Source organism: Moraxella sp. CTOTU46934 (assembly GCF_031979465.1).
Classification (GTDB): Bacteria; Pseudomonadota; Gammaproteobacteria; order Pseudomonadales; family Moraxellaceae; genus Faucicola; species Faucicola tetraodonis.
Map to the genome: position 1 here is coordinate 1 of NZ_DALZEG010000010.1, position 90,059 is coordinate 90,059.

Below are 90,059 nucleotides of genomic sequence, written 5' to 3' on the forward strand. Positions count from 1 at the left end.
ATGATAGAGATATTAATGCCAGTCGGAACATTCTTGCGGTCGGGCTTGACCGTCTTGTAGAAGGAATCCCCTCACTTTAGAGAGGGGAGGAAGTCAACCAGCCAGATTAGCTGTTGTTCTGTAATAACGCTTTTTCTTTAATAAGTACCCGCGCCATAACCAGACCCAGTTCAAACAATAACCACATCGGGATAGCCAGCATCACCATCGATAAGCCATCGGGCGGTGTCACCAATGCGGCAATAGCAAAACAACCCACGATGATGTAACGGCGTTTTTGCGCCAAGCTATCCACCGTCACTACCCCAGCCAGCACCAGTAGCAGCGTCAACACAGGAATCTCAAAGGTTGCCCCAAACACCAAAAACAGCTTGAGTACAAAATTTAGATAGCTTTCGATATCGGTCATCGGTAGCACATTGTCGGGCGAGAATTTGATAAAAAAAGCCAGCACGCTTTTGAGCACGACATAATAGGCAAACGCAATCCCCAGATAAAACAAAATCACCGATGACAATAGCACGGGTAGGGCGATACGTTTTTCATGCTTATACAGCCCTGGTGCGATAAACGACCAAATCTGGTACAAAATATACGGCATTGCCAAGATAACAGCCAGATACAGCGTCAATTTAATCGGTGCCAAAAATGACGAGGTGATATCGGTTGCAATCATAGAAGAATTGACGGGCAGCAACGCCGTTAACGGGGCGGAAAAAATATCGTAGATTTCCCGCGAAAAGCCCGCCAATGCCAAAAAAATCACCAATACCGCCGCAAAACCGTGAATCAAATGACGGCGCAGTTCAATCAAATGCTCAGTAATGGGCATATCTACCAGAGTGTTGTCTTGCGATGGTCTATCATCTTTAGCTTGTTCAATGGCTAATTGTTCAGGCGTTTTTTTGGTTTTGATAAGCTTAATCACTGGGCAACTCCACCCAAACTTGGCAACTTGTGCAGTAGCGGATCGGCTTGATAATTGGGTAAAAACGGTGGATTGGGAAGACGTCTGACACGGTCATAATCACTGAGCAAAAACCAACGATAATACATTGGCTCAGTGGCAGCAAATAGGGCTTCATGTAAGTCTTTAGCCACTGCATCGGCTTCGACATCAGCTTCTAGACTCAGCAAATAATCATCTGCTTTAGTTTCTGTCAGGTAAGATTCGTCAGATGGCTTGTCTAGTGAATTATCTAGTGGCTTGTCTGGTAAAAGCGCGGTGATATCCGTTGTTGGCTTAGCTAAATGACTAGGTGGCTTATGATTGGAAGGTTCATGACTGGGTGATTCATGGCTGAGTGGTTCAGGGGGTAGGCTAACTGCGTTAGTATCATGAACAAGACTAGGGGTTGTATTAGCCGACTGGGTGTTGTGAGCTTGCATCGAAGGTACTTTGCCATGTTGCTGTAGTTCGCTCACACTGCTGCGCAGCGCTTCCATCTCGCGCTTCATATCAACTTCAGCTTGGCGGATTTTTTCCAGCTCAAGTTGCATTTGCTTGCGCGTTTCGGCAAGGTCAAGCTCAGCTTCAATTTCTGACTGCAGCGTTGCAACCGTACGGCGGAATTTGGCATACCACTGACCTGCAGTACGCGCCGCTTGGGGGAGTTTTTCAGGGCCCAGCACAATCAGTGCAATCGCCCCAAATAACAGTAGTTCGGAGAAACCTATATCAAACATAACAACCGTGGCAGTTAGGGGTTAAAAAACCAAAGAAAAAGTAACGACTAGAGTTTAAACGTTATGTTTATCTTGTTGGGTCTGCGTGGTATTGAGTTCAGCTTTTTCGTGTTCAAGGACACGGTTTTTGTTCAGATGCTGTTCGTTTTCATCTTTGACCGCATCTTTAAAGCCTTTAACGGCACCACCCAAATCTTTACCGGCATTTTTTAGTTTTGAGGTGCCAAAAATGACCACAACAACAACCAGTAAAATTAACCAATGTGTGATTGAGAAACTACCCATGAGAATATCCTTTGATTAACCTTGACAATAGGGGTGAGGACAATATGAATTTGCAGTGTAACACATAACCATTGCGTTGGCATAAGTGTGCAAAAAACTGTGTGAAACATGGCGAATTTTTCGCACTTTTAGCCAGCAATACTCAGGAATTATCGACTGTTTAGTGGCGTTTACTTAAGGGCGCTCACTTAAGGGCTATTACTTAAGAGATTTGACGTGCGGCTTTTTCATCGATACCTGATAAGCCAAAACGTCTTGCCAATTCATTGGTGACAGCCCAAGACGGTATATTAAACCATGCCAATGTGACCATTGTGTGAAACCAGACATCAGCAATTTCATACACCAAATCTTTTACCGCGGTATCATCGGCGACGGCCTCATAGGGGGTATCGTTGGCAATATTGATATCTTTGGCAGCGATAATGGCTTCGGTGGCTTCTTCACCGACTTTTTCTAAGATTTTGTTGATACCTTTATGGTACAAGCTTGCCACGTATGAGCTATCAGGATTGGCATTTTTACGCCCAATCAATACTTCATCTAACGCGGTCAAAATATCCGCTGACGTCGTAGGCGTTTGTGTCGCATTGCTTGTTTGGGTTGGATTGCTTATTTGTGTCGAATTGCTTGCAAGCGGCGAGTGTTCATGAGTCGGTTTGGCGTTGTCACCATAAATCGCATCAGGGTCTTTGATGACCGCATCAGTAGTTTGCCATTGTAGCTGTCCGCGGTCATCGGCAAGCAGACGATAAAAACAGGACTGCCGACCCGTGTGGCAAGCAATCCCACCCACTTGGGTGACTGACAACACAATCACATCAGCATCGCAGTCTAGGCGGATTTCATGGACTTGCTGAAAATGCCCCGAGCTTTCGCCTTTGTGCCATAATTTACCGCGAGAGCGTGACCAATACACTGCTTGCATTTTTTCGGCAGTCAGACGTAATGACTCGCGATTCATCCATGCCATCATCAAAATGCGCCCTGTATGAAAATCTTGAGCGACTGCAGGCATGAGCCCATTGTCATCAAATTTTAGTGTATCTAGCCAATTCATATTCACGCCCTGTATCATACTATGCAAGCTCTAACCAAAAAAAAGCACCCATCAAGCGATGCGTGCATTTATCATAATTCATCAAGCCCTAAATCTCAAAGGGTTTCACATCTAAGGCTTCTTTGATGGTAGCTGATAACGGGATTTCTTGGCTTTGACGATAGTCATACGCCACAAAGCCCATTTTGGCATACGCTACCAATGACCCATCAAACATTCGCGAGACTTTAAACACAAAATCACCACCTAAATCGGTTAAATGCTGTACGCCAACCTCAAACAATAGTTCTTCACGCGCCCGTGCCCGATCAAGGATTTGGGTCTCGATATGATTAATGACCAAGCCTTGGTACTCAGCATTAACCTCCTTAATGCTTTTTGAATATAAAAAACGAAAACGGGCTTCGGTAAGCAATGCCACCAAATTTTCAACCGTTAAATGTTGTCCTAATCCAATTTCGGTATTGCGCACGCGCATGACGGTCTCAAACACGAAATGGGCAACTTCAATATTTTTGCTTAAAGTTGACAAGAATTCTAACCTCATGATGTTGATGAAGATGAAATAGCATTACACGTTAAACTTTACAAAAGCCTGCGAACGATAAATACCTCAAGGTTAAACAAACTAACGCAAACTTTATCCAAAATAAGGTGTATCTATCACTTTTAGCCAATATAACCGCAGTTTTTGTAAACTAAGTTGTTAACTTAATTAATGTAATCTCGCGATAGGTTTGCCAAGTCATTTATGTTAAATGATTGATATCATAGATTTTTTAAAAATCCTATAAAAATTGACCGGATAAAACTTTATTATAGTAAAAAATGTTAAAGTAGCATAAATAACATGGATGTCAAAGAAAAAATTAGTTTTAACAATAGCGTGCATTCACCAATAATTTTTGATAAAATACCGCCTCCCACCTCAAGGCAAAAAATCCAGTGTGATGAGGATTTTTTGACAAACAGGTTAACTTCACTTGATAAAGATGTTTAATCTTTGTCAAAAACGAACAAGAGGCTATCATGAAATTAAAAACTCGCCGTGGTGCTGCCAAGCGTTTTAAAAAAACTGGTAACGGTATCAAACGCAAACAAGCATTCAAACGCCACATTTTGACCAAAAAATCTCCTAAGCGTATCCGTCAATTACGTGGATGCAAATTGGTACACGTGTCTGATGAGAAACGTGTTTACCGTATGTGTCCTTACCTATAATTTATAGGTACTCAATCAACTGATATTACAAAACTTTAGGAGTAAATTATGGCTCGTGTAAAACGTGGTGTACAGGCAAATCGCCGTCATAAAAAAGTATTGGCTCGTGCAAAAGGTTATTACGGTGCGCGTTCTCGTGTTTTCCGTGTTGCTGTACAAGCAGTTACCAAAGCAGGTCAATATGCGTATCGTGACCGTCGTAACAAAAAACGTTCATTCCGCCGTTTATGGATTGCACGTATCAACGCGGGTGCGCGCTTAAATGGCTTAAGCTACAGCCGTATGATCAATGGTCTGAAAAAAGCCAGCATCGAAATCGACCGCCGTGTATTAGCAGACATCGCTATGCATGATGCGCAAGGTTTTACGGCATTGGCAGAAAAAGCAAAACAAGCACTGGCTGCTTAATTTGTTTTAAAGCGATTTTTCAAAAAGCCATTAAGTGCAAGCTTAATGGCTTTTTTTATCGCCATATTTTAGTTAAAATGCCTATCACTATTGATAACCAAGATTGCAACGCTCATGACAGAAATAACGACTGACAAACTTATCCAATATTCTGAAAATTTAACCGATATCACCCAAGACCAATTCACCCAATTTGTTCAAGATGCCAAAGCCTTAATTAGCACCGCACAAAACCCCCAAGACCTACAAAATATCCGCGTGACTTTAACCGGAAAAAAAAGTCATTTGACCACCTGGTCAAAACAGCTGGGCGGACTCGATGCCGACGGCAAAAAGACCATCGGCGGTATGCTGCATCAAGTACGCACCCAAATCAATGACAGCCTACAACAAGCACAAAGCGATTTAGAAGCCAAAGCCTTAGCTGCCAAGCTTGCCAGTGAATCTATTGACATCACCCTGCCAGCACGTGGACAACAAGCGGGTAATTTGCACCCTGTCACCATGACCGCTGAGCGTATGCAAGGGTTTTTCCGTCAAGCAGGCTTTGAAGTCGCAACAGGCCCTGAAGTTGAGAGCGACTACTACAACTTTGAAGCGCTAAATATTCCAAGCCATCACCCAGCGCGCGCCATGCACGATACCTTTTATTTTGAAAAACAGCATTTTAATGCCAATTATGTGCTACGCACCCATACTAGTTCGGTGCAAATTCGCACGATGGAAAAAGGCAACCTGCCAATTCGTATCATCTGTCCAGGACGTGTGTATCGCAACGACAGCGACCAAACTCACTCACCGATGTTCCACCAACTTGAAGGTTTATATGTTAGCGAATCGACTAATTTTGCTGAGCTAAAAGGCTTGATTCATGAGTTTTTGCAGGCGTTTTTTGGTCGCAAGCTCACGGTGCGTTTTCGTCCATCGTATTTTCCATTTACTGAGCCGTCTGCAGAAGTGGATATCCTTGCCGATACTTATGCAGGTGGGGGCAAGTGGCTAGAAGTGATGGGCTGCGGTATGGTGCATCCAAAAGTGTTGTCCGATAGCGGTATTGACCCGACCAAATACCAAGGCTTTGCATTTGGGATGGGGATTGAGCGCTTTGCCATGCTGTATTATGGGGTGAATGATTTGCGCTTGTTCTATCAAAATGATGTCAGATTTTTAAAGCAGTTTGCTTAGGGGAAAACAATGAAAATTAGCGAAAACTGGTTACGCCAATGGGCAAACCCAAACTTAAGCGCTGAGCAAATTGGCGAACAACTGACGATGGCAGGCTTAGAGCTTGATAGCTTGGATAAAGTCGCCAAAGAATTTAGTGGTGTGGTGGTTGGTGAAGTGATTGACGTCACCCAACACCCCGATGCTGATAAACTGCGCGTTGCCAAAGTGAATGTCGGTGAGCATAGCGAAGCACCCCTACAAATCGTTTGCGGTGCACCCAATGTCGCCGCTGGCGTGCGTGTGCCTGTGGCACTGGTGGGCGCCAAACTACCACCTGCACAAGGTGATGAACCCTTTAACATTAAAAAAGGCAAACTGCGCGGCGTAGAATCGCACGGTATGCTGTGTGGTGGTAGCGAGATTGACTGTGATGATGGTGTTGATGGCTTGTTAATTTTGCCAAATGATGCGCCCATTGGCATGGATATCCGAGCGTATCTTGGCTTAGACAATCATGTGCTAGATATTTCAATTACCCCAAACCGGGGGGATTGTTTTAGTGTGCGCGGTATCGCCCGTGAGCTTGCCGTGCTCAATGATTTAGCATTTCAACTACCCTTTGACCACATCACCGCAGCTGTGACCGACAACGCTAGCCAAGCGGTTAGCGTAGAGACCACGGACTGCCCACGTTATTACGCGCAACTGGTCAGTGGGCTGACAGGCACTACGCCATCACCTGATTGGATGAAAAAAGCCCTAAATGCCTCAGGCGTCAAGCCACGTAATCTACTGGTGGATGTCACCAATTACGTACTACTTGAGCTCGGTCAGCCGCTGCATGCGTTTGATGCCGATAAGTTGGTGGGCGCAATTATTGTACGCCATGCCCAACAAGGCGAAACCCTTGAGCTTTTAAATGAGCAAACCATCAGCTTACAAGGTGATGAGCTGGTGATTGCCGATGAACAAGGTGTCATTGCGTTAGCGGGAATCATGGGTGGACTTCGCACCGCAGTGACCGATAGCACGACCCGAGTGGTAATCGAGAGCGCATTTTTCAAACAGTTGGCGATTGCAGGTAAAGCACGCCGTTTTGGCTTGCATACCGATGCGTCACAGCGTTTTGAGCGCGGCGTTGATTTTGAATTGCCAAAATTGGCACTCGACCGCGCGGTCAATCTATTGGCGACATTTGGCAATGGCTCAAGTGAGGTTAGGGTTGGTCAAATCACGTTGGTTGAAAATACCGCTGAACTGCCAAAACGTACGCCAGTGACGCTACCGATTGTCAGTATCAATAAATTGTTAGGCGCGGATATCGCCACTGACAAAGCCATTGAGATTTTAAATAGTCTACAAATCAGCACCGAGTTACAAGGCGAAAATCTGGTTGCCACGCCGCCGAGCCATCGTTTTGATATCAGCTTGCCCGAAGATTTGATTGAAGAAATCGCCCGTATTTATGGCTATAACAATATTGCCAACAAACTGCCGGCGTTTACCAGTAACTTGTTTGACAATAAACGCCAAAATGATCTGCATAATCTAAAAATGAGCTTGGTCAATCAAGGTTATTTTGAAGCGGTGAGTTTTAGTTTTAGTGATGCCAAAGTCGAAGCGTTGTTTGATGGGGCGCATTTTGCTGCACCACTCGCGCTTGCCAATCCAATCTCAAGTGACTTAGCGGTCATGCGTCGTACCCTGCTGTCTAGTTTATTGCCTTGTGTGCAATATAACTTAAACCGTCAACAAAACCGCGTGCGTCTGTTTGAGACGGGTCTGCGTTTTGATGGCAGTGATATCGCAAGCTTAAACCAAGTGGACACTTTGGCGATGGTGGCAGTGGGCAGCACTCATCCAGAACAGCATCATGACAGCCGTGTGATGGATTTTTACGACCTAAAAAATGACGTCGAATCGGTTTTCCCACGGTTTTCCCAGTCGGCTATCAGTTATCAACGTAGCCAGCAGCCGTTTTTACACCCCGGTCAAAGTGCCGATGTACACTATCAAGGTAAGGTGATTGGCTGGTTAGGTCAGTTGCACCCACAGATTGCCAAAGCCTTGGATTTGCCGACCACTTGGGTGGCGCAGCTGAATTTACAGGCAGTGATTGACATGCACCAACAGGCATTGACCATTATGACGCCAAGTAAATTCCCACAAGTACGCCGTGATATCGCTGTGGTGGTAGACAAGTCGATTGCTATGCAATCAATGAAAGATACTATCAAACAAGCCGGGGGCGAGCTATTAAAAGAGGTGTGGTTGTTTGATGTATATGCTGGCAGTAATTTGCCTGAAAGCCAACAATCGCTTGCTTTTGCACTGGTTTGGCAAGACATCGAAGCCACGCTTTCTGACGAGCGTATCAATGCGCAAATGGAAGCTGTCATCGCTGCGCTACATGAACAGTACCACGCAACACTACGTATGTAATCTTGGACTAGCAAATTATGCCAGTCGATACAATGTTTTTCTTTGATTTTAAAGTAAAAATAACTATCGACTGTATTTGCTAGAATCGCTAGAATAGGAACATTTAGTAGGGTGGGTATGATAATGAATATGCAAGTTGAAGGAAAAACCTTAACCAAATTAGAAATGATCAATCATTTGATGGAAAATTTGGGCATGACGCGCCAAGACAGCCGCGCATTTGTGGAGAATTTTTTTTCAGAGTTGTCAGAGACGTTGACCAAAGGTCACCAAGTCAAGCTATCGGGTTTTGGTAACTTTGAGATTAAGGATAAAAGCCAACGTCCAGGTCGCAACCCAAAGACTGGCGAGATGGTTCATGTCACAGCGCGCCGCGTTGTTACCTTTAAAGCGGGGCAAAAAATGCGTCGTAGTATTGAAGATAAACTTTTCACAGAATAAGCGCTTTATTGTTTTTAGATTATTTCCAGTTAATTTAGGTGTTTTAAAATCAGTTAGCAAATTTTGACCGTAAAACATTCTGTCCATAAATTTTAACCATAAAAAAAAGAAGCTTAATGCTTCTTTTTTTTATACCAATTATGTCTCTATTTAGCAGCAGAGGCGGCTGCACTGGCAGCTGCTGGTGTTGCAGGGTTTTCACCCCAAATAGCTGGGTATTTGTAACCTGGGAAAGTTTTGTGGGCGTATTGTTTAAATTCTTCTGAATTATACGCATTGGTCACGTCTTTTACCCATTGTGTGTCTTTGTCTTTGGTGCGAATCGCTGACCAGTTGACATACGCATAGCTGGGTTCTTGGAACAGCGCTTCAGTCAATTTGATACCTGAGCTGGTCGCATAGTTACCATTGATGACTGCAAAGTCAACGTCAGAGCGCGCACGTGGTAATTGTGCCGCTTCTAGCTCTACCAATTTGATATTTTTTGGGTTTTCTGCGATATCATTTTTTGATGCGGTCAGTGGGTTGATATTGGCTTTAAGTTTTACCCAGCCTAGTTCGTTGAGCATTACCAGCGCGCGTGCAAAGTTGCTTGGATCGTTCGGTGCAGCCACGGTGGTACCGTCTTTGACTTGTTTTAGGTCATTTAATTTACCTGGGTAGATGCCAAGCGGTGCGGTAGGCACTTGGAAGGCTTCAACGATATCTAAGTTGTTGTCTTTTTTGAAAGTATCAAGATAAGGTTTGTGTTGGAACACGTTGATATCAATATCGCCATCGGCTAAGGCTTTATTTGGGCGCACATAATCAGAGAATTCAACCAGTCTGACTTTATAGCCTTGTTTTTCTAACTGCGGTTTGACAGAGTTTTTGACCATGTCACCAAAGTCGCCCACGGTAGTACCAATCACAATTTCAGATTTATTCGGGTCTATACCTGTACTTGCCGCTGCCGTGGTCGTTGTTGAGCTTGCGGTAGTCGTGGTCGTAGTTGTGGTGGTGCTGGCTTGTGCTGTGGTTTCGGTTTTGCTTTCAGGTTTGCTACAACCGACTAGGGCAATCCCTGCCACCCCTACGGTTGCTAGCAGCTGCGCAATATGGCTTGATAAATGCGTTAATTTCATACCTTCCTCCAAAAATGAAAAAATAAACGGACAAAACAATCAGTTTACCTTAACATATTCATAAAAAAAATGTTATTGAGAGTTAACCTATGGATATGAAATTTTTTCATAATTCCTAGAAAAACCATCAATAACAATTTTTTAAACAGCCATCAGCTAAAATTAACGTTTATCCAGACGGTGCGCCAAAATATTACCGACTGATTGGATGATAATCACCATCACCACCAATAAAATCACCATAAAAATCATCACGTCATTTTGGTAGCGGTTATAACCATAGCGAATCGCCAAATCACCGAGACCGCCACCCCCAATCATACCCGCTGCCGCACTATAAGAGAGTAAACTAATCATCAAGGTAGTGATACTTAAAATCAAACTTGAGCGTGATTCGACTAATAACACGTTACGAATAATCGTCCCTGTACTTGCACCCATTGATAACGCCGCTTCGATGATACCTTTTGGCACATCACGCAGATTTTGCTCAACGAGCCTAGCAAAGTAGAAGATACCGGCGACACTCAAAGCAAGCGATGCCGCGATTGGACCAATAGTGGTACCGACAATGAGGCGAGTTACAGGAATAATCACAATCATCAAAATCACAAACGGAAAAGCACGCATAATGTTGGTAAAGTTGCCAAGTCCTGCATACAGCGATTTGTTGTCGGCGAGCTGATTTTTACTGGTCAAAAATAGCGCGACGCCGAGCAATGTGCCAAAGATGACTGACGCAACCGTTGAGATACCCACCATAATCAGTGTTTCCCAAAAAGCTTGCCAAATTTCTGCTTTCATCCCCAAAAGATTATCAACCGCGCTTTGCCAAGTTAATGTATTTGCCATGAAATTACCCAACGATTCAATTTAAAACTTAAAAGATTATCCAGCCATCGACCATGTTTGTGCGCCGTTAATCATCACTAATCAGCAGTTGCCCAATCGGCGTGGTGGCATGAATTTGTCCCGAGTGTACGTCAGCGACTTCCAGCAATCTGCCTTTATCAAGCAGAGCAACGCGGTTACACAGCTTGCGAATCACGGACATTTCATGGGTCACAATCACAATAGTGACGTTAAACTTGTCATTAATATCCTTGAGACAGGCTAACACCGATTTGGTGGTCGCAGGGTCGAGCGCAGAGGTAGGCTCATCGGCGAGCATTACATGAGGTTTGGGCGCTAACGCCCGTGCGATACCTGCCCGCTGTTTTTGACCGCCAGAGAGCTGGGCAGGGTAGTGGTCGGCGCGATTGACCAAATCGACAATTTCAAGGCATTCCATCACCCGCGGCATGATGGCTGTTTTTTCCCAACCGGCAATTTCTAGGGCAAAGGCAATATTTTGTGCCACCGTGCGATTTGCCATCAGATTAAACTGCTGAAAAATCATCCCGATATTTTGGCGGGCATGGCGCAAATCGTGGGTGGACAGCGAGGTCAGCTCCTTGCCATCAATGGTGACCGTGCCGCTATCTGGGCGTTCAAGTAAATTAATCAAGCGTAGCAAGGTGGATTTGCCTGCGCCCGAATAACCCATCAAGCCAAAAATCTCGCCTTGTTGGATTGAGAGCGATGTCGGTTCTACCGCGGTAAACCAGTTGCCATCTTGGGTTTGGAAGCGTTTGGTAACGTTATCAATGGTAATCATGATAATAAAAAATTTTGCAGTGGCTAAAAGAGGGTAATTTTAGCACAGCTCGTCGTCAGCGTTTAGTCGCTTTAACGAATAAATAAATGCCGAATGGTAGGTTTATATGAATAGTAGAGGAGAAAACCGAAAAAAATTGTGACAAAACCATACTATAGGCAGAGCAGAGTTAAAATCGGTTAAGATTGGGTGATAGGTAATGTGACCAAAAAGCGGGTATGACCATGCAATGTGTCGGTGATAATACTACCGCCATGGGCTTTGACAATTTGCGCGACTAAAGATAGCCCGAGCCCTGAACCTTTTTTCTCTTGTTGTAGCCGTACAAATGGACTAAAAATATCGGTGCGTTTGTCTTCAGGAATGCCTGTACCTTGGTCGATAACCGCAATACACACCTGATGAAATTCTGGCAGGTGCACAATGTCAGATTTTTTACGTGAAAAAATAGACGATTTATTCTTTGGTTTATTAGCCAGTTTGCTCGAAGTTGCCTCGCTATCTGCAGTGTCCGTTGCTTTGTTTGTTACTGGGGGTATAGTGGTCGCTGACATCGTAGTATCAAAGGTCATGTCATCGTCGTTTGTAGGGGCACTGCTAGTATCTTTTATAGGGGCGGGGAAAGCTATCTTATCTTTTTGAGCATCGGTATCTTTTGTACTCTCTTGCATCGCTGTTGGGGCATCAATTGCCAGTTGATTACCCGCATCATCAATGGCATACAGCTGTACACTCACAGGTGGGACGCCATGAAGATGGGCATTGTCGAGCAAATTACGCACGAGGTGGGTGAGAAGTTTGGCTTGCCCTTGAATGATAACGTGACCACCCGCAAAGCTAGCTTGTGGGTAGTGCTGAATCTCGTTTTTAATTAACTCATATAAATCGACGTCTTCTACTTTTTCTATCGCATGACCGGCATCCATACGACTGACGAGCAAAATACTTTCCACCAAATCATTAAGACCCGTCAAATCACGGTTGATGGCATCAGCACGTTTTTGTACCTTATCTTGTATTGTTTTGTCAAACTGACTTGCCAGCATCGTCATCATTTCAACTTGTAGACGAATACGGGTAATTGGTGTGCGAATCTCATGTGAGGCATGTGCTAACAGCAGTTTATTGGCATTCATCAAGGTTTCGATGCGCTCGGCGGTTTGGTTAAAACCGCGCGCCAAAATGGTAATTTCATCGTTGCCCACAGGCGTGACACGGGCAGAGAAATCGCCATCACCCAATTGGGTGATTTGCCGACTTAGCTGGTTGATACGCCATGTCATGGTACGCGCAATCATCCATAACATGCCCGACATGATGAGCAGCAGTAGCAAGGTGCCTGTCAGTAAATTAATCGCGGGCGAAATCGCACGGCGGTTACTAAGTTTTGATTGGTATAACAGCACATAACCCGATTGGCTATTAACTCGAATTTCGGTCGGGTGTTTTGGATCATCTCTAGGAAACAAGGATAAAAAAAATGGCGGGTTTGGCGGTAATGTGGCAGGCAGCCCACGCATAATCATAATCGCTTCGCCACTTTTGCCATCATATAGACCAAATTTGGCGTTGAGTGAATCGCTATAGATATTAAAACTACGGCGCACGAGGGCAAGTAGATAGCGGGTTTCGAGATTTTTTTGTTGGTTCTGTGCCGTGCGCAGCTCAACTAGTAGCGGGTCTAGCTGCTGGGTGACTTGGCTGGCAATGACTTGGTGGCGGGTGTTGGCAGAGGTATCGTGTACCAAGTGGCTTAAAACTACCATTGCCCCAGCAAAAATGACCAATGCCAGCATAACGCTGGCAAATAACTTGCTAAATACACTGTTAAATTTTATGCCGCTCAATCGCACACAGAATCCAAAAATCGTGGGTCATCACAGGTTATTATAATAGCTTTACTAGCATAAATAACCAAAGATAATGACCTTTTGCGTGTTAAATTTGTCAAGCTATCTTACACTGTTACACTTGGTCAGTGGCAAACTGATAGCCGACACCACGCACCGTGATAATGCGTTTTGGCTGACGAGGATTGTCTTCAATCAGCGCGCGCAGACGCGAGATATGCACATCAATGGCACGGTCGATGTTATCACTGCTGTCATCGTTTGGCATCGCATGCCACAGCTGTTCACGGCTCAGTACTTTACCTGAGTGGGTAGCAAAGTAATGTAATAATTGAAATTGGTGGGTGGTCAAACGCACCGGCTCATCATCAATCGTCACTTCATGACTATCTGGATAAACCTTTAAGCGACCAAATACTAAGTTATCTTCTTTTTGCTGGTGAAGCGGCAGGTCGTGACGGCGCATGACCGCACGGATACGCGCCAACAATTCACGCGGTTCAAATGGTTTTGAGACATAATCATCCGCGCCCATCTCAAGCCCCAATACGCGGTCAGTAGTGTCACCTTTGGCAGTGAGCATGATAATCGCCGTTTGCGCCAGACGACTATCTTTGTGCTGACGAATACGTTGACATACTTGCATGCCATCCATATCCGGCAACATCAAATCTAAAATCACCAAATCAATGGATTTGGCAGGGTTAAATAGCATCTCTAACCCTTCTGTTGCGGTTGGGGCATGCTGAACCTCATAATAATTCATGCCCAAATATTCGCTAATCAACTCGGCTAAATCTGGATCATCCTCAATCAATAGTACGGTTTTAGTACCACTATTATTATCTTCCATCACCAACTCCAAAAAATCTCTAAAATAAATCAGTTGTTATTATTGCTTTTGCTTATCAAAGCCAGCATTCTATCATCAATCAAGAGCCTATAATCATAAGCAAGAGATTATTATCATAAAGCAAGAGACTGCCAATATGATAGTGTCTTACACAGTTTTATAAAACTTCTTAGCTGCCAATCATACAGCTATCAATCACACAGCCCAATTAATCCAATTAATGCATAGCCCAATTTAAAATTGTACTGGGCTACTCATTCTTAAGTTTCTTTACACTGTATAAAATTGTAATGAATTATTGCTTAAAGTGAGTCGTGGCGCTCTATGGCAGGGGTTGCTGCTTTCTTTTTAGCCAATAACCGAAAAAACCGCTGTTTGCCATCATCTAAATAGGTATAAATCACAGGTACCACAATCAAGGTCAATAAGGTTGAAGTAATCACCCCGCCAATAATGGCGTGTGCCATCGGTGCTTGCTGCTCTGAACCTTCACCAATGCCCAGTGCCAGCGGTACCATCCCCATCACCATGGCAGCGGTAGTCATCAAAATTGGGCGCAGGCGCGTTTGCCCCGCGAGCATAATAGCTTCATTTCGGCTCAAACCCTTTGATAAAGATTCTTTAATAAAATCAATGAGCAAAATCGCATTTTTACACACCAATCCCATCAGCATGATAATACCGATGATAGAAAACATATTAAGACTAGAACCGAATAAAAATAACGCAAAGAACACCCCAATTAGCGATAATGGCAGCGACGCCATAATCGCCACAGGGTATAAGAAGCTATTAAACTGTGACCCTAACAACATATAAATAAACACGATTGCCAGTCCAAGTGCGGTTGTTGCGTAGCCAATGGATTCTGCCATGTCTTTATTAGAGCCTTGTACCGCAAAGCTGTAACCAGGTGGCAGTTTCATTTCGTTTTGGATTTTTGTGATATCCGCGCCGATATCACCTGCCGGTCTGCCGTCCGTGTTGGCTTGGACTACCACCTCACGAAACAGCGAACGGCGGTTGATTTGCGGTGCACCCAAGGTTTCACTAAAATTCGCCACTTGCGATAGCGGCACTAGCATCGGCTGACCATTTTGGTCCATACGGCTTGATGACAAGTACATGGATTGTAGCTGCGAGATGGTCTGGCGGTTGTCGTCATTTAAGCGCACGTTGACATCGATATTGTTGCCGTTGTCATCTTTAAAGGTGCTCACATTGTCACCGGCCAGCAGTGGGCGTAATGCTTGTCCGATTTGTCCAATCGAGAGACCGGCATCATTTGCTGCTTCCCGGTTAATGGTGACATTGACCATTGATTTGGGCTGTTTAAGCGTGCTTTCCAAGTCTACCAAGCCATTGACGTTTGAGAGTTTTTGCATAAACTCATTGGATAAACGTTGCAGCTCAGTTAAATCATTGCCTTTGATGGATATCATAATCGGCTTAAGACCACCGCTGACCGCCATGGCAGCGGCCGCTACTGAGGTAACTTTAATACCGCCTACCTGCTGCAATTGCTCACGCATGGCACGGTTTAAGGCATCTAGTCCGCGCGTGCGCTCATCTTTAGGTACTAACGATACATTCACTTGTACCCGATTGTTACCGCTATAGGACATGGCATTAACCGTGGCATAAGTATTGGTAACTTCAGGAAAACTTTGTAATACCGCGTTGACTTGTGCTGCTTTTTGTTGGGTGTAGTCAATATTGGCATTGACAGGTGTTTCAAATTTGACTTTGATTTCATTCATATCCGCTTGCGGGACAAATTCTTTGCCCACCAACCCCACGGCAAAAAACGCGGCAACCAGCGAGCCAATTGCGATGAGCACAGTTATCAAGCGATGGCGTAAACTCCACGCAAGAATATGGCTGTATAGATTGGTCAACCGATCTAATAAGCGCTGAAACCCATCTAATAGCCAAGCAATCGGTCGCTTGCGAAATGAAACCCGTTCATTGACGCGGTCATGTTGGTGCGCGGCATCTGGGTCTGGCCAAATCGAAGACAACATCGGGTCAAGGGTGAAGCTGACAAATAACGACAGCAATACAGCGGTAGAAACAGTCACACCAAACTGATAAAAAAAGCGTCCGATAATCCCGCCCATAAAAGCCACGGGTAAAAATACCGCCACAATCACCAGCGTTGTCGCTAGCACAGCAAGCCCGATTTCTTGGGTGCCATCAAGCGCCGCTTGGCGGTGATGTTTGCCCATACCCACATGGCGTACGATATTTTCCCGCACCACAATCGCATCATCAATCAATAGTCCAATACATAATGCCAGCGCCAGCAGGGTCATCATGTTGATGGAAAAACCAAACGTCCAAATCGCCGCTAAAGTACCGAGCAGTGAAATGGGCAGCGTCAATCCTGTGATAATGGTCGAGCGCCACGACCCTAAGAACAACCAAACAATAAACACCGCCAATATCGCTCCTTCAATCAAGGTGCGCACCACATTATTTAACGAGCCGCGAATACTTTTTGAGCTATCAGCCACCACCGTCATGGTGACACCTGGGGGTAGGGTCGCTTGGATTTCTGCCAGACGCTGCTGGGTTTTATCAACCACATCAATCACATTGGCATCCGACATTTTGATAATATCCATTGCCACCGCAGGTTGACCATTTTGTAGCGACGCTGACTCAGCCTCGGCTTGCCCATCAATGACTTCGGCAACTTGCGATAAGTACACAGGCACGATAGCACCCGTACTTGAACGATTTTGGGCGACAATGATTTGGTTAAACTCATTGGGTGTTTTGACCAACCCGTTGACTTGAATCACCATTTCTTGGTTTTGATTGTTGATGGTACCGACAGGTAATTCAACGTTCTCTGAGCGTAGCGCATTGCTAATTTGATTAACTGAGACTTTATAGGCATTCATTTGGGTGGGATTGAGCAGCACACGGATTTGACGCTGCCGTCCCCCCAAGATATCAACACGACCCACCCCCGTGACCGTTTGCAGTTGTTTTTTGACCGTGTTGTCTAAATAAGTGGATAATTCCCGAAGCGACATTTTGTCAGAGCGAAACGTGACGGACACCACAGGCGCATCGGCAGGATTGTACTGCGCAACGATAGGCGTGGTGACTTCATCCCGAAAGGTGGGGGTCACCAGTGCCAATTTATCACGCACGTTTTGCGCGGCAACATCGGACGGAATATTTAAATCAAACTGCACGATGACTTGTGATAAGCCTTGTTGGGTGACGGAGGTTACTTCTTTGACACCGGCGATGGTATTGACTTGGTCTTCAATTTTTTTGGTAATGTCGGTTTCGATGACTTCAGGCGAAGCACCACTATAAACGGTATTGACTACCACAAATGGGAATTCAATATTAGGAAATTCCTCAACTTTCATGCGAAATGTTGCTAGTAGTCCAATGACCATTAGCGCGAGCATGATCATGGCGGCAAACACAGGATTGTTGATACTGACGCGGGTGAGCCACATAGCAAATTCCTAATACTAAAATTTTTAACAGTGAAATTTTTAACAATATAGAATGAGTGAATGAAACACTATCAGTAGGTTATTTGAGCACGACTTTTTTACCCACATCATTGGCATTGAGATTTGCCACAATCACTGTGGTGTTAGGCTCGATGCCAGTAATTAAATACTGACTGGTATCGTCAAGGTGTTTGAGTACCTTGATAGGCTGTTTGGTAATCACATTGTCTTTACTGACCACCAAAATCGTGCCTGCTTCTAAAGTTGGACTTGTGGCGGATGGGTCGCTAGATTTATTGGCTGCGCCTTTTGCCCCAGATTCGAGGGCTCTAGATTCGAGTGCTTTAGATTCCAGCATTACCGCTGACATCGGCACCAAGACCCCAACTTGTGCAACCCCATAATTAAGCTTGCCTGTGGCATACATGCCCGGGCGAAGTCCACGATTACGCTGAGAAGGCTTAACCGCGATATAAATCGTCAGCTGGCGAGTGGCGGCATCGACTTGGGGCGAAATGCGGCTAATTTGTCCGATGTACTGATTGGTTTGATTACTAATAGTAAAAGGCACTTGTTGACCAAGTTGTAGCTGTGTTTGTGCTTCGCTAGGGACATTGGCGGCAAACTCAAGTTTATTGGGGTCAATGATTTCCATCAAGGCTTGGTTTTGCGTGACTACCTGTCCGACATTGACGCTGCGACTGCTGACAATCCCAGTGGTAGGCGCATAAATCGTGGTATCACCAAACATTTTTTGTGCGCTACTTAATTGGGCTTGTTTGGCTTTGATGGCTTCACGCTGGGCAATGCTGTCTGCCACACTACGCTCATACTCTATTTGTGAGACAAAGCCTTGCTCGAGCAAAATTTTGTTGCGCTCAGCAAGTTTATTGGCGACGATTGCTTGTGCTTGGGCGGCGGCAACGTCGGCTTGCGCTTGAGCGAGTTGGTTTTTACTATCACTGATATCAAGTCGTACCAGTGGCTCACCTTTTGCCACGGTTTTACCCACATCAGCCAGTACTTGCTGCACTTGTGCATTCACGGTTGATTGTACCACTGTGTGGTCTGAAGGCTGCAGTGTCCCTGTCACGGTGACGCTCGGTTCAAATCGGTCTGCTTTGGCAGTGATGACATCAGCGGCTAATAGCTGAATTTCGTTATTGGCGATTTGCGTGGTGGCTGACGCGGTGGTGATTTGGGTCTTTTGGGTTGAGAACGGGCTTTTGCTATCGTTTTGCTGTTTTTGGCAACCGCTCAAACTCATAACAGCGCTAGCCACGGCTAGGCCTAATGGTAGAACTTTGGTGATAAACTTCGATGTTATCATGAATGAGACGTCCTCAGCGCAAACAATCAACTTAAAAAAATATAAAACGATGTAGAAATAGCCAGTGCAATAAACTTTTCTAAGCTTATCTCAAGATGTGTCACTATCTCATGGAATCCGTGTATATTAACATGGGTGTATGGGCAATCTACAAAACAGTCAATAGATCAAACCTGAATCATCATAGGATGTTAAAAATGAACGGTAAGTGCATCGATTTAAGCATACTTTGCAGCAAAAAAGTATGGTAGTATTTTAAAAATATCACCATACAGTTGGTTTGTAACTACACTGTATGAAATATTTGTTATATCTTATAAAAATTATTTAGAATAGCTTTGTTTAATTGTCAAAAATTGTACCAGTTGCTTTTGAGGGTTGAGGCATCACTTGATAATTGCCCCAACATCAATGAATTAAAGTTTTGAGTAATCGCTATAGAACAATGGGTAGCAAAACCATAGCGAAACAACCATTAGGAAAATATTATGGATGCAAATTTTGAAGGCCTAAAAGTCATGATTATTGACGATTCAAAAACCATTCGTCGTACCGCAGAGACGTTACTTGCCAAAGCAGGCTGTGAGGTGACTACTGCCGTTGATGGCTTTGATGCGTTGGCAAAAATTGCGGATACCAACCCAGATTTGATTTTTGTCGATATCATGATGCCACGCCTCGACGGTTATCAGACTTGTTCACTAATCAAAAACAACGCAGATTTTGCTGCCACGCCCGTGATTATGCTGTCATCAAAAGATGGCTTGTTTGATAAAGCGCGCGGTCGTATCGTCGGCTCAGATGAGTACTTGACCAAACCATTTAGTAAAGAAGAGCTATTTGATACCATTGAACGTCATCGTCCTGCGTCTTAATGCGCTGTGCTTCTTCATGCGCTGGGTTGAAGCTAAACAGCATGCCATTGCTTGCAACTGTTGTTAACCCCTAAAATCTGCAATCACTCGATATGACTGAAATATAAGCCCAGATTGCAACCTAGCTAGACGTAGATTTGGGATGCGTGTTTAGTTTAACCGTTGTGCTGTTGGATTTTTATTCCCACCGACATACAAAACAGTAAAATATTAATGCAATCAATAATTAGGTAAAAGGGTAAGTGTATGGCCAAAATCTTAGTAGTTGATGATTCACCATCAGAAATGGCAAAATTTCGAGATATTTTGACTCGTCATCAGCACGAAGTCATTGAAGCGCATACAGGCGAGGATGGAATTCAAAAAGCCAATGAGTTTTTCCCCGATGTGATTTTGATGGATGTGGTCATGCCAGAGATGAACGGCTTCCAAGCAACCCGCAAACTTACCCGTGACCCAAAAACCAGTCATATCCCTGTCATCATCATCAGTATTAAAAATCAAGAAGCTGACCGCGTCTGGGGCAAGCGACAAGGCGCACGGGATTATCTCAGTAAGCCGATTACAGAAGAAGCCTTAATCACTATAATCTGCGCCGTGATGGAGTAGGTTTCGTGTCCTCAAACGGCTTTATCGAGCTTTTAAGACTCGCTAACCGCGGTATCAAACGACAAAAAGGTACCCACTTTGACCAAAGAAATCAGTGGCTAGGGGTTGCGTTTTCGCTCGGTGACTACCACTTGGTAGCACCACTCGGCGATGTGGCAGAGGTACTATCTTTGCCTGCCTATACCTCGGTGCCTTTGTCAAAACCTTGGCTGCTAGGGATTGCCAATGTTCGGGGAAGGTTATTACCGATTACCAATTTGTCAAACTTCTTAGGTTTACATCCATCAGGTTTAAATTACCAATCAGGCAATCAAAAGATTTTGGTGATTGATCAACCCAAGCTATTTAGTGGCTTACAAGTTGATGAGGTATTGGGTATCCAAACCTTTAGTCAAGGGCAATATCAGCCTATCGAAATGCCGAATGATTCACCGCTCGCGCAGTATACGCATGGTCGTTTTAGACAAAACGAGCAGATTTGGTATGTGTTTATGCCAAGCTTATTGGCGCAAGACACGCGTTATTTAGAAGCAGCGTTATAACCTAATTTTCTAACTCATTAAAACAATTGAGGGTTTACCATATCATGGATACTAAAACTTCGACCCTAAGTACCAATATCAACTCCCCTGTCGCGGTCGGGCCTGGCAAGAGTAATTATCGTTTGGATAGAGGGGACTCAATCAACTGGATTATTTGGGCAAGTATTTGTGGTGGCGTGGCTGCTTTGGCATTTATTTATCGACTTTACCAATTGATGATTTTGGTACGTCAACAGAATAGTGTTGCCATTAGTTTTTTGACCATTTGGTTGCCCTCTATTTTGATTGTATTGGGCGTCATTGGGGCGATTTACTTTTTGACCCGCCAGATTAATGCTAAAACCTATCGAGAGAAGGAAGAAGTTAAGCGTGAAACGCTGCGTCAACGTCATGAGATGGAGGTTGAATCTGAACGTGCCCGCAGAATCCAAGAAGAAAACGAACGTAACCAAATGGCGATTTTGCGTTTGCTTGATGAGTTAGGTGACTTAGCGGAAGGTGACTTGACCGTGAACGCAACGGTATCAGAAGACTTTACAGGTGCGATTGCAGACTCGGTCAACTTTGCAATTGACCAATTGCGTCAACTGGTTTCTGCGATTAACGTCACCGCAGAGCGAGTCGCTCGCGCCTCTGACCAAACCCAGGCAACGGCAGTTGAACTAGCCCAAGCCTCTGAAAGCCAAGCGCAAGAGATTGCGGGAGCCTCTGCAGCGATTAATGAGATGGCGGTGTCTATTGACCAAGTATCTTCAAATGCCGCCGAATCTGCTGCGGTTGCGGACCGTTCGGTTGCGATTGCGTATAATGGGGCAGAAGTGGTACAACGTACTATCGATGGTATGAATACCATTCGTGACCAGATTCAAGAAACCTCAAAACGTATTAAGCGCCTCGGTGAATCATCGCAAGAGATTGGCGATATCGTTGGACTGATTAATGACATTGCTGACCAAACCAACATCCTGGCGTTGAATGCAGCAATTCAGGCATCGATGGCGGGTGAAGCAGGTCGTGGTTTTGCGGTTGTTGCTGACGAGGTACAGCGCCTAGCAGAACGTTCAGCCACAGCGACCAAACAGATTGAAACACTGGTTAAAACCATTCAGGCAGATACGAACGAAGCCGTGATGTCGATGGAATCAACCACCGCAGAAGTTGTACGCGGTGCAAAACTTGCAAAAGACGCGGGTGAGGCGCTTGAAGAAGTACAAACTGTATCTAATAACTTGGCATCATTGATTCAGAGTATCTCGAATGCGGCGCGTCAACAGGCAGCCTCAGCGGGTCATATTTCAAACACCATGAACATCATTCAAGATATTACCTCGCAAACCACATCAGGTACCATGGCAACCGCTCGTTCAATCGGTCAGCTTAATGAAATGGCGGCAGCGCTGCAAGAATCAGTATCGGGCTTTAAATTGCCAGATGATGCTTCAGCAAACGCTTAATGGCTAATGCTTAATTAGGTTTAGTAATCAACAGTTGGCTAAAATAAAGGGTGGTTTTAACCACCTTTCTTTTTATGACTGTTAGATAAATTTATAAGTAGATAAATGTATAAGTAGTAGATAAGGGTATAAGTGTTAGATGAGGGGTTGGAAGCGCTTGTTTTAATCATTGATTGAGATTTTTTAACGCCAAGTCATGACCGATAATAAGTTATTCACCGATAACAACTGGGGTAGAGGCAAGACTGTTAATTTATTTTCGGCAATTTGAGCAGCGTGACATCGTGCGTTATTTAGCCCGTTATTTGGCGGATGATGGTGTTTTGTTATTAGGCTCAGGTGAAAGTCTGGGGTTTAGTGATCCAGATTTACAGCAAATTGCCATGCCGACAATCAATGGCTATTGCAAAACGGTTGCCCCAGATTGGCTCAAAGCAGTGGCAAATATGGAGCGCTAATCAGTGAAGTCAATATTGAAGGGTATAAAAGGTATCAACCTGAGTTGACGCCAGACAGCGGGTAAGTTATTTTAAGTGATATAAGAAATTAATAAACGACTGCGTTACAGCTACCTTAAAATCGATAAAAATCGTCATCGTTTTTGACAGTCGTTGTCCTAGGAATATGGTATGAGTAAACAACGTAATTTGATCGCCTTAGACTGGTTGATGCCTGTTTTAAAAGACGTATTTGGTGAGCTTAACCAGTTGCTACAACGACATGACGCGCAGCCAGCGTGGCAGTTAATCGGTCAACATTTGCACCAAATCACCGGTGCACTCGCGCTTGCTAACCAGCCAGCCTTATCAAAACTGGCGAAAATGCTTGATAAAACCACTATCGCCATTCAGCAAGAGACTTTATCCCCGCAGTATTTTAGTCAAATCAGCCATGCGGTGAGGTTGTTGCAATTTGACATTGAACAAGTACAAGCTAAGCAGCAGATTCATACTGACTGGGTCAACGACCGAATCGCTTATTTTGAGCAATTGCTTGGCATAGCGTCATCTTATGAGCCCATCCAACCTGCCACAGACAATACTTTATTATTTTTAAGCCAATTAGCCACGCCAGACATCAAACACCCATGGGACAGTGCCCAAGCCGATGAATTACTTAAAGTCTGGCGTTATACCAGTTTGCAACTACTACAAAACGCGACCAACGACAGCAAACATTTAGATGCGCTGAGCAAAGTTGCTGGCTATTTGTCCCAGGCTTCTATCAATCCTGCTTGGCGTCAATTTTGGCAGTTGGTAGCGGTGTGGTGCAATAACCTAACCCTCAATGAGCAGCCTGCGCCAACCGCTTATGCTTCGCTATTAAACAGTCTGTCATTGGTGCTGACGCATGATTTGACTCTCACTCCTGATATTACCGTGTCGCGTCTGGCAGTTGATGTGTTATTAGCGCTCAATGCGTTAACCCATAAATCGCATGACGCTAAAGCCCTGCTATCAAGCTTGGATATCAATAGTAGTGACGCGCTTGATAATTTATTTAGTCAAGTATTAGAAAAACTTGAAAAAATTATTTATCAAGTGCATGAGCCCCTCACCATTTTGCCGCTGCTTGAATCGGTCAAAAACAGTTTGGCAAATCGCGGTTGGGTGTTTTATGAAAACCAAATGGCGCAAATTATCGATGATGTGCGCTTAATGACGCAAGATGCCTTTATGGCGTCATCACTCAGTTGGCAGGTAGAACGCCAGCTGCAAGATGTTCATAGCCAGTTGTTGTCAACGGTTGAAATCCTTGATAGCCAAATTGGCTTACAGCATTTTGCCTATGCCAGCAATCCGCAAAATGAAGCGGTGCGCCAAACGCGCGTGCATATTGAACATATCAAACAGTCGTTTAATCAATATATCCAAACCCGTGATTTAAATAAATTAACTGTCAATGACGAATTGATTGCCACTATTCAAGTTTTTGGGGCATTAGGATTAACACGTCCCAAAGAATTGGTCGAACAGATTCGCTTATTATTTAGTCGTATGCATAAAAATTTGGTACAGGTATTAAGCTGGGAAGCCAGTGATGCCATCGCCGACATGCTTGCCCGCTTTGAGCTATTTTTGGATTATTTATCCAATCAGTCTGTTAATGAAGAATTTTTGGATCAAACCCAAACTCAGCTTAACCGTGCCAATTTATTGCTTAATCGCTTAATCGAAATGCCATTAACCGCCGCCGAAGTGATAGCGCCAACCAAGCTCTTTGGCAGTGATACGGTGATTTACGATGATGAAGGCGAATATATTGCCAGTGATATGAAAGCACCAACACAAGTGCTAGCTACGGCTTCAGAAGCGCCTATCAAGCAAACGGCTGTCACGCAAACGACTGGCGTGCAAGAATCGCAAGCGCTAGCGGCTGCGAGGCAAGCCCTCAAAGCTGATGACTATAGTATGGATGAAGATATCCGAGATATTTTCATTGAAGAGGCGCAAGAAGTCCTCGCTGAGTTGGGTGAGCAAATTCCCGTATGGGAAGTGGACACTCGTGAATTAGTCGCGCTCAAAGATATCCGCCGAGGTTTTCATACCTTAAAAGGCTCAGGTCGTATGGTGGGCGCTCATCAAATTGGTGAGATGTGTTGGGCAGTAGAAAACATGCTCAACCGTGTGCTAGATGGTACTTTAGCGGTTAGTGATGCGTTAGTGGGCTTTATCAAAGATACCCATCGCAAACTGCCGATATTGGTTGAAGATTTTCAGCAGCAGCGGGCGCCAAGTATCGACCCTGCGGTTACCGTGTTGCAAGCGACTAATCTATTACAGCAGCAGCCGATTAACACAGGTCTGCCAGAAACCAATGGCTTAGGTAGCTTTGTACCAGTCAGTGCTAGTGTGGCTAAAGACAGTGACAATGGGGCTCAAGGCAGTGAGGTTGCGAGTGACACTGCGCCATCAACCACAGCCTTACCTGAGGTAGTGGCTCGCGAATATGAACAGCTAACGACGGTCACAGATGCGGTCAGCGATGCCGATATTCAAGAAATTTATATCGAAGAAGCCAATGAAGTGATTGAAACGATTGCCCCGCTTAACGCAGCTTGGCAAGCCAAGCCCGATGATTTTGATACCTTAAAAGAAATCCGCCGAGGCTTTCATACCTTAAAAGGCTCAGGTCGTATGGTTGGCGCCAATCAGCTAGGGGAGCTTGCTTGGTCGATTGAAAACATGCTCAATCGCGTGCTTGATCATACCATAGCGGTAGACGAGGGGGTTTCACATCTGGTTGCTGATGTCATTGACGCATTTGCTGGGCTCATCACGATTTTTGCCCAAAATCGTACAGACTATCCCGCAGTGATTAAACTGTGGCAAGCTGTCGCTAATAGCTATGCCAAAAAACATGGCGACAGCTTTAGCTACCCTCAAGTCTTGTCCGCCTTTATGGGGCAGGGGGCCGCCTCGCCGAGTGCGTCACACACAGATGCGGCACTCTCGTCTGGTCACGCCACCGCACAAACGCAAGCGCTACAGGATGTCAGTGGCATTAGTGACATCAGTAGTGAAATGGATGTCGCTGATGACGTATTTATTGAAGAAGCAGACGAGTTATTGGTCAATATTGATAACTTTATCACCCAGCATTTGGGTGAGCCTGCAACGCATGTGCCTGATGCCATATTACGCGCATTTCATACCTTGCGTGGTGGCGCAGCGCTGATTGAACTAAACAATATTTATCGCTTAAGCGCAGCGGTAGAAAAAGTATTGGGCGACTTATTACATAATGAAATGCCGCTGACGGCTCGCCAGTTATTGACCCTGCAAGAGGCCACAGATCTACTGCGAACCTACATTGATGAGCATAAAATCCATCATGATGTAACGGTTATAGAAGATAACAATGACATTGTTGCCGACTTGGTTGAGCGTCTAACCGATGCCAATGCTGAGCCTCATGAAAGCACAAAACTGACAGTCAAAGACCTGATGGCGCTTGGGATTGATGACTTACTCGATGCCGATCAGCAAGCACAGGCTAGGTTTGCTGGCGAGAATGAACAAGTTATTGCCTATGCCCAGCAGCTTGAACAACAAGCGTCAAGGCTTGCGCAAGCGACTGAAGGTTTGAGCTATTTTATCATTCCAAGCACCTTACAGTTTGCCTATAAAAAACTCGCTGATTATCCGCAATTTGCCAAAAATGAAGCCATTTATGATGCCTTAATGGGCGTACACAATCAGCTCATCAATATGTTTGACGCCATTGCAGCAGGACTGCGCGTCAATATCAATGAAGAGGCGATTGAAACCTTAAGAAAATTATTGGCAAAAAATCAGTACCAAGCCGAGATGGATGCTATCGAGTACCAACCAGTTGCTACCGATGATGAACTATTGCAGATTTTCTTGGATGAAGTGCAAACCGTTCAGCCCGACGTGCAAAATTACTACGACCAATGGCTCAATAACCTTAGCAATTTAGCGGTCACCAAAGAACTATCTAATTATATGCACATGTTAAAAGGGGGTGCAGAGCTACTCGGGGTAACGAGTATTGCCGAGATGGCGCTACGTGGTGAGCAAGTGTATGATGCCATTGATAAAGGTATTTTAGCGAGTGATGCCGATACCGCTTCATTGGTGCAAAAGCTGCATGAAACCATTGCCTCGCAGCTCAAGCAAGTTCGACAATTTAGTCGCTCCTTCAAAGCCAGCGACTTTGCCCAGCAAATTGATGAGGTTATCGCTGGTACAGTGCAAAGTCGAGACTTGGTATTTGCAGTGCCGATGATTGTTGAAGCTAATCCTGAAGAGTTGATGGAGCAAAAACAACTTGCCCAAGAGGGTGATAGCGCGATTGCAAAAAATGATCCACTCTACATCGAAGAAATTATTAACAACTTTGAAGGGCGTCGTTTAGAGACTTGGAAAGGTCAAGAGCCTGACGAAGATATCTTAAAAATTTATCTTGAAGAAGCCAAAGAACTGATCGATAGCAGCAGCCAGCATCTACAAGAATTCCGTAGTAATAACAGTGATCTTGCAGCCTTACAAGCCTTGCAACGTGAATTGCACACCATCAAAGGTGGCGCAAGAATGGTCGGAGCTGAAGGGATTGCCACGTTGGCGCACGAAATGGAAACCATCTACGAAGAGCTAGGCAGCCGCCGCAAACCTGCGACGCGTATGATTGGCAACCTATTGGCCGTGTGTCATGACTGGTTAGCAAATGCGATTTATGTATTAGAGAATAAATTTAACCCACAAACGCCTGTGGCGTTGGTTGCCGCGCTGCAACAATTCTCGCAAAAACCTGATAGCTTAAAAGAAATCCCCAATGCTAACCTAGCCAGCCAAATTGAGCAAATTGATATCTATCGCAGTAGTTTGGGACAAGATGCGTTAGAAGTCAAACAACGCGACCTAAGCGTCATGCCGCTGATGACGGGTAACTTTGAATCTGAGCAAGATCAATCGAACCTTCATGCTGAGACACTTAGGATTTCTGCAAGTACCATGGAGCGCATGATTAACCTATCAGGTGAGTCCGCGATTAACCGCTCGCGAATCGAGATGGGTATATCAAGTCTATCGAACAATATCGAAGAGATGGGCGCAACTGTACAGCGTCTAGCAGATCAGCTACGCCGTATGGAAACAGAGCTTGAGATTCAAATCTTGTCACAAATTGGTGATGAGCATGCGTTAGAAAGTGACTTTGACCCGTTAGAGATGGACCAATATTCATCGCTCAACCAATTGTCAAAATCGCTCTCGGAATCAGCATCGGACTTGTTAGACATCAAAACGACCATGCTCGATAAAACCCGTGAAACCGAAAACTTGCTACTGCAGTTATCACGCACCCAGTCCGATTTGCAAGAGGGGTTGATGGATTCACGTACTGTGCCATTCTCGCGTATCACGCCACGTCTGCAACGGGTCGTCCGTCAAATAGCCACCGAACTGGGTAAATCTGTTGAACTGCGAATCCTAAACGATGAAGGTGAAATTGACCGTAATATCCTTGAGCGTATTACCTCGCCGCTTGAGCATATGCTACGTAACGCCGTTGACCATGGTATTGAAAAATCGCAAGAACGTATTGAAAGTGGTAAATCAAGAACAGGCTTAATCACGCTTGAAGTGCTGCGTGAAGGCGGTGAAATCGTTATCAACTTAACCGATGATGGACGCGGTATTAATGTCAATGCCGTACGCGAAAAAGCGATTGAGCAAGGCTTGATTTCTGCCAAAGATACCAGTCTAAAGACACTGGATATCATGCAATATATCTTTAACGCGGGTCTATCCACCGCCAAATCCGTATCACAAATCTCGGGTCGTGGTGTCGGTATGGACGTGGTACAAAGCGAAGTCAAGCAGTTAGGAGGGGTAGTAACCGTCGACTCTGAGCCTGGCAGAGGCTCACGCTTTACCATGCGTCTACCATTGACAGTTGCGGTGTCTGATGCCTTGATGGTGAGGGCAGGGGATAAATACTTTGCTGTACCATTGGTGCAAATTGAACGTGTGATGCGGGTCAATATCGATGCGATTGCTAATTTTTATACCACGAATGCCGATATTATCAATATCGATGGACAAGCCTATCGTTTGCGCTATCTTAATCAGATTTTGTATGGCAGCGACCCGGTGGATGCACTAGCGCACCAGTCAAGCAGTGTGCCAGTGATTATTATTCGTACTGACTTAGGTCAGCGCATGGCGCTACAAGTGGATATGATTGCAGGCTCTCGTATTGAAGTGGTCGTCAAACCGCTCGGTCGTCAGCTCTCCCATATCGATGGAATTTCTTCTGCCACCATCATGGGTGATGGTTCGGTCATGCTCATTCTTGATTTGGTGGCATTGATGCGTAATGTCAGCAACATTACCAAAGTCGAGCTGCAAAAAGCCAATAAAGCGGCCAAACGAGCGCACAAACCGCTGGTATTGATTGTGGATGACTCAGTAACCGTGCGCAAAGTCACCTCGCGCTTACTAGAACGTCACGGCTATGAGGCCCAAGTGGCAACAGATGGTATTGATGCGCTAGAAAAACTGCAAGAAATGCTACCTGAAGTCATTGTATTGGATATTGAGATGCCACGTATGGACGGCTTTGAAGTGGCCAACCATATTCGCCATAATTCACGGCTCCAGCATATCCCTATTGTCATGATTACATCGCGTACCGGTGAAAAACACCGTGAACGCGCGTTTGATATCGGGGTGAATGAATACATGGGTAAACCATTCCAAGAACAAATGCTGTTAGACACGTTAGCGCGCTTTACCCAACAAGCAAAAACTGACTAAGCCGACTGGCCAGGTAAAGGATACAATCATTCATGCTGTCAAAGTACCCACCGCTGCGATTTTTTATCGTTGCTGAGGAAAATCAGCAACGGCTCGCCTTTAGCGATACCATTCGTTCTTGGGGATTTGAAATCGTGGCATGCTTGGCAGCATCACAGCTGTTCGAAAAACATTTTCAGCAAAAAGTTGATGTGTGGCTAATCGATACCCCAGACGATTACGCAGTCATTCAAAATGTTGAAAAACAACAGAATGTCAATTTGACTAAGGTTGTGCTGCTGGGCTTTGTCACTGCGCCTTATATCAATGAAAGTCTGCTATATGCCAAATGGCAACGCCAACTCAAGCGAAAAATTGCCAACATGCTAGAACGTAGCGATTTGTTAGAGCCCTATGATGCTGCCAAGAGCGAAATCAAACCCTGGAAATATGTGGTGTTGCTCGCAGCCTCGATGGGCGGACCGCTCGCCATTAAGGAATTTTTAGATAATTTGCCCGAAGATTTACCAGTGGCGCTGTTACTAGCGCAGCACTTTAACCAAAATACGCTAAACACCTTGCCAAGAATTTTAAATCGTCACAATGAGTGGCGCTGTGACATAGTGACCAATACCCAGCAATTATTGACAGGACGTTGTTTGATTTTACCGATTGAACACAGCGTGGTGTGTGATTCCAATGGACGGGTGATTTTGCAGCGTAAACCTTGGCAAGGCAGTTACAAACCGCCAATCAGTGAGGTCATGCGTAACTGCAGTGAAGCGTTTGGCAATAATTTAATCACTATTGTGTTCTCTGGTATGGGCAATGATGGCAGTGATGTGGCAGCGACGGTCAAAAAAAATGGCAGCATTATTTGGGCGCAATCCCCTGACAGTAGCACCTGCGCGAGCCAGCCACAAAGCATGATTGAAAGCAACCAAGTCACTTTTGTTGGCACCCCTAAGCAGTTAGCTCAGCAGCTAATCGCCTTGTGTGGCTAATACGGCAGGCTAGCAGCGACCCCTAAACTTCTTATTAATCAGTAAATGAGCAGGCTATGGCAAACGATTTAAACCGTTATTTTAAGCAAGATGAGGATGTAGGCGTCCTAAGTATCACCACAGGTCAATTAACCATTGCTCGAATTCCTTCTAGCAGTTCGCCTGACTGGATTGTGCCGCAAGCTTTGATTTTGAGCATTGATAACTATGATGAGCGCATCTGGAATTATATTTGGCGCGGTCAAGAAGTGCCGGTGTATCACTTGTTGCCAAAAGATGATAAGCCCACCCACTTAGTGGTGTTAGAAAGCGTCACCGATATCCATCGGATTGCCTTGCAGATTCATGGCGAAGTGACTTTTCATTCTGTGCGTATTGCTGATCTCAAAGACGCTGATGACGCCACTTACCAAGCTGAATTAGCGACTCACTACCCTGACTTATTAGCCGCCTTAAACGCGCCAGATGATGAGGTCGTCGAGCGCTCACGCGCACCGAATTTGGCAGACTATAGCTTACAGCAGGACTATATTTTTCAGCCAGTCATGTTGGCAGGTGAGCTATGTGTGGTGCCAGATTTGGACAAGCTCTCGCATTTCTTGGTGGATTTAGATAGTTAGACGCAGTCCGCCTTTGTGCTATTTTGCCAACAGTCTGTTACTTTTATTTTGCCCAAACATTGCTAGAATAACCCAAAACAAATCATGATAAGGTAAAATCCATTATGGCATTATTTCCTGCAAATGAAGCGCCACAGCCGATTGCCCCACACGGTATCAACAAATGGTCGCTATCGTCACGTATTTTCCATTGGATTAGTGTGGTATTGTTGATTGCGACTTGGGCAATGATTGAGCTTAATGAAGATGCAACTGACTTTACCTATTTTGATTTGCATAAAGCGTTTGGACTCAGTGTGTTATTTTGGACAGTAGGTCGTATTATCAATCGTTTTGTCACCAAAGCCCCCGCCGATGTACCGATGCCAAAATGGCAAAATAAACTATCGCATTTAACCCATTTGGCACTGTACTTGATTTTACTTGCCATGCCTTTGGCGGGCTGGTTTTCTGTCATGTTTGATGGGGAAGGGGTGAGTATGTTTGGGCTATTTGATATCCCAGCCTTTGTCAGTGAAAACAGTGATTTGTCAGGCACGTTAGAAAAAATTCATAAAAATCTGTTGTGGACGTTGTTGCTGGTGTTCACAGCCTTGCATATCATCGGCGCGCTGTATCACCAATTTATCCAAAAAGACCATTTAATTCGCCGTATGCGCTAAGTCAGCCCATAGTATAAAAAAGCCCATGTCATCATGGGCTTTTTAGTCACAATTTTTTCAATGCAACCTAGATTAAAAACAATCTAGATTAAGCGCAACATGAATTATTGGCGTGTACTATCAGGCAAGCTGATATTCATCTCCAACACTTCCATATTCGCTTCATTGTGATGCTGAATATTGACGTCATCAATGTTGACACCTGACACGTAGGTATTGACCACTGCCAAAATCTCACGTTTCATTTTTTCGATACGCTCTGGGGTTAACCGATTGTGCAAGCGGTTTTCGCTAGCAACGATGACCTTTAGGCGCTCTGCGGCAGTATTGGCACTGTTTGACTTTTGCTCACCGCCAAATAAATTACTCCAAAATCCCATAGCCTAACCTCCAAACCAGCGCTGTAGGAAGCTTTTCTTCTTCACCTCGATATGGCGATAGGGACGTTCTTCCCCCAAGAAACGAGCGACCATGTCATCATAAGTTTGACCGGCTTTTGAATTTTGATCTAGCACCACAGGCACACCTTGGTTTGATGCCTCAAGTACGCTATTGCTTTCAGGAATCACGCCAAGTAGCGGCACTTTTAGGATATCATTAGAGATGCTGTTGATATCCATCATCTCGCCGCGCTCAGCACGCTCAGCGTTGTAGCGGTTGATGACCAAGTGCTCACGTACCACGCCTGTACCTTCTTCAACTTTTTTAGTACGGCTTTGCAAAATACCGATGATACGGTCTGAGTCACGCACCGACGAGATTTCTGGGTTGGTCACGATGATGGCTTCATCGGCATGGTACATAGCGAGCTGGGCACCGCGCTCGATACCAGCGGGCGAGTCACACACGATGTAGTCAAATTGTTTGGCTAACTCATTAATGACTTCGGCGACTCCTTCATCTGTCAAGGCGTCTTTGTCGCGGGTTTGGCTGGCAGGTAAGATAAACAAATTATTGAGCTGTTTGTCTTTTACCAAAGCTTGTGACAGGCGCGCGTTCCCTGAGATAACATCAACAAAGTCATACACGATACGGTTTTCGCAGCCCATAATGAGGTCAAGATTTCTAAGACCCACGTCAAAGTCAATCACTACAGTTTTAAAGCCGCGAAGGGCTAGACCTGTAGCGAAAGAGGCGCTAGTGGTGGTTTTGCCTACCCCGCCTTTTCCTGAAGTTACAACAACGATTTTTGCCACTTTGGCATACTCCTATTCATAGCACGGTGTCAGTGAGGCTGTATTGGTTAATCATCAAGCCATACACACATTCACGCTAAACTGGTTTGAAAAATATGGATATAAATTAACGTAAATCGTTAAAAGTTAAGGCTTAAATTTTAGTTAGCCCAAATTTGGTTAATTGGACTAGTTTAGCATAAAAAACTTTTCGAAGTTAATCGAGAGATTGGCGATTTTTGCATAGATTATGGTATAAGTGGTTGTTTAGGTGATTGTTATTCCATCAATTCAAAGACCAAGCCTTGACCATCAAGGTAGCTGACTTGTACCGCTTTATCCAAATACTCAATGGGAATATTTTCTTTTAGGCAATAAGTGCCCGCAACTGACACCAGTGACGGGTTAAAACGTAAACAGAATATTTTAGCGTTGGTGTCGCCCGTCGCCCCTGCGACCAATCGCCCTTCGGCTTTTCCATACACGTGTAAGCTATAATCGGTAATCGCTTCCGCGCCGGCATTGATGCCTTTGGTCAAAATCACGTCACCGCCTACATGATTGATACTTTGACCGGAGCGCAGCATTTGAGTATGCACCAAATCGCCTTCAGGCTGCGATTGGTGATGCGGTGAGGCGACAAATTTTTCAGGTGCAGCTGCGGTCTCATTGATTGTGGTCTCATTGCTTGCGGTATTATTGGCTGCGATATCATTAGCGGTTTGATTTTGTCGCTCAGTCACTTGACTGTCGGATGCGGGTGATTGGGTAGGGGGCTGCGCCACGTGTTGAGAGGATGGGTTACTTTTTGTGCTGTCTGATTTTCGCTCTCTACCCGTCGCCACATTTTTTGGTGCTTTGCCGTCAATGCGCTGCCCATCTGCTGGAAAAATGGCAATGCGAAGCTCATTGGCTTGGGCGTCATTGGCGCCTGTGACCAACCCAATCGGCTGTAACCCTAGTGCCCATAAGCCGCCCCAAAGCTGCGCTAAATTTAACGGGTGATGACAGCTGACAATCACCGGTAAGTTGGACTGGCGTTGACGACCTAGCTTTTGTGCAATCTTTGTCAAAATTACTTTGATGTCATTGCCTTCAATATTTAGGCGGGTAAAGTTGAGGAGTCTGCCCGTAAGTTTCACGCTAGTGGCTACAGGGTCGGTGGGTAATGGGTTGGCTGGCTGCTGACTTTGCGGTGAACCCTGCTCGGATAGGTTAGGTAGACTTTGTAATTTTTGTGATGAACTATCTTGGGTCAAGTCAAGGGCAGCGGGCTGTGTCATGAAAAACCTTTTTATAATAACTTTTTATACATCAAAATCGATTCATACCGCATATTAGCAAGTATTATTTAAAACAACAACCATTCACTGCGCTATTTATTGTTTGGCAACCAAAGCTGTAGTAGGGCGATAAAAAAGGGTTGAATAGCGGCTATCGGCCAGCAAAATTGGTGGATGCAATCAGCGTATTTGGTGCTTCCATTGTTGAATGCGAACTTGGTTGGCAAGTGACGTCAAACTATCATCAATAATATCGCTAACTAATTTTTCTAGCGCAGGGCTAGTGACGTCAATTTGTACCAAGCTTTTGGCGATTTCTTCATACATCAGCGTGAGCGTTTGCGGTTTGGTAAGGTTGGTGGTCAAGCTTAATGTCAGATTTTCCCCAATGTGTTGCCCGATGCTGTGCATTTGGCTTTCTATCAGACTACCGGCAATCGGTATCAATCGTAATATACGATGCAGCTCGGGCGTATCGGTTAGCGCTTGCTGAATGGCTACGCCTACTTGTTCTGCCAAAGGTTTGGCAAAGATGGCAGGATGGGCGGGTGTGGATTGTAATAACGGTGTGGCCTCTTGCTGCAGCACTTCGACAATGACTTTTTGTATGTCATCTCGATGCTTGTCGATGATGTTTTTGACCAAATGCCCATCGGTGTTGCTTATTTCGGTGCGGATATTGTCAATCGCAGTTAAAATCACCCGATCAGAAATCTCTTCCATAATCATTTGATAATAAAATTTGATCGTCGCAAGCCAACTGGCGGGCAAAACTTTGTAGCCCAGTTCATGCAGACGATAACCAATCACGCCAACGCGCAGCAGTCGTAATGCGCGCAGCTGCGGTGCACAGCCCAACACTTCATACCAATGCACGAATGGAAAGAAAAACCAGCGGTAATAGCGTTTTTGGGCGATGGCAATCAACCAGCGAACCAAAAGCTCGGCTATCAAAAAGATGGTAAATAGACCCCCTGCCACTTTGAGCGGCTCGTGCCATCCTTGCTGATAACTGATGATACTGTCAAGAAACCCCAGCCAACTTGCTATTTTTGCCATAAAGCTACTTAGCATCAAAGCGTCAAACCCCATCAGCAGCAAGTCCAACACGATGGCAACCATCATGATGGTATCGTAGGCTAACTGCCAACGACTGGGTTTGGCAGGGTGAGCAGCGAGCGGTTGGCTAATATTCGAGCTTGGCGTTGGGCTGGATTTTGGGTCTAAATTAGCAGTTGGCATAAAAAAGTGCTCAAAATGGGGTCAATACCGCAAAAAATGTGAGTGAGAACAAGGCAGGTAAGTCATGCCTTGCATGACTCACCTGAGATTTTAACTAGTAGTGTCACTAGTGATATGTCATTAGTCATGTGTCGCTAATAATGTGTTGCTAGGGATGACGGGTAAAATCATCGAGCATGGCTTGGATACGTTGATCTTTTTGCTGCCACAAGCCATCAAGCCAACGGTACATATCTATTTTGGTTTGCTCATCCTGTTGGTATTTGCCATCCATGAGGCGCTGTAGCAAATCATCTGGCAATGCAATTTTTTGAATATCCACCCCGATGCGTTTGATATTACCTTGCCACAAATCCTGATAGCTAGGAATACCGTCAGGATACACAATCGTCATGTCAAGCACCGCGTCTAAATCGTCACCTAACGCACCCAATGCAAGTGCAATGCCGCCCGCTTTGGGTTTTAGCAAATGTTGATACGGCGATTGTTGCAAGTCATGTTTTTTTTGGGTAAACCGCGTGCCTTCGATAAAGTTAAGTAAGGTAAAAGGCTTGTCGAGTAAGTTTTGACAAGCGCGTTTGGCTTCGATGATATCGCGGTCTTCTAGCGCTGGATTTTTAGCAATCGCTGTTTTCGAGTAGCGTTTCATCATCGGAAAATCTAAAAAATAAAACGCTTGCCCCACAATTGGGATATACAGTAGCTCGTATTTGGCAAAAAATCGCGTTAACGGCAGTCGGTTTTCACTGATGTATTGAATGACAGTGGTGTCGACCCACGATTGGTGATTGCTCAGCAAAATATATTTGCCATTGACCGACAAGTCATCAGGCAGGTTGACGCGAAAATCAATATCGGGCAGGATATTTTCAATCAAGCGATTGTTGGTATTGATCCAGTGATTGGCTATTTTTAACACGGATTTATCTGCCAATGTATGACCCGTTAATGTTTTTACCGCGCCCATCGCCCAAAGCGGTAGACTAAACAGCACTGAATTGCCGGTAATGGTGCCTGCCGCCACCGCTAAGCTGGCGTTTTGCGCCAAAGGTAATGATGTTTTACGCAGTTTGTTGAACGTGTTTTTGAGCAATGATGGTTTATTGTTATTTGTCATATTTGGCTCCCACAAAGCTTATTCAAAAAAGCTTATTTGAATGAGACATAAGAAAAAATACTTGGCTTCATTAATTTGGCTTCGTTAATTGTAAAAATAAGTGTTAGTTTAGCAAACGTCAAAAATGTTCACTAATAAATTTTTATACACTGGCAAGCACAAATCTTTCGAGTTTAACGATGCTACGCTATAAATCCCAGTAAAGTTAATTGTCAAAAATTTTTATTAAAAATTAACAAGTTATTGAATAATCTGTAGATGATAGGTTGACTATGCAGCATAGTTTTCAACAAAATCACAAAGCATTTAATATATAAAAATAAATAATATAGATAATGAATACTTGAAAATATTTTGTAACAAATTATGCCATCCTACAACATCCTTAAGACAAATCATTACATATAACGAAAAAGTTTATTGCATAATGAGCTCAATCACAAAGCAACTGAGTGTTGTCAGGTTTATCTGGCAAATGAGATAAAAACAACAAGTTGGTGCGTGACAATTATAACTAAGTAATTATAACTAGAGGAATTCAAAGGAGATTACTCATGCGTACTAAATTATTAGCAGCTACTTTAGCATCAGGTGTTATCTTAACAGGTTGTGCAACAACGCCAACTGGTACGACAACAACAGGCATTACCGACAATAAAGCGCTTATGGGGGGTCTATTAGGGGCAGCCGCAGGCGCGGGTATTTCAAAAGCAACGGGCGGTGAAAAAACCGGTCGTGATGCGGCAATCGGTGGTGTACTAGGTGCAGGCGTGGGTTACTACATGCAGCAACAAGAAGCAAAACTTCGTGCAGAAACCGCAGGTTCTGGCGTGACGGTAACGCGTGACCCAGTGACTAATAACATTAACTTGTCTATCCCAGAAGCGATAACTTTCCGCGTTGGTGATTCTACTATTCTACCTAACTTCTATAATACGTTAGACAAAGTAGCTACCACACTACGTGATTATAACCAAACTAACATTCAAGTAAATGGTTACGCCTCAGTGGAAGGTGATGCAAATAGAAACCAAGAGTTATCACAACGCCGTGCATCAGCAGTCGCTAATTACTTAGTCAATCGTGGCATCTCTAGTAACCGTATCAGCGCTATTGGTCGCGGTGCGACAACACAATTTGGCTCAAGCTATGAACCAAACCGCCGTGTAGAGATGACTATTCTTGCACCCCAGTCAGTTAACTAATCAGTCGGTTAACTAATTAAGTCAAGCTAGATGATATGTTCATCAGTGAATTGATAAAAAAAGCACCTTTTATAAGGTGCTTTTTTGGTTCAAAAAATGAAAAAAGGACTATATCGACGTTATAAAATACTCACCACAATATTATTGCCATGGTCTAAGGCGTCATTATAAAACGCCAATAACTCATTATATGAAGCCAGCAATTCTTTATCCAAGTGTTCCTTTTTGTCTTGCCAAATATTGGGTGGAAAAATAGCCTGCTCACGTAGTGACTTCATCGAGACTTTTTCTAAGCGTTTTTTAAAGTTAATTTGTTCTAGTGCATCGACGATTTCGACAATATGTGCCCACGGGGTAAAAGCAATGAAATCGGCGTCTTCACTGTCACTAAAGGTTTCCACACCCACCACAAACTCACTAACAGGCTCATCAGGTACAGGTTGGGTGGCACTGTGTTTAGTTAACACAAAATGGATAATGTCCCACAGTTTGCCCAAATCTACCAATTGCGCTTGAGGCTGCTCACTCATACTTTCAAGTAACGCCGTTCGCGCTGTATCAGTGGCATTTTGCAGTTGCTCGAGCAGGGCGTTATCGACCATCAAATATTGTGCGATCATACAATTTCCTAGTTATAAAGTAGCGAGATATTAGCGTAGTGGGATATGACAGTCCTATCACTTTATGTTAAAACGAGGATAGTATACCTCATACAGCAAGCGATTTTGACGATGTATTCACTTGAATTGACCGACTCATTTAGCTGACTTATTGGACTGATTTATTTAGCAGACTTATTTAACCGATTAGACCCGCTGACATATTGATTAATGAGGCTAAAATTGCGGTATTAAAGAAAAATGATAACACACAATGGATGGTACCGATGATCCGACTTTGCTGGGTGTTGAAGGCGACATCCGCTGTTTGACCAGATGTACCAATGATGTAGGAAAAATATAAAAAATCCCAGTAGGCGGGGTCATCATCGTTAGGAAAATCTAGCATTTCTGCGTTTTTTTCTTCTTTAAGCAAGAAATACTCGTGGGTGTAATGAATAGCAAACATGGTATGAATAAACAGCCAGGCCGTCAAAATCGTCATGGCGGTGAGCGCGATATGAAACAGCATCAAAGCGCCTTTGGCGTCCTTGCTCGCGCCCAACTCTACGACAATCGCTAGCATACTGACAATGGCTGTGACAAAAACCAAAATCAGCATTAACACCGTGCCTTCGTCTTCAGCATGGGCTTTATCCAAAATTGCATTTCGATCGGCTTTATACATCATCCGAAAAATAGCCAGTAGATACACCCAAAGTCCGATATTCCAAGCCAGCAAAAATTGCGTCACAAACTTCAATTTATCGTAGGCTACCGCCAACGTCCAATCTTTGGGCAATAGACCAACCAGCGTCGATAGTCCAAAATACACCACCACCATGGTGGCAAATCCTAACAGTAGACGAGGGCGGCTTTGAAAAAAACGATAGATGTAACCGATCATGGCTGTTTTCTCATAGCGGTTTCCTTATATCTGTCTACTCACGGCTGCCTGCTCATGGCTGCCTACGTCGGCTTGTTGGGTGCTTTGATTGTAGCGATTTAGGCGTTAACACGCGAGGTTTTTTGCGCGATTGTGGCGTTGTCGTTGCTGTGGATAAAGGTTGGACACCCAGTCGCTTTAAATCGGCAGGTGATAGCGGTATTTGTGTGGATGCGCCAACCTCTAAATTCCCCAAGCTAAAGCCACTTGATGCCATGCGAATCAGCCGCAGACAAGGCAGTCCCACATGGGCCGCCATGCGACGTACTTGACGATTTTTACCTTCAAAAATGGTGATGGCTAGCCACGTGGTGACTTTGCGTTTGGCAATCTTGTCAGACGCTTGCCAAATATGCTCGGCAATTTGTGCTTCGCTTAGCCTTACAACTTCGGCAGGTAAAGTGATACCGTCTTTGAGTGGCACCCCTGTTTGTAGTTGTTGTAACTGGGCATCGCTTGCATCGCCTTCCACCTGTATCCAGTAGGTTTTGCCTTGTTGTTTGCCTGCATTGGCTTTGGGTGGATGGGTCAAGGCTTTATTAACCTGCCCATCAGCGGTTAGCAGTAGTAATCCTTCGGAAGTGGCATCTAATCGCCCTGCAACGCGTAAGCTTTTGTCGCTAAAATAATCGCTGAGCGTCGCAAAGTTGTTATTGTCATCGCTGCGAAATTGGCTAAGTACGCCATAAGGTTTGTTAAATAAAATCAGTGTCGGCATGGTAGAGGATGACAAGTGAGTGAAAAAAAGCTTAAAGTGCATCAAGCAGATAAGTTACTCAGTGTAAACGCTAATCCTGGCTATTGCAATTTGGTTATTGCAACAAAGTCACCGTTATAAACCACACCGCCCAACGCCATACATATTTTGCAAAATTGTGCCAAATTGTGCCAAAGGATAAGCCGGTATTTTTGGCTAAAAACAAGGTATAATAATCCGTTCATACAACTACAATAATACTGACATATGTCCTATCACTATCAATTTACCAGCGAGTTTGATTGGCGCTCACAGACACAGTGGCAGACGCCTAATACGCCCTTTATGTCCTTTGATTTTTGGCAAGCGCTGATAGATGCAAAGCTGATTGGCGGGCGCAGCGATTGGTGGGTGCAGTATGTGCAGATTGTCGATGACAGTGCTCAACTGATTGCCGTGATGCCTGTGTTTATCAAAAAGCATCACCAAGGCGAATATGTGTTTGATTTTAGCTGGGCAGAAGCCTTTGAGCGCTATGGTAGAAATTATTATCCTAGATTGGTGACAAGCGTGCCCTTTACCCCCGTCACCGGCGAGCGGATTTGGGTGGCACAAGGCAAGTCATTAACCGCGCCACTGTATCAGACCTTACTACAAGCGATTGATGAATTGGCGAGTCGCTATCAAGCATCCACTTGGCACGGACTGTTTTTTTCCCAAAAAAATGTCCAAGCGTTGCACAATATGCCCAATCTTTGCGAGAGGCTAAGCTGTCAGTTTTTATGGCAAAATCGCAACCTACAGGATAAAAAATTCGCAAGTTTTGATGAGTTTTTGGCAACATTAACTGCCAAGAAACGCAAGTCAATTAAGGTGGAACGCCAAAAAGTACTCAAACAAAATTTAAGTTGTCAGGTTAAAATCGGTGACGATATCACCGAGGCGGATTGGGCAGTTTTTTACCAATGCTATGCCATGACCTATCTGGTGAGAGGACGGCAGCCGTATTTGAATTTAGCATTTTTTAAGCAGCTTGGGCAGACGATGGCAGACAAGCTGATGCTCGCTCAAGCGCATAACGCGCACGGTGATATCGTGGCTTGTAGTTTGTTTTTTTTCGATGGCGATGCCGCTATCAGCACGTTATATGGTCGCTATTGGGGCTGCCTAGAAGAATATGATTGTTTACATTTTGAGCTCTGTTATTACCAAGGCATTGAGTTTGCTATCAAGCAAGGCTTGCGCTACTTTGACCCTGGTACCCAAGGGGAGCACAAGTTGATTCGCGGCTTTTATCCGGTGTTGACTCATTCGCTACACCGTGTCTATGACAAGGTGTTTGCCCCTGCCATTGCCCAGTTTTGCCAAGACGAACAGCACGCTATATTGGCGTACCAAGCCGATGCGATGACCGCGTTACCTTTTAATGACACCTATAAAAGCCAATTTTTTGGTGATGTTGCCGCGCGCGGCACAATACCTGATAATGAGTTTTTGAAAAAATAATGATAAATGTTGGTTTAAACCTAAACCTGGCTGGCGCGCATTTGAGTGCGGCACATAAACAGCAGATACCGCCGAAACTCATCCCTTGGCTGACGTCAACAGGGTCGCTTACCGCCAAATTTGAAGCCTTATCTCAGCATAGACTCATCGTACAGCCGACGTTTGAAGGACGGCAAACCTTGTCCCTGAGCGAAAAGCGCCAATTGCAGTTACCGCTTGGTGTGAGCCAATCGGCATGGGTGCGCGAAGCCTTATTATTTGGCAAGCCTAATCAAGAGGCGTGGGTGATGGCGCGGTCCGTATTTCCGTTTGCCAGTCTCATTGGTAATGCGCGAAAACTGGCGAATCTGGGTACAACACCGATTGGCTATCTACTGTTTCGTCGGCATGGCGCCACGATGACAAACCGCTGGATTGATTTGACAGCGCAAGGCTGGCGGCGCACCACCCTTTACCAGTGGCAAGGCAGGCATTTTTTGATTAGTGAGACTTTTTTGCCCGCATTTGAAAATAATCTTGAATAATGCGACAAATTGCGCCAAATGGCTGGATTATTCACTAAAAAAAACCAAACCATGCTAAACTAAGCCATATTTTTCGGTTTTATCCGCCCATTTTTTGACTCACTTAAAAGGAAATTGCCATGTTTAAAAATGTCACTATTCACCAGTTTGACGCTGAACTTGCCCAAGCGATGGACAATGAAGCCAAACGTCAAGAAGACCATATTGAACTGATTGCTTCAGAAAACTACTGTTCACCAGCGGTGATGGAAGCGCAAGGTAGCCAATTGACCAATAAATATGCTGAAGGTTATCCAGGCAAACGTTATTATGGTGGCTGTGAATATGTTGATGTGGTCGAGCAATTGGCGATTGACCGTGCCAAAGAATTGTTTGGCGCAGACTATGCTAACGTACAGCCACACGCCGGTAGCCAAGCCAACAGCGCGGTATTTTTAGCCTTATTAAAAGCGGGTGACACGGTACTTGGCATGAGCCTTGCCGATGGCGGTCACTTGACGCATGGTGCGCATGTAAACTTTTCTGGTATCAACTATAAAGCCGTACAATATGGCTTAAACAAAGAAACAGGCATCATCGACTATGATGAAGTCGAACGCCTAGCCAAAGAACACCAACCCAAAATGATTATCGCGGGTTTTTCTGCTTATAGCCAAGTGGTTGATTGGCAAAAATTCCGTGACATCGCAGACAGCGTTGGCGCATACTTGATGGTCGATATGGCACACGTGGCAGGACTGGTTGCTGCAGGTGTTTATCCAAGCCCTGTGCAAATCGCTGACGTTACTACCACCACCACCCACAAAACCCTACGCGGTCCACGTTCAGGCTTAATCTTAGCAAAAGCCAACCCAGAGATTGAGAAAAAACTCAACTCTGCCGTGTTCCCTGGCAACCAAGGTGGTCCATTGATGCACGCGATTGCAGGTAAAGCGGTGTGTTTTAAAGAAGCGTTAGGCGAAGATTTCAAAGCCTACCAAAAACAAGTGGTTAAAAACGCCAAAGCCATGGCAGATGTCATCATGTCGCGTGGTTATGACATTGTCTCAGGCGGCACAGAAAACCACTTAATGCTGATTAGCTTAATCAAACAAGAAATCACCGGTAAAGAAGCGGATAAATGGTTGGGTGATGCTCACATCACCGTCAACAAAAACGCGGTACCAAATGACCCTAAATCACCGTTTGTGACTTCTGGGGTGCGTATTGGTACGCCCGCAGTCACTACCCGTGGGTTTGGTGAAGCGGAAGTAAGAGAATTGGCTGGCTGGATTTGTGATGTGCTCGATAGCCGCGGTGATGAAAAAGTTATCGGCGAAGTGCGTGAAAAAGTCCAAGCAATTTGCGCCAAACACCCAGTGTACGAGCAAACAGCTTAATCATCGGCTATTAAAAACCGCTCAAAAACCGCCTAAGTCGTGACTCTGGGCGGTTTTTTTATGGCTAACATTTATTGATTCAGACGGCTCAAATGCGACGCTTTGAACCTGTTATCTTACCCACTAGATTTTAAGCTAGGCAAAGCGCGATTTACCAATACCAAAGCGTGATAAGAATTTTTTGACTTTATTACCAAAACTACGCGTTTCAACTTCAGTGACCGCATCAACGACATGTCGCGCTTGTAATTTTGGTTGATTGACTAAGGTTTCGTGATAATCATAAGCGCGCTGAATACTGATTTCGAGTAACAACAAATTACTGGGACGCGGCAGGTAGCGATATACTTGCCCTTTATTGATCAAGTCGATTAAGGTGTGGCTATCGTTGAGTGAGGTGAGTACCAATACCGCTAAATCTGGAAAACTTTGTTTTAACGCATAGATCACGGGTGAAATGTTCTCGCCACCCAAGGACACATCGGTGATGGCCACGCCAAAACGGTCATTTTCAAGTAACTCAATCGCTTTTTCTAATGAATTTGCCCAGTGCGTTTCAAACTGGGTGAATTTTTGCTGCATCTGTAAATATACCATCTCACTGTCATCGATCACCAACACTTTGCGTTTGGCGATGGTTGGCTGAGCGACATGCAGATTTTCTTTGAATACATCTTTGGTTTGCAGCGCGATTTGGGTGGCTTGATTGACGATATTTTTAAGCTCATCCGTCTGCCAAGGTTTGGTGATATAGCGAAAAATCTCCCCTTCGTTGATGGAATCAATTACCGCAGTTAAGTCTGCATAGCCGGTCAATAAGATGCGGATAGTATGGGGTGATATGTCTTTGACCTCTTTTAGTACTTCGACACCCAGTTTTTTTGGCATGCGTTGGTCGCTAATCACCACTTGGACCTCGTTATTTTGCACATAGCTTAGTAGCTCATCGGGCTCGGTGGTGGTAAACACATCATGGGTGGCGCGAAAATGCATTTTTAGGCTGCGTAGAATGCGGTCTTCATCATCGATAAAGGCGATTTTGGGTTTGGTTACAGTCGTTATCATGGTCATGTCACTTAGGTATGTTGACTAAAATCAAGGTTGACTACAATTAAGGTTGACTACAATCAAGCGTGGCTTGTATATGGCTGAGCAGCGTGCCTGTCAGCCATCGGTTATCTAACATTAGCACTAGCTTTCTTCTGCGATTAAAAGCTTGGGTGATTGCTCGCTGCTAATCGCTGTTTTGGGCAATCTAATGGTAAATGTCGTGCCTTCGCCAAGTTGTGATTGCACATGAATATCGCCGTTATGCTGCTGCATGATTTGGGTCGAAATAGCAAGACCCAATCCCGTACCTTCGCCTGCCGCTTTGGTGGTAAAAAATGGTTCAAAAATCTTGGCTTGGGTCTCAGCGCTCATCCCAGTACCGTTGTCCGCCACACTGATATACACGTTAGCGGCATCTTCTGTGCTAGTAATGTGTAATGTAGGGTGCTGAGTTTGCCCCATCGCTTGTGCCGCGTTATTAAATAGGTTTAGCAGCACTTGGTTAATCTGGGATGGGTTACAACTAACCGGTTCGATAGCATTTAACTCAGTTATCACCTCTAAATGCTTGATATTGTTACGGGCAATGACTAGGGAGTTTTTGATACAGTCGTTGATATCGACGGCTTTGATTTTGGCTTGGTCGATGCGAGAAAAATCACGTAAATTGACGACCAATTCTGAGATTTGGCTTACCCCAAATTTGGCATCATCCACCAATCCATGCAAATCATCACTCACCGCATCGGCGACCAATTCATCACTGCAAGCAATGGTTTGTTCAATGGTTTGGTTGATGGTTGCTGTATCAGTCGGCGACGCTTGCATCAGCTGTTTGAGCTGCTGGGTATGGTCAATCAATTCGTCATAACGTACGATATTTTCATCAATCAACTCTAAGTTACTACCCACATAGCCCAATGGCGTGTTCACTTCATGGGCAACACCTGCGACCATTTGACCGATGGTTGCCATTTTCTCTGATTGTACCAACTGCACTTGAGAGGCTTTTAAATCTTTTAACGCTTGGTGTAAGTTTTCGGTACGCTCCACCACTTGCTGCTCTAAGCGTTCATTGACTTTTGCTAATGCGCCTTCGTTCTCGACCACCCGATCAACCAGCTGGTTCATCGAGTCAGTAATCACGCCAATTTCTTGAATGTTTGCCGGTGGCAATTTGTGCTCACGCAGTGACAGATATTTTTTTTGTGCAATCAACTGACCGATTTCACGGACGTTACGAGCGACTTGGTGCAGCGGTACCGCCAAAATACGGTGGAAAATATAACCACTTAATAGCAGTACCGGTAAGAAACCCAATAGCATATACCATTGCAACTGTTTACCTAGCTGATTGGCAAATAACATCAGTTCTTGATTGGGTTTGACGATGACCATTTTCCAATTGGTCATCGGCATGGCAAAAATAAACGCTGTGGAAGGGGTTTTGAGTAATAAATCGTTGTCTAAGCTGACTTTTTCGACAAAATGGGTAGCGTTGAGATTTTCATTTTGCCCGCTTTGGGTCATTAGCATGGCTGAAATGATGCGTGCCTCTGAGGGAGAGATTTTTTGTAGGTTGGTACTACTTACTAGCGTATTGGCGGTAAAATCAAATTTACCACCGTCTATTTTTTGCGCTTGCTTGATGATGTTGTCATTGATGTTGTCTAAGCTTTTGGCAATGGGGGCAAAATCAGGGTTTTTCTTGGCAAAACTATTGACGTCCATCATTTCGCCTTGCGGGTTAGTAGCAGTCACTTGTTTGACTTGGGCTTCATTGGGGAAAGTCAAAAAGTTGTTGTTCATGTCGACCAAAAACACGTAACCGCCTGTTTTGCGTTGCCATTCTTTGACCATCGACTGCATACGACCGAGCAGCACATCAAAACTCACCACCCCTTCAAAGCCATTGTTTTGCGCATTAAAAATCGCCTTGGCACAGGTCATAACGGGCTGTTTGGTCGCCGGGTGAATATAAGCACGGCTCCACACACAGTGGTCATGATTGGCATACACGGCAGGCACATACCACCAGTCACGGTAATAGGGCATGGCAAGCTGTGGTTGGGTTTTTTGGTCGGCTACCCGATTTGCGGTAAGTTTGCTTGGTGCTTGATAGCCAGGATTGATGGCTTGATATTGGCTGGCAGACTGCATGACACCTTGCATATCGCGTTGCCAAACAAACGCGGCTTCATCGACGTTAGGTTTGTACATCAAAGGATCATACCACACACCGCCGCCGACAATGCCTTTATCCATATTTGCCATTAAATTGCCAACACTGGTGTTGATGATATCGGCATTCTTGGGCAAACTGCCGGTCATACGGCTCGCTGTCACTGCCATGCCATCAATTTGACTCACACGCGACAAAATACCATTCACCGCCTCATTGCCAGTTTCAATGATAGTCTGAGAGGTCAGTTTGGCGACGTTAGGCTTGGCTTTTTGGTCAATAATCCAATACACCATCGCCAAAAACACCAAAAAAACCAGCAATAATACGCATAGCAAACGTGTGGTAAGGTTGGAAAAATTCATCATTGTCACTTATCTGTTGGCAAATTGATTGGCTAATTAAATGACCTATTGCATCGCTTAGCCCCAAGTAAAAAAGCTTACAAACTCTAACAGCAGCCGTTAACACAAAATAAAAACGATGGTTTATCTCAATTTCCCAAATTGCGTCATCCTATTGAGAAAATCGATAAACCATCGTCCGTCGGTGACGGTAGTGTAGTCAGGTTATATGACAAAATGATGAATTATACCGATGAAAGGTAATGGGGCAATCCATAGCAATTTTTAAATCACATTTGGCTAAATTATTAAACTTAAGTTGTATAAAAAGTCGGATGAAATGCAGAAAATGTTACGAATTCATTGTGTGATAGGATGGTGTGATAGGATGGACATGAAAAAAGCCCTGAATGCTGTTGAGCGCTTTTCCATGGCTAATAGTTAATGGTGAATGGTTACCGTGTAAACTAACGCTACATTAATGAGATGCTTTATCGTGCTCTGTCAAACGATTAGCTGCTTTATTCATAGCCACTTATGGTATGGATTAATTCGTGCAATCCTTTATTAGATAGCACAATAAATGGCTCACTGGGCTTAATACGGTTTTCCATTTGAAACAACTAATCATTCATATTTGTATCCAAATATTTACTAGCGTAACAGTTTTAAAAATACCCATCGCTTTGCGATAACATCGGCCAAATAAAGCTAAAGCGTTCCTGCCCAGGTGTGCCATATAGACCAATGCGTTAATGCCGCCCTCTAGCGCCAATTCACCGACTGACTAGTTTTGGCAAGTGGGTTAGGGGCATTGGGGTATCACTGGTTATAACAGCTAAAACTTGCGTAAGCTGGGTAACACCAGATGATGGATTGCCAACTCGAGCAGGCGCATTAAAGACTAAGCGCTAGTGTTAATGTATTGTCTGTCGCTGATTGATAAGCGTGAGCGACATCAGCGGTGATTTTAGCGGCAGTAGATGCCTTATTGCTAACAGGTACGCCAGACAAGAACGGCAATTGTGAAAACAACCACTCGCTCAATGGCGCTAAATCTTTGATGGGTAACACCAATAAATCTTGCGATAAATAGCCGTTTTCCGTCTCACTACGAGCGGTATAAATAGTGGCGGTATTGGGTTTGTCACTAATTAACTGTTGAACACTTTCAGCATGACGAAAATCATGATTGACCATGAATAAATCAATTTGCTGATTGTTCGCTGATACCCATTCAAGGTCTGCTTCGAGTCTAAGCAAGAGGCGTAGATAGCCTTTTAGCATCACTTGGTCGCCAGGCTTGATACCAACCAAAGCAATCCGCATCACTTTTTTTAGACGATCTGAGGCAGACGTAACATTCATTGAGTAAACTCTCCAAAAGCTAGCGAATTGATCTTTTACACAACTAAAACGCCATCAAGCATCCCTGCAATAAATTATCGTAAACCTGGGCTAGGGATACGTTAACTGGCTATGATGATTACAATTTTTGATGATGTAGCAAATACATGTCGTCTAAAACTAGCGGACTATCTAGCGGGCTATAAAGTTGAGATTTTAGCAACATTCTTATTATTAAGGTAGGTTACATATCTATTATTTATGCCTTTCATACCAATTCTGACAGCGCACAAAAATAACATAAAACAAAAAAACGCTTTTATCCTTGGATTGGTTTTATTGATAGGCAAACAATCGGTTTAACGACAATTTTTAGCAGGCGCGGTGACTTTCACAGTGACTTGTACATTTGCCAGTGCAAATAGCGATTGCACTTGCTTTTGGGCATTATCGTTGGCAGTTTGTAGAATGCCAGAGCGGCAAGCGGATGTCAGCACTTGGTCTTTGCCAGCCACTTGCGCTTGGTTAAATATTTGTGGGTCGGCTTGCACCATGCCAAATACCCCTGTTTGAATATCATACACTTCAATGTTATCTAAATAACTATCCAAAATCTGCGCAGCGGGCAAGGTGATACTGACATGGCTACCATCTGGGGTCACTTGTACATCAGTGGGTTTTAATTGATTTAAGTCAATGCCCGCGGTCACCCGTCCATGAGCGACAAACAGCCCCTTTTGTTGATCTTGCCACAGGGCGTACCAATTGCCTTCTTTTTGGCTGGTGATAACGGTATCGACATTATAGGCCACGGTTTGTAGTCGATTAAGACTTTGAATCTTAGTGACCACCCCTTCACGGGTTAATACCTCAACTTTTTTAGGCGTATTTGTTTGTTGCCACTGCAAAAATAGCCAACCTGCCACCGCAATCACCGCCAGTAAAAATAAACTCACCCAAAAAGAAACCGGCTTTTTGTTGCCCGGTGCAGGTGGATGTGGCAAGTTTGTAGTCGGTTTTGTCTCAGGTGATGGCGTGGAAGATGAAGTGGGGAGTTGGGTCATGTATCCATTCCTAATCTTTTATTTAATAGTGGATGCTATTTTGTATGGTTATGACTCGCCATAATTTCAATGTAGCTAGTTTAAATAGCCAATGGGTATGACCAAATTGTCATAATTATTGTCCTAATTTATAAAAATGCTAAGACCAAAAATACTGCATCGATTTGGCAAAAATTAAAAAAACTATTGCACCACCCAGTGGCATAAAATAAGATAATCGGTTTACCAAATAGTCTATCCATTCTCGTTTTTTTCTTATTTCAAGCCGTACAAACAAGGTGTGCCATGCGAGCCAGTCAATTTACTTTTGCAACGTTAAAAGAAACCCCAAGTGATGCCGATATCATCTCCAGCCAATTAATGCTCCGTGCAGGGATGATTCGTAAATCTGCGTCGGGTCTCTACACGTGGCTACCGATGGGTCTAAAAACCTTACAAAAAGTCAAAAAAATCATCCGTGAAGAGATGGATGCCATCAACTGCCAAGAGCTGCTCATGCCTGTGGTGCAATCTGCCGAGCTTTGGCAAGAATCCGGTCGTTGGGAAGCCTATGGTCCTGAACTGCTGCGGTTTAAAGACCGTCACCAACGCGACTTTGTGTTAGGTCCAACGCATGAAGAAGTGATAACCGACATCGCGCGTAACTTGCTAAAAAGCTATAAACAGCTCCCTGTGAGCTACTATCAAGTACAAACCAAATTTCGTGACGAAATTCGCCCACGCTTTGGGGTGATGCGTTCACGTGAATTTATCATGAAAGATGCCTATTCGTTTCATATCGACCAGCCCTCACTACAGCGCACCTATGATGATATGTACCGCGCTTATCATAATATCTTTACCCGTCTTGGGTTAGACTTTCGTGCGGTGCAAGCCGATACTGGCTCGATTGGTGGATTTGCGTCGCATGAGTTTCAAGTCCTCGCTGGCAGTGGTGAAGACGATATCGTATTTTCAGATAGCTCAGATTATGCGGCCAATATCGAGCTTGCTGAAGCGGTGGCGGTCGGTGAACGTGCTACCCCAACGCAGGACAAAGCCGATGTCAGCACGCCCAATATGCCAACTTGTGAGCAAGTGGCTCAGCATTTAGGCTTGCCATTGTCACAGACGGTCAAAACTTTAATCGTCGAAGGCGAACCTACCGCAGAAGGTAAAAGCACCTTAGTCGCGTTAGTGTTACGGGGCGATCATACCCTAAATGAAATCAAAGCCGAAAAATTGGCGCAAGTCAAAGCCCCACTCACCATGGCGAGCGAAGAGGCGATGCAAGCGGCGGGCCTGCACAAAGGTTATATCGGGGTGTTTGATTTGAACATGCCAGTGATTGTAGATCGTGCTGCTGCGGTGCTATCAGATTTTGTTAGCGGTGCTAACAAGCCAGATTTTCATACCACGGGCGTCAACTGGGAGCGCGATGCGTCCATCACCGAAATTGCCGATATTCGCAACGTAGTAGAAGGCGACCCAAGCCCAGATGGACAAGGTATTTTACAAATCCGCCGCGGTATCGAAGTTGGTCATATATTCCAATTGGGTGACAAGTACGCCAAAGCGTTAAACTGTGCGGTGATGGGCGAGCAGGGCAAACCTGTCATTACTATGATGGGCTGTTATGGTATCGGCGTGACCCGTATCGTCGCCGCCGCCATTGAACAAAACCACGATGACAATGGTATCATTTGGAAAACCAGTAGCACAGGTGAGAGCCTTGCGCCATTCACTGTGGCGATTGTACCGATGATTAAAGGCAAAATGAAAGATGCTCTAGACCCAGCGAAAGGGGACAAAGCAATGCAGCTTGCCGAAGCGCTTTACACTGAGCTAAAAGCCCAAGGTGTTGATGTGCTACTTGATGACCGAGACGAGCGTGCGGGGGTAAAATTCGCCGATTTAGAGCTCGTTGGCATTCCCCATCGTATCGTTATCTCAGAGAAAAATATCAGTGAAACAGGCGAGGTGAAATACGAATATGTCAATCGCCAAGACGGTGAAAAACAATTACTCACTGCCGAGGAATTAACCCAACTGTTTAAAGACAATCAATTGATTGGCTAATACAATAAGTTACCGCTACAAACGGTGAGGTTTGATAGATGATTTGAGTCGAATATTTACACGTTTTGTATGGTATGGAAAAACTGACAGTGCTAAGATGGGCTGTCAGTTTTTTCTGTTTATCGCTTCATTAAATAGAGTAAGGAAAGTCATGCAATACAAACAACTTACCGCCAGTGTATTTGCCCTGTTGATGGGTGGGGCGATACTGGGACAAAGTTACCAAACCGCAATTGCAGCATCGACGAGCGTCGGACAGATTAATAACGAGCAGCGGCAGGTGACACGGCAAGTCGCAGCGTTGTTGGATCGTAGCCATTATCTAGATAAAAAAATGGACGCGGCAACGGGCAGGCAAATTTTAGGCGACTATTTTGATGCGCTTGACCCCAATCATAGCGTGTTTTTGCAGTCCGATATTGATGAATTTACCCAAAAATATGGCAATAGTTTTGCCGATTATCTCAAACGCGGTGATTTAAAACCAGGTTTTGAAATCTATCAGCGCTTTATTGAGCGCTCAAAAGCGTATTATAGCTTTGCCGACAGCTTTTTAAAATCCCCTGTGAGCTTACAGAGTAACGAAACGGTCATTATGAACCGTGAAAAATTGCCACGGTTTAAAACCGTTGCCGAGCAACGCGATTTTTGGCGCAAACAGCTGACCTACCAGCTAATTGGCATGACCATCAATCAAGATGAAGACAAAAACAAAGACAAGTTTTTGCAAGAAAATGCCGATAAATACAACGCCAGTGATTTAGTCAAAAACGAAACGCGCTCCCCAAGTCAAGTGCTAGACCAGCGTTTAAAGCGCCAATATGCGCAGCTACAGCGTATCGATAGCGACCAAATCGTTGAAACCCTGTTAAATGCAGCGATGGCAGCCTATGACCCGCACAGTAATTATTTTGCCCCCGTGCAAGCCAATGAGATGCAAATCCAATCGACCCTTGAATTGGTCGGTATCGGCGTCTCAATTCAGCCCGATCGCAAGAATCCCGACTACACCCGTATCATCAGCCTAGTTGATGGCGGGCCTGCCGCTCGTTCGGGTCAAATCAAACCCAATGATTTAATCATCGGCGTATCGACTGAAGATAAAGGCATGGTCGATACCGTCGGTTATTCGACACGTGAAGTGGTTAACCTCATTCGCGGTAAAAAAGGTTCATCCGTCACCGTGCGCGTCAAAGCGCCTAATACCCCAGACAGTAGCGCGCGTAATGTCACCCTCATACGTGATGTGATTCAGCAAGAAGAATCGGGCGTCAATCATCGGGTAATTAGTGTCAAAGATAAAAACGGACAAGCCAAAAAAATCGGTGTGCTAGAAATCCCAAGTTTTTATCTCAACTATAAAGCCCGCCGTGCGGGAGAAGACTATCGTAGTGTCAGCATTGATACGGAAAACGCGTTAAAAGCCTTGAACCAGCAAAATATTGATGGCTTGGTGGTAGACCTGCGTGATGACCCCGGTGGCTCACTCGATGAAGTTGCCAAAATGATTGGCTTGTTCGTCAAGTCAGGTCCGCTGGTACAGATTCGTGATAATCGCGGCAATATCCAAGTGTATGAAGACGAAGACAAAGGTAAGCAGCTGTATACAGGCCCCATGACGGTACTCATTAACCAAGGCTCGGCGTCAGCCAGCGAGATTTTTGCCGCAGCGATTCAAGATTATGGTCGCGGTCTGATTGTCGGTAGCACGAGCACAGGTAAAGGCTCAGCGCAAATTCAGCTTGATAATCTTGCCTTAGGGTCAGCAACCTTAACCCAGCGCAAGTTCTACCGTATCACTGGCGGCAGTACCCAAAATAAAGGCGTTGTACCCGATGTGCGCTTAGTCAATATCTATGAAGGTATGGAATTTGGTGAACGCAGCATGAAAAACCCACTGGCGTGGGATACCATTCGTGCCGCGCCGTACCAACCTGCGGGCAACTATTCCCGTGAGACCTTGCAATCGCTCAATGCCTTGTCACAGCAGCGTCAAGCAGCCAATGCCCAGTTTGCTTATCTAAGCCAACTCAACAGAATCCGTAATGAGGAAGATGATAAGAAACCTGTCAAATTAGACATCAATGACCGCCGTACTTTCCGCAAAAACATTGAGGCAAAAACCTTAGCGGCAGAAAATGCGAGACGCCAAGCCAATGGGGAGAGCCCCTATAGCACGTGGACAGCGTACCAAGCTGCGCAAGATGCAGCGTTAGAAGTCCGTAGCCGTCTAAAACAAGCCGAACGTCCAAAGCTGCCAGAAAGTGAAGCGTTTGTGATTGAAGCGGCTAATGTGATGCTTGATGCACAGACAGCGAACAACCAGCGCCCCTAATAGCAAAAATGCGTGTAAGCAAAAGCTTATATGCATTGACGTTTGTACGACTGTTACCGAATGGTAAATTTTGTAATAATATATTCAACGGCACAGGGATGGTTCTCAAGGATTGAGATAGGGACAGAATTGCCAATAAAGGAATGGTTTATCGTAGTATTAAGGAATGATGCTTGATAAACACGTGGAGTGAGACTTAGGATGAGTCAAGAAATTCACTACCAGTTAGTAAGGACCTTAAGGATGAGGTCAGTGATGCTAGGATAGCAGGTAAAAAAGCCATATCAGAGGATATGGCTTTTTTACTTTGGAGGAGGGGTTAATCTATTCTAGAAACGATAGTTATGACGAGTTGACCAGTCGTCGATTTCTTTTTCTACCACATCTTCAGCGCGGCCATAACGCTCTTGGATTTTACCTGATAGCTTTTGGCGATTCCCTTCCAATTGGGTAATTTCATCATCAGTTAAGTCACCCCAAGTTTCTTTTACAGCGCCTTTAACTTGTTCCCATTGACCTTTAATTGTATTCTCGTTCATGAGTAGTATCCTTTTTTGTAATTAGTTCAGTACTAGATAAATGACTAAAAGTATATACCCAATCATCCGTCTTTATTGTTGCTTGGATTGTTCGTTGGGTACAAAACTATTATGCCAAAATTTGGCGCAAAGTGTGTGGTAAAAACTATAGTAAAGCATCAAAAAACGTAACTAAATCAATGATTTTGTAAATAATATCAAGCGTTTCTTACACCCCGTAAAAGTATTTCATAGGGTAAAATTTTGCCCAAAAAAAGAAGGCTATAATCATAGCCTTCCATTTAATCTCTCTAAACTTTAATAATGACTTAGTGGTGATGACCGCCTGCACCATGTACGTGACCATGTTGCAACTCTTCATCTGATGCATCACGAATGCTTGCCACTTCTACATCAAAATGAAGTTTTTTGCCCGCTAAAGGATGGTTTGCATCAACAATCACTTTGTCCTCTTGCACGTCTTTCACAGTGACTAACATCACATGACCGTCTTCAGTTTGTGATTGGAACTGCATACCTGGTTGGATATCTTCGACGCCTTGGAAGTTTTCGCGTGGAACTTCTTGTACTGCCGCATCATCGAATTCGCCATAAGCATCTGCAGGTTCAATGCTTGCAGTAAATTTGTCACCCACTGATTTGCCCGCCAATTGTGACTCAAGACCTGGAATAATGTTTTGGTAGCCATGTAAATACGCTAAAGGTTGACCTTCCGGTGATTGGTCAATGACGTTACCTTCGTCGTCTTTTAAGGTGTAATGAAAATGTACAACGTTGTTATTATTGATAGTAGACATCGCTAAAATTCCTTATGAATCAATGAATGGATTGGCAAATCGCTTTTTTGGCACAATAAATTAAAAATTGCTAGGATTTTTCACTATAATTACCGTGGAAATCTTTCAAATTTTGGTTAAACCTCAAAATACGCCAAAAAATGTTAGTGTAAATTGTAAAATCAATCATTAAAATTTTGGCAGTTATAGATTTTAAAACACATTTTTAATTATTCAACCATACAACACTGTAACAATAAAGCCGTGTTCTGTTATTAATGGCGATAAGATTTAAAAATTCAATTTATCGGGCAAATTATTTATTAATGAGTCCTGTAGCCAGTAGGGGGTTTTATATAACCCAGCCCCTATCTGCCAAAATGCGTTTGATTTGGGCGTAAATAATCGGCGCAGCTAACAAGCCTGCCAGTCCAAAGGTGGCTTCTAATACCAACATAAATAGCAAAAGCTCCCAGGCGGTCGATCGGATTTTGCTACCAATAATCTGCGCATTTAAAAAATACTCAAGTTTGTGAATGGTCACTAGCCACAGTAATGATGAAATACTAACGATGAGTCCATGGGTCAGACTGAGTGACACAATAATGGTATTTGAGATTAAATTCCCAATCACAGGCAGCAAACCTGCGATAAAAGTAATAAGCACCACAGTCCATGCCATGGGCAGGGGATGACCTACCAAAGGTAAAATACCCAATAAATAAATAGCGGTGAGAATCGTGTTAATTGATGAGATTTTGACTTGGGCAAAAAATACATCGGTAAAACCTGCCATCAGCTCATCAAATTTTTGACGAAAGTGACGCGTTAGGGGTTTAGTATGTAAATGCGCATGGGCAGGGACTTGTATGGCAATAATGCCACCAATCACCGCACCAATGATGGCATAGCCAAACCCTTTGAGCGTGTGAATACCTGCAACCTGCAACTGTGGCGCATAGTCTTTGATGGTTTGGGCAAAAATACGTTTGATGGAACTGACCGATTCAGGCAAATGCTGTGACACAGAATCGGGCAATAAACGATGCAGTTGGTCAATCACCAGCATAACCTGAGCAAGCAGGCTGTTAAATCGCTCGACGCTGGCTTTTTCTGCCACCCAATCACCAAACAAATAAATACCGATACTGGTGAGTAATACCAACAAGAAGATAGCAATCCCTTCGGCGCGTTGGTCTAGCTTGATACGTTCTGAAAATTGCGGCTTGGGTGCCACCACATGACGCCGTATCCAATTGGCGATGCCGCGTGTCAGCGCATAGACAATCAGCCCCGAGAACATCACCATGCCAAGCTTTAAAACCAGTACAGGCAGCCAAACAATAATCACACTACTGATGGCAAAAAAGAAGGTTTTTAAATCAGGTAAATTTGACCGAGAGGTTGGCATCGTCGGTACAACAGAATCCGTCATTACAGGCTCGATAAGTTGAGGTGAGCTAGGTCGTAAGGGTTTTGTTGAAGCTGATTCAAGGGTCATAGCGGATATCATAAGTCGGTAAAAAAAGATGAGATAAAACTAACACAATTTTAGTGATTAAAGTATTAGATTTATGACAAAATTTTGTCAAAATCGCGCGCGTGATGCGCAATAATCACCCATGAAAATCGCAATCAAACGTAAAATCGGCTACAATAAGCCATCTTTTTTATTCTTTCTTTTATCGGTTATCAAGCCTCGCTACTTTTAAGTCAAACACTATGTCACTACATTCTGAAATCGCCAAACGCCGCACTTTTGCTATTATCTCGCACCCCGATGCCGGTAAAACCACCATGACCGAAAAATTACTGCTGTGGGGGCAAGCAATTCAGCGCGCAGGTGAAGTTAAATCACGCAAAACCGACAAACACGCGACATCTGACTGGATGAGCATGGAGCAAGAGCGTGGTATCTCGATTACCACCTCGGTGATGCAGTTTCCCTATGCTGACAACATGGTCAATCTGCTAGATACCCCAGGTCACGCCGACTTTTCAGAAGATACCTATCGTACCTTAACTGCAGTGGATAGTGCACTGATGGTGATTGATGGGGCAAAAGGGGTTGAAGAGCGAACCATCAAACTGATGGAAGTATGTCGGATGCGTGACACGCCGATTATCTCATTTGTCAACAAGCTTGACCGCGAAATCCGTGACCCGCTATCACTGCTTGATGAAATTGAAAACGTCCTAAAAATCCAATGTGTGCCGATGACGTGGCCGATTGGTACGGGTCAACATTTTGTGGGGGTGTACAACATCAGCGAGGATAAAACCTACTTTTATCAAAAAGGTCATGGTACTGAGATTGTCGAGATTGAGAGCCGTGACGGCTATGACTATCCCGATGTCCGCGAGAGAATCGGTGAAATTGCCTTCCGTGAATTTGAAGAAAGCCTAGAGCTTGCAAAAATGGCACATGAAGATTGGGATGTCGATGAATTTTTGACCGGTAAACAAACGCCTGTGTTGTTTGGGACTGCGTTGGGTAACTTTGGCATTAACATGGTGCTTGATGTACTGACCCAATACGCCCCAGCCCCTAAAGACCATGACACTGTCGAACGCACCGTCAAAGCCGATGAAGAAAAATTCTCCGGCTTTGTCTTTAAAATCCAAGCCAACATGGACCCAAAACACCGTGACCGTATTGCCTTTATGCGGGTGTGTTCAGGCAAGTACGAAAAAGGCATGAAAATGAAACATGTGCGCTTGGGTAAAGAAGTACGCATTTCAGATGCCTTGACCTTTTTGGCAGGTGACCGCGAAGCGCTAGAAGAAGCGTATTCGGGCGATATCATCGGCTTACATAATCACGGCACCATCCAAATTGGCGATAGCTTTACCGAAGGTGAAACTTTAAACTTCACAGGCATTCCCCACTTTGCGCCAGAATTGTTTCGCCGTGTGGTACTCAAAGACCCACTGAAATCCAAACAACTGCAAAAAGGTCTACAGCAGCTATCAGAAGAAGGCGCCACCCAAGTATTTATGCCGCAAATCAACAATGATTTGATTTTGGGCGCGGTAGGGGTACTACAGTTTGAAGTGGTGGCGCATCGCCTGCTTGAAGAATATAAAGTGCAATGTACCTTTGAGCCTGTATCGATTGCGACGGTGCGCTGGGTACACTGTGATGACAAAGTGGCGTTTGAGAAGTTTAAGAAAAAAGCCCACGACCAGTTATCTGTTGATGGCGGTGGTTATTTGACATATCTTGCCCCAAGCCGGGTTAATCTTAAATTGATGGAAGAACGTTATCCAGAAATTACCTTTAGCGCCACCCGTGAGCATTGATACATTGATACATTGAGACATTCATCGTGATAACAGCAGCAAAGCCGACAAACCCTGTCAGTTTTTTTTCAACCTTAAAAGGATTTTACCCAATTTACCAAACGATAACCTAATGATGGCAAACAATAAATATTGGTAACCTAATTACTTTAGTAAACCGCTTAAATTTTGGCTACAATAAACCCATTAGCGATAACTATTAATTTAAAATTTTAACAACTACAACAAAAGTGAGGATACTATGCAATTTCCTAATGGTGTAAACAAATCAAACCTTATTAAACTTGGCGTACTTGGTGCCGCTTACTATATGTTAAAAGGTCGTAATAAAACCCAACCAACCATTGAAAATAAGACTAGAAACCAAGCAAATAACCCTGTACCTGCAGATAATGACAATCGCGCTGCAGATTCAACTGCCACTAAGCCTACTAAAACTACCGCATTTACTATGGGTAAAGAGCTAGCTGCTAAAGTATTAGGTAAAAAATTCTAATAGTTATCGAATACTTATCAAATTACGTTATTATATAACAGCTATTTACCATAACGGCATTTGAAAACAGCCCATTAGTCCACCATTAAACCGGTATCGACTGATGGGTTTTTTTATGGCAATACTGTTAAAAACTAAAGTTTAAAAACTTAAGTTTACAAAATAAGGCAAGATATGAGCATATCGAGGGTGATTAAACTAGGGATTGCTGCGACAGCTTTATTGTTGATACCTAGACGCAGTAGTCCAAGGGCTGATAAAGTAGCCGATTGCCATAGAAGTCTATCCGCTACAAATACAGTTAAGCAGCCTATCAATAAAAATATTAAGCAGGATAACCATAACCAAAACAATGGCTAAAATTTTTATATTGTGGGCAGATAACACATAAAGGATACATAGATGACGTTCATGGGCTGCACCGCAATTGACCGTGCCTTACAGCCAGCTAAACGGCATTGTCAAACCACAGTATTTAAAATGATATGACTATGATAAATGAGACGGCTTGCTCGTTTGATTTGCCATTAATTGATACGCATACCCATTTTGATGTGGATAGCTTCGATCATGACCGCGAAATGCAATCACAATTGGCATGGCATAATGGCGTTCATCATCTGGTTTTGATCGGTTTTTTAGCAAAGTATTTTGCACAAATGGTGGCGTGTCAACGGCAAATGCAAGGCTATTGGCAGCAAGGCAAAGCCACACCTTCGGCGCATTTAGCCTTTGGGTTGCATCCTTTTTATATTACGGAGCATAAAGACAGCGATTTGCAGCAGCTAGAGCAGTTTATTCAGCAATATTCACCCATTGCGATTGGCGAAATCGGGCTTGATACTTTTACTGAGCCGATGAAAACTGCGGAAAATTACGCTAGGCAGCAAGAGTTTTTTGGTCAACAACTTGAATTGGCAAAACACTACCAACTACCTGCGCTGCTACATATTCGCCGCGCACATGGCGATGTGATTAAGATGTTAAAAGCACAAAAATTCACCCAGGGCGGGATTGCACATAGCTTTAGTGGCGGTATCCAAGAAGCCAAAGCGCTGGTCAATTTGGGCTTTAAAATCGGCATCACCGGGCAAGTGACTAATCCGAATGCCAAAAAACTGCGTCATACCCTTACAGAACTTGTCAAAACCGTCGGACTTGACGCTATTGTGATTGAGACGGACTGCCCAGACTTTACGCCGATACCCTGTCATGTGACGCACGGTAGGCGCAATGTACCTGCCAATCTGCCGTACGTGTTGACAGCGTTATCAGACTTATTAAAAAAAGATCAATCACGGCTCGCCAAGCAACTGTGGCAAAATAGCTGCGCTGCGCTACAAGTCACATGGGAGTATCCTATCCCAAACAAATTGAATATAAAACCTGACCAAGATTAAGATAAACCATGACAATGACAGCCGAAATGACGCCTGATATGACATTAACTGACGCGCAATACCAACGCCGTTTTGCAGGCACCCAAAAACTGTATGGTGCTGCGCAATTTAGTAAGTTTGAGAATCTGCATGCGTATGTGGTTGGCGTGGGTGGGGTGGGCTCGTGGGCAGCTGAGGGACTGGCTCGTACAGGTGTGGGCGAGATGACATTAATTGACATGGATGTGCTAGTAGCCTCCAATGTCAATCGACAATTACCCGCTACCGATAGCAATTTTGGTAAAAGCAAAATTGAAGCCATGGCAGCGCGTATCAAAGAAATCAATCCCCATATCAAATTACATTTGATTGACGATTTTTTGAGCCAAGATAACGTAGCGTTATTAATACCTAATCGTGCCTTGCAATCACAGCTTAAACAGTCAGGTAAACAGCTTGTGGTGTTAGACTGTGTTGATGATATGAATGCCAAGCTTGCGCTTGCGCTGCATTGCCGATTCAATAAATTAAAGTTAATTATGGCGGGCGGGGCAGGTGGCAAGACGGACCCGACCCAAATTCAGGTGGCAGATCTTAAGGATACTTACCAAGATCCGCTACTGGCTAAAGTCAGACAGCGACTTCGTCAAGATTATGGTATCAATCGCGCGATGAAAGAAAAATTCGGCATTCGTTGTGTTTTTTCATCACAGCCACCGATTGTTGATAAGTCTTGTCAAGCAGGTGGTTTGCATTGTGGCGGCTATGGATCGGCCGTTGCAGTGACCTCAGTTGTGGGGATGATTTTAGTTGCTGAAGCGTTAAAATAACCTCAGCGTTTAATTTTTATCACGTAGCAGGACGGTATTAACGAGATGATATCATATCCTATAGCAAGCAATGAAAAACAGCGTCTAGCGGTATTGGATCAGTACCATATCATCAAGACGAACAAAGAAGCCGAATTTGAGCGTATTAGTGCTTTGGCTAAGGCGTTTTTTGGTACTAAGATTGTCGCTATTACTTTTTTGGATGCTGATATCCAGTTCTTTAAGTCAAGAATTGGTTTAAAAGAACATTCAACCAGCCGTGATGTTGCTTTTTGCAATTACACCATTACACAAAATGACACCTTTGTCACCCTTGATACTCACCAAGATACGCGATTTAAAAACAATCCTTTGGTCACCGGTTACCCTTATATTCGGTTTTATGCTGGCGCACCCATCGTAGTGCACGACAGTCAAGGTAGGGAATTTGCTTTGGGCGCGCTGTGTGTGATTGACGACCAGCCGCATCAAGATTTTGATGCCAATCAACAACGCGTGCTAGCAGATTTGGCGGCGATGGTGAGTGATACCTTAAAATTACGTCAGCAGCGTTACCAAGCTGAGCGTGCTGATGAGGTAAAGACCGCATTCTTGGCTAATATGAGCCATGAAATTCGCACGCCGATGAATGGTATCATGGGTATGCTTGAATTGCTTGAGCAGACACCGCTTGATACGCAGCAGCAACACTATATCAAATCGATTAAAACATCCAATGAGCATCTGCTTACCATCGTCAACGACATTTTGGATTTATCCAAAGTAGAATCAGGTAAGATACGTTTTGAGAGTATCCCCGTTGATTTAGCACAGCTATGCCAAGACGTGTATCAATGCTTTTTAGCCACTGCAAAAGACAACAGCGTGGAACTAACCTTCGATTACCCTGACAGCTTGCCCAAATATGTCAACACCGATCCGGTGCGCCTGCGACAGATTTTAATCAATCTAGTCAATAACGCCATCAAATTTACCCCAAAGCAGGGTAAAGTGACCATTCAAGCTATGAATGGCGGTGATAAGCACCAAATCAAATTCAATGTGATTGATACGGGCGTTGGCATCAAACCTGAGTCGTTGGCGGTGATTTTTGATGCGTATAATCAAGCTGATAAGTTTACCCATCGTTTATATGGGGGTACAGGGCTCGGGCTATCTGTGTGCAAAGCGTTGGCAGAAGGGATGGGCGGCACGATTAAGGTAACCAGTGAAAAAAACAAAGGCTCAACCTTTACCCTATCTCTACCAATGATAGCAACCGATGAAATCAGCTATCAGCAGTGGCACCAAAGTCATGATGAAACCACAATACAACCGCTAGAACGTCTGCCTGCCCATGTTCTGCTAGCAGAAGACAATGAGCTAAATGCCATGGTCGCGGTCAAAAGCCTAAAAAAATATGGCTATGAAGTCACCCGAGCCAAAGATGGGTTAGAGGCCGTCAATTTTTATAAGGCTGACCCTAGCAAATATCACATCATTTTGATGGACCATCAAATGCCCATCATGGATGGGGTGGAAGCCACCAAAATACTCAAACAGTCGTTCAATCAGTTGCCGCCTATCATTGCAGTGACGGCACACGCCATGCATGGGGACAAAGAAGTATATCTTAATGCGGGCATGCAAGATTACTGTACCAAGCCCTATAAGCCTGAAGCGCTTGATGTGATGATTCAGCGCTGGCTGCATCATGTCGCCAACACGGTTTAAGAGATATTAATCACAAAATTTGCTTGCATTTGCGCAAACAATTGCTTACGGTAAAACCCTACCACAGTTTGTGGTAGGGTTTTCTTTTTGTTGAAGTATTTTGCTTGGTCACGGCTAAAAATGGCTTTGGTGACAGTGTTTTATAGAATTAAGAGCTAAAAAAACGCCTATGGGAAATTTTAATCGTGGTATTGATGTCGGGCGTGGTATGTGGTCTTGGGCTACCTGCGGTGATGAATGCGTTTTATCATAACCCCAACGAACCCACGACAGGTTTTGCCGGGTGGTATCAAAGGCTAGTTAAACGCTTTAATCGCAAAGGCTACCAGTATGTGCTCGGCGAGGATGAGCAGGGCAATGAAGTCATTAGCCGTTACCAGCCGCCGCCTGTGGTGATTCAAGAGACGCCTAGTAGTGTCGGTATGGCGTTGCCACTGCCAAAAGTAATTGATAAAGATGGGCATGATGAATTAGCTCATCCCAATGGTTTTTAACTGTTGGCATAAAAAAAGACCTAGCGATTGGCTAAGTCTTTTTTTATAGGATTAGATGATTAAATAGCTGCGCGCAAAATCCGCTCAGACACTGCCAAATCATTGCTACGATGTTCACCGAGTTTGACCATATTATGTTCTTCTAATTGGCTCAAAATTGGCGCGATTGCAGACGCGTCAAGGTCGGCATCTGACAATCTCACCGGTAAGCCAAGCTCACGGAAAAAGTTTTCGGTGTTAACAATCGCTTGCTCGATTTTATCCTCATCGCTTAGATTAGAGTTGCCTTCAGTGATATGCCAAACGTTTTTGGCATACTGTAGCAGCTTGTCTTTTTTGCTATCTTTGAGCTCACGCATCACCCCAGGCAACACAATGGTCAAGGTGCGGGCGTGGTCAATCCCGTGTAGGGAGGTTAATTCATGTCCAATCATATGGGTGGTCCAGTCTTGTGGTACGCCCGTGCCAATGAGACCATTGAGTGCCATTGTCGCTGTCCACATGATGTTTTTACGCGTTTCCATGTCATTAGGGTTGGCTTTGACGGCACGGCCTTCTTCAATCAAGATTTTGAGCAGGCTTTCAGAGAAACTATCTTGGACTTTGGCGTTCACTGGGTAAGTCAGATACTGCTCCATCACATGCACAAACGCATCGGCAACGCCATTCATCACTTGACGCTCAGGTAGCGTTAGGGTTTTGGCAGGGTCAAGAATGGAAAACTGCGGGAATACCAGCGGGTTACCAAAGGGCAATTTGGCATGACGCTCGCTATGGTTGATAACCCCGCCTGAATTCATCTCTGAGCCTGTTGCAGGGATAGTTAATACAGTACCGAGCGGTAGCGCATTTTGAATATCACGGGTATATCCTTTTAATGCTTCCCACGCTTTTTCATGGTCTTTGTCGTCATCTAAGGTGGCAGTCAATGCAACAAATTTGGTGCCATCAAGTACTGAGCCACCACCGACAGCGAGCAAAAAGTCAATGTTGTTGGCATGTACCATATCGACGGCTTTCATCAAGGTATTAAATTCTGGATTTGGCTCAATACCGCCAAATTCAAAGATTTCACGCTGTTTGCCTTGTAGCGCGGTTTTGACCTCATCGAGTGTGCCGGTTTTTTTGGCAGAGCTACCGCCATAGGTGATAAGTACACGGGCATTATCAGGGACAAGATTGGCGAGTTCTTTGATTTGACCTTCGCCAAATACGATACGCACAGGGTTGTAATATTGGAAATTATTCATGCCGATCCTTAAAAAATTGTTATTGTTAATACATTGCCACTTGTAAAAATGCCCCATGGCACTTATTAAGTAAGCGTTACGCTCAAACACAGCGCTATCATAGAATAAAATAGTGAAAGCAATTGCAATAATTTGTCTAAAACTCGCAAAAGCTTTTTAAAAACAAATGATTTTTAAAACAGATGCTTTTTAAAAACAGATGCTTGCTAAAACCTAGTCTTTGCTCAAGCTTCTAACAGCAGATGAACCTGTGAAAATTACGCTGTGATGAAGTTTGCTAGCAACGTATATAAGTCTAAAATCCTTATAAACAAGGATGCTGCAGCAATTTTTTTATCAAGTTTGTTATGACTTGAAACTAGCAGCGTCCAATAACTCAACGAAAGATGAATTAACAATCACGAGGAATGTATGTCTTACTCCGCTCTTTTATCACCGATTAACGTGGGCGCGATGCGCTTGCCCAACCGCGTCTTTATGGCGCCATTGACCCGTCTGCGTAGTGCTGATTTGCCAGATGGAACGAAAGGGATTGGTGGCTTGCCAACGCCACTCATGGCAACCTATTATACCCAGCGCGCTAGCAGTGGTTTGATTATCACAGAAGCCACTGATATCTCAGCCGATGCCAAAGGTTACGCAGGTGCGCCCGGTGTTTTTAGTGACGCACAAATTGCAGGCTGGAAAATGATTGCTGATAGCGTACACCAAGCAGGCGGTCATATCGCGATGCAGCTATGGCACACAGGGGTAGTATCGCATTATAGCCTGCGCCCACAAGGTCAGCCGCCTGTATCAGCATCAACCGTGGATTTGGGTGATGCGGTACGCACCTCGTTAAAAGATGACGAAGGCAAAGTATACCGTGTGACTGCCACGCCAGCGCGTGAGATGACCACCGCAGAAATCAAACAAACCGTCGATGATTTTGCCAGCGCTGCGCGTAATGCGATTGAAGCAGGCATGGACGCGATTGAAATCCACGGTGCACACGGGTATTTGATTCATCAATTCTTATATGAGAGCGTCAACCAACGCAGCGATGAATACGGTGGTAGCTTAGAGAACCGTATGCGCTTTTTGACAGAAATTTTAACCGCAGTCACTAGCGCGATTGGCAGTGACAAAGTGGGTATCCGTATCTCGCCATTGGGTCAATTCAATGGTGTAGATGCCGGTAGCGAAGACGATGCGTTAGCAATCATCAAGCTGATTGATAGCTTTAACCTAGCCTATTTACATATTTCTGAGCCAGACTGGGCAGGTGGAAAACCCTTTACCGCAGAATTCCGTCACCAAATTCGTGATGCTTATCACGGCGTGCTTATCGGTGCTGGTGGCTATACCGCAGAAAAAGCAGACGCGCTGATTGGTGATGGCTTAATTGATGCCGTCGCATTTGGTCGCAGTTATATCGCAAATCCAGATTTGGTTGAGCGTTTTGAGCAAAATGCGCCGCTTAATAAAGCGAACTCAGCCACTTTTTATGGTGGCGATCAAGAAGGCTATACCGATTATCCTGCGTTAGCCCAATAATCCTACTAGCGAAAATAATCGTATTAGTGAATACGAAGACCCCGATCGTGTGATGACATGAGCGGGGTTTTTTATGGTGAGTGAAAAAACAAACAAATTTTTTTACTGAACTTATCTATCATGAAAGGCCTGCATTATGTGACCGTACGCAGCCCGTATGGCGACCAACAAGTTGAGTTTTGCGCGTATTGATTTAATAAGGGTTGGGGGTTGTGCTATTAGCCAAAACTTGAAAATACCACCATCAACACCGGTGAGATGATATTGACCAAAAATCCAAAGCTCATGGCAAGCGGAACTACTTCATTACCCCCTGAGTTTTGGATAATAGGCAAGGTAAAATCCATGGTGGTCACCCCGCCCAACCCCACCGCGGTGGTTGGGTATTTGCCAATCAGCATAGGGATAAACAGTAGCGCCATAAACTCACGCAATAAATCATTGAGCAATGCCACACTTCCCCAAACTGCGCCATAGGCATCAGTCATGACAATCCCCGACAACGAATACCAGCCATAGCCAGAAGATAGCGCTAACCCTTGGGTGAATGTCACATCAGGCATTATCAATGCGTACAGTAAACCACCGACAGCCACACTCAGACAAAAAATTACACAGGCTTGTACGCCGCGTTTATTGACCAATACCTGCCGTAACGTCATCCCCGAATGCGACAACTGAAAACCCACCAATAAAATCAGTAAAATCAACAAGCCCTTGATGATGCCATCAATCGGCAAATCCGTTATTGGCAATAATTTGCCCAGTACAAAACCCAACACCACACAGCACAACTGAACGAGGCTTCCGGTGATGCTAAAACCTGCTTGGCTATACTCATGGGGGAGGGCACGTTGCCAAGGATGCAGCCTGTCAAATATCAGCAAACTGATAAAACCTGCACCTAGGGTACAAATCGCCAATACCGCCACATTGGTACCAATAAACCCAATTTGCGCGCCTAAGTCAGGAATATGCGACAACGAAAGACCAATAAAGGTTAAAATCACAAACACCAAGTTGGTCAGTAGCTTGTCTACCAGCGGCATAAATCTTTGCGGTAATGGCAGTAAAAACCCGACCACCAATGGGGTAAGAATCAGAACAAGGGTGATAAAGTTTTCTAACATACCGCGACGCTTCCAGACAGGGTTTAAACACAGGCTAATCGCAATATTTTGCAGTTAGCGCTTGGTTTAAAAAATTAAAAGTAGCTATTGTACCCATAAATGCATCAAGTTGGCGAATATTTGCCATAATGCGTGGTTTAAGCGTGCAATCAATTGCTTGGTAACACATTTGTAGTATGATTGAGCAAATAGTTGTGTAAGATAGTCACATCCAATCATCTTATGCGTTAGATGACTCTATTAGCCGTTAATTTTTTCAATTTGTAGGATTGTTATGAGACATTTTTATTTCGATATTGTCTTTACCACAATTGCATTGGCAATTGCAGCGTGGTGGGGTTTTTCGCATGGCGGTGTCAGTGCCATGCTCTCGGCGTTATTTATCACCTTTATTCTGGCAGTGATGGAAATCTCGCTGTCGTTTGACAATGCCGTGGTTAACGCCTCGGTACTCAAAACCTGGGATAAGTTTTGGAAAATGATTTTCTTAACTGTGGGTATCCTCATCGCGGTATTTGGTATGCGTCTGGTATTCCCGATTGTCATCGTCGCAGTGACTGCCGATATGGGCATGATGGATGTCATCAATATGGCGCTTAACAACCCCAAGGAATACTCTGCCAAACTGATGGAGCATCATGCAGAGATTGCCGCATTTGGTGGGATGTTCTTGTTGCTCGTCTTTTTAAACTTCATCTTTGATGAAAAAGAAGTGATGTGGTTTGAATGGCTAGAGCGTAAGCTTGCGCGTTTTGGCAAGGTCGATGCCATGAGCGTGTTTGTCGCCTTGGCACTATTAATGACCGCCTTATATTGGGTGGAAGACGCCAAAAAATCGGTGGTGTTAACCGCAGGGGTATTTGGTATTTTGATTTATCTAGCCACCAATGTGTTATCAAGCCTTTTAGAAGGGGCGAGTGATGATGATGAATCAACCCCCGATGTGATTGAGGGCAAAGAAGTAGCGGGCGCGATTGCCAAAGGCGGTATCGCAGGCTTTTTATACCTTGAAGTACTCGATGCATCGTTTAGTTTTGATGGGGTGATTGGCGCGTTTGCCATTACCAATGACGTGATTATCATCATGCTAGGCCTTGCCATTGGTGCGATGTTTGTGCGCTCCATGACCATTTTCTTGGTAGAAAAAGGCACGCTCGATGAGTTTGTTTATCTAGAGCATGGTGCGCATTATGCGATTGGCGCGTTGGCGGTCATCATGCTATTGGCAACTGTGCATATCGAAGTGCCAGAAATCGTGACGGGTTTGATTGGGATTGCCTTTATCGTATGGGCAGTGATTAACTCTATCAGCTACCGTAAGCGCCAAGCAGCCTTGGCTAAACACTAAAAGATGCTAAAAAGACTGGGGCTCATGCGTAACCGTAGCGGTATGTAGGATGCTGACTTGAGCTTAATATCCCTTAAGCTTTTGACACATAAATATAACAGCTTAATGTAGCCGAATGGTGGACAAATTCTATCACCAAAGGTATAGTTAAAACGTGGGTTTCGGCTCACGTTTTGTTTTTTTAGGCGATTTTTTACGGTGTCTGAGCCTTTTATTTTGGGCGATTTTAGTCTGGGCGCGCTTTTGGTCTGGTTCTTGTAGTGTGAGAATCAAAGGCGCAGCGCATACCAACAGACATCGATTTTCTTATTTGATTTCAAAAATTTATTACAAAGGATAAAACAATGGCAATTAGCTTAACCAAAGGTGGTAATGTTAATTTATCAAAGGAAGCACCGAATTTAACCAACATGGCCGTTGGTCTTGGCTGGAACCCACGTGCCACTGACGGGCAAGCCTTTGACTTAGACGCGGTCGCGTTTTTGGTCAATGAATCGGGTAAAGTACGGGCAGATGCAGATTTTATTTTCTTTAACAACCTAAAATCATCCGATGGCTCAGTAGAGCATACGGGTGATAACCGCACTGGTGAAGGCGATGGCGATGATGAAGTCATCAAAGTGGATTTAACTAAAGTCCCAGCCGATGTGAGCAAAGTAGTATTTTGTGCGGTGATTTATGATGGTCAAGCGCGTAACCAAAACTTTGGTCAAGTAGCAAACGCTTATATTCGCATCGTGAATACCCAAGGCGGCGCTGAAGTGGCTCGTTATGATTTGTCAGAAGACAGCAGCACCGAGACAGCAATGATTTTTGGTGAGCTTTATAAGAACAATGGCGAGTGGAAATTCCGCGCGGTTGGACAAGGTTTTGCTGGTGGTTTAGGACCATTGGCTCAGTCACATGGCGTTGCTGTTTAGTTTTTTGGCTAAAATTTTTTAACATTTTTTTAACAATGGGGTGGCATCGGCTTGCCCCTTTTTTTCAGCCTGAGCGCTTTTTTCAGCCTAAGGACTTTTTCAAACTTAGCTACTTTTATTATCATTTTTGCCAGTTATTTTATAAGGATACATTAACCTATGGCAGCGACGTTTAGTATGATTGGGACGATTGAGCCATTTTTGCATTGTAATCTCAAAAAAGGCGATTCGATTTATTGCGAATCCAATGCCATGGTCATGATGGAGTCAAATCTTGAGCTTAAAGGTCAGATGCGTGGCGGCATCATGCAAGCTTTGATGCGCCGATTTGCCAATGACGAGTCGATTTTTCAACAGCAAATTGAAGCGGTCAATGGTGAGGGTGACTGCTTACTTGCGCCCACACTTGATGGTGATATGCAAATTTTAGACGTCGGTGCCAATCAGTATACGCTCAGTGACGGTGCCTTTGTGGCAGCGACCAATGGCGTTGATTTGCGTGCCAATATCCAGCGCAATTTAGGCGGCGCTGTATTTGGGGATACCGGTGGCTTTATGGTCATGCAAACGCAAGGCCAAGGTCAGCTCGTGGTATCTGGGTTTGGTTCTTTGTTTGAGATTGATGTCACGCCTGATAAAGATGTGATTATTGATAATGGTCACGTGGTATGCTGGGATAGCCGACTGCAATATAGCCTGTCAATGGCGACCAGCCAGAAAAAAGGCTTTTTGGGCAATATCATCAATTCAGTCACGAGCGGCGAAGGCATGGTGCTAAAGTTCTCAGGTCAAGGCAAAGTAGTGATTTGCTCGCGTAACCGTGATACTTATCAAGGCTGGATTCAAAGTTTACTGGGGTCAAACTCAGGCGGACGCGGTGGCAATGAAGGTATTTTAGGTGGTTTGTTATAGTCAGTTTGTGCCAAGCCGTTATCCACCGCTTAAAACGTAGATAGAATAGTAAAAAAATAAAATAAGGATACCAACATGGCAGTGAATTTATCGAAAGGTCAAAAAATCTCGTTAGAAAAAGAAGCAGGTGGCGCACTTAGCCAAATCAAAATGGGTCTGGGTTGGGATGTCAGTGCTGCGCCGCAAAAATCAGGTGGTTTTTTGGGTGGCTTGTTTGGCGGTGGTGGTGGCGGTAGCGGCAGCATTGACTTGGATGCGTCGTGTATCATGCTTGATGCCAACAAACAAATGGTAGATGCGATTTGGTTTGGACAATTGCAGTCAAAAGACAGTAGCATACAACACACAGGCGATAACCGCACCGGTGCTGGCGATGGCGATGACGAAGTGATTAATGTTAATTTATCTCGTATCCCTGACCATGTGCAAGCCTTGGTTTTTACTGTCAATAGCTTTACGGGTCAAACTTTTGCCACGGTCAATAATGCGTTTTGTCGTTTGGTGAATGCCAGCAATAATAGTGAAGTTGCCCGTTATGATTTGTCAGCCCAAGGCAGTCATACAGCGCTGATTTTGGCAAAAATTTATCGTCATAACGGTGAGTGGAAAATGCATGCCATTGGTGAAACCGCGTCAGGTCGTACCTTTCATGATTTAATGCCTGCGATTTTACCGCACGTGTAACTGCGCTTTTTGATGTTAAGCAATAATGCGCAGCCATAAAGAAAGCCCTGTGATACGCAGGGTTTTTTATTTTGACAGCTATTTTTGATAAGTTTGTGTGGATTTTGCGTTGGTGGGTTTTGCATACGGTGTGGGTTTGCTAAAATAGCGGCGATTTAGTTTTGCACTGTTGAATTTTACAGTCAGTTTTTTCAAAGTCATTTTTTTTAAGTCATTTTTTTAAGTCACTTTAGCGAAGCGACTCAAATAATTTTATGACGACAACCCACCGCTACAAAGGAATCCAACACCATGCCATTTAATCGTTTACAGCCGATGTTGATAGCAAGTTTGCTACCGCTGCTGGTTTTTACTTGGTTTAGCCGTGACTACATTGGGCAGATTGATTTTTGGTTGTTGTGGCTAGTGGCGATGACCTTGGTCGGGTTACCATTGGTGTTTGCAGAGATTGGTTTGGCGCATCGTAGTGGTACGTCACCGCTGGTCGGTCTGCCCATACTGACCCGTGAAGCTGACGTGTCAACGGTCTGGCGCGGGTTTGGTTGGCTGACGATTGTGCTGCTGATGGCGGTTGTGGGGCATTTACTGGCAAGTAGTGGCGAGATTATCCATCCGCTGGTGAGCAATATTGCTCTGCCTGCCTTGTTAGCCATCATGGTGCTGATAGTGATTGGTTTGAGTTTTATCAAGCATTTGGCAGGTTGGTTGGCGGTCGGCTTTGCCGTTGCCGCGTTGGTTGTCAATGTCATGCAAGGTGGGTTTGTCGCGTGGCAGATGACAGCCACCTCCTTGACGGAGTGGGCGGGCGCGGTAGTGTTGGCGCTGGTCTGTGTTGGCGCAGGTACGGGGCTATACTGGCATGCGCGCACCCACCAAATGCTCACGATGAGCAACACGGCGACAGATCAAGCACGCGAATCCGCGAGTCGCTATGTATTACCGGTGTGGAGTTTTCAGTTATTAGCGGGTGCGCTGATTGCCATGACTTTATCGCCAAACAGCGCGATGGCGGCAGTGTTGAATGCATTGGCGATGCTGGCAGGGGCGGCGTATTTACTGCATATCTTGACCCATCAAGTGTCACTACGCTTGCAACAACAGCAATTTAACTTTTTGGCATTGGTGGTATTGGCAGTGCTTAGTCTTGCGCTAGCCATGCTACCAACTGCTTGGCTCAATCAGCTGATTATTGTAATAAGTTTAGTCACGGCGGTATGGCTAGCCGTATTTGCGGGCTGGCAAATGAAAATTAGCCATTTGCGCAAATCATTGAATTTTAGCTCAGAAGGCTTATATAACCTTTGGCGCATTGCGGTGCGTATTATTGTGCCATTGGCGGTGATTTTGGCGATGGTGGGGTGGGTGCTAGGACTGGCAAAATGATTACTGTTGATATAGCCTTTGCGCCCGATAGCCAAACACAGTTGCGGTTAACCCTGCAACTTGCCGATAATAGCCGCGTGATTGATGCAGTCAATGCCACAGGTTGGCAACAGCAGTATCCGCAGATTTTTAGCTATAGTGTCGGTGTTTTTTCCCATAAACTAGACTGGCAAAGCCCTATCAACACAGGCGATAGAATCGAAATCTATCGTCCTTTGACCATCGACCCGCAAAACAAACGCAAATTACTGTCCAAAAAATCCAACCGATGAGGGTGTGAGCCGGTATTATTGTGTAGCGCACAAAAAAAGCCAATCACAGCATCACGGCAATGATTGGCTTTTTTAGTCAGAAAAACTTACTGAGTCACCGCTGGGCGTTCAATGCTGGTGACAATACCATTTTGGTCAAAATAAATTTTGGCGTATTGTTGGGCGTTATGAATCGCCGGCTTGTTGGCGCGTTTGGCGTTAGTACCTGGCGTAAAATCATACAGGTAATCCCAACGTACCGGATTTAGGGTGTCTCTAAAGGTTGGGCTACCTAGTATATAGAGCACTTGATTGGCATTCATACCCACTTGCACTTGGCTTAATTTGTCTTCATGAATCGGCTTGCCTTGTGGGATATCGATTTTGTACACGCTAAACCATGAGCAACCTGGTAATACGGTGACGCTGCTAATTACGGCAACCAAAGGCAGGACTGCCAGTTTTTTTGATAGTGTTGTGATAGATGTCATTTGTCAAACCGCTTTGAGATGGTGAACGATTAAATTTACGACTTATCATACGTGATTTGGGTTTTTTTGCCTACCTATTGACCCTAAAATTTAAATTATTTTACATACAGTTAATGTTTGGGTGTAAAACGCCGCTTCGGTTTGGTATTTGGCGCTCTAGTGGTTGGCGTACTTTGTCTCTAGCCTGCATTCGCCCGTTATCTTTCAACGGGCGCTTTTGCCAGTGATGTCACGTTTTTTTACTGTGGGATTTTATCGAATTTGTTATTATAGTTATAATTTTTAGTTTATAAGCGACACCTGATAGGTGCGAGGATTTTTATGTCGTCTTTTACCAACCAAGATTTGCGTCGTGCCGGTTTGAAAGTCACGTTACCGCGTTTGAAAATTTTAGAATTGCTAGAAAAAGCCGAATCCCATCATATGAGCGCAGAAGATGTGTATAAAGCCTTGATGGAGCACGGCGAAGACGTGGGGCTTGCGACTGTTTACCGTGTGCTAACCCAGTTTGAACAAGCGGGAATTGTCGAGCGTCACAATTTTGAAAACAACTTGTCAGTGTTTGAAATCGCCAAAGATGAGCACCATGACCACTTGGTATGTGACCAATGCGGCAAAATCATTGAATTTCACAATGAAGAAATCGAAGCGCTGCAAGAAAAAGTCGCCAAAGACTTTGGCTTTACCCTAGCAGGGCACTCGCTGGTACTATATGGAATTTGTGATAATAAAGACTGCCAAAATTCGATAAAGCGCTAATGTCTTGGCGCCTTAATAGATGAATAGGTTAAAAAATCTCACTTGCAAAAATCAGTCACAAAAATCAATTAAAAAAGCGGCTAGATAAATTTTATTTAGCCGTTTTTTTTGCCCGTCGTCTATTTTCTATTGTTTATTGAATGCTATGATGCGGTTTTAGTTCTGATAGCCTAAAGCCAGCGATTAGTAGCGCTGCGCCATACACCACAGCGCCCAACACACACAGCGCTAATAGCGCAACAATACGAATACCTTGATGCGCGGTAACGGGAAAAAAATGAATACCAGCGGCAAGTGCCAATCCCATTGCGCCATTTGCGATGGCAAAGATAACCGCTAATCGTCGCCAAGCCGCACCAAATCGATAAATACCTTGGGTATGTAAATAAAAATATAACAGCGCCGCATTGATAAAAGACGCCAGTGTATTGGCAAGCCCTAGCCCGGCGTGGGGTGCGATTTGCCACTTTTTAAATAACCCAGCCAGTATTAGGCTTAGTACGACATTGGCAATCACGCTAATCACACCGACTTTGACAGGGATGCGACTGTCATGACGGGCAAAAAAAGCCGGGGCAAATATTTTAATGAGCATAAATGCCAAAATCCCACCCGATAAGCACTGTAGCGCAAGCCCACTCATCATGGCATCTTGCCGTACAAATTCCCCATGTTCAAACAGGGATATCATAAGCACATTACTAATCATGCCAAGCGCGATGGATGCAGGCACGCCGACCAACACCGTCAGCCGCGTCGCCCAATCTAGGGTGTGTCTAAATTGTTGATGGTCATCGCTTGCGATACTTTTGGATAGAATGGGCAAAATCACCGTACCAATCGCCACCCCAATCAGCCCTAGCGGCAGCTCACTCATTCGCTCTGCGGTATATAGCCAAGAGACCGAACCATCAATCATGGTTGAAGCCAGTACCGTGTTGACCAGCATATTGATTTGGGTGACCGATACCCCAAACAGCGCAGGGAGCATGAGTTTTAAAATCCGTCGCACGCCGGGGTGACGAAAGCTAACCTTTGGCATCACGAGCAGCTGATGGCTGTGCAATTGCGGTAATTGAATCAATAGCTGCAGCAAACCTGCCACCGCAACGGCATAACCGACCGCCAAAATTGGCTTGGCAAGCAGCGGTGCTACCCAAATCGCGCCCACAATCATACACACATTCAAAAGCACCGGTGCAAAGGCAGGCAAGGCAAACCGCCCCACGCTTTGCAAAATACTACTAGCGAACGCGGTCATGGCGATAAATAACAAATAAGGAAAAGTGATACGAAGCAGCTCAACAGCCGTTGCAAATTTGCTAGGCTCATGCAGATAACCGACCGCAAACACAGCAATCACGGCGGGCGCGAAGATGACTATCACGGCGGTTAAGCCTGATAAAATCAACAATAACGTACCTGCCACCCGACTGATAAGAATTTGAATGCCGAGCAAGGCTTTTTTGCTATCGGTCGTGTCGTTATGTTGGGCTTGGTGTTGATAATCGGATAGTACAGGGACAAAAGCTTGGGCAAAAGCGCCTTCAGCGAACAGCCGCCGCAAAAAATTGGGCAATTTGAAGGCTACCAAAAACGCATCCATCATGCCACCTGTGCCAAATACGCTCATCAATACCATGTCGCGAATCATGCCCAAGATACGTGAAAATAAGGTAAAAAAACTAACAATAGCGGTGGATTTGATAAGTTTTGACATGAAACAATCGCTGCAAGTTTTGCCGAGAAGTGGGTGTGGTGATGGGATTTCGTAGTTTGATTTGGGCGCTGTTACTTTGCAAAATTGTTATCTTACAAAATCGTTATCCTACAAAATTGCCATACGATAAATTTTGGAAAATCATCTAATGGCTGATTTAACTTTTATTGACCATGTTTCTATTGACCATTTTTCTTAGTTTCACCCAATCAAAATACAGCCCCGGGTCGGACTTGCGACCGCGCGCGATATCGCTATGACCGGCTAGATGATTAATGGTTTTGGGATAAGCTTGATAAATCGCGGCAATCACGCCACTTAACGCTTGGTATTGCCTATCATCAAACTCGCTATAATCATCACCCTCCAGCTCAATCCCAATCGAATAGTCATTGCAGTTTGGCACGCCCAAATAACTAGATTTGCCAGCATGCCAAGCCCGCTCATCAAAGCTCACAAACTGCGTGATGCTGCCATCACGCTCAATAAACAAATGCGCGGAGACCTGCTGCTGATAGATGGTTGCAAAATACGGATGGGCTTTGGGGTCTAACTGATTTTGAAAAAATGCACGAACAAAATGCTCGCCTTGGTCATCTTTTAGACCAAATTCACTGGGCGGCAAGCTGATGTTATGAATCACAATCAGGTGAATATCGTTAGGGTCGGGTCGCTCACCAAAATTGGGTGACGCCACAAACTCGCATGGGCTTAACAAACCCTGCTCAATGCTAAATCCCGACATAACTATACCCCGCCCAATCATCCAAATGGTGTTTAAAATAGTTGGTAAAACGCTACTCAATGCTGTGGCTAATTTAGCATAAAATTGGTCTTATCTTCACCTTAACCGAAAGACACAGTTAAAAAAAAGCAATTTGGAAAAAAAATGGTATGCTATCGCTAAGCTGACAACAAGGGTAGGACATCTGATGGATACGATTATAGCGGCGTTGATACTGGCAGTGGTGGGAGCGCTTTATAAAATTTTTGTCCAACAAAAAGCAATTACCCGACTTGAATCCAAGCTCGACAACCTGCAAAAACAACTCGCTGATGTCATGGCAACTGTGTATATCCTAAGCAGCGAGGCAAAGCCATCATCTACCCAGCAATCGGCAAGCGATATTCGCCAAAATCAGCCTGTCACTAAACCTATTACTGACCCTATCACTCAGTCCATCAGTCAAGCTCCAGTCTCAGCGCCCCTTCCAGTGCCACTCCCAACATTAAACTCTTTGCCAATGGCGAATACGCTTGACGCTTCGACTAGTTCAGCTCCGCCAACGGCAACGCCGCCGTCAGTGAATGACGCAGCCCCACCGCATAAACCTAGCGTATCACAGCCATCATCTCCTTCTTTAAAAGATGATGAAAGTGCTACCAATATTGTGACATCGCTTTGGGCAAGTGCCACCCAATGGTTTTTTGGGGAGAACTTGGTGGTGCGTGTCGGGGCACTGGTGTTGCTAGTGGGCGTGGTGCTATTACTCAAACTTGCCAGCCAATATATTGAGGTATCGATGCCCGTGCGCATGGCGCTGGTAGCGTTAGGTGGCTTGGTGATAACGGCAGTCGGCTATCGCACTACTGCCAAAAAACGCAGTTATGGGTTGACTTTGCAAGGCGTCGGCTTTGCGGTGATTTATTTGACGGTGTTTGCGAGTTTTAAATTGTATGGACTACTACCATCAACCTTAACCTTCGGCGTGCTTGCATTACTGGCAGGGTTAACAGTGATGTTTTCGGTGTGGCAAAATGCGCTGCCGCTTGCGGTCTTGGCATTCGGTGGGGCGTTTTTTGCGCCGATACTGGTCAGCCGACCTGACGGTAGTGTGGTGATGTTATTTAGTTATTATTTATTACTCAATATAGCGGTTGCGGTGATTGCCCATTATCGCACTTGGAAATTGCTCAATGCGCTCAGCCTAGCAGTGACCTTTGGGCTTGCTTATGTGTGGGGATTTCGTGCATTTAGTGGCAACAGTGGAGGTGCAGGCTGGCTGTCATTACGCTGGCAACTGCTGGGGTTATTGGTTGGGCACATGGCGCTGTATTTGTTTATTGCAGTTAGATACTCTCAGCAGGTCGTGAGCTATAACCAAACGCTACTGCAAATGAACAGGGGGTTAGCCAAACGCCCGATTCTATCGATAGATTCAGGCTTGTTGTTTGGTACAGCGTTACTAGGGTTTGGGCTGATGGCAAGCTTGCTCAATGATTTGCCTTATCATCTGGCCTTTGCGAGCAGTGCGTTATCGGCTATTTATTTGAATTTAGGACTGTGGCTGCTCAAACATCATCGTCGTAGCATCGCAGGCGACCCACAAGCCAACAACCAATTTGATAACAGCTTTGAGCTACTGATTGAAGCCAGCCTTGCGCTCGGCTGTGGGTTCTCGGCTCTGGTGATACCACTGGCGCTATCAGCCAAATGGATTAGTATCGGTTGGGCAGTGCAGGGTGCTGCATTGGTGTGGCTCGGTGCGCGTACCCAAAGACGCTGGACGGTATATTTTGGGTTGGCATTGCAAGGCTTTAGTATCCTGTTATTGGTGGGCTTTGATACCCTCATGCGGCATTGGTATGGGCTACTGGATCAATTATCTGTCCCGCACCAAATGTCTATAGTGGCGGCTTCATCCACCTTGCCACTGACCGTATTGACAGCGTGTGTGCTGCTGTCTGCTTTTATTTTGCGTCAGCACAGGGTCAATATCGCGGCAGCCACATCCCAAACGGCAGCCACACTCCAAGCTAAAGCCCAGCCTCAACCTCAGCCTAAACCTAAACCTGCGGCAGTCAAAACGACGCATAAAAGGTTTCAACAAATTGCTGATAATGCCAGTCACAGCTTTGTTGCAACCGCGCTTGTGGTTGTTGGGTTTGTGCTGTATCTGTCGGCGATTTTATCCGCTGACCCCTTTTGGAACAACGGTGGCAAAACCACCACTATCAAACTTGCCGTGGCTATGGCGGTATTTTTAATTGTGGGACAACTGATACATCAGCGTTTTGTTTGGCGCAGTATGCGTAAGGTGAGCCGCTTGATTTTACCGTTTGCGATGATAAGCTGGGTGCTAGTCTGTCTCACCCACGTTAAGGTCGAGACGGTTGTAGACCTAAACGATTATCACATCAAAGCATTTAGCGGGTTGGGGCGTTATTTGCTCGCCATGCTTGGCTGTTTAGCCATCGCAAAATTGCTAGGCGCGTGGCTGCTTAGTCGCTGGCACCGCGACCGACCCGATACAAGCGTTGACGCGCTCGTTTGGTTTTTGACACTGATTGCCATGCTAACTTGGATGCTGCAACAAGTGCCATTTAACTATTGGCAGCATGCCCAAGAGCTTCGAGCCATTATCACTATTTTACCGACCGTGTTGGCTGTGCTTGGTTTGATGAGTTTGTTGTTGTTGCCAAGATTGCAGGCGCTTGGTGGTCGTTTGCTTGGTTGGTTAGAGCTTGATAGGTTACTTAAGCACAGTGCTTATATTTTGGTACCGATGACCTTTATTTGGAGTTTATCTGCCAATTTCTCGTTAGACGGTCAGCTATTGGGCGTTTATCTGCCGCTGCTCAATCCACTGGATTTGACCTTAATCAGTATTTTACTGTACCAATGTTATGTGGCACTCAAAATTGATAGCAACTATCGTACTATCGTTTTGGTGGTTTGCGGTCTAGGGGCATTTGTGACAGTCAGTAGTATGTTGGTGCGTGGGTTTGCCAGCGTTTGGGGCACGCCGACGTGGGAACATGGGGCTTGGTCAGTCAGTATGGTACAGACGGGGCTGACTATCTTATGGACCGTCATTGCGATGGTATTGATGTTCTTGGCAAACAAAAAAGCCATTCGCTTGGTATGGTTTGCCGGTATCGCATTATTGACCATTGTGGTTGCCAAGTTGGTATTGATTGATATGTCGAATACCAGTGCGGTATTACGTGTGGTGTCTTTTATCGGGGCAGGCTTATTGATGCTCGTCATTGGTTATCTTGCACCCTTACCGCCTAAGTCAAGTAAACCTAAGGCAGGTAAACTCAATTCAGGCAAACCCAATGCAGCCAAAAAAAGCTAAGTAGACCCCTGCTAAAGCTCGTGAGTAACGTGGGTTATTTTTCGTATTTACGGCAGGCGGGCTTAGCTAAATGCACAAAGACTTGCTGGCTAATTGTCTTTAAATTGTAACATCTGGCTAGAATTTATCCAAAATATCGGTTCTCTTGTTAGTGGTTTGTAGCACGGTATAGAAGTTTTGAATGGGTATTGTTAATATCTTTATAGGGCAAAGTGCAACAGCAATTAAAGTATAAATCTAATTACTATCAATAAGTTAGAAAAACACTTATCGCGTTTCTAACATAAAAAATTAATGTTGTTACTGTCTACTGATGCTTACAATGCGAGGCCATGGTTTTTTTAAATTTTTTTAGATTAACTGCAACTGATGGCTTTATGTTGATACCCAAACACACGCTACGCTGCTTCTTGGGATGATTAATCTGGTAGGTCGGGGTTTTGTCAATGTGCTTCGCAATTTGCTAAGTTATAAAGCAACATAAATTATCAAGTAGCTATGCAGCTAAAATGAAGTAACAATGAAGCTAAAATGAAAAACAATAAGCACTGTCACGTAAGATTAGCCAAACACCGCGCCTGTATTTTATCGGCAACCTTATTTTCGCCGCTATTGTTGATAGCTATCATTTACACACAAGCAGATGCCCAAAATCCCACGCAAACGGCATCCATCACTGTTGCTTCGCAAAAAACCAACACGACCACGGTAGCGCCCGCCATCGTTGACAATTCAGAGCAAGAGCATGACACTGACAGTATCAACTATGGCTTTGAGGCATTGCAAAATAGCTTTGCAATCGATATTGATTTACCGGTCGAAAACCTAGATGACAACCCTAACAGTGCCCAACTGGTAAAATTTTCGTCGTTAACGCCCAGTTTGTTAGCTTTAATCATGCAGCAAAATGGGGCAACTATTAGCGATAAACAAAATTACCGCTTGATTGATGCCAAAGGTCATATTATGCCGATGGCGATTCGCCCGGTCAGTAAACAATCATCCGTCAATCAAGTATTGCAAGTAGTGAGCGTGGAGACGGATAACCCCAATGCGGTGGAAAAATTACGCCATGCGTTGACCGTACAGCTTGATAACCCAGACAACCAACAATCGATTAACATTGACCTTAGTAATTTACCTTCAAACCCAGTCGCCGCTGTTACCAATAGCCCAGTCAGAACTTGGTGGTTAACCAATCCCAACTTTGCCAAAAATCAATCTACTTTATCAACCGCGCAAGCAGTCAATCTTTGGCTAAAATTTTTACCCGTGAATTCAGCCCAGCCCAGCAAGCGCCCACTACAACTGCAAATTTATGGCAGTGATGACTTGCAAAGCTGGCAGATGGTCAGCCAAACGGTGGTCAGCCCTTTTGACTCTAGCCAACGTGGTCAACCTAGCCAGGCTACTCAACATAGCCAAATGGTAGCGCCGCAAGCTGACGGTACCAATCAGCCGATAGCGACAGGCAATGCTATTGCCATCGAGCCGCAGCAAACCAATTATCGGTATTGGCAAGTGGTGGCAAATCAGCCTATCAATCTTGAGGCAGCAAGCTTAAATCGCATGGTGAGTGAGGCAAGTTTCTTCTTGACCCGCGCCAATTTTTCAAAAACCAAAGATAACGCCAACCAATGGCGGCTTAGCCTTGCTCAACCCATGTTGACCACAGGGGTGAGTTTTTTTGTCCCCGAAAATCAGCTGTGGCAAGTGAGCATCAACGTACCTGAGCAAGAAGCCAATCAATTGGCTAAAATCAACAAGACCGCTAATGTAAGTGAGGATAAAACTCTAGCCAATTCACAAATTGATAAAAACCATACCACGGTCAGTTGGCAACCCACGTTGACCAAGTCGCTGCAATTGGGCGGTCAAATGCAGCAAGATGATTTACCAGTTGATCTGTTAACGCCCATGTATGAGATGTACTTTTTAGCACAAGGCACAGCGCCTTACCGACTGGTGATTAACGAGCCAGGTGTATTACAACAACCCAATATCACTCTCTCCAACCAACAACTAACCAGCCTCGGCAATACCGTTGAAGGACAAATGCAAAATATCGAGGCATTGAACAATCCCAACGCGTCATTTGAACGCTACAAAAAATGGGCACTGTGGGGTGTGCTCGCCGCGATTGTAGCGGCTTTGGCGTTGATTGCCCTGCGTTTATATCAACAAACTACTACCCAAGCCCCCAAAGAATAAGCGATAATACAATCAAACATACTTCATCGAAAATACCCCATCAAAAATAAGGGATTATTTGCATGCCTGCTGCTAGCCAAACCATTAGTGACACCTCGACCACCGCGCCGCACATTAGCTCACTACTACGTATTGAAATCGCCAAACAAGTCGCACTTGCGCTGCAAGAAGACATCGCCACTGGGGATATTAATGCCCAGTTAATACCTGACACACAGCGCGATACGGCAACCATTATTTGTCGTGAACCGATGGTGGTTGCGGGCAAGGCATGGGTGGATGAAGTATTTCGCCAGCTTGACCCCAACATGCAGCTTGATTGGGCAGTCAAAGATGGTGATGCTGTGGCAGCCAATCAAATTTTGGTGACGCTCATCGGTAACACCCGGGCGCTACTGACGGGTGAACGTACCGCGCTCAATTTTTTACAGACTTTATCATCCACTGCCACTGTGGTTGCCAACCATGTGGCGGTCATCGCAGAACTACCGACCAAATTGTTAGACACGCGTAAAACCTTGCCAATGCTACGCCATGCGCAAAAATACGCCATGCTGTGCGGCGGCGGCAATAATCATCGTATCGGGCTATACGATGTCTTTTTGATAAAAGAAAACCACATCATGGCGTGTGGCGGTATCGCCCAAGCAGTCAGTCAGGCGCGTCAGATTGCCAATAAGCCAGTGGAAGTTGAAGTAGAAAATTTTGATGAGTTGCATCAAGCCATCGCTGCCAATGCTGATATCGTGATGCTCGATAATTTTACCATTGAAGATACCCAAAAAGCGGTCGAGCTGGTTGCTAGTCTTGGTAAGCCTTGCCAGCTTGAAGCTTCAGGTGATATTAGCCTTACCAATCTACGCCAAGTGGCAGAAACCGGGGTGGACTTTATCTCAATGGGCGCATTGACGAAGCATATCAAAGCCATTGATTTATCGATGCGTTTTCAACAATAAATCGGTTAAAAATACATCGATTAAAAATAGTCGGCTTTTTTAATGCCATTCTCGATAGGTCATAGCATGATGCAAACCATTTTAATGATTGGACTGGGCAAAATTGGTTTACCAGTTGCTAAGCAATTAGCGGCGCAGGGGCACTGCGTGATTGGTGTTAGCCGCTCCACGCCGACAGATTTGGCTTTCTGTAACCCCATGACAGCCAAGTTGCCGCCCGATAATGACCATTTATATCAGCAAAATCTACATTTTGTTGCCAGTGATGCGCGCTCGTTAGCCATTGCGCAGCTAAGTCAATGGACCAGCCAAATTAGCCAAATCTGTATCATTGTCAGTCCAGATACCCTGTCGCTACAAGGCTACCGTGACAGTTATTATGCGATTGCCGAGCATGTGGTGCGATTGGGTGACCATCTGCCAAACCTCAAACGTGTGGTATTTATTTCTTCGACAGGCGTTTACAAACAAAACGCGGGCGAAATCATTGATATCGATACCCCTGTGTTCGCGCCAGCGAGCGCCACTTCTCAAGTGATTTTACAGACTGAGCAGTTGTTGCAGCAGCATTTTGAAGATAAGAGCGTTATCATTCGTCCAAGTGGGATTTATGGGCAGTCACGACTGCGTTTACTGACCATGGCAAAACAGTTCGCAGCGCAGTCGCCAAATAAGGTTAGCGATTATCCGAGTAATACATGGACTAATCGTATTATGGATACAGATTTAGTCAGCATCATTGTCACCGTCATCAATGCGGGTCAAACCGTGCCAGTTTACTTGGCGACAGATAACGCGCCAGTCCCGCTCTATACTGTGCTAAACTATTTGGCGACTGCACAGGGCTTGAACTTATCGCTGCCCTGTATGGAGCCAACAACGGGCAAACGCATTATCAATAACTTGCCAACTACTTGGCTCAACTACCCAGATTGGCAGTCAGGCTATCAGCATATTTTGTCGGCTTTAGGCGAATAGTGATGGGTGGTGGGGTTCAACAAAAATTTTTCAGCATTTACCTATCAGTGATTTTATAGCCGTGTATGCCATGACTTATTCCAACACCGAGCGCCAAGCCGCAAAAAGCCAAGTGGTTAAAGACAGAGACCAGCTACGCCATCCCAATGTGATGACTGAGGCAGAAAGATTGGCTTTGCCCGATCCTTGTCGCCCGATTGATAAGCGCGTCATACCGGCGCGTCATACCCTTGACGTCTATATGCAAAAACCGCTTTCATTGCCAGTGGCGGATACCAACAACCTCACCGCTAGTGTAAAAGAGGTTGCCAAGCCCTACCCAATGAAGGACAACACAACAAAAACCCTTAAAAAAAGTCCGCAAAGTCATCAATCTGAGATGTTAGAGCAGTTACTATCTGAGCAAACCATTGAGATGCGGCACTTTATCCAGCAGCAGCAACAGCACGCCAATAGCAGCCAAAGCAAACACCCGTCATTGCATTTACCGCTGTCTTTGTTGCCACAGCTCGTCAATGACAGCAGTGTTTCACTGATGAAAGAGGTGATGGGTCGATACCCACATTTAGCGATCATGGATATGCTTACAACATCCTTGTCACAGCAGACAGTGCAAAATTCCTGCGCACATCAAGCCAACGATGCCCCCAGCACACAGTCTGACGCCACCTATAACCAAGCGCTACTTAATATCGAAACCAAACTGTATCTGATGGGACAAATGTACCATATTATGCTTTGTGTGTTTTTGCTATGCCAGTGCAAATCACGCAAATCACTCAACCCCCAAATCACCTTGCAAGACTTGGCTGATGCTATCAATCAATACATCGAGGCGCATCGCACCCAATTGCATTTTTTGACCCGGCATAACGATTTATATATCGAGCCGACGCATGTTGCACTCGCTGCGCTTGCCATGGATTGGCAAGTGGGTAAGCAAACAGCCATCAGCAAACGTACTATCACCATTAGCTCGCAAAACCCAATCACAGGCGGCTAATGGTATTTTTTAACTTGTTCTTTTTTGGAGTCGCGTATGTCGCAATTATCTCAAGCCCAAGCATCTCAAACCCAATCAGCTCAAACCCAATCAGCTCAAACCCAAACCGCTCACGCACCGCAGTTTATTCCCCAGCATTTTATTGAAGTGGCACTCAAAAACAATGTATTAAAATTTGGCGAATTTACCCTAAAATCAGGTCGTATAAGCCCGTATTTTTTTAACGCAGGTTTGTTATCAACAGGTGAGCTATTGTCGGTGTTGGCAAATGGGTATGCTGATGCGCTTGCCAAGCAGCTACAATCTAGCGACAGTAAGGATTTGGTAATTTTTGGGGCAGCATACAAGGGTATTCCGTTTGTGGCGGCGACCGCGCAAGCACTGTGGAACAATCACCAAATCAATGCCGATTGGGGCTACAACCGTAAAGAAGCCAAAGACCACGGTGAAGGCGGTATGCTGGTTGGCGCCGATCTCAAAGGCAAATCAGTTTGGGTGATTGATGATGTGATGACCGCGGGTACGGCGATGCGTGAAGTAGTGGCGCTATTAGAAAAATCAGAGGCCAAAGTCGCGGGGATTATCGTTGCGCTGGATCGTAAAGAAAAAGGTCAAAGCGAACAATCTGCCATTCAAGAATTGGCGCAAAGCCTCAATGTACCGGTACTTGCCTTGGTCACGATGGATGACATTACCGAGTATGTCGCCAAAAATGGCACGCAGGAGGAACTTGCCAAAATGCAAGCTTACCGCGAGCAATATGGCGTTTAATCAGCGGTTGCTATCATCCAATCCCGCTAACCCTAGATTGTTTTTAAATTAACCATTAAAGAGGACGGCTATGTTGACAAAAGCCTTGCCCACCACACTAACAACGGCACACCTTTTGCGTGTCGGCACTGCACTCACCTTATTGGCAATATTATTTGGGCTTGCAGGTTGTAGTAGTATCAATGAACTGATGGCGGAGGGTAGCAAACCGCCTGCGATTGTCAATGTGGCAACTGACCAACAGCCGTTTTATGATGCGTTAAATAGCCTTATCTTGCCGCCAAAATCACCGCAAGCTGCGCCTCAAGGCATTGCCGATGGTCCTTATAATGGCGTGATGCCAGAAGGCGAGCAATTTACCACCTTTGTGAAGAACGGTTACTTTGATGAATTTTTGGTGGTGTACTACCCAAACTTTGTGACCCAGCTTCGCACCGACTTGGTTAACGGTTTATATCATGGTTGGGTGACGTATCGATTGTCCGATAGCCGTATCAAACAAAAAGTATTGTTCCGTCAGGGTGTGGTCCAAGAAGCGATTGTTTACAGCCAAGCGGGAAATCCTGAATACCATTTTTGGTTTACCAATGAACAACCGACCAGCGGTATGCGCTACGATAACAATGGCAATGCGGTCGAATCGATGTTTTAATAGCAAAACGAATAATTGATAAAAATTGAACAAGCATACTAACAAGGACACTAAATGAAACCACTGAATTTTCTGATCGTCATGGACGATATCCACACCATCAACTACAAAAAAGACACCACGCTTGCGATGCTATGGGCGATTGCAGATCGTGGTCACACAGCGCATTATTGCCAAATTCACGATTTGTGGCTCGATAATGGCGCATTGCAAATTGATAGCCAATCGCTCAAAACGTTTAAAGACCCTGCACATTTTTATGAACTGGGTGAAAAAACCACGCAGCCTGCTAGCGCATTTGACGTCATCTTGATGCGTAAAGACCCCCCGTTTGACATGCAGTTTTTGTATAGCCTGTACTTGCTAGAATACGCTCAGCGAGCAGGTGTATTGGTGGTCAACAACCCAGAAAGCGTACGTGACTGTAACGAAAAACTGTTTGCGACGCAATTCCCTGAGCTGATGACACCGACGATTGTGACCAACAAACAAACCCATATCCGTGATTTTATCAAAACCCATCAAGATGTCATCGTCAAACCGCTTGATGGCATGGGGGGAATGGGTATTTTTCGTCTGACCGCCGATAGCCCTAATATCGGCTCAACCCTTGAGATGCTAACCCAGCTTGAAAGCTTGCCTGTGATGGCGCAAAAATACTTGCCTGAAATCAAGGACGGCGATAAACGCATTTTAATTGTCGGTGGTAAGCCCGTGGATTATTGCTTGGCGCGTATCCCAAGCCAAGGCGAAACGCGTGGTAATCTAGCTGCAGGTGGTCGTGGGGTCGCCATGCCACTGTCAGCGCAAGAGCGCCAAGTTGCTGAGCAAGTGGCGCCTGTGCTACTGCAAAAAGGCTTGTACTTTGTCGGACTTGATGTGATTGGTGGCAAAGTGACAGAGATTAACGTGACTAGCCCCACCTGCGTGCGTGAGATTGACGACCAATGCGGCACGCATATCGCAGAGGATTTTATTGCGTTTATTGAATCGCATATTGAAACGCAAATTCACTAGCTGTCATTGTCAAAGCAAAATAAAAAACCCAGTCATTGACTGGGTTTTTTATATCATCGCTTGGCAGGGTATTAAGCTTTAAACGCCAAATAACCCACCGCAGCACTGTAGCCATCTTTGAAGTTTTGGTTAATGAGCGGGCGAACTGCTGTCTCAACGGCGGGGACAAATGTCATATCACCTGGGTGTTGGAAGTTTGACATGATATAAGTATAGCCATTGACTTCATCAACCGCGTGTAGACCTGTTGACTCAGCCCCTGCTGGTGTTGACAAGATACGCGCTAATTTTTTGGTATCAACATTGTATGCCCAAAGATAGTTGTTAACGTGGTAACCAGAGTCTTCACCGATAAATAAGGTACGCATTTTTTCAGAGAATTTTAGGTTATCGGGGCAAGAGATTTTGTCAATGTTTGACGTGTTACCGAGCGCGTCTTTGGCAATGTCTTCCCCTGCTAAGCCTTCAGGTACATACATACGGGTAGAGACCCACTCAGAGTTAATCGCTTTACCATTGTTATCAAGCTGACCGCCTTTAAGCTCATGGGCATACACTGCGCCTGATTTTAGCTGAGCCACTTTGACATCGTACTCGTCCGTGGTCATGGATTTTTCAATGCGCGACATGGCAGAGTAGGCGATTTTATCTTTGATATTGACCGTGGTGCCTTCCATTTTGGTAAACGCCATTGATGCACCTTGCAGTGCTGCGTAGCGGTGAGTCTCTAAAAATGCAGCTGCTTGGGTGAGTTTGTCTGCCGGTAATTTGCTATTTGGCGCAAGTTTTACCCAGTTATTTGCCCCGTCATAGCCGATTTTTTTGTAAGAGGTATCATTCGGGTCAGTGTATTTGACATCCATGATATCGGTTGGTACTACCGTATTGGCTAGGGCTTCGATTTCAGCACTGGTCGCATGTCCAAGATGAATCCATTTGATGCTAAAATCACTGGCAGCCGCAGGGCCGCCTTTGGCTGACGTTTGGCTGATTTTGGCAACATAGAGGTTACCTGCAGATAGGTCAGCTGCTTTATCGGCAACAAACATGAATAAACCACTGTTAGTAAAGTCATCACCCATCAACGCAGTACGTTGGTCAGGCATCACTTGAATCAGTTCGTGAGAGATACGACCTAGATTGAAATGTTTTTTGGCAATACCAGACCCATCCGCATTGACTACGATTTCTGGTAAATGACCATAATGGTATGGGTTTGCTTTGGTTTCATCACCGTATAAGTTTTTGCTAAATGCTTTAAATTGGGCGCTGCTTTTAGCCATGAAAGCGTCTGGTTCATACTCTTCTGATGACAAATGCGTATTCCACGGTGAGAGGGATGCACCACAAGTAATCCATAACCCATACACTTTTGACATATCCACATTGTGGTATTTGACGACTTTGAGTTCGCCTGTTTGTGGGTTTTGGTCAAGTGTCACTACCGCAATGGGTGAAGGTAGTGTACCGTAAGTATTGCTGCCTGCTTGGTCTTTACTTGTATATTCAAACTGCACCACCGCAAATACGGTATTACCTGTTACACCCGCAACACGCGCGCCTTTAACTGTCAATAATGAAGAACCATCGGGACAATCAGAGAAAAACTGGCGCGTAGATGCCAGTACTGAACTATCCATGATGGGCTTGTTATAGATATCAAAATAGCCGCCTGCAATGATGTCATTACCCTTTAAGTCTTTTAATTTATCGCCTGTTATAAAAAAAGGTTGATACTGTAGCTTATAGTCAGTCGTGGTATTGTCATCAAAGGTTGCTTTTAGCTTTGAATCGACATACACCGTTGCCATATTGGCGGGATTTGATAAATTTGGTGCAGCCATACCGACAAATTCAGTCGCTTTAATGGTTTTTTGTGTATTATTGAGTATACCTGCTGTGGTATTAGTATCACTATCACTATCACAACCTGTTAATAAGGTGGCAACAGAGCCTGTGGCAAGTGGCAACGCAGGCACCCCTGCCAAAAAACGAATGACATTACGGCGGCTAATGGTTTGGTCTAATTGATTAATTTCAGTCATGAGTGAATTCCTTGCTGATAGCAGTTAGCAGTTGGCTACGAAATAAATTTTATTGAAATAATGCAGAAACAATTATGCTGAGTATGTTAGAGGGGATATGTGACAGTGGCTTGACTGATTCGTGACAGAACGGTGACAACTAATCATCCGGTTTGAATATAAAGCGATACCATGGCTGCAAAATCTTGATGCTACTTAGCAATTAAAGTGATTTACTTTATTATTGACTGAAGTTACGCACCGCTAATAACCTTAAGCTGGGCAAAAGCCGACTGATTAGCGGAGACGAGTAACTTTAAACGCAAAGCGAAATGATTTAACTTGGTTTTGATTTTCAAAC

At 44.7% G+C, this 90,059-nt stretch carries 73 protein-coding genes and 3 pseudogenes; 42 read left to right on the forward strand and 34 right to left on the reverse strand.

Translation table 11 applies throughout. The features are described from left to right. Window positions 1–106 precede the first annotated feature (106 nt). From tatC to RTN07_RS08450, 5 genes are all read right to left on the reverse strand, one after another. Window positions 107–832, reverse strand: coding sequence for a twin-arginine translocase subunit TatC (tatC, locus tag RTN07_RS08430; protein ID WP_312177492.1), 726 nt, complete (start codon window positions 830–832; stop codon window positions 107–109). Window positions 833–924: 92 nt separating this feature from the next. Continuing rightward, entirely contained in the window at window positions 925–1,686 is a 762-nt protein-coding gene (gene tatB, locus RTN07_RS08435) for a Sec-independent protein translocase protein TatB (protein ID WP_312177379.1), read from the reverse strand. 54 nt (window positions 1,687–1,740) lie between these two features. After that, window positions 1,741–1,971: a Sec-independent protein translocase subunit TatA gene (tatA, locus tag RTN07_RS08440; protein ID WP_007117213.1), complete on the reverse strand. Its 231-nt coding sequence runs from the start codon at window positions 1,969–1,971 to the stop codon at window positions 1,741–1,743. Window positions 1,972–2,173: 202 nt separating this feature from the next. Beyond that, window positions 2,174–3,031: a bifunctional phosphoribosyl-AMP cyclohydrolase/phosphoribosyl-ATP diphosphatase HisIE gene (gene hisIE, locus RTN07_RS08445; protein WP_309592884.1), complete on the reverse strand. Its 858-nt coding sequence runs from the start codon at window positions 3,029–3,031 to the stop codon at window positions 2,174–2,176. Window positions 3,032–3,119: 88 nt separating this feature from the next. After that, window positions 3,120–3,563 carry an acyl-CoA thioesterase gene (locus tag RTN07_RS08450; protein WP_312177383.1) on the reverse strand — a complete coding sequence of 148 codons (444 nt, stop codon included), beginning with the start codon at window positions 3,561–3,563 and terminating at the stop codon, window positions 3,120–3,122. A gap of 494 nt (window positions 3,564–4,057) precedes the next feature. On the opposite strand from RTN07_RS08450, the gene rpmI reads away from it, so the two are divergent. The 5 genes from rpmI to RTN07_RS08475 all read left to right on the forward strand — a co-directional run bounded on the left by rpmI (window position 4,058) and on the right by RTN07_RS08475 (window position 8,710). Beyond that, entirely contained in the window at window positions 4,058–4,252 is a 195-nt protein-coding gene (gene rpmI / locus RTN07_RS08455; protein WP_036604595.1) for a 50S ribosomal protein L35, read from the forward strand. 48 nt (window positions 4,253–4,300) lie between these two features. Next, window positions 4,301–4,660, forward strand: a complete 360-nt coding sequence (rplT, locus tag RTN07_RS08460; protein WP_007117209.1) for a 50S ribosomal protein L20 — start codon at window positions 4,301–4,303, stop codon at window positions 4,658–4,660. 114 nt (window positions 4,661–4,774) lie between these two features. After that, window positions 4,775–5,845 carry a phenylalanine--tRNA ligase subunit alpha gene (gene pheS / locus RTN07_RS08465; protein ID WP_065262705.1) on the forward strand — a complete coding sequence of 357 codons (1,071 nt, stop codon included), beginning with the start codon at window positions 4,775–4,777 and terminating at the stop codon, window positions 5,843–5,845. A gap of 9 nt (window positions 5,846–5,854) precedes the next feature. Continuing rightward, window positions 5,855–8,269: a phenylalanine--tRNA ligase subunit beta gene (gene pheT / locus RTN07_RS08470; protein WP_312177386.1), complete on the forward strand. Its 2,415-nt coding sequence runs from the start codon at window positions 5,855–5,857 to the stop codon at window positions 8,267–8,269. A gap of 123 nt (window positions 8,270–8,392) precedes the next feature. After that, window positions 8,393–8,710 carry an integration host factor subunit alpha gene (locus tag RTN07_RS08475; protein WP_007117206.1) on the forward strand — a complete coding sequence of 106 codons (318 nt, stop codon included), beginning with the start codon at window positions 8,393–8,395 and terminating at the stop codon, window positions 8,708–8,710. A gap of 146 nt (window positions 8,711–8,856) precedes the next feature. Here RTN07_RS08475 and RTN07_RS08480 read toward each other — a convergent pair whose 3' ends face one another. The 7 genes from RTN07_RS08480 to RTN07_RS08510 all read right to left on the reverse strand — a co-directional run bounded on the left by RTN07_RS08480 (window position 8,857) and on the right by RTN07_RS08510 (window position 19,009). After that, window positions 8,857–9,834 carry a MetQ/NlpA family ABC transporter substrate-binding protein gene (locus RTN07_RS08480; protein ID WP_096488422.1) on the reverse strand — a complete coding sequence of 326 codons (978 nt, stop codon included), beginning with the start codon at window positions 9,832–9,834 and terminating at the stop codon, window positions 8,857–8,859. A gap of 162 nt (window positions 9,835–9,996) precedes the next feature. Beyond that, window positions 9,997–10,686, reverse strand: coding sequence for a methionine ABC transporter permease (locus tag RTN07_RS08485; protein WP_007115396.1), 690 nt, complete (start codon window positions 10,684–10,686; stop codon window positions 9,997–9,999). 67 nt (window positions 10,687–10,753) lie between these two features. Next, window positions 10,754–11,491, reverse strand: coding sequence for a methionine ABC transporter ATP-binding protein (locus RTN07_RS08490; protein WP_138018696.1), 738 nt, complete (start codon window positions 11,489–11,491; stop codon window positions 10,754–10,756). Window positions 11,492–11,670: 179 nt separating this feature from the next. Next, complete coding sequence (locus tag RTN07_RS08495) at window positions 11,671–13,287, reverse strand: sensor histidine kinase (RefSeq protein WP_312177496.1); 1,617 nt, start codon at window positions 13,285–13,287, stop codon at window positions 11,671–11,673. Between the two features lie 169 nt (window positions 13,288–13,456). Further along, window positions 13,457–14,194 carry a response regulator transcription factor gene (locus RTN07_RS08500; protein ID WP_050324975.1) on the reverse strand — a complete coding sequence of 246 codons (738 nt, stop codon included), beginning with the start codon at window positions 14,192–14,194 and terminating at the stop codon, window positions 13,457–13,459. Between the two features lie 302 nt (window positions 14,195–14,496). Beyond that, the gene (locus tag RTN07_RS08505) at window positions 14,497–17,679 is read right to left on the reverse strand and encodes an efflux RND transporter permease subunit (RefSeq protein WP_312177393.1); all 3,183 of its coding nucleotides are present in this window, start codon (window positions 17,677–17,679) and stop codon (window positions 14,497–14,499) included. A gap of 79 nt (window positions 17,680–17,758) precedes the next feature. Further along, entirely contained in the window at window positions 17,759–19,009 is a 1,251-nt protein-coding gene (locus RTN07_RS08510) for an efflux RND transporter periplasmic adaptor subunit (RefSeq protein WP_312177396.1), read from the reverse strand. A gap of 488 nt (window positions 19,010–19,497) precedes the next feature. Here RTN07_RS08510 and pilG point away from each other — a divergent pair, with 488 nt between their 5' ends. The 9 genes and pseudogenes from pilG (at window position 19,498) to RTN07_RS08555 (ending at window position 32,037) form a co-directional block, all read left to right on the forward strand. Beyond that, entirely contained in the window at window positions 19,498–19,884 is a 387-nt protein-coding gene (gene pilG / locus RTN07_RS08515; protein WP_050324978.1) for a twitching motility response regulator PilG, read from the forward strand. Between the two features lie 246 nt (window positions 19,885–20,130). Next, window positions 20,131–20,493, forward strand: coding sequence for a response regulator (locus RTN07_RS08520; RefSeq protein WP_312177399.1), 363 nt, complete (start codon window positions 20,131–20,133; stop codon window positions 20,491–20,493). Between the two features lie 5 nt (window positions 20,494–20,498). Next, entirely contained in the window at window positions 20,499–21,035 is a 537-nt protein-coding gene (locus tag RTN07_RS08525; protein WP_312177401.1) for a chemotaxis protein CheW, read from the forward strand. Window positions 21,036–21,454: 419 nt separating this feature from the next. Then, window positions 21,455–22,489: pseudogene (locus tag RTN07_RS08530) on the forward strand (methyl-accepting chemotaxis protein); the annotation flags it as partial. Window positions 22,490–22,740: 251 nt separating this feature from the next. Then, window positions 22,741–22,947, forward strand: a complete 207-nt coding sequence (locus tag RTN07_RS08535) for a hypothetical protein (protein WP_312177498.1) — start codon at window positions 22,741–22,743, stop codon at window positions 22,945–22,947. Window positions 22,948–23,118: 171 nt separating this feature from the next. Further along, window positions 23,119–29,772, forward strand: a complete 6,654-nt coding sequence (locus tag RTN07_RS08540; protein WP_312177403.1) for an Hpt domain-containing protein — start codon at window positions 23,119–23,121, stop codon at window positions 29,770–29,772. 32 nt (window positions 29,773–29,804) lie between these two features. Next, complete coding sequence (locus RTN07_RS08545) at window positions 29,805–30,755, forward strand: chemotaxis protein CheB (protein ID WP_309592894.1); 951 nt, start codon at window positions 29,805–29,807, stop codon at window positions 30,753–30,755. A 56-nt stretch (window positions 30,756–30,811) separates the two neighbouring features. Continuing rightward, entirely contained in the window at window positions 30,812–31,375 is a 564-nt protein-coding gene (locus RTN07_RS08550) for a hypothetical protein (RefSeq protein ID WP_065254125.1), read from the forward strand. Window positions 31,376–31,479: 104 nt separating this feature from the next. Next, on the forward strand, window positions 31,480–32,037 hold the full coding sequence (locus RTN07_RS08555; protein WP_062332532.1) for a cytochrome b: 558 nt from the start codon (window positions 31,480–31,482) through the stop codon (window positions 32,035–32,037). A gap of 104 nt (window positions 32,038–32,141) precedes the next feature. Here RTN07_RS08555 and minE read toward each other — a convergent pair whose 3' ends face one another. The 5 genes from minE to RTN07_RS08580 all read right to left on the reverse strand — a co-directional run bounded on the left by minE (window position 32,142) and on the right by RTN07_RS08580 (window position 36,854). Next, window positions 32,142–32,417: a cell division topological specificity factor MinE gene (gene minE / locus RTN07_RS08560; protein ID WP_007115412.1), complete on the reverse strand. Its 276-nt coding sequence runs from the start codon at window positions 32,415–32,417 to the stop codon at window positions 32,142–32,144. Between the two features lie 3 nt (window positions 32,418–32,420). Continuing rightward, window positions 32,421–33,233, reverse strand: a complete 813-nt coding sequence (gene minD, locus RTN07_RS08565; protein ID WP_036592750.1) for a septum site-determining protein MinD — start codon at window positions 33,231–33,233, stop codon at window positions 32,421–32,423. Between the two features lie 257 nt (window positions 33,234–33,490). Continuing rightward, window positions 33,491–34,495, reverse strand: a complete 1,005-nt coding sequence (gene minC, locus RTN07_RS08570; RefSeq protein ID WP_138018703.1) for a septum site-determining protein MinC — start codon at window positions 34,493–34,495, stop codon at window positions 33,491–33,493. 180 nt (window positions 34,496–34,675) lie between these two features. Beyond that, the gene (locus tag RTN07_RS08575) at window positions 34,676–35,737 is read right to left on the reverse strand and encodes a hypothetical protein (protein WP_312177409.1); all 1,062 of its coding nucleotides are present in this window, start codon (window positions 35,735–35,737) and stop codon (window positions 34,676–34,678) included. Window positions 35,738–35,885: 148 nt separating this feature from the next. After that, entirely contained in the window at window positions 35,886–36,854 is a 969-nt protein-coding gene (locus RTN07_RS08580) for an acyltransferase (protein ID WP_312177410.1), read from the reverse strand. Window positions 36,855–37,408: 554 nt separating this feature from the next. On the opposite strand from RTN07_RS08580, the gene RTN07_RS08585 reads away from it, so the two are divergent. After that, window positions 37,409–38,059 (forward strand): OmpA family protein, encoded by a 651-nt coding sequence (locus RTN07_RS08585; protein ID WP_050324989.1) that lies wholly within the window; start codon window positions 37,409–37,411, stop codon window positions 38,057–38,059. A gap of 119 nt (window positions 38,060–38,178) precedes the next feature. On the opposite strand, the gene RTN07_RS08590 is transcribed toward RTN07_RS08585, so the two are convergent. The 3 genes from RTN07_RS08590 to RTN07_RS08600 all read right to left on the reverse strand — a co-directional run bounded on the left by RTN07_RS08590 (window position 38,179) and on the right by RTN07_RS08600 (window position 40,322). Beyond that, entirely contained in the window at window positions 38,179–38,679 is a 501-nt protein-coding gene (locus tag RTN07_RS08590) for a YfbM family protein (RefSeq protein WP_096488434.1), read from the reverse strand. Between the two features lie 178 nt (window positions 38,680–38,857). Continuing rightward, entirely contained in the window at window positions 38,858–39,565 is a 708-nt protein-coding gene (locus RTN07_RS08595) for a DUF1345 domain-containing protein (RefSeq protein ID WP_040403240.1), read from the reverse strand. 52 nt (window positions 39,566–39,617) lie between these two features. Next, a complete protein-coding gene (locus tag RTN07_RS08600) occupies window positions 39,618–40,322 on the reverse strand; it encodes a pseudouridine synthase (RefSeq protein ID WP_095356112.1) in 705 nt (234 codons plus the stop codon). Window positions 40,323–40,568: 246 nt separating this feature from the next. Here RTN07_RS08600 and RTN07_RS08605 point away from each other — a divergent pair, with 246 nt between their 5' ends. From RTN07_RS08605 to glyA, 3 genes are all read left to right on the forward strand, one after another. Continuing rightward, a complete protein-coding gene (locus RTN07_RS08605; RefSeq protein ID WP_312177417.1) occupies window positions 40,569–41,807 on the forward strand; it encodes a GNAT family N-acetyltransferase in 1,239 nt (412 codons plus the stop codon). Then, entirely contained in the window at window positions 41,807–42,331 is a 525-nt protein-coding gene (locus tag RTN07_RS08610; RefSeq protein WP_312177420.1) for a chorismate--pyruvate lyase family protein, read from the forward strand. Before RTN07_RS08605 ends, RTN07_RS08610 begins: the two co-directional genes overlap by 1 nt. A gap of 119 nt (window positions 42,332–42,450) precedes the next feature. Continuing rightward, window positions 42,451–43,710, forward strand: a complete 1,260-nt coding sequence (gene glyA, locus RTN07_RS08615) for a serine hydroxymethyltransferase (RefSeq protein ID WP_312177422.1) — start codon at window positions 42,451–42,453, stop codon at window positions 43,708–43,710. Between the two features lie 135 nt (window positions 43,711–43,845). Here glyA and RTN07_RS08620 read toward each other — a convergent pair whose 3' ends face one another. From RTN07_RS08620 to RTN07_RS08640, 5 genes and pseudogenes are all read right to left on the reverse strand, one after another. Further along, a complete protein-coding gene (locus RTN07_RS08620) occupies window positions 43,846–44,775 on the reverse strand; it encodes a response regulator (protein WP_312177425.1) in 930 nt (309 codons plus the stop codon). 126 nt (window positions 44,776–44,901) lie between these two features. After that, entirely contained in the window at window positions 44,902–47,307 is a 2,406-nt protein-coding gene (locus tag RTN07_RS08625; RefSeq protein WP_312177427.1) for a sensor histidine kinase, read from the reverse strand. 665 nt (window positions 47,308–47,972) lie between these two features. Then, window positions 47,973–48,067 (reverse strand): annotated as a pseudogene (locus RTN07_RS08630) (GTP-binding protein); the annotation flags it as partial. 116 nt (window positions 48,068–48,183) lie between these two features. Continuing rightward, window positions 48,184–48,654 (reverse strand): hypothetical protein, encoded by a 471-nt coding sequence (locus RTN07_RS08635; RefSeq protein ID WP_312177430.1) that lies wholly within the window; start codon window positions 48,652–48,654, stop codon window positions 48,184–48,186. A 338-nt stretch (window positions 48,655–48,992) separates the two neighbouring features. Then, window positions 48,993–49,697 (reverse strand): DUF4230 domain-containing protein, encoded by a 705-nt coding sequence (locus tag RTN07_RS08640; RefSeq protein WP_312177433.1) that lies wholly within the window; start codon window positions 49,695–49,697, stop codon window positions 48,993–48,995. Between the two features lie 285 nt (window positions 49,698–49,982). On the opposite strand from RTN07_RS08640, the gene RTN07_RS08645 reads away from it, so the two are divergent. Together RTN07_RS08645 and RTN07_RS08650 are read left to right on the forward strand one after the other, a co-directional pair. Continuing rightward, window positions 49,983–51,755, forward strand: a complete 1,773-nt coding sequence (locus tag RTN07_RS08645; protein ID WP_312177436.1) for a proline--tRNA ligase — start codon at window positions 49,983–49,985, stop codon at window positions 51,753–51,755. A 151-nt stretch (window positions 51,756–51,906) separates the two neighbouring features. Beyond that, window positions 51,907–54,090 carry a carboxy terminal-processing peptidase gene (locus RTN07_RS08650; protein WP_312177438.1) on the forward strand — a complete coding sequence of 728 codons (2,184 nt, stop codon included), beginning with the start codon at window positions 51,907–51,909 and terminating at the stop codon, window positions 54,088–54,090. Between the two features lie 329 nt (window positions 54,091–54,419). Here the strand turns inward: RTN07_RS08650 and RTN07_RS08655 are convergent, their stop codons facing one another. The 3 genes from RTN07_RS08655 to RTN07_RS08665 form a co-directional block, all read right to left on the reverse strand. Further along, on the reverse strand, window positions 54,420–54,629 hold the full coding sequence (locus tag RTN07_RS08655; protein ID WP_036593367.1) for a CsbD family protein: 210 nt from the start codon (window positions 54,627–54,629) through the stop codon (window positions 54,420–54,422). Window positions 54,630–54,937: 308 nt separating this feature from the next. Further along, window positions 54,938–55,426: an FKBP-type peptidyl-prolyl cis-trans isomerase gene (locus RTN07_RS08660; RefSeq protein ID WP_065254139.1), complete on the reverse strand. Its 489-nt coding sequence runs from the start codon at window positions 55,424–55,426 to the stop codon at window positions 54,938–54,940. Window positions 55,427–55,757: 331 nt separating this feature from the next. Further along, entirely contained in the window at window positions 55,758–56,840 is a 1,083-nt protein-coding gene (locus RTN07_RS08665; RefSeq protein WP_257621714.1) for an AI-2E family transporter, read from the reverse strand. Between the two features lie 287 nt (window positions 56,841–57,127). Between RTN07_RS08665 and RTN07_RS08670 the strand changes: the two genes are divergently transcribed. The 6 genes and pseudogenes from RTN07_RS08670 to RTN07_RS08695 form a co-directional block, all read left to right on the forward strand. After that, window positions 57,128–58,708 carry a peptide chain release factor 3 gene (locus tag RTN07_RS08670; protein ID WP_007115798.1) on the forward strand — a complete coding sequence of 527 codons (1,581 nt, stop codon included), beginning with the start codon at window positions 57,128–57,130 and terminating at the stop codon, window positions 58,706–58,708. A 241-nt stretch (window positions 58,709–58,949) separates the two neighbouring features. Next, entirely contained in the window at window positions 58,950–59,204 is a 255-nt protein-coding gene (locus RTN07_RS08675; RefSeq protein ID WP_036593370.1) for a hypothetical protein, read from the forward strand. A gap of 491 nt (window positions 59,205–59,695) precedes the next feature. Next, window positions 59,696–60,604, forward strand: coding sequence for a TatD family hydrolase (locus tag RTN07_RS08680; protein WP_312177444.1), 909 nt, complete (start codon window positions 59,696–59,698; stop codon window positions 60,602–60,604). 8 nt (window positions 60,605–60,612) lie between these two features. Further along, window positions 60,613–61,413 (forward strand): tRNA threonylcarbamoyladenosine dehydratase, encoded by an 801-nt coding sequence (locus RTN07_RS08685; protein ID WP_409455556.1) that lies wholly within the window; start codon window positions 60,613–60,615, stop codon window positions 61,411–61,413. Between the two features lie 45 nt (window positions 61,414–61,458). Next, entirely contained in the window at window positions 61,459–63,126 is a 1,668-nt protein-coding gene (locus tag RTN07_RS08690) for a GAF domain-containing hybrid sensor histidine kinase/response regulator (protein WP_312177446.1), read from the forward strand. 182 nt (window positions 63,127–63,308) lie between these two features. After that, a pseudogene (locus RTN07_RS08695) lies at window positions 63,309–63,620 on the forward strand (cation:proton antiporter); the annotation flags it as partial. A 59-nt stretch (window positions 63,621–63,679) separates the two neighbouring features. On the opposite strand, the gene RTN07_RS08700 reads toward RTN07_RS08695, so the two are convergent. Continuing rightward, window positions 63,680–64,870: an iron-containing alcohol dehydrogenase gene (locus RTN07_RS08700; RefSeq protein WP_159675837.1), complete on the reverse strand. Its 1,191-nt coding sequence runs from the start codon at window positions 64,868–64,870 to the stop codon at window positions 63,680–63,682. A 411-nt stretch (window positions 64,871–65,281) separates the two neighbouring features. Between RTN07_RS08700 and nemA the strand changes: the two genes are divergently transcribed. After that, entirely contained in the window at window positions 65,282–66,406 is a 1,125-nt protein-coding gene (nemA, locus tag RTN07_RS08705) for an N-ethylmaleimide reductase (RefSeq protein ID WP_312177448.1), read from the forward strand. Window positions 66,407–66,624: 218 nt separating this feature from the next. Here the strand turns inward: nemA and RTN07_RS08710 are convergent, their stop codons facing one another. Next, the gene (locus tag RTN07_RS08710) at window positions 66,625–67,536 is read right to left on the reverse strand and encodes a LysO family transporter (protein WP_312177451.1); all 912 of its coding nucleotides are present in this window, start codon (window positions 67,534–67,536) and stop codon (window positions 66,625–66,627) included. Between the two features lie 274 nt (window positions 67,537–67,810). Between RTN07_RS08710 and RTN07_RS08715 the strand changes: the two genes are divergently transcribed. The 6 genes from RTN07_RS08715 (at window position 67,811) to RTN07_RS08740 (ending at window position 73,055) form a co-directional block, all read left to right on the forward strand. Beyond that, window positions 67,811–68,884, forward strand: coding sequence for a DUF475 domain-containing protein (locus RTN07_RS08715; RefSeq protein ID WP_312177454.1), 1,074 nt, complete (start codon window positions 67,811–67,813; stop codon window positions 68,882–68,884). Between the two features lie 344 nt (window positions 68,885–69,228). Next, window positions 69,229–69,804, forward strand: coding sequence for a TerD family protein (locus RTN07_RS08720; protein WP_312177456.1), 576 nt, complete (start codon window positions 69,229–69,231; stop codon window positions 69,802–69,804). Between the two features lie 159 nt (window positions 69,805–69,963). Further along, window positions 69,964–70,716 (forward strand): TIGR00266 family protein, encoded by a 753-nt coding sequence (locus RTN07_RS08725; RefSeq protein WP_060995590.1) that lies wholly within the window; start codon window positions 69,964–69,966, stop codon window positions 70,714–70,716. A 75-nt stretch (window positions 70,717–70,791) separates the two neighbouring features. Continuing rightward, a complete protein-coding gene (locus tag RTN07_RS08730; protein WP_312177460.1) occupies window positions 70,792–71,400 on the forward strand; it encodes a TerD family protein in 609 nt (202 codons plus the stop codon). A 291-nt stretch (window positions 71,401–71,691) separates the two neighbouring features. Further along, entirely contained in the window at window positions 71,692–72,783 is a 1,092-nt protein-coding gene (locus RTN07_RS08735; RefSeq protein ID WP_312177463.1) for a hypothetical protein, read from the forward strand. After that, window positions 72,780–73,055, forward strand: coding sequence for an RnfH family protein (locus RTN07_RS08740; protein ID WP_138018724.1), 276 nt, complete (start codon window positions 72,780–72,782; stop codon window positions 73,053–73,055). Before RTN07_RS08735 ends, RTN07_RS08740 begins: the two co-directional genes overlap by 4 nt. Before the next feature lie 86 nt (window positions 73,056–73,141). Here the strand turns inward: RTN07_RS08740 and RTN07_RS08745 are convergent, their stop codons facing one another. Then, a complete protein-coding gene (locus tag RTN07_RS08745; RefSeq protein WP_175405691.1) occupies window positions 73,142–73,525 on the reverse strand; it encodes an outer membrane protein assembly factor BamE in 384 nt (127 codons plus the stop codon). A 321-nt stretch (window positions 73,526–73,846) separates the two neighbouring features. Here RTN07_RS08745 and fur point away from each other — a divergent pair, with 321 nt between their 5' ends. After that, window positions 73,847–74,284, forward strand: a complete 438-nt coding sequence (gene fur, locus RTN07_RS08750) for a ferric iron uptake transcriptional regulator (RefSeq protein WP_050325439.1) — start codon at window positions 73,847–73,849, stop codon at window positions 74,282–74,284. A 133-nt stretch (window positions 74,285–74,417) separates the two neighbouring features. Here fur and murJ read toward each other — a convergent pair whose 3' ends face one another. Next, window positions 74,418–76,004, reverse strand: a complete 1,587-nt coding sequence (murJ, locus tag RTN07_RS08755; RefSeq protein ID WP_312177470.1) for a murein biosynthesis integral membrane protein MurJ — start codon at window positions 76,002–76,004, stop codon at window positions 74,418–74,420. A gap of 157 nt (window positions 76,005–76,161) precedes the next feature. After that, window positions 76,162–76,749 carry a 1,6-anhydro-N-acetylmuramyl-L-alanine amidase AmpD gene (ampD, locus tag RTN07_RS08760; RefSeq protein ID WP_312177473.1) on the reverse strand — a complete coding sequence of 196 codons (588 nt, stop codon included), beginning with the start codon at window positions 76,747–76,749 and terminating at the stop codon, window positions 76,162–76,164. A gap of 187 nt (window positions 76,750–76,936) precedes the next feature. On the opposite strand from ampD, the gene RTN07_RS08765 reads away from it, so the two are divergent. The 8 genes from RTN07_RS08765 to gshB all read left to right on the forward strand — a co-directional run bounded on the left by RTN07_RS08765 (window position 76,937) and on the right by gshB (window position 87,674). After that, a complete protein-coding gene (locus RTN07_RS08765) occupies window positions 76,937–80,086 on the forward strand; it encodes a DUF2339 domain-containing protein (RefSeq protein ID WP_312177475.1) in 3,150 nt (1,049 codons plus the stop codon). 531 nt (window positions 80,087–80,617) lie between these two features. Continuing rightward, window positions 80,618–82,297, forward strand: coding sequence for a DUF3999 family protein (locus RTN07_RS08770; protein ID WP_065253727.1), 1,680 nt, complete (start codon window positions 80,618–80,620; stop codon window positions 82,295–82,297). A gap of 62 nt (window positions 82,298–82,359) precedes the next feature. Beyond that, the gene (gene nadC / locus RTN07_RS08775; RefSeq protein ID WP_312177478.1) at window positions 82,360–83,253 is read left to right on the forward strand and encodes a carboxylating nicotinate-nucleotide diphosphorylase; all 894 of its coding nucleotides are present in this window, start codon (window positions 82,360–82,362) and stop codon (window positions 83,251–83,253) included. Window positions 83,254–83,319: 66 nt separating this feature from the next. After that, on the forward strand, window positions 83,320–84,231 hold the full coding sequence (locus RTN07_RS08780) for an NAD-dependent epimerase/dehydratase family protein (protein WP_312177481.1): 912 nt from the start codon (window positions 83,320–83,322) through the stop codon (window positions 84,229–84,231). A gap of 70 nt (window positions 84,232–84,301) precedes the next feature. Continuing rightward, complete coding sequence (locus tag RTN07_RS08785) at window positions 84,302–85,234, forward strand: hypothetical protein (protein ID WP_312177484.1); 933 nt, start codon at window positions 84,302–84,304, stop codon at window positions 85,232–85,234. 36 nt (window positions 85,235–85,270) lie between these two features. Beyond that, the gene (pyrE, locus tag RTN07_RS08790) at window positions 85,271–86,005 is read left to right on the forward strand and encodes an orotate phosphoribosyltransferase (RefSeq protein WP_312177487.1); all 735 of its coding nucleotides are present in this window, start codon (window positions 85,271–85,273) and stop codon (window positions 86,003–86,005) included. A gap of 70 nt (window positions 86,006–86,075) precedes the next feature. Then, complete coding sequence (locus RTN07_RS08795) at window positions 86,076–86,657, forward strand: toxin-antitoxin system YwqK family antitoxin (protein ID WP_076775131.1); 582 nt, start codon at window positions 86,076–86,078, stop codon at window positions 86,655–86,657. 54 nt (window positions 86,658–86,711) lie between these two features. Then, window positions 86,712–87,674, forward strand: coding sequence for a glutathione synthase (gene gshB, locus RTN07_RS08800; protein ID WP_076775133.1), 963 nt, complete (start codon window positions 86,712–86,714; stop codon window positions 87,672–87,674). Between the two features lie 71 nt (window positions 87,675–87,745). On the opposite strand, the gene RTN07_RS08805 is transcribed toward gshB, so the two are convergent. Further along, window positions 87,746–89,719, reverse strand: a complete 1,974-nt coding sequence (locus RTN07_RS08805) for a PhoX family protein (protein WP_076775135.1) — start codon at window positions 89,717–89,719, stop codon at window positions 87,746–87,748. Window positions 89,720–90,059: the final 340 nt, after the last annotated feature.

Bases quoted from the DNA above. Each gene is read 5' to 3' on its own strand.
- tatC (WP_312177492.1), bottom strand. From the start codon at position 832: ATGCCCATTACTGAGCATTTGATTGAACTGCGCCGTCATTTGATTCAC.
- tatB (WP_312177379.1), bottom strand. From the start codon at position 1,686: ATGTTTGATATAGGTTTCTCCGAACTACTGTTATTTGGGGCGATTGCA.
- tatA (WP_007117213.1), bottom strand. From the start codon at position 1,971: ATGGGTAGTTTCTCAATCACACATTGGTTAATTTTACTGGTTGTTGTT.
- hisIE (WP_309592884.1), bottom strand. From the start codon at position 3,031: ATGAATTGGCTAGATACACTAAAATTTGATGACAATGGGCTCATGCCT.
- rplT (WP_007117209.1), top strand. From the start codon at position 4,301: ATGGCTCGTGTAAAACGTGGTGTACAGGCAAATCGCCGTCATAAAAAA.
- pheS (WP_065262705.1), top strand. From the start codon at position 4,775: ATGACAGAAATAACGACTGACAAACTTATCCAATATTCTGAAAATTTA.
- pheT (WP_312177386.1), top strand. From the start codon at position 5,855: ATGAAAATTAGCGAAAACTGGTTACGCCAATGGGCAAACCCAAACTTA.
- RTN07_RS08475 (WP_007117206.1), top strand. From the start codon at position 8,393: ATGAATATGCAAGTTGAAGGAAAAACCTTAACCAAATTAGAAATGATC.
- RTN07_RS08480 (WP_096488422.1), bottom strand. From the start codon at position 9,834: ATGAAATTAACGCATTTATCAAGCCATATTGCGCAGCTGCTAGCAACC.
- RTN07_RS08485 (WP_007115396.1), bottom strand. From the start codon at position 10,686: ATGGCAAATACATTAACTTGGCAAAGCGCGGTTGATAATCTTTTGGGG.
- RTN07_RS08490 (WP_138018696.1), bottom strand. From the start codon at position 11,491: ATGATTACCATTGATAACGTTACCAAACGCTTCCAAACCCAAGATGGC.
- RTN07_RS08495 (WP_312177496.1), bottom strand. From the start codon at position 13,287: ATGCTGGCATTGGTCATTTTTGCTGGGGCAATGGTAGTTTTAAGCCAC.
- RTN07_RS08500 (WP_050324975.1), bottom strand. From the start codon at position 14,194: ATGGAAGATAATAATAGTGGTACTAAAACCGTACTATTGATTGAGGAT.
- RTN07_RS08505 (WP_312177393.1), bottom strand. From the start codon at position 17,679: ATGTGGCTCACCCGCGTCAGTATCAACAATCCTGTGTTTGCCGCCATG.
- RTN07_RS08510 (WP_312177396.1), bottom strand. From the start codon at position 19,009: ATGATAACATCGAAGTTTATCACCAAAGTTCTACCATTAGGCCTAGCC.
- pilG (WP_050324978.1), top strand. From the start codon at position 19,498: ATGGATGCAAATTTTGAAGGCCTAAAAGTCATGATTATTGACGATTCA.
- RTN07_RS08520 (WP_312177399.1), top strand. From the start codon at position 20,131: ATGGCCAAAATCTTAGTAGTTGATGATTCACCATCAGAAATGGCAAAA.
- RTN07_RS08540 (WP_312177403.1), top strand. From the start codon at position 23,119: ATGAGTAAACAACGTAATTTGATCGCCTTAGACTGGTTGATGCCTGTT.
- RTN07_RS08545 (WP_309592894.1), top strand. From the start codon at position 29,805: ATGCTGTCAAAGTACCCACCGCTGCGATTTTTTATCGTTGCTGAGGAA.
- RTN07_RS08550 (WP_065254125.1), top strand. From the start codon at position 30,812: ATGGCAAACGATTTAAACCGTTATTTTAAGCAAGATGAGGATGTAGGC.
- RTN07_RS08555 (WP_062332532.1), top strand. From the start codon at position 31,480: ATGGCATTATTTCCTGCAAATGAAGCGCCACAGCCGATTGCCCCACAC.
- minE (WP_007115412.1), bottom strand. From the start codon at position 32,417: ATGGGATTTTGGAGTAATTTATTTGGCGGTGAGCAAAAGTCAAACAGT.
- minC (WP_138018703.1), bottom strand. From the start codon at position 34,495: ATGACACAGCCCGCTGCCCTTGACTTGACCCAAGATAGTTCATCACAA.
- RTN07_RS08575 (WP_312177409.1), bottom strand. From the start codon at position 35,737: ATGCCAACTGCTAATTTAGACCCAAAATCCAGCCCAACGCCAAGCTCG.
- RTN07_RS08580 (WP_312177410.1), bottom strand. From the start codon at position 36,854: ATGACAAATAACAATAAACCATCATTGCTCAAAAACACGTTCAACAAA.
- RTN07_RS08585 (WP_050324989.1), top strand. From the start codon at position 37,409: ATGCGTACTAAATTATTAGCAGCTACTTTAGCATCAGGTGTTATCTTA.
- RTN07_RS08590 (WP_096488434.1), bottom strand. From the start codon at position 38,679: ATGATCGCACAATATTTGATGGTCGATAACGCCCTGCTCGAGCAACTG.
- RTN07_RS08595 (WP_040403240.1), bottom strand. From the start codon at position 39,565: ATGATCGGTTACATCTATCGTTTTTTTCAAAGCCGCCCTCGTCTACTG.
- RTN07_RS08600 (WP_095356112.1), bottom strand. From the start codon at position 40,322: ATGCCGACACTGATTTTATTTAACAAACCTTATGGCGTACTTAGCCAA.
- RTN07_RS08605 (WP_312177417.1), top strand. From the start codon at position 40,569: ATGTCCTATCACTATCAATTTACCAGCGAGTTTGATTGGCGCTCACAG.
- RTN07_RS08610 (WP_312177420.1), top strand. From the start codon at position 41,807: ATGATAAATGTTGGTTTAAACCTAAACCTGGCTGGCGCGCATTTGAGT.
- glyA (WP_312177422.1), top strand. From the start codon at position 42,451: ATGTTTAAAAATGTCACTATTCACCAGTTTGACGCTGAACTTGCCCAA.
- RTN07_RS08620 (WP_312177425.1), bottom strand. From the start codon at position 44,775: ATGATAACGACTGTAACCAAACCCAAAATCGCCTTTATCGATGATGAA.
- RTN07_RS08625 (WP_312177427.1), bottom strand. From the start codon at position 47,307: ATGAATTTTTCCAACCTTACCACACGTTTGCTATGCGTATTATTGCTG.
- RTN07_RS08635 (WP_312177430.1), bottom strand. From the start codon at position 48,654: ATGAATGTTACGTCTGCCTCAGATCGTCTAAAAAAAGTGATGCGGATT.
- RTN07_RS08640 (WP_312177433.1), bottom strand. From the start codon at position 49,697: ATGACCCAACTCCCCACTTCATCTTCCACGCCATCACCTGAGACAAAA.
- RTN07_RS08645 (WP_312177436.1), top strand. From the start codon at position 49,983: ATGCGAGCCAGTCAATTTACTTTTGCAACGTTAAAAGAAACCCCAAGT.
- RTN07_RS08650 (WP_312177438.1), top strand. From the start codon at position 51,907: ATGCAATACAAACAACTTACCGCCAGTGTATTTGCCCTGTTGATGGGT.
- RTN07_RS08655 (WP_036593367.1), bottom strand. From the start codon at position 54,629: ATGAACGAGAATACAATTAAAGGTCAATGGGAACAAGTTAAAGGCGCT.
- RTN07_RS08660 (WP_065254139.1), bottom strand. From the start codon at position 55,426: ATGTCTACTATCAATAATAACAACGTTGTACATTTTCATTACACCTTA.
- RTN07_RS08665 (WP_257621714.1), bottom strand. From the start codon at position 56,840: ATGACGGATTCTGTTGTACCGACGATGCCAACCTCTCGGTCAAATTTA.
- RTN07_RS08670 (WP_007115798.1), top strand. From the start codon at position 57,128: ATGTCACTACATTCTGAAATCGCCAAACGCCGCACTTTTGCTATTATC.
- RTN07_RS08675 (WP_036593370.1), top strand. From the start codon at position 58,950: ATGCAATTTCCTAATGGTGTAAACAAATCAAACCTTATTAAACTTGGC.
- RTN07_RS08680 (WP_312177444.1), top strand. From the start codon at position 59,696: ATGATAAATGAGACGGCTTGCTCGTTTGATTTGCCATTAATTGATACG.
- RTN07_RS08685 (WP_409455556.1), top strand. From the start codon at position 60,613: ATGACAATGACAGCCGAAATGACGCCTGATATGACATTAACTGACGCG.
- RTN07_RS08690 (WP_312177446.1), top strand. From the start codon at position 61,459: ATGATATCATATCCTATAGCAAGCAATGAAAAACAGCGTCTAGCGGTA.
- RTN07_RS08700 (WP_159675837.1), bottom strand. From the start codon at position 64,870: ATGAATAATTTCCAATATTACAACCCTGTGCGTATCGTATTTGGCGAA.
- nemA (WP_312177448.1), top strand. From the start codon at position 65,282: ATGTCTTACTCCGCTCTTTTATCACCGATTAACGTGGGCGCGATGCGC.
- RTN07_RS08710 (WP_312177451.1), bottom strand. From the start codon at position 67,536: ATGTTAGAAAACTTTATCACCCTTGTTCTGATTCTTACCCCATTGGTG.
- RTN07_RS08715 (WP_312177454.1), top strand. From the start codon at position 67,811: ATGAGACATTTTTATTTCGATATTGTCTTTACCACAATTGCATTGGCA.
- RTN07_RS08720 (WP_312177456.1), top strand. From the start codon at position 69,229: ATGGCAATTAGCTTAACCAAAGGTGGTAATGTTAATTTATCAAAGGAA.
- RTN07_RS08725 (WP_060995590.1), top strand. From the start codon at position 69,964: ATGGCAGCGACGTTTAGTATGATTGGGACGATTGAGCCATTTTTGCAT.
- RTN07_RS08730 (WP_312177460.1), top strand. From the start codon at position 70,792: ATGGCAGTGAATTTATCGAAAGGTCAAAAAATCTCGTTAGAAAAAGAA.
- RTN07_RS08735 (WP_312177463.1), top strand. From the start codon at position 71,692: ATGCCATTTAATCGTTTACAGCCGATGTTGATAGCAAGTTTGCTACCG.
- RTN07_RS08740 (WP_138018724.1), top strand. From the start codon at position 72,780: ATGATTACTGTTGATATAGCCTTTGCGCCCGATAGCCAAACACAGTTG.
- RTN07_RS08745 (WP_175405691.1), bottom strand. From the start codon at position 73,525: ATGACATCTATCACAACACTATCAAAAAAACTGGCAGTCCTGCCTTTG.
- fur (WP_050325439.1), top strand. From the start codon at position 73,847: ATGTCGTCTTTTACCAACCAAGATTTGCGTCGTGCCGGTTTGAAAGTC.
- murJ (WP_312177470.1), bottom strand. From the start codon at position 76,004: ATGTCAAAACTTATCAAATCCACCGCTATTGTTAGTTTTTTTACCTTA.
- ampD (WP_312177473.1), bottom strand. From the start codon at position 76,749: ATGTCGGGATTTAGCATTGAGCAGGGTTTGTTAAGCCCATGCGAGTTT.
- RTN07_RS08765 (WP_312177475.1), top strand. From the start codon at position 76,937: ATGGATACGATTATAGCGGCGTTGATACTGGCAGTGGTGGGAGCGCTT.
- RTN07_RS08770 (WP_065253727.1), top strand. From the start codon at position 80,618: ATGAAAAACAATAAGCACTGTCACGTAAGATTAGCCAAACACCGCGCC.
- nadC (WP_312177478.1), top strand. From the start codon at position 82,360: ATGCCTGCTGCTAGCCAAACCATTAGTGACACCTCGACCACCGCGCCG.
- RTN07_RS08780 (WP_312177481.1), top strand. From the start codon at position 83,320: ATGATGCAAACCATTTTAATGATTGGACTGGGCAAAATTGGTTTACCA.
- RTN07_RS08785 (WP_312177484.1), top strand. From the start codon at position 84,302: ATGACTTATTCCAACACCGAGCGCCAAGCCGCAAAAAGCCAAGTGGTT.
- pyrE (WP_312177487.1), top strand. From the start codon at position 85,271: ATGTCGCAATTATCTCAAGCCCAAGCATCTCAAACCCAATCAGCTCAA.
- RTN07_RS08795 (WP_076775131.1), top strand. From the start codon at position 86,076: ATGTTGACAAAAGCCTTGCCCACCACACTAACAACGGCACACCTTTTG.
- gshB (WP_076775133.1), top strand. From the start codon at position 86,712: ATGAAACCACTGAATTTTCTGATCGTCATGGACGATATCCACACCATC.
- RTN07_RS08805 (WP_076775135.1), bottom strand. From the start codon at position 89,719: ATGACTGAAATTAATCAATTAGACCAAACCATTAGCCGCCGTAATGTC.